The organism is Frigoribacterium sp. PhB24, from assembly GCF_003755185.1.
Lineage (GTDB): Bacteria > Actinomycetota > Actinomycetes > Actinomycetales > Microbacteriaceae > Frigoribacterium.
Window position 1 is genome coordinate 113,295 of the sequence record NZ_RKIC01000010.1, and the last position, 114,997, is coordinate 228,291.

Annotated in this window: 105 protein-coding genes (1 of these 105 running past the window's edge); 67 read left to right on the forward strand and 38 right to left on the reverse strand. The window is 71.6% G+C overall.

Annotation, left to right across the window (positions count from 1 at the left end; genetic code table 11):
• The 3 genes from cysK to EDF50_RS05310 form a co-directional block, all read left to right on the forward strand.
• Positions 1-386: the final stretch of a cysteine synthase A gene (gene cysK, locus EDF50_RS05300; RefSeq protein WP_123518551.1), read on the forward strand. 553 nt of this gene lie to the left of the window's left edge; only the last 386 of its 939 coding nucleotides appear in the window; its start codon lies beyond the left edge, outside the window; it ends in the stop codon at positions 384-386.
• Position 387: 1 nt separating this feature from the next.
• A complete protein-coding gene (gene epsC, locus EDF50_RS05305) occupies positions 388-939 on the forward strand; it encodes a serine O-acetyltransferase EpsC (protein ID WP_123518552.1) in 552 nt (183 codons plus the stop codon).
• A 117-nt stretch (positions 940-1,056) separates the two neighbouring features.
• On the forward strand, positions 1,057-1,659 hold the full coding sequence (locus tag EDF50_RS05310) for a DNA-binding response regulator (RefSeq protein WP_123518553.1): 603 nt from the start codon (positions 1,057-1,059) through the stop codon (positions 1,657-1,659).
• A gap of 49 nt (positions 1,660-1,708) precedes the next feature.
• On the opposite strand, the gene EDF50_RS05315 is transcribed toward EDF50_RS05310, so the two are convergent.
• From EDF50_RS05315 to EDF50_RS05330, 4 genes are all read right to left on the reverse strand, one after another.
• Positions 1,709-2,884 (reverse strand): acyltransferase, encoded by a 1,176-nt coding sequence (locus tag EDF50_RS05315; protein WP_123518554.1) that lies wholly within the window; start codon positions 2,882-2,884, stop codon positions 1,709-1,711.
• A gap of 162 nt (positions 2,885-3,046) precedes the next feature.
• Entirely contained in the window at positions 3,047-4,555 is a 1,509-nt protein-coding gene (locus tag EDF50_RS05320) for an MFS transporter (protein ID WP_123518555.1), read from the reverse strand.
• A gap of 265 nt (positions 4,556-4,820) precedes the next feature.
• On the reverse strand, positions 4,821-5,177 hold the full coding sequence (locus tag EDF50_RS05325) for a PRC-barrel domain-containing protein (protein ID WP_043596802.1): 357 nt from the start codon (positions 5,175-5,177) through the stop codon (positions 4,821-4,823).
• A gap of 142 nt (positions 5,178-5,319) precedes the next feature.
• Complete coding sequence (locus EDF50_RS05330) at positions 5,320-5,901, reverse strand: MOSC domain-containing protein (protein ID WP_123518956.1); 582 nt, start codon at positions 5,899-5,901, stop codon at positions 5,320-5,322.
• A gap of 155 nt (positions 5,902-6,056) precedes the next feature.
• Between EDF50_RS05330 and EDF50_RS05335 the strand changes: the two genes are divergently transcribed.
• A complete protein-coding gene (locus EDF50_RS05335; RefSeq protein ID WP_123518556.1) occupies positions 6,057-7,652 on the forward strand; it encodes a 3'-5' exonuclease in 1,596 nt (531 codons plus the stop codon).
• A 247-nt stretch (positions 7,653-7,899) separates the two neighbouring features.
• Here EDF50_RS05335 and EDF50_RS05340 read toward each other — a convergent pair whose 3' ends face one another.
• Both EDF50_RS05340 and EDF50_RS05345 read right to left on the reverse strand, forming a co-directional pair.
• Positions 7,900-8,613, reverse strand: a complete 714-nt coding sequence (locus tag EDF50_RS05340) for a GAF and ANTAR domain-containing protein (protein WP_233570355.1) — start codon at positions 8,611-8,613, stop codon at positions 7,900-7,902.
• 43 nt (positions 8,614-8,656) lie between these two features.
• The gene (locus tag EDF50_RS05345) at positions 8,657-9,340 is read right to left on the reverse strand and encodes a GAF and ANTAR domain-containing protein (RefSeq protein WP_233570357.1); all 684 of its coding nucleotides are present in this window, start codon (positions 9,338-9,340) and stop codon (positions 8,657-8,659) included.
• 295 nt (positions 9,341-9,635) lie between these two features.
• Here EDF50_RS05345 and EDF50_RS16595 point away from each other — a divergent pair, with 295 nt between their 5' ends.
• A complete protein-coding gene (locus EDF50_RS16595) occupies positions 9,636-9,791 on the forward strand; it encodes a hypothetical protein (RefSeq protein ID WP_157485592.1) in 156 nt (51 codons plus the stop codon).
• A 99-nt stretch (positions 9,792-9,890) separates the two neighbouring features.
• Here EDF50_RS16595 and EDF50_RS05350 read toward each other — a convergent pair whose 3' ends face one another.
• From EDF50_RS05350 to EDF50_RS05360, 3 genes are all read right to left on the reverse strand, one after another.
• Positions 9,891-10,427: a hypothetical protein gene (locus tag EDF50_RS05350; protein ID WP_123518557.1), complete on the reverse strand. Its 537-nt coding sequence runs from the start codon at positions 10,425-10,427 to the stop codon at positions 9,891-9,893.
• Positions 10,428-10,455: 28 nt separating this feature from the next.
• A complete protein-coding gene (locus tag EDF50_RS05355) occupies positions 10,456-10,911 on the reverse strand; it encodes a YsnF/AvaK domain-containing protein (protein ID WP_123518558.1) in 456 nt (151 codons plus the stop codon).
• A gap of 94 nt (positions 10,912-11,005) precedes the next feature.
• Positions 11,006-11,869: a DUF2382 domain-containing protein gene (locus tag EDF50_RS05360; protein ID WP_123518559.1), complete on the reverse strand. Its 864-nt coding sequence runs from the start codon at positions 11,867-11,869 to the stop codon at positions 11,006-11,008.
• 467 nt (positions 11,870-12,336) lie between these two features.
• Here EDF50_RS05360 and EDF50_RS05365 point away from each other — a divergent pair, with 467 nt between their 5' ends.
• Genes EDF50_RS05365 through EDF50_RS05375 form a run of 3 tightly spaced genes read left to right on the forward strand, consistent with a single transcriptional unit; the run spans position 12,337 to position 14,332 of the window.
• Positions 12,337-13,305, forward strand: a complete 969-nt coding sequence (locus EDF50_RS05365) for a hypothetical protein (RefSeq protein WP_123518560.1) — start codon at positions 12,337-12,339, stop codon at positions 13,303-13,305.
• Complete coding sequence (locus EDF50_RS05370) at positions 13,302-13,736, forward strand: phage holin family protein (RefSeq protein WP_233570358.1); 435 nt, start codon at positions 13,302-13,304, stop codon at positions 13,734-13,736. Before EDF50_RS05365 ends, EDF50_RS05370 begins: the two co-directional genes overlap by 4 nt.
• Positions 13,733-14,332 carry a DUF3618 domain-containing protein gene (locus EDF50_RS05375; RefSeq protein ID WP_123518561.1) on the forward strand — a complete coding sequence of 200 codons (600 nt, stop codon included), beginning with the start codon at positions 13,733-13,735 and terminating at the stop codon, positions 14,330-14,332. The genes EDF50_RS05370 and EDF50_RS05375 overlap by 4 nt, the downstream gene beginning before the upstream one ends.
• An 84-nt stretch (positions 14,333-14,416) precedes the next feature.
• On the opposite strand, the gene EDF50_RS05380 is transcribed toward EDF50_RS05375, so the two are convergent.
• On the reverse strand, positions 14,417-15,370 hold the full coding sequence (locus tag EDF50_RS05380; protein WP_123518562.1) for a manganese catalase family protein: 954 nt from the start codon (positions 15,368-15,370) through the stop codon (positions 14,417-14,419).
• A gap of 173 nt (positions 15,371-15,543) precedes the next feature.
• On the opposite strand from EDF50_RS05380, the gene EDF50_RS05385 reads away from it, so the two are divergent.
• The gene (locus tag EDF50_RS05385; RefSeq protein WP_158612639.1) at positions 15,544-16,668 is read left to right on the forward strand and encodes an AI-2E family transporter; all 1,125 of its coding nucleotides are present in this window, start codon (positions 15,544-15,546) and stop codon (positions 16,666-16,668) included.
• A 72-nt stretch (positions 16,669-16,740) separates the two neighbouring features.
• On the opposite strand, the gene EDF50_RS05390 is transcribed toward EDF50_RS05385, so the two are convergent.
• Together EDF50_RS05390 and EDF50_RS05395 are read right to left on the reverse strand one after the other, a co-directional pair.
• Positions 16,741-16,980: a hypothetical protein gene (locus tag EDF50_RS05390; RefSeq protein WP_123518564.1), complete on the reverse strand. Its 240-nt coding sequence runs from the start codon at positions 16,978-16,980 to the stop codon at positions 16,741-16,743.
• A gap of 61 nt (positions 16,981-17,041) precedes the next feature.
• Entirely contained in the window at positions 17,042-17,239 is a 198-nt protein-coding gene (locus tag EDF50_RS05395) for a hypothetical protein (protein ID WP_054146271.1), read from the reverse strand.
• A gap of 206 nt (positions 17,240-17,445) precedes the next feature.
• Here EDF50_RS05395 and EDF50_RS05400 point away from each other — a divergent pair, with 206 nt between their 5' ends.
• On the forward strand, positions 17,446-19,152 hold the full coding sequence (locus EDF50_RS05400; RefSeq protein ID WP_123518565.1) for an ATP-dependent DNA helicase RecQ: 1,707 nt from the start codon (positions 17,446-17,448) through the stop codon (positions 19,150-19,152).
• 21 nt (positions 19,153-19,173) lie between these two features.
• Here the strand turns inward: EDF50_RS05400 and EDF50_RS05405 are convergent, their stop codons facing one another.
• Together EDF50_RS05405 and EDF50_RS05410 are read right to left on the reverse strand one after the other, a co-directional pair.
• The gene (locus EDF50_RS05405) at positions 19,174-19,869 is read right to left on the reverse strand and encodes a triacylglycerol lipase (protein ID WP_123518960.1); all 696 of its coding nucleotides are present in this window, start codon (positions 19,867-19,869) and stop codon (positions 19,174-19,176) included.
• 38 nt (positions 19,870-19,907) lie between these two features.
• Entirely contained in the window at positions 19,908-20,936 is a 1,029-nt protein-coding gene (locus EDF50_RS05410; protein ID WP_233570360.1) for a LysM domain-containing protein, read from the reverse strand.
• 179 nt (positions 20,937-21,115) lie between these two features.
• Between EDF50_RS05410 and EDF50_RS05415 the strand changes: the two genes are divergently transcribed.
• Positions 21,116-21,292 (forward strand): CsbD family protein, encoded by a 177-nt coding sequence (locus EDF50_RS05415; protein ID WP_123518567.1) that lies wholly within the window; start codon positions 21,116-21,118, stop codon positions 21,290-21,292.
• Between the two features lie 94 nt (positions 21,293-21,386).
• On the opposite strand, the gene EDF50_RS05420 is transcribed toward EDF50_RS05415, so the two are convergent.
• Entirely contained in the window at positions 21,387-22,592 is a 1,206-nt protein-coding gene (locus tag EDF50_RS05420) for a GAF domain-containing protein (protein WP_123518568.1), read from the reverse strand.
• Between the two features lie 206 nt (positions 22,593-22,798).
• Here EDF50_RS05420 and EDF50_RS05425 point away from each other — a divergent pair, with 206 nt between their 5' ends.
• A complete protein-coding gene (locus EDF50_RS05425; RefSeq protein WP_123518569.1) occupies positions 22,799-23,461 on the forward strand; it encodes a DUF4232 domain-containing protein in 663 nt (220 codons plus the stop codon).
• A 325-nt stretch (positions 23,462-23,786) separates the two neighbouring features.
• Here the strand turns inward: EDF50_RS05425 and EDF50_RS05430 are convergent, their stop codons facing one another.
• Together EDF50_RS05430 and EDF50_RS05435 are read right to left on the reverse strand one after the other, a co-directional pair.
• On the reverse strand, positions 23,787-24,473 hold the full coding sequence (locus EDF50_RS05430) for a DUF4166 domain-containing protein (RefSeq protein WP_123518570.1): 687 nt from the start codon (positions 24,471-24,473) through the stop codon (positions 23,787-23,789).
• Positions 24,470-25,105 (reverse strand): SRPBCC family protein, encoded by a 636-nt coding sequence (locus EDF50_RS05435; RefSeq protein ID WP_123518571.1) that lies wholly within the window; start codon positions 25,103-25,105, stop codon positions 24,470-24,472. Before EDF50_RS05435 ends, EDF50_RS05430 begins: the two co-directional genes overlap by 4 nt.
• A 77-nt stretch (positions 25,106-25,182) precedes the next feature.
• On the opposite strand from EDF50_RS05435, the gene EDF50_RS05440 reads away from it, so the two are divergent.
• Positions 25,183-25,812, forward strand: a complete 630-nt coding sequence (locus EDF50_RS05440; RefSeq protein ID WP_123518572.1) for a maleylpyruvate isomerase N-terminal domain-containing protein — start codon at positions 25,183-25,185, stop codon at positions 25,810-25,812.
• A 230-nt stretch (positions 25,813-26,042) separates the two neighbouring features.
• A complete protein-coding gene (locus EDF50_RS05445; RefSeq protein ID WP_123518573.1) occupies positions 26,043-26,996 on the forward strand; it encodes an alpha/beta fold hydrolase in 954 nt (317 codons plus the stop codon).
• 47 nt (positions 26,997-27,043) lie between these two features.
• Here EDF50_RS05445 and EDF50_RS05450 read toward each other — a convergent pair whose 3' ends face one another.
• The 7 genes from EDF50_RS05450 to EDF50_RS05490 all read right to left on the reverse strand — a co-directional run bounded on the left by EDF50_RS05450 (position 27,044) and on the right by EDF50_RS05490 (position 37,383).
• Positions 27,044-30,052, reverse strand: a complete 3,009-nt coding sequence (locus EDF50_RS05450; protein WP_123518961.1) for an RNA 2'-phosphotransferase — start codon at positions 30,050-30,052, stop codon at positions 27,044-27,046.
• A 1,027-nt stretch (positions 30,053-31,079) separates the two neighbouring features.
• Positions 31,080-31,607, reverse strand: a complete 528-nt coding sequence (locus EDF50_RS05455) for a GNAT family N-acetyltransferase (RefSeq protein WP_199738647.1) — start codon at positions 31,605-31,607, stop codon at positions 31,080-31,082.
• Positions 31,608-32,007: 400 nt separating this feature from the next.
• Positions 32,008-32,346 carry a hypothetical protein gene (locus tag EDF50_RS05460; RefSeq protein ID WP_123518574.1) on the reverse strand — a complete coding sequence of 113 codons (339 nt, stop codon included), beginning with the start codon at positions 32,344-32,346 and terminating at the stop codon, positions 32,008-32,010.
• Positions 32,347-32,600: 254 nt separating this feature from the next.
• Positions 32,601-33,254 carry a DUF805 domain-containing protein gene (locus tag EDF50_RS05465; protein ID WP_233570362.1) on the reverse strand — a complete coding sequence of 218 codons (654 nt, stop codon included), beginning with the start codon at positions 33,252-33,254 and terminating at the stop codon, positions 32,601-32,603.
• Positions 33,255-33,551: 297 nt separating this feature from the next.
• Positions 33,552-35,216: a glycosyltransferase family 2 protein gene (locus EDF50_RS16395; protein ID WP_148076761.1), complete on the reverse strand. Its 1,665-nt coding sequence runs from the start codon at positions 35,214-35,216 to the stop codon at positions 33,552-33,554.
• Positions 35,213-36,439: a hypothetical protein gene (locus EDF50_RS16400; protein WP_148076762.1), complete on the reverse strand. Its 1,227-nt coding sequence runs from the start codon at positions 36,437-36,439 to the stop codon at positions 35,213-35,215. Before EDF50_RS16400 ends, EDF50_RS16395 begins: the two co-directional genes overlap by 4 nt.
• Positions 36,436-37,383, reverse strand: a complete 948-nt coding sequence (locus tag EDF50_RS05490) for a WcbI family polysaccharide biosynthesis putative acetyltransferase (protein ID WP_123518577.1) — start codon at positions 37,381-37,383, stop codon at positions 36,436-36,438. Before EDF50_RS05490 ends, EDF50_RS16400 begins: the two co-directional genes overlap by 4 nt.
• A gap of 212 nt (positions 37,384-37,595) precedes the next feature.
• Here EDF50_RS05490 and EDF50_RS05495 point away from each other — a divergent pair, with 212 nt between their 5' ends.
• Genes EDF50_RS05495 through EDF50_RS05510 form a run of 4 tightly spaced genes read left to right on the forward strand, consistent with a single transcriptional unit; the run spans position 37,596 to position 42,023 of the window.
• Positions 37,596-38,819, forward strand: coding sequence for a glycosyltransferase family 4 protein (locus EDF50_RS05495; RefSeq protein WP_158612641.1), 1,224 nt, complete (start codon positions 37,596-37,598; stop codon positions 38,817-38,819).
• Positions 38,816-40,063: a glycosyltransferase gene (locus EDF50_RS05500; RefSeq protein ID WP_123518579.1), complete on the forward strand. Its 1,248-nt coding sequence runs from the start codon at positions 38,816-38,818 to the stop codon at positions 40,061-40,063. The genes EDF50_RS05495 and EDF50_RS05500 overlap by 4 nt, the downstream gene beginning before the upstream one ends.
• Positions 40,060-41,190 carry a glycosyltransferase gene (locus tag EDF50_RS05505; protein ID WP_123518580.1) on the forward strand — a complete coding sequence of 377 codons (1,131 nt, stop codon included), beginning with the start codon at positions 40,060-40,062 and terminating at the stop codon, positions 41,188-41,190. Before EDF50_RS05500 ends, EDF50_RS05505 begins: the two co-directional genes overlap by 4 nt.
• Complete coding sequence (locus EDF50_RS05510) at positions 41,187-42,023, forward strand: glycosyltransferase family 2 protein (RefSeq protein ID WP_123518581.1); 837 nt, start codon at positions 41,187-41,189, stop codon at positions 42,021-42,023. The genes EDF50_RS05505 and EDF50_RS05510 overlap by 4 nt, the downstream gene beginning before the upstream one ends.
• Before the next feature lie 28 nt (positions 42,024-42,051).
• Here EDF50_RS05510 and EDF50_RS05515 read toward each other — a convergent pair whose 3' ends face one another.
• Positions 42,052-42,336 carry a hypothetical protein gene (locus tag EDF50_RS05515; protein ID WP_123518582.1) on the reverse strand — a complete coding sequence of 95 codons (285 nt, stop codon included), beginning with the start codon at positions 42,334-42,336 and terminating at the stop codon, positions 42,052-42,054.
• A 155-nt stretch (positions 42,337-42,491) separates the two neighbouring features.
• On the opposite strand from EDF50_RS05515, the gene EDF50_RS05520 reads away from it, so the two are divergent.
• The 6 genes from EDF50_RS05520 to EDF50_RS05545 all read left to right on the forward strand — a co-directional run bounded on the left by EDF50_RS05520 (position 42,492) and on the right by EDF50_RS05545 (position 51,908).
• Positions 42,492-42,821, forward strand: a complete 330-nt coding sequence (locus EDF50_RS05520; protein ID WP_123518583.1) for a hypothetical protein — start codon at positions 42,492-42,494, stop codon at positions 42,819-42,821.
• Positions 42,822-42,933: 112 nt separating this feature from the next.
• On the forward strand, positions 42,934-44,316 hold the full coding sequence (locus EDF50_RS05525) for an LCP family protein (protein ID WP_123518584.1): 1,383 nt from the start codon (positions 42,934-42,936) through the stop codon (positions 44,314-44,316).
• Between the two features lie 133 nt (positions 44,317-44,449).
• Positions 44,450-47,887 carry an SdrD B-like domain-containing protein gene (locus tag EDF50_RS05530; protein ID WP_148076763.1) on the forward strand — a complete coding sequence of 1,146 codons (3,438 nt, stop codon included), beginning with the start codon at positions 44,450-44,452 and terminating at the stop codon, positions 47,885-47,887.
• A gap of 290 nt (positions 47,888-48,177) precedes the next feature.
• Positions 48,178-49,410, forward strand: a complete 1,233-nt coding sequence (locus EDF50_RS05535) for a DUF2254 domain-containing protein (RefSeq protein WP_123518586.1) — start codon at positions 48,178-48,180, stop codon at positions 49,408-49,410.
• Positions 49,411-50,182: 772 nt separating this feature from the next.
• Complete coding sequence (locus EDF50_RS05540; RefSeq protein WP_148076764.1) at positions 50,183-50,614, forward strand: LexA family transcriptional regulator; 432 nt, start codon at positions 50,183-50,185, stop codon at positions 50,612-50,614.
• Between the two features lie 31 nt (positions 50,615-50,645).
• Positions 50,646-51,908, forward strand: coding sequence for a Y-family DNA polymerase (locus EDF50_RS05545; RefSeq protein ID WP_158612642.1), 1,263 nt, complete (start codon positions 50,646-50,648; stop codon positions 51,906-51,908).
• A 34-nt stretch (positions 51,909-51,942) separates the two neighbouring features.
• Here EDF50_RS05545 and EDF50_RS05550 read toward each other — a convergent pair whose 3' ends face one another.
• Positions 51,943-52,287 carry a hypothetical protein gene (locus EDF50_RS05550; RefSeq protein ID WP_148076765.1) on the reverse strand — a complete coding sequence of 115 codons (345 nt, stop codon included), beginning with the start codon at positions 52,285-52,287 and terminating at the stop codon, positions 51,943-51,945.
• Positions 52,288-52,368: 81 nt separating this feature from the next.
• Here EDF50_RS05550 and EDF50_RS05555 point away from each other — a divergent pair, with 81 nt between their 5' ends.
• Positions 52,369-52,995: a hypothetical protein gene (locus tag EDF50_RS05555; RefSeq protein ID WP_123518589.1), complete on the forward strand. Its 627-nt coding sequence runs from the start codon at positions 52,369-52,371 to the stop codon at positions 52,993-52,995.
• Positions 52,996-53,317: 322 nt separating this feature from the next.
• Here the strand turns inward: EDF50_RS05555 and EDF50_RS05560 are convergent, their stop codons facing one another.
• Both EDF50_RS05560 and EDF50_RS05565 read right to left on the reverse strand, forming a co-directional pair.
• The gene (locus EDF50_RS05560; RefSeq protein ID WP_123518590.1) at positions 53,318-54,601 is read right to left on the reverse strand and encodes an MFS transporter; all 1,284 of its coding nucleotides are present in this window, start codon (positions 54,599-54,601) and stop codon (positions 53,318-53,320) included.
• A complete protein-coding gene (locus EDF50_RS05565; RefSeq protein WP_123518591.1) occupies positions 54,598-55,119 on the reverse strand; it encodes a helix-turn-helix domain-containing protein in 522 nt (173 codons plus the stop codon). Before EDF50_RS05565 ends, EDF50_RS05560 begins: the two co-directional genes overlap by 4 nt.
• A 140-nt stretch (positions 55,120-55,259) precedes the next feature.
• Here EDF50_RS05565 and melA point away from each other — a divergent pair, with 140 nt between their 5' ends.
• The 9 genes from melA to EDF50_RS05610 all read left to right on the forward strand — a co-directional run bounded on the left by melA (position 55,260) and on the right by EDF50_RS05610 (position 65,161).
• Positions 55,260-56,576 carry an alpha-galactosidase gene (gene melA, locus EDF50_RS05570; RefSeq protein ID WP_123518592.1) on the forward strand — a complete coding sequence of 439 codons (1,317 nt, stop codon included), beginning with the start codon at positions 55,260-55,262 and terminating at the stop codon, positions 56,574-56,576.
• Positions 56,573-57,451, forward strand: coding sequence for a class II fructose-bisphosphate aldolase (locus EDF50_RS05575; protein WP_123518593.1), 879 nt, complete (start codon positions 56,573-56,575; stop codon positions 57,449-57,451). The genes melA and EDF50_RS05575 overlap by 4 nt, the downstream gene beginning before the upstream one ends.
• 20 nt (positions 57,452-57,471) lie before the next feature.
• Positions 57,472-58,350 carry an SIS domain-containing protein gene (locus EDF50_RS05580; RefSeq protein ID WP_123518594.1) on the forward strand — a complete coding sequence of 293 codons (879 nt, stop codon included), beginning with the start codon at positions 57,472-57,474 and terminating at the stop codon, positions 58,348-58,350.
• A 42-nt stretch (positions 58,351-58,392) separates the two neighbouring features.
• A complete protein-coding gene (locus EDF50_RS05585; RefSeq protein WP_123518595.1) occupies positions 58,393-59,772 on the forward strand; it encodes an ABC transporter substrate-binding protein in 1,380 nt (459 codons plus the stop codon).
• Complete coding sequence (locus tag EDF50_RS05590; RefSeq protein WP_233570364.1) at positions 59,769-60,737, forward strand: carbohydrate ABC transporter permease; 969 nt, start codon at positions 59,769-59,771, stop codon at positions 60,735-60,737. Before EDF50_RS05585 ends, EDF50_RS05590 begins: the two co-directional genes overlap by 4 nt.
• The gene (locus EDF50_RS05595) at positions 60,734-61,639 is read left to right on the forward strand and encodes a carbohydrate ABC transporter permease (protein ID WP_123518596.1); all 906 of its coding nucleotides are present in this window, start codon (positions 60,734-60,736) and stop codon (positions 61,637-61,639) included. The genes EDF50_RS05590 and EDF50_RS05595 overlap by 4 nt, the downstream gene beginning before the upstream one ends.
• Complete coding sequence (locus EDF50_RS05600; protein ID WP_123518597.1) at positions 61,636-62,652, forward strand: carbohydrate kinase family protein; 1,017 nt, start codon at positions 61,636-61,638, stop codon at positions 62,650-62,652. The genes EDF50_RS05595 and EDF50_RS05600 overlap by 4 nt, the downstream gene beginning before the upstream one ends.
• Positions 62,649-63,578, forward strand: a complete 930-nt coding sequence (locus EDF50_RS05605; protein WP_158612643.1) for a 1-phosphofructokinase family hexose kinase — start codon at positions 62,649-62,651, stop codon at positions 63,576-63,578. Before EDF50_RS05600 ends, EDF50_RS05605 begins: the two co-directional genes overlap by 4 nt.
• An 80-nt stretch (positions 63,579-63,658) precedes the next feature.
• Positions 63,659-65,161, forward strand: a complete 1,503-nt coding sequence (locus tag EDF50_RS05610; protein ID WP_123518599.1) for a glycoside hydrolase family 36 protein — start codon at positions 63,659-63,661, stop codon at positions 65,159-65,161.
• 52 nt (positions 65,162-65,213) lie between these two features.
• Here EDF50_RS05610 and nagA read toward each other — a convergent pair whose 3' ends face one another.
• Together nagA and EDF50_RS05620 are read right to left on the reverse strand one after the other, a co-directional pair.
• On the reverse strand, positions 65,214-66,386 hold the full coding sequence (nagA, locus tag EDF50_RS05615; RefSeq protein ID WP_233570366.1) for an N-acetylglucosamine-6-phosphate deacetylase: 1,173 nt from the start codon (positions 66,384-66,386) through the stop codon (positions 65,214-65,216).
• Positions 66,383-67,324, reverse strand: a complete 942-nt coding sequence (locus EDF50_RS05620) for an ROK family protein (protein WP_123518600.1) — start codon at positions 67,322-67,324, stop codon at positions 66,383-66,385. Before EDF50_RS05620 ends, nagA begins: the two co-directional genes overlap by 4 nt.
• A gap of 140 nt (positions 67,325-67,464) precedes the next feature.
• Here EDF50_RS05620 and EDF50_RS05625 point away from each other — a divergent pair, with 140 nt between their 5' ends.
• From EDF50_RS05625 to EDF50_RS05660, 7 genes are all read left to right on the forward strand, one after another.
• Positions 67,465-68,262 (forward strand): DeoR/GlpR family DNA-binding transcription regulator, encoded by a 798-nt coding sequence (locus EDF50_RS05625; RefSeq protein WP_123518601.1) that lies wholly within the window; start codon positions 67,465-67,467, stop codon positions 68,260-68,262.
• A 689-nt stretch (positions 68,263-68,951) separates the two neighbouring features.
• A complete protein-coding gene (locus tag EDF50_RS05635) occupies positions 68,952-70,208 on the forward strand; it encodes a Gfo/Idh/MocA family protein (protein WP_123518602.1) in 1,257 nt (418 codons plus the stop codon).
• Between the two features lie 20 nt (positions 70,209-70,228).
• Positions 70,229-71,545, forward strand: coding sequence for a sugar ABC transporter substrate-binding protein (locus EDF50_RS05640; protein ID WP_123518603.1), 1,317 nt, complete (start codon positions 70,229-70,231; stop codon positions 71,543-71,545).
• Positions 71,546-71,554: 9 nt separating this feature from the next.
• A complete protein-coding gene (locus EDF50_RS05645; protein ID WP_123518604.1) occupies positions 71,555-72,499 on the forward strand; it encodes a carbohydrate ABC transporter permease in 945 nt (314 codons plus the stop codon).
• The gene (locus EDF50_RS05650) at positions 72,496-73,488 is read left to right on the forward strand and encodes a carbohydrate ABC transporter permease (RefSeq protein ID WP_233570368.1); all 993 of its coding nucleotides are present in this window, start codon (positions 72,496-72,498) and stop codon (positions 73,486-73,488) included. Before EDF50_RS05645 ends, EDF50_RS05650 begins: the two co-directional genes overlap by 4 nt.
• Positions 73,489-73,720: 232 nt before the next feature.
• The gene (locus EDF50_RS05655; RefSeq protein ID WP_123518605.1) at positions 73,721-74,650 is read left to right on the forward strand and encodes an acetamidase/formamidase family protein; all 930 of its coding nucleotides are present in this window, start codon (positions 73,721-73,723) and stop codon (positions 74,648-74,650) included.
• Between the two features lie 207 nt (positions 74,651-74,857).
• The gene (locus tag EDF50_RS05660; RefSeq protein ID WP_123518606.1) at positions 74,858-75,427 is read left to right on the forward strand and encodes a manganese efflux pump MntP family protein; all 570 of its coding nucleotides are present in this window, start codon (positions 74,858-74,860) and stop codon (positions 75,425-75,427) included.
• 206 nt (positions 75,428-75,633) lie between these two features.
• Here the strand turns inward: EDF50_RS05660 and EDF50_RS05665 are convergent, their stop codons facing one another.
• From EDF50_RS05665 to EDF50_RS05675, 3 genes are all read right to left on the reverse strand, one after another.
• On the reverse strand, positions 75,634-77,139 hold the full coding sequence (locus EDF50_RS05665) for a serine hydrolase (protein ID WP_123518607.1): 1,506 nt from the start codon (positions 77,137-77,139) through the stop codon (positions 75,634-75,636).
• A gap of 248 nt (positions 77,140-77,387) precedes the next feature.
• Positions 77,388-78,071, reverse strand: a complete 684-nt coding sequence (locus tag EDF50_RS05670) for a hypothetical protein (protein ID WP_123518608.1) — start codon at positions 78,069-78,071, stop codon at positions 77,388-77,390.
• On the reverse strand, positions 78,071-79,117 hold the full coding sequence (locus tag EDF50_RS05675) for a DMT family transporter (protein ID WP_255410046.1): 1,047 nt from the start codon (positions 79,115-79,117) through the stop codon (positions 78,071-78,073). The genes EDF50_RS05670 and EDF50_RS05675 overlap by 1 nt, the downstream gene beginning before the upstream one ends.
• A 92-nt stretch (positions 79,118-79,209) precedes the next feature.
• Between EDF50_RS05675 and EDF50_RS05680 the strand changes: the two genes are divergently transcribed.
• From EDF50_RS05680 to EDF50_RS05710, 8 genes are all read left to right on the forward strand, one after another.
• Entirely contained in the window at positions 79,210-79,764 is a 555-nt protein-coding gene (locus EDF50_RS05680; protein ID WP_123518610.1) for a CGNR zinc finger domain-containing protein, read from the forward strand.
• Between the two features lie 288 nt (positions 79,765-80,052).
• Positions 80,053-80,415 carry a hypothetical protein gene (locus EDF50_RS16405; protein WP_148076766.1) on the forward strand — a complete coding sequence of 121 codons (363 nt, stop codon included), beginning with the start codon at positions 80,053-80,055 and terminating at the stop codon, positions 80,413-80,415.
• Positions 80,412-80,897 (forward strand): hypothetical protein, encoded by a 486-nt coding sequence (locus tag EDF50_RS05685; RefSeq protein ID WP_123518611.1) that lies wholly within the window; start codon positions 80,412-80,414, stop codon positions 80,895-80,897. Before EDF50_RS16405 ends, EDF50_RS05685 begins: the two co-directional genes overlap by 4 nt.
• 22 nt (positions 80,898-80,919) lie before the next feature.
• On the forward strand, positions 80,920-82,050 hold the full coding sequence (locus EDF50_RS05690) for a peptidoglycan-binding protein (RefSeq protein ID WP_233570370.1): 1,131 nt from the start codon (positions 80,920-80,922) through the stop codon (positions 82,048-82,050).
• On the forward strand, positions 82,047-82,661 hold the full coding sequence (locus EDF50_RS05695; RefSeq protein WP_158612644.1) for an ABC transporter ATP-binding protein: 615 nt from the start codon (positions 82,047-82,049) through the stop codon (positions 82,659-82,661). Before EDF50_RS05690 ends, EDF50_RS05695 begins: the two co-directional genes overlap by 4 nt.
• Complete coding sequence (locus EDF50_RS16410; RefSeq protein WP_148076767.1) at positions 82,658-83,695, forward strand: hypothetical protein; 1,038 nt, start codon at positions 82,658-82,660, stop codon at positions 83,693-83,695. Before EDF50_RS05695 ends, EDF50_RS16410 begins: the two co-directional genes overlap by 4 nt.
• A gap of 132 nt (positions 83,696-83,827) precedes the next feature.
• Positions 83,828-84,334: a MarR family winged helix-turn-helix transcriptional regulator gene (locus tag EDF50_RS05705; RefSeq protein WP_123518615.1), complete on the forward strand. Its 507-nt coding sequence runs from the start codon at positions 83,828-83,830 to the stop codon at positions 84,332-84,334.
• Between the two features lie 64 nt (positions 84,335-84,398).
• Positions 84,399-84,839, forward strand: coding sequence for an OsmC family peroxiredoxin (locus tag EDF50_RS05710; RefSeq protein ID WP_123518616.1), 441 nt, complete (start codon positions 84,399-84,401; stop codon positions 84,837-84,839).
• A 111-nt stretch (positions 84,840-84,950) separates the two neighbouring features.
• Here EDF50_RS05710 and EDF50_RS05715 read toward each other — a convergent pair whose 3' ends face one another.
• Entirely contained in the window at positions 84,951-86,009 is a 1,059-nt protein-coding gene (locus EDF50_RS05715; protein ID WP_123518967.1) for a magnesium and cobalt transport protein CorA, read from the reverse strand.
• Positions 86,010-86,581: 572 nt separating this feature from the next.
• On the opposite strand from EDF50_RS05715, the gene EDF50_RS05720 reads away from it, so the two are divergent.
• Positions 86,582-87,556, forward strand: coding sequence for a D-isomer specific 2-hydroxyacid dehydrogenase family protein (locus tag EDF50_RS05720; RefSeq protein WP_123518617.1), 975 nt, complete (start codon positions 86,582-86,584; stop codon positions 87,554-87,556).
• A 103-nt stretch (positions 87,557-87,659) separates the two neighbouring features.
• Entirely contained in the window at positions 87,660-88,607 is a 948-nt protein-coding gene (locus EDF50_RS05725) for an aldo/keto reductase (protein WP_123518618.1), read from the forward strand.
• Positions 88,608-88,722: 115 nt separating this feature from the next.
• Here the strand turns inward: EDF50_RS05725 and EDF50_RS05730 are convergent, their stop codons facing one another.
• On the reverse strand, positions 88,723-88,914 hold the full coding sequence (locus tag EDF50_RS05730; RefSeq protein WP_123518619.1) for a hypothetical protein: 192 nt from the start codon (positions 88,912-88,914) through the stop codon (positions 88,723-88,725).
• 513 nt (positions 88,915-89,427) lie between these two features.
• Here EDF50_RS05730 and EDF50_RS16415 point away from each other — a divergent pair.
• The 3 genes from EDF50_RS16415 to EDF50_RS05740 all read left to right on the forward strand — a co-directional run bounded on the left by EDF50_RS16415 (position 89,428) and on the right by EDF50_RS05740 (position 92,668).
• Positions 89,428-90,027 carry a hypothetical protein gene (locus EDF50_RS16415; RefSeq protein ID WP_148076768.1) on the forward strand — a complete coding sequence of 200 codons (600 nt, stop codon included), beginning with the start codon at positions 89,428-89,430 and terminating at the stop codon, positions 90,025-90,027.
• Between the two features lie 395 nt (positions 90,028-90,422).
• The gene (locus EDF50_RS05735; protein WP_123518620.1) at positions 90,423-91,058 is read left to right on the forward strand and encodes a hypothetical protein; all 636 of its coding nucleotides are present in this window, start codon (positions 90,423-90,425) and stop codon (positions 91,056-91,058) included.
• Between the two features lie 191 nt (positions 91,059-91,249).
• Complete coding sequence (locus EDF50_RS05740; RefSeq protein WP_233570372.1) at positions 91,250-92,668, forward strand: NtaA/DmoA family FMN-dependent monooxygenase; 1,419 nt, start codon at positions 91,250-91,252, stop codon at positions 92,666-92,668.
• Positions 92,669-92,737: 69 nt separating this feature from the next.
• Here the strand turns inward: EDF50_RS05740 and EDF50_RS05745 are convergent, their stop codons facing one another.
• The gene (locus EDF50_RS05745) at positions 92,738-93,217 is read right to left on the reverse strand and encodes a hypothetical protein (RefSeq protein ID WP_123518621.1); all 480 of its coding nucleotides are present in this window, start codon (positions 93,215-93,217) and stop codon (positions 92,738-92,740) included.
• Positions 93,218-93,592: 375 nt separating this feature from the next.
• Here EDF50_RS05745 and EDF50_RS05750 point away from each other — a divergent pair, with 375 nt between their 5' ends.
• Together EDF50_RS05750 and EDF50_RS05755 are read left to right on the forward strand one after the other, a co-directional pair.
• On the forward strand, positions 93,593-94,849 hold the full coding sequence (locus EDF50_RS05750) for an FAD-binding protein (protein ID WP_123518622.1): 1,257 nt from the start codon (positions 93,593-93,595) through the stop codon (positions 94,847-94,849).
• Positions 94,842-95,897, forward strand: coding sequence for an aldose 1-epimerase family protein (locus EDF50_RS05755; RefSeq protein WP_123518623.1), 1,056 nt, complete (start codon positions 94,842-94,844; stop codon positions 95,895-95,897). Before EDF50_RS05750 ends, EDF50_RS05755 begins: the two co-directional genes overlap by 8 nt.
• A gap of 84 nt (positions 95,898-95,981) precedes the next feature.
• On the opposite strand, the gene EDF50_RS05760 is transcribed toward EDF50_RS05755, so the two are convergent.
• The gene (locus EDF50_RS05760; protein WP_123518624.1) at positions 95,982-96,287 is read right to left on the reverse strand and encodes a hypothetical protein; all 306 of its coding nucleotides are present in this window, start codon (positions 96,285-96,287) and stop codon (positions 95,982-95,984) included.
• Positions 96,288-96,758: 471 nt separating this feature from the next.
• Between EDF50_RS05760 and chvE the strand changes: the two genes are divergently transcribed.
• The 8 genes from chvE (at position 96,759) to EDF50_RS05805 (ending at position 107,295) form a co-directional block, all read left to right on the forward strand.
• On the forward strand, positions 96,759-97,913 hold the full coding sequence (gene chvE, locus EDF50_RS05770; protein WP_123518626.1) for a multiple monosaccharide ABC transporter substrate-binding protein: 1,155 nt from the start codon (positions 96,759-96,761) through the stop codon (positions 97,911-97,913).
• A gap of 102 nt (positions 97,914-98,015) precedes the next feature.
• Positions 98,016-99,566, forward strand: coding sequence for a multiple monosaccharide ABC transporter ATP-binding protein (gene mmsA, locus EDF50_RS05775; RefSeq protein ID WP_123518627.1), 1,551 nt, complete (start codon positions 98,016-98,018; stop codon positions 99,564-99,566).
• Positions 99,553-100,821, forward strand: a complete 1,269-nt coding sequence (mmsB, locus tag EDF50_RS05780) for a multiple monosaccharide ABC transporter permease (protein WP_123518628.1) — start codon at positions 99,553-99,555, stop codon at positions 100,819-100,821. Before mmsA ends, mmsB begins: the two co-directional genes overlap by 14 nt.
• A gap of 159 nt (positions 100,822-100,980) precedes the next feature.
• Positions 100,981-101,970 carry a LacI family DNA-binding transcriptional regulator gene (locus EDF50_RS05785; RefSeq protein WP_123518629.1) on the forward strand — a complete coding sequence of 330 codons (990 nt, stop codon included), beginning with the start codon at positions 100,981-100,983 and terminating at the stop codon, positions 101,968-101,970.
• 91 nt (positions 101,971-102,061) lie between these two features.
• Entirely contained in the window at positions 102,062-103,876 is a 1,815-nt protein-coding gene (gene araB / locus EDF50_RS05790) for a ribulokinase (RefSeq protein ID WP_123518630.1), read from the forward strand.
• Positions 103,873-104,586: an L-ribulose-5-phosphate 4-epimerase gene (locus tag EDF50_RS05795; RefSeq protein ID WP_123518631.1), complete on the forward strand. Its 714-nt coding sequence runs from the start codon at positions 103,873-103,875 to the stop codon at positions 104,584-104,586. Before araB ends, EDF50_RS05795 begins: the two co-directional genes overlap by 4 nt.
• A complete protein-coding gene (gene araA / locus EDF50_RS05800; protein WP_123518632.1) occupies positions 104,583-106,112 on the forward strand; it encodes an L-arabinose isomerase in 1,530 nt (509 codons plus the stop codon). Before EDF50_RS05795 ends, araA begins: the two co-directional genes overlap by 4 nt.
• A 169-nt stretch (positions 106,113-106,281) precedes the next feature.
• Positions 106,282-107,295 carry an LLM class flavin-dependent oxidoreductase gene (locus tag EDF50_RS05805; RefSeq protein WP_123518633.1) on the forward strand — a complete coding sequence of 338 codons (1,014 nt, stop codon included), beginning with the start codon at positions 106,282-106,284 and terminating at the stop codon, positions 107,293-107,295.
• A gap of 12 nt (positions 107,296-107,307) precedes the next feature.
• Here EDF50_RS05805 and EDF50_RS05810 read toward each other — a convergent pair whose 3' ends face one another.
• Positions 107,308-108,753 carry a mannosyltransferase family protein gene (locus EDF50_RS05810; protein WP_123518634.1) on the reverse strand — a complete coding sequence of 482 codons (1,446 nt, stop codon included), beginning with the start codon at positions 108,751-108,753 and terminating at the stop codon, positions 107,308-107,310.
• Between the two features lie 70 nt (positions 108,754-108,823).
• On the opposite strand from EDF50_RS05810, the gene EDF50_RS16795 reads away from it, so the two are divergent.
• The 3 genes from EDF50_RS16795 (at position 108,824) to EDF50_RS05830 (ending at position 114,355) form a co-directional block, all read left to right on the forward strand.
• A complete protein-coding gene (locus EDF50_RS16795) occupies positions 108,824-109,933 on the forward strand; it encodes a helix-turn-helix transcriptional regulator (RefSeq protein WP_199738649.1) in 1,110 nt (369 codons plus the stop codon).
• A gap of 503 nt (positions 109,934-110,436) precedes the next feature.
• Positions 110,437-111,021: a hypothetical protein gene (locus EDF50_RS05825; RefSeq protein WP_123518636.1), complete on the forward strand. Its 585-nt coding sequence runs from the start codon at positions 110,437-110,439 to the stop codon at positions 111,019-111,021.
• Between the two features lie 157 nt (positions 111,022-111,178).
• Positions 111,179-114,355, forward strand: coding sequence for a S8 family peptidase (locus EDF50_RS05830; RefSeq protein WP_123518637.1), 3,177 nt, complete (start codon positions 111,179-111,181; stop codon positions 114,353-114,355).
• The last annotated feature ends 642 nt before the right edge of the window (positions 114,356-114,997 follow it).

The following is a 114,997-nucleotide window of genomic DNA, read 5'->3' on the forward strand; positions in this document are numbered from 1 at the left end:
CGGGCGTCGGTCAGGTGCTGCACGAGAAGGTCCCGGGCGTGAAGGTCGTCGCCGTCGAGCCCGCCGACTCGCCGCTGCTGAGCGAGGGCACGGCCGGTCCGCACAAGATCCAGGGCATCGGGGCGAACTTCGTCCCCGAGGTGCTCGACCGCTCGCAGATCGACGAGGTGTTCCCCGTGCAGCTCGACGACGCCCTGCGCGTGGCCCGTGAGCTGGCCACGCGAGAGGGCATCCTCTCGGGCATCTCGTCGGGCGCCATCGTCCACGCCGCGCTCGAGATCGCGAGGCGACCCGAGAACGCCGGCAAGCGCATCGTGGCGATCGTCTGCGACACGGGCGAGCGTTACCTGTCGACGGTGCTCTTCCAGGACCTCGCGGACGCCTGACGTGCACCTGGTCGCCCGCCTGCGGGAGGACCTCGACACCGTCACGGGGCGAGACCCGGCAGCCAGAGGACGCCTCGAGACGGCCCTGGTCTACTCGGGCCTGCACGCCGTCTGGGCGCATCGCGTGACCTCGCGGCTCTGGCGTGCGGGGCCGGCACCGCGCCTCCTCGGCTCCCGGTTCGTCGCCCGGGTGGTCTCGCAGCTCACCCGGACGCTGACCGGCGTCGAGATCCACCCCGGGGCCCGCGTCGGGGCCCGACTGTTCATCGACCACGGCATGGGCGTCGTCATCGGCGAGACCGCCGAGATCGGTGACGACTGCACGATCTTCCACGGCGTGACGCTCGGCGGGAAGGGACGAGGAGGCGCGCTCGGCCGCCGACACCCCACCGTCGGCGACGGCGTGACGATCGGTGCCGGGGCCGCCGTGCTCGGCGGCGTCACCGTGGGCGACGGCAGCGTCGTCGGGGCCAACGCGGTGGTGACGAAGGACGTCCCGCCCGGCTCCGTCGCCGTCGGTGTGCCCGCCGTCGCCCGCCCGCGCCGACCCTGACCACGGGGCCGGGACCGGTCAGCGGCGGGGCTCCCAGCGGAAGAACTTCACGGCCACGAGCCACCACGAGGGCGTCTTCCGCACCGAGGCCCGAGCCCCGCGCTCGAGGGGTGACACGTGATCCGCGTGCTGCTGGCCGGCGACGAGACGTTGCTGCGCCGGTCGATCGCCGCTGTTCTCGACCTGGCCGACGACATCGAGGTCGTCGCGCAGGCCGCGGACGGCCTCGAGGCCGTCCGGCTGGCCGCCGAGCACGAGCCCGACGTGGTGTTGCTCGACCTCGAGATGCCGGGCATGGACGGCATCGAGGCGGCGACCGCCATCCTCGCGCGGCGACCTGGCCAGGCCGTCGTGCTGTTGACGCGGCACGGTCGACCGGGGGTGTCGAAGCGCGCGCTGACCGCGGGCGTCCGCGGGTTCCTGCCGAAGTCGGTCGACCCGGACGAACTGCACCGGGTCATCGTGCAGGTGCACGGCGGCCGCCGGTACATCGACGCCGACATCTCGGCGGCGGCGATGATGGACGACTGCCCGCTGGCCGATCGTGAACTCGACACCCTGCGTCTGACGACCGACGGCTTGCCGGTGCGCGAGATCAGCGCACGGTTGCATCTGGCATCGGGCACGGTGCGCAACTATCTGTCGTCGGCGATGCAGAAGACGGGCAGCTCGTCCCGGCACACCGCCGCCCGGGTCGTGCGCGAGCGCGGCTGGCTCTGATCGGCGGTTCCGCGAGACGCGTCAGGCGTCAGGCGTCAGGCGTCAGGCGTCAGGCGTTGGTCAATTGGCGCTCTCGTGACGCATCGGTGGACGAGGAGGCGCGGCGTGGCTCCCGGGGCTCGAAGCGACCCTTGAGCTTGAGGGCGGGCTTCTCCACGAAGTGATGCGAGAGCACCGACGTGCCGATGGCTGCGGCGAGCACGAGGACGATGCCGAGGGTGCCCTGCACGTACGGCTCGACGAGCGCGATGAAGACGACGTGCCAGAGGTAGAGCGGGTACGAGATGGCACGTCCGAACCAGGCGACCGGCGCCAGGGACAACACCCACGCGACGGGTGAGGACGCCGTGACGAGACCGCCGATCAGGAGCATCGACGCGAGACCCACGGCGGGCAGCATCACCGCGAAGGTCAGGACGCTCTGCTGCCAGCCCGATCCGATGACGAACAACGAGCCCACGACCCCGGCGAGTCCGAGCCAGGTGGCCAGCGCTCCCCAGCGGCCGGCCAGGGCTGACCGCACGCGGTCGGACCGTAGGACGATCGCCAGTACGCAGCCCATCAGCAACGGGGCCACGTTGAGGACAGGGCTGAAATAGATGTCGGGGGTGGCGCTGCCCGACGGACGGTCGTACAAGAACCACGTCGCCACCGCCGAGGCGACGATGACGACCGACAGGCCGGCGAGCAGCGCCCTGCGCCGGACCGCGACGGCGAGCAGCAGTACGAGCACCGGCGGCCAGACGAGGTAGAACTGCTCCTCCATCGACAGGCTCCACATCGGGGCGAAGACGCCCTGGGACGTGTCGAAGAAGGCGCGGGCGAGGTTGCCGGTGTAGGTCAGGGCGATCAGAGCGGCACCGACGGGACCGAGGGTCGACCCCTGGTAGTCGCCGACGAGCCACCACAGCGCCACGCCGACGACGACCACGGCCAGCAACGTCGGGTAGAGCCGCAGCAGACGCCGCACCCAGAAGCGACCGAGGCGGATGCGTCCCGTCGTGGCGTGCTCGCGGAGCAGCAGGGTGGTGATCAGGTAGCCCGACAGCACGAAGAAGACGTTGACACCCACGAATCCGCTGCCGAAGCCCGGCACGTGCAGGTGGTACAGGACGACGAGGGCGATGGCCAGCGTGCGCAGCCCGTCGAGCGGCAGCACGCGGTCCCGACGGGTGGTCGACGCGGGGCGCACGGTCGGCTCTGTGGCGGGCAGGGCTGAGGGCATCGTTGCAGTGTGCCTCACGATCCTTGGTGCCGCCCGAACGAGGTGGCCGGGTTCGCATCCCGGCTGTGCCCGCCGGTGGCCGCCACCCAGGCAGCGCCTCCGGACGGCGCCCTCGGACGGCGCGTCCCGGGCGGCGCGCCTCCGGGCGGTACCCGGGCGGCGCTACCCGCGCTGCTGCGGGACGCGACGCGGCAGGGCGAACACCAGCCCGAACGAGGCCAGGGCGAAGATCGCGCTGACGAGCATCGCGTGGGCCGCGGCGTCGGTGAACCCGGTGGCGACGTCGGCCGGTGTGCGGCCCGAGATGGTGAGCGTGCCGAACAGCACGCTGCCGATGATCGCGATGCCGACGGCCGAGCCGATGCGTTGGATGGCCGAGATGACGGCGCTGGCCGAGCCGGCGTCCTGCCGGTCGACGGTGGCGACGATGAACTGCACGTTCGGTGCGATGAAGAAGCCGTTGCCCAGGCCGGCGAGCAGCAGCGGCACGAGCAGCATCCAGTTGGTGAGGTCGGCGGCGTCGACGGTGACGAGCACGAGCCACATCCAGGTGAGGCCGATCGTGACGAGGGCCGTGCCGAGGATCAACACGCCTCGCCCGAGTCGGGCGGCGATGCGGTTGCTCTGCGACGAGCTGATGATGCTGCCGACCGCGAACGGGATCGCCACGGCGCCCGAGGCCAGCGCGCTGTGGCCGAGACCGGACTGCCAGAGCAGCGAGATCGTGAAGAAGATGCTGGTGAAGGCCGCGAAGTAGACGAGCGCGAGCACGACGCCGCCGGTGAACGACGGGTGGGCGAACAGCTTCGGCGGGACGAGGGGGGTCTTGCCGCGCTTCGTGTAGGCGACCTCCCACAGGCCGAAGAGGGCGAGCAGCACGACACCGGCGGCGATGGTCAGGTAGGTCCAGAGCGGCCAGCCCTCGTCCTGTCCTTGGATCAGCGGGACGAGCAGGGCGACGAACGCGCCCGAGACCAGCACCAAGCCGATCCAGTCGAGCCCGCGGTCGGGGCGGGGCACCGACTCGTCGCGCTTGGGCAGCAGGACGGCGGCGGCGACGAGGGTGATGATGCCGAACGGCAGGTTGACGTAGAAGACGAGACGCCAGCCGTTCTCGTCGCCGAACGCCTGGATGATCAGACCGCCGATGATCGGGCCGAGCGCCGACGAGACGCCGATCACGGCACCCATGATGGCGAAGGCCTTGCCGCGCGAGCGACCGGGGAACAGCAACTGGATGAACGCCGTGACGGCGGGCACGAAGATGCCGCCGGCCAGACCCTGCACCACGCGGAACACGACGAGTTGGGTGTCGTCCTGTGCGAGGCCGCAGGCGAGCGACGCGAGCGTGAAGAGCAGCACGCCCGTGAAGTAGACCCACTTGTGCCCGATGCGGTCGCCGATGCGCCCGGCGGGGATCAGCGCGAGGCCGAAGGCGAGCGCGTACCCCGAGATGATCCACGAGAGCGTCGACTCCGAGGCGTCGAGGGTCGTGCGGATCGTCGGCAGGGCGACGTTGACGATCGTCGTGTCGAGCAGGGCGATGAACATGCCGAGCAGCAACGCGACGAGCGCGTACCAGGCGTGGCGGGGCACACCGGCGGGCTGGCCGGGTCCCGCCCCGGGGGAGGACGGCGACGAGGCACCGGTCGGAGCGGAGGCGTGGGTCATGGGGTGGCCTTTCGGGCGGCGGCACGGGCCGTGAGGCGAGGCGGGGCGTGGGGCGGCACGAGGCCGGAGCGCGTGACGGCGACGTCGGGGCGGGCGCGGGACGCAGGAGGCGCCGGTCACCGACCAGCACCTCCTGATTTTTGCACGTTCTGCACTCGGGCGCGCACCGCCGGGCAGGTGTCGGGTCGGTTCCCGCGGCCCGCCCCGGGACGCCGAAGGGCCCCGCCGGTGTGGCGGGGCCCTTCGGGGTGGGACTGCGACGCGGTCAGCGGCGGCCGAGGCGGCGTTCGCCGGCCGCACCGGTCTGGTACACGAGACCGTAGTGCTCGAACACGGCGGGCTCGCGGGCGGCCTCGAGTTCTCCGTCGGTCTCGATCGACGGAGCGTCCTTGACGAGCTTCTTGGCGAACTGCACCTTGAGGTGCTTGGGAGCGACGACCGCGCCCTGCAACGGCACGAAGACCAGGCGCGAGCGGCCGAGCAGGCCGGCCGTCACCGTGGCGAAGGCGGGCTGGTCGGCGGCGGTGTCGAAGTAGATGCTCTCGAGCGAGCCGACCTTGTCACCGTCGGGGTCGACGACCGGCATGCCGATCCAATCGCGGATGTTCTCGGCTTCGAACATGGATGCCTCCTCTGGCGGGGGCCGCGTCCCGGCCCGTCGCGTCCGACGTTAGCCGTGCCCGACCGCGCACGTCCGATCACGCGCGCCCGACGTGCGCTCCCGAGGGCAGGCCCGAGCGCGCGGTCGGCCGCCGGATGTCCTGTCAGGCGGACGAGCGTCCGGTGAACACCTCGCGGATCGTGGGCCCGTGCTCGGGTCGTGACAGCACGACGACGGCGTCGCCCGACTCCACCGGGCCGGACTTCACGACCTTCAGGTACGCCCCCGGCCTCCCTTCGGCCATGAACCGCTTCACCCACTGCGGCTCGCCGAGTCGTCGGGCGAACGTGGCGCAGGGGACGCGCGGCGCGGTGACCTCGAGCACGAGCGTCTCGCCGACGGCCCACCGCTCGCCGATCACGGCGCCGGTGACGTCGAGGCCCGAGGTGCGGAGGTTCTCACCGAACAGCCCCGGCGTGACCTCACGCCCCAGCAGCTCGGCGAAGTGGGAGGCGTCCTCGTCGGCGAAGGCGTACACCGCCTGGTCGAGGCCGCCGTGGTGCTTGCGATCGGCTTGGACGTCGGCCCGCAGGCCCAGGGGTCGCACGTGCACCGGCCCGTCCACGGGGCGCTTGTCGATGGCGGTCACGCCGATCGTGCCCGAGTCGGGACGCAGGGAGGAGACGCGGCAGACGGCGGTCACCACCGCGGTCGCGGCGATGACGGAGGCGGGGGCGGCGGTCATGCCCTCCATCGTGGCGGACGACGCGATCGACGGGAAGCGCCGATCCGCGCCTCCTGACCCCGGGTCCCCCCACCGCCCCACGACGGGTGTCACCCGATTGCGGGCTGGATGCCCATCGGGCAACCTGCCAGGCTCGGCGCGACGAAAGGGGTGACATGGTGCACGGCGGCTACGCGGTCATCGACGTCGAGACGACCGGGCTCTGGCCCGGGAAGCATCACCGCGTCATCGAGATCGGCATCGTGCACCTCGACGCCCGGGGCGAGGTCGAGGCGTCCTACGAGACCGTCGTCGACCCCTCGAGAGATCTCGGGCCCATCCACGTGCACGGCCTCCGCGGCGCCGACGTGCGTGGGGCGCCCCGGTTCGAGAACATCGTCGACGACCTCTGCGACCGCCTGCGCGGACGCGTCGTCGTCGCGCACAACGCCCGTTTCGAGGCGCAGTTCCTGGCGGCGGAGTTCGCTCGCCTCGGGCTGGTCTCACCGCTCGGGCCCGACGGTGCGGGCGCCCTCTGCACGATGAAGCTCGCGCCCACCTACCTGCCCGGTGCCGGACGGACGCTCGCCGACTGCTGCGCCGCCATCGACGTCGACCTCACCGTGGCGCACGAGTCGTTGGCGGACGCGACCGCGACGGCCCGCCTGCTGTCCGCCTACCTGCGGATGGGCGACGCCCAGTCGGCCTGGTGGCAGGACTGGGGCCGGTATGCCGCCCTGCAGCAGTGGCCGACGGCCGAGACCCCGAGGACGACACCCAACCCCCGGTACGCAGGAGGCGCGGGCGGAGCGGACGACGGAGGTCACGGTCCCGGCGGCGCGGTCTGGCGATCCCGGCGCCGCGTCGTCCGCGTGCCCGAGCTCGCGTCCGCCCCGTCGGCGGGCGCGGTGCTCTCGGCGTCCGGCGCGGTCGCACCGACCGCTCCCGCCGCGGTGCCCCCGGCGAGCCCCACGGGCAGCATGCACCTCACGGGCCCCGTCGACCTCGACCTCGATCGCGACGTCTACGGCCTGCCCGTCGAGCCGGCTCCCGCCGAGCCGCGGTTCCTCGAGCGGGCGACGGAGCTCCTGCCGCAGCTCGACCTCGACCGTCGGCAGAACCAGTACGCCGCGATGCTCGACAAGGCGCTGTCCGACGGCTATCTCTCGCCGGACGAGGCCGGCAACCTCGCGACCCTCGCCGACGAACTCGACCTGGACGGGTCGGCTCGGGCCGTGCTGCACGACCGCTACTTCTCGTCGTTGGTCTCGACCGTCTGGGCGCACGACGTGCTCTCGGACGACGAGCGGCGACAGGTGGACGCGGTGGCCGAGATGCTCGGCATCGCCCCGCACCGGCGCGACGCGGCTCTCGTGCCGTCGGTGCTCGAGCGCGCACCCCGCCCGGTGGACGACGACGAGCTCGACGAGTTCGAGGTCATCGAGGGACTCGACGAGTCCCTCGGGGTCCCGTCCGAACCCCGGACGCCGACCCTGGCCCGGCCCGACGTCGGCCCGTTGGCGCCCGGCGCGCGTGTGGCGCTCACCGGTTCGCTCAGCCAGGGGCGAGACGCCCTCGCCCGATCGCTCGAGCGGGCGGGCCTGGTGGTCTGGCCGGCGGTCACGACCGAGACGTCGCTGGTCGTCGCGGCGGACGTCGCCTGCCCGTCGGGCAAGGTCCGGAAAGCCCTCCGGTACGGCGTGCCGGTGGTCGACGAGACGCAGTTGCCGTTCGTGCTGGCCCGCTCGCGTCGGTCGCGCACCGCGGCCTGACGCGGACGTCTCGACTCAGAGAGCCGGATCGGCCTCGGGGTGGTCCTCGGTGTCGAGTGACGGCCACTCGCGTAGCTGGTCGGCGGCGGTGTCGTCGAAGGGGTTGCGCGGCATCGGTTCCATTGGATCGGGGTGCACGGGGGCTCCAGTCAGTCCGCCTCCGCGACATGCGAGAGGACGGCGACCAGGGTCTGGGGCTGCCGGCTACCACCGTACCCGTCCCGAGGGGCTGCGCCTAGGGGGTCGTCTACACGGTCAGGCGCTGTGCCACGATGTCGGACGCGACCTCGACCAGTGGCCGCCGGTTGGCCCGGGCGTGCTGACGGATGCGTTGGAAGGCCTCGTCCATGTCGACGGACCGCGTGTACGACACGACGCCCTTCGCCTGTTCGATCACGACGCGGCTGTCGAGGGCTCGTTGCAGCTGGTCGCGCGTGGAGTCGATCTCGCGCAGGGCCCGCTCTTGCAGGATGCTGATGGTCGCCACGTCGGCGAGGGCCTGAGCGGCCGTCGCGTCGTCGGGGTTCAGGGTGCCGGTGGTGTCGCGGAAGAGGTTGAGCGAGCCCAGCGTCTGGTGACGGAGCCGCAAGGGGATGGCGTGCACCGAACCGTAGCCCGAGTCGCGGGCGAGGTCGGCGAAGACCGGCCACCGATCGTCGATCTCACCGAGGTCGGGGACCGAGACGACCGAGCCCGTGGTGTACGACTCGACGCAGGGGCCCTCACCGGCACGCAGCTGCAAGAGCCCGACGAGCTTGCTGCGCTCGTTCGTCGAGGCGATCACCTCGAGGTCGCCGGTCGAGCCGGCGAGGATGATGCCGGCGTCCGCGGCGTCGAAGAGGGCCGTGGTGCGCTCGACCAACATCTGCAGGACGTCGATGGTGTCGAAGCCGGTCACGAGCGAGTCGGCGAGCGTGACGAACGTCTGCAGGAGCTGCGTCTCTCTGTCGCGGTCGGTCACGGGCGCCAGCCTAGGCCGTGTCGCCGACGACCGTCGTCCGGCCTCACGAGAAGTCCAGCCTTCGCAGCACGATCTCGCTCGCGATCTCACGCAGGGGCCGCCCGCTCGACCAGGCGTGTCCGCGGATGACCAGCAGGGCCTCGTCGACACCGACTCCGAGTTGCACCATGACGATGCCGGAGGCCTGGTGCACCTCGCGGGAGAAGGTCGTCGGGAAGAGGCTGTCGTCGCCGGCCTCGAGCGCGTCGAGGGCCCGGGTCAGGACGGCCCGACCCGCGATGCAGGCGAGGGTCGAGGCCTGGTCCACCTCGTCGTCCGTGAGCTCGCGGCGCTCGTCGCTGTAGAGGTCGACGGCGCCGAGGTCGAGGCGACCGTACGAGAGGGGGAAGGCCGCGACGCTCGTCACACCGGCCTCGCTCAGGGCGGCCGCCGCGGCGGGCCAGGCCGCCGGTGGGGCCGTGGCGAGGTCGGACTCGACGACGGCACGGTTCGTGCTGTGCGCCTGCCAGCACGGGCCCTCGCCGAGGTCGAACTGGATCTCGTCCCGACGCGCCGAGAGCCGGTCGCTCGCACAGACGGCGCCGGTGCCGAGAGGGCCTCCCAGGGTGGACATCGCGGCGCCCGAGACGCCGAAGGCGTCGAGGAACGGGCGGCAGAGGTCGCCTCCCGGGGCGGTCGCCCGGGCGAGGGCGGCCACTGCAGCCCTCATCGCGACGGGCTCAGCCACGTCGATCACTGGGCGCGTCGTACGCCCACGGGCGCGGTGGAGACGGGTGCACGGGTTCCTCCCCTAGGGCCCGGGGGCCATCGGGTCGACTCTACTGGGTCGGGGCACCTCGGGCAGGGGTTGGCTGGCGCCATGACCGACCCCGTCGTCACACCCCGCGGCTTCTCGCACGTGCGGCTCACCGTGACCGACATCCACCGCAGCAGGGCTGGTGGTCCTGTCGCTGCAGGACCCCGACGACGTCGACCTCGAGCTCGCCGCGCCGCACCCCGACGGCAGGGCGTAGCGTGCGGGCATGACCAACGACAACGGCATCCCCGACGGCTCGACCGACATCACCGAGGACGACAAGAAGTACACCGAGGACCTGGCCGACGGGTCGAAGCAGGGTCTCGTCGACGACTCCGAAGAGAGCGACGACAGCGAGGTCTCGGACGGCAAGGACAGCTAGTCGCCCCGGGCTCCGGCCCTGAGAACGGCACGACATGCCGCTCACGTGCGAACGTGAGCGGCATGTCGTGTGCCTGTGGCCGGGCGGTGCGGGGTCGCCTCAGCGCCGATCGAGCAGGCCGGCGAGGGGGCGCTGTTGCTCGCCCTGCTGGGCGCCGAGCACGATCAGGACGCCCGTCAGCACCGGCGTCGCCCACTGCAAGATCTTCTGCTGACGCTGCGCGCTCGCCAGGGCCTTCGACGAGTCCGAGCCGGGCTCTGTCGTGCCCTCGGCGCCCTCGGAGGCGTGCTTCGCCATGCGGGCACCCGCGAGGGCGGACCACAACGTGGTGCCCGCGGCGGCGACGGTCAGCGCGAGCTTGACGCCCGTGTTGGCCCGCCCCTCCTTCTGAGTCGCGAGACGGCCCTTGTTCGAGACGATGAGGCCGGCGCCGCCGATGCCGTGCACGACGATCGCCGCGACCTGCACGGGGGCCCACTTGGCCCACCCGAGAGACGACAGCGTGAGGCGTTCGACGGGGTCCTTCGCGCCGGCGGCGGCGCCGTTGAGCCCGACGGCGCCCATCAGGCCACCACCGAACCAGGCGGCCATGCCGAGGTCGTGCATGCTACGGATGACGGTGTTGCGTCCTGCCATGGTGTTCTCCTTGTGATGGATCGGTCGGTCAGAGCGGTGGTGCGGCCGGCTCGCGCGTCACGTCGACGCGTTCGTGCCGGAGGGTGGTGGAGACGTCGACGTCCTCGACGACCTCATCGACGGTGACGTGGACGCGTTCGACGGGGACGACGGTGCGGTCGACGACCAGGCGTTCCTCGCACAGGACGATCTCGAACGGTGTCGCGGTCGATCCCGGGTGCACGGCCTCGCCCGGGACCACGTCCTCGCGGACGACCCGGAGCTCTTCGCGGCGCACGGTCACCGTGACGGTCTCCTCGCGCGAGACGACGACCTTCCGGAGGCGCACCCGCTCGACCGGGAGGGTCACCCTGGTCGCGCGGGCGCGTTCTCCGGAGAGGACCACGTCCACCGTCGTCGGGGGTGGCGCCGCCGACCCGCCGTCGCCACCGCCGGGTTCGTCGGCGAGGTGCGGGCCGGGCGGGTCGACGACGCCGGGTGTCACCGCAGGTCTCGATCGACGTCGGCCGGGACCTGAGTCTCGACGTCGGGCGTGCGTCGGTACGGGGCGTCGTCCCCGGTACCACCTGCAGCGGTGCTCACGCGGTGGCGGGGCGGTCGTCGGTGCCGAGGTCGTCGCTGACGGTGTCGTCGCCTTCGAGCTCGATCTCCTCGTGGCGGACCTCCTCGGTGACCCGCTGCTGCTCGGTCACGGTCTCGGTGCCGAGTTGGACGCGCTCGACGGGGACGGTCTCCTTGTCGGTGACGACGTGGTCGGCCGTCAGGGTGACCTCGTGCTCCTCCTCGGTCAGCTCGCCGCCCGAGAGGGCGTCGCCGACGTTCGCGTCGGTGATCGGCTCGCGCGTGATGCGGACCTCGTCGTGGCTGACCGGGACGGTCTTGGTGACCTGCTCGGCCACGATGTACTTCCGCAGGCGTGCGCGACCCGCGTCGGTGGTCTCGGTGCCGACGTGCAGGCGTTCCTCGCTGCGGGTCATGGCGTCGTCGGTGTCGGGGCCCGACGTGTCGTGACCGGCGCCGGTCCCGGTGACGGAGTCCGCCGCGGTGCCGGTCGTCCCGGCGTCCAGGTCGATGGCGTTCGTGTCGGCGTCCTGGTCGAACAGGGGCGTCTCGACCCCGCCCCCGTCGAGGTGGTAGTAGCGGAACAGGTCGGCCTCCTGGTCGGGCGAGAGGTGGCCGTCGGAGTCGTCGCTGTGGGGCGCGTCCTTGACCATGGCCTTCGTGACGGGCACGTGGACGTCGTCGCCCTGGACGGTGGCCTCGGCCAGGGGTGCGAACGACTCGCCCGTACCGAAGAGTCCGGTCGTGACCGTGACCCAGGCGGGCTCGCCGCCCTGGTCGTCGAGGTAGACCTGGCCGATGCCGCCGATCTTCTTGCCGTCCTGGTCGATGACGTCACCGCCGCCGGCGAGCAGGGCGTCGAGCTGGGTGGTGCTGATCATGGTGTTCCTCACGGGTCGAGGACCGGGCGGGGTGCCCGGCCTCAGGGTGTGGCTGACCGGTCGTCGCCGAGGACGACGGGCGCACGCCGGCGGGGTCGTCGTCTTTCGGGGACGGGGTGCCGTGCGTGGGGGAGGAGGTCGGGGAGGACGCTCGCGGGCTCGATGTCGTTCGTTCGGACGGGGATGGCACGAGGGCCACGTCCCGGTCCTCGTGGAACGTACGCCGCGCCTCCCGGTGGTGACCGTCTCGGACGACGTGCTGTCCGATCGTGAAGCTTTCGTGCAGACCGGCCTCCGGGTGCCCTCGCGGAACGGGCGCGCGTGACCCCACGCGGACCCGGATGTCAATCCCCTGAGGCGTTCTCACCATGACCGGCCTCCACCCCTCGTGAGGGGGACAGGGTGACAGGTCCGACCCCGATCACGACCGTCACCCGGACGGTCGCCGACGATCCGAGAGGCACGACATGAGCGACGACAAGCGCTACGACGGAGACCCGTCCACCCCGGTCTACGACAGCACCTCCGAGGGGCAGCCGCTGCGCGGCGTCGCCTCGGGCCACGACCACCTGCGTCGTGACGACGCCGTCACCGACCTGGGCGACCAGGTCGGCGCGTACGCCGACGTCACCGACCCCGATGCCACGGCGAGCGACTTCAGCGCGACCGCGGCCCCTGTCGTCGAGGAACACCCCGCACACGACCACACCGGTTCCGGTTCTGGTTCCGGTTCCGACGGGGGAGCCGCCGACACCGCGAAGGCCAAGGCCGGCGCCGCGAAGGACGAGGCGGCAGGCGTGGCGGACGACGCGAAGTCCGCGGCCTCCGACGTCGCCGGCAGTGCCAAGGAGCAGGCCTCGAAGGTCGCCTCCGAGGCCACCGGCCAGGCCAAGCAGCTCTTCGGGCAGGCCACCGGCGAGCTCAAGGAGCAGGCCGGCGCCCAGCAGGAGAAGGCTGCGGCGGGCCTCCGTCAGGTCGGTGAGCAGCTCGGCTCGATGGCCGACTCGGCCGACAGCGGTGTCGCGGGCGAGCTCGTCCGCACCCTGTCCGGTCGTGCCCACGGCGTCGCCGGCTGGCTCGAAGGCCGCGACCCGGGCAGCCTGCTGGACGACGTGAAGTCGTACGCGGCCCGGAAGCCCGGCACCTTCATCGCCATCGCCGCGATCTCGGGCCTGCTCGCCGGACGCGTCGTGAAGTCGCTGACGGCCGAGGCCAAGGACGAGCACGCCGCCACGGCCGCGAACGCCGGAGGCGCGGCGAACCAGCCCGCGCCTCCTTCGTCTGCGCCCGTGCCGAGCCGTCTCGTCGGTGACGTCGGCCCCGTGGCCGGCGAGTACGACGTCGTCACCGAGGGTGACGTCCCTGGTCTCGACACGACGACGACCGACACCAGCGTGCCCACGACGTGGCCCGGCACCTCGGGGACGCGCGCGTGAGCGACCCGTTCCGCGAACCCGTGTCGACGCCGCCCGCCCCCGAGGAGAAGGCCGCGTCGACGTCGCTCGGCGACCTGCTCACCGGGGTGACCGGCGACATCTCGACCCTGTTCCGCCAGGAGGTCGAGCTGGCGAAGGCCGAGCTGACCGAGTCGGCCAAGAAGGCCGGCAGGGGCGCGGGCATGTTCGGCGGTGCCGGGCTCACGGGCCTGTTCGCCCTCCTGTTCGTCTCGTTGGCCGCCATGTGGGGCCTCGGCGAGCTGATCGGCCTCGGCTGGTCGTCGCTGATCATCGCGGTCGTCTACGCGATCGTCGCCCTCGTGCTGTTCCTCCGGGGACGCAAAGAACTGAAGAGCATCAAGGGGGCACCGAAGACGGTCGACTCCCTCAAGAAGATCCCCGAGACCGTGACGCCTGGAGGCACCGCATGAGCACCACCGACCAGAACGGCAGCAGCCGCACGCCCGAAGAGATCCGCGCCGAGATCGAGCGCACGCGCGCCGGTCTCAGCTACGACGTCGACGCGCTCGCCGACAAGGTGAACCCGTCGAGCATCGCCCACCGCCAGACCGAGAAGGTGAAGAGCCGTTTCTCCGGCGTGAAAGAGTCCGTCATGGGAGCGGCGCACGACGCGGCCTCGAACACCTCGGGCGCCGGCCACGACGCCGCGGGCAGCGTCTCGGACGCCTCGTCGGCGGCCGTGCAGAAGGCGAAGGGCAACCCGCTCGCCGTCGGCCTCATCGCCTTCGGGGCCGGCTGGCTCGTGTCGTCGTTGATCCCTGCGACCGACAAAGAGAAGGAGCTCGTCTCCGACGCGAAGGACAAGGCGGGTCCTGCGCTCGACTCGGTCAAGGGCGCGGCCCAGGACGTGGCGTCGAACCTGAAGGAGCCGGCCCAGGAAGCGTTCGCGTCGGTCAAGGGCACGGCGCAGGATGCCGCCTCGACCGTGAAGGACGACGCGTCGAGCGCCGCGGGCGACGTCAAGGACAGCGCCCAGCAGTCGAAGGACACCGTGCAGGGGGCCTGACCTCACCCCGCACGCGTCGGCCGGACGCACCGAAGGCCCGCCTCGACTCTCGTCGGGACGGGCCTTCGCCTGTGTGGAGCCGGGTCAGCTCGCGGTCGGGCCGTAGTACGACTCGATCTCTTGCAGCTCGAGGTCGGCCGTGGCCTGGATCAACTCGAGCAGGTCGGCGTCGAGGCCGGGGCTGAACTCCTCGAGACGCTCGGGGCTGATCGTCGACGGCACGCCCTGCGGGGCCTGTTCGGTGGCCGTCAGCTCGGTGCCGTCGTTCGACGGCGAGGGGCCGCGGAAGATCTTGCTCGCCTCGCTCTTGCCGTCGAGGTCGAAGCTGTACTGCTTGCTCTGCAGACCGAGGTCGAGCAGCTTCTTCACCTCGGGGAACTTCTCGGCGTTCGTCTTCGGGATCGGCAGCAGCTTGTTCCAGTTCACGCCGAGCGACTCGAGCGCCTTGGCGTAGGCGTTCTCGTGGGCCTGGTCCCGGACGATCAGGTACGCGAGGGTGCTGCGGGCGACCGCGTTGTCGGTCATCTCGTAGATGCGGCACTTCTGCAGGCGCCCGGTCGACTCGAGCATGACGTTGTACAGCAGGTCGAGCGGCAGGTTGCCCGAGTTGTAGACGTAGCTGCCGCTCCACGGGTTGCCGACCGAGTCCACCGGCAGGGCGCCCTGGGCCCCCACGAGGTAGTGGTGGATGTTGCCCGTGTCGAGGGCGATGTTCAGCGGGGTCGCTCCACCGGCACCGGGCGTGTCGAGCGGGTCGGTCAGCGTGCCGGTGTACTCGGGGCTGCCGTCGAGCAGACGCGAGATGGTCGTGCCGATCAGCTCGACGTGGCTGATCTCCTCGGTGCCGACGCCCTGGATGAGGTCGCGGTAGGGCTTGGCCGACGGGCCCCGGAAGTTCATGGCCTGGAAGAGGTACTGCATCATGGTGCGCATCTCGCCGAACTGACCTCCGAGCCCCTCTTGCAGGGCGTTGGCGGCGGCGGGGTCGGGTTCGCCGTCGGCGATCTCGTTGATCCAGGTCTGTGCGTGGAAGTACATGGAGCCTCCTCGTGTGTTCTGGCGACGCGATGCCGTCGACCTCAGGCTGCGCCCTGCTCGGGGGGTGCGGTCGCCGGCGGGCCACCTTGCCAGGTGACCTGTACCCCTCTGTCCGCCCCGCGCCTCCGCGGCGGTGTCGGCCCTCGTGCCGTGCGACACGCCAGGATGGACGGATGCCCTCGTCACCCCGCGCCCGTCTCGTGCGTCGATCGGCCGGTACGGCCACGAAGACCGACACCCCGCCCAGCCCGATGCAGCGCCCCGGGGCGTTCCGGTTCGGCCTGATCGCGACGCTCGGCGGAGGGCTCGGCGTCGGCATCATCGTCGCCCTCATGGCACTGTCGACGATCCTCGTCTACATCGGCCTCGCGTTCTTCCTGGCGCTCGCCTTCGAGCCGGTCGTCCGACGCCTCGCCCGTGCCGGAGCCCCACGGTGGGTCGGGGTGATCGTCGCCGTCGTGCTGGTCGTCGGCATCGTCGTGGGCATCGTGGCCGCCGTGGTGCCGGCCCTGGTCGAGCAGATCGGACACGTGGTGCGGACCGCACCCGCCGCCCTGCAGGACCTCTCGCGTCAGCCGTGGGTGCAGCAGGCGGTCGAGACCGTCGGCTTCGACGTCGACGTCGACGACGCCGTCGGGGCCGTCACCTCGTACCTGCTCGACCCCGACCAGCTGCTCGCCCTCGGCGGGGGACTGCTCGCCGTGGGGCAGGGGATCACCAACGCGATCACCGCCGTCATCGTGGTCGCGATCCTCACCCTCTACTTCGCCATCACCCTGCCGCAGATGCTGCGCTCACTGAGCCGCGCCGTGCCGCGCAGCCACCGCGAGAACGTCATGAGCATCTCGGACGAGATCTTCCTGTCGGTCGGCCGCTACGTCGCCGGGCAGGTCGCGCTCGCCGCGGTCAACGCGGTCTTCGTCTTCATCGTGTTGACGATCGCCGGCGGACCGGTGCCCGTGCTCTTCGCGACACTTGCCTTCTTGGGGGCGCTGATCCCCGTGGTCGGCACCGTCGTGGCCTACGCGATCATCATCGCCGCGACGATCACCGTCTCGCCGGTGACCGCGGTCGTCGTCGGCGTCGTGCTGCTGGTCTACGCGCAGGTCGAGGCCTATGTGCTGACCCCGCGCGTGATGTCCAAGGCCGTGGCGGTGCCGGGGGCCCTCGTCATCGTGGCGGCGTTCGGCGGCGGGGCGCTCGGCGGCGTCCTGGGCGCCCTCGTGGCGATCCCGATCGCGACGGCCGGGGTGGTCGTCTTCGAACGGGTCGTCGTGCCGAGGCAACAGCGCGTGTAGCCGCCGGTTCCACGACGAGGGGGGCCGACGCCTCCGGCAGGGGCCGGGAACCGAGCCCGCGCCTCCTGGTCCTCAGATCGTGGGGCCGTCCGGCGCGCGAGGTGCCGACGGATCGACGGGGTCCGCCGGGCCGTCCTCGGCCAGCAGCAGGTCGATGCGGAGCTCGCGTTCGCGGGTGTAGGCCGTCAGAGCCCGGATCACCCAGAGGAGGGTGCGGACCAGGAGCACGCCCAAGGTGAGGGCGAGGGCGAACACCACGACGAAGAACACCGGGTAGAGGATGCCGACGATCGAATAGCCGTTGGAGAACATCCCTCGACGCTAGGTCACGACCGAGGTCGAGGGGCTCCACCTCGCGGTGGAGCCCCCGGACTCACTCCTCGGCGTCGGCCGGGCTCTCGTCGGCCTGGGCGGTCTCGTCCATGCGGTCGCGCAGGTGGTCGGCCATCGACGCCGCCCCCTCGTCGCCGTGGTCGGCCTCGACCTGCTCGATCAGGCCGCTCAACTTCTCGTGGTCGGTGGCCTCGGTGGCGCCGTCCATGACGGGCTCTGTCTGCTTCTCGTCGCTCATGGGCGGGACGCTACGCCCTGGGGGTCCGCGCCGCCTGGGGCCGCGCCTCCCGTCCCGACCGACGACTCGACACGGACGTCGAGGGGTAGCATGCGCGCCCCGCGACGGGTGGGGTACGCAGGGGCCGGGCATCGGCTGGCAGGCCCGCGCGTGTCGCCCCGCGCGTGCCTGGGATGGACCTCTGCCCCACCGGAACCGAGGACCACATGAGCACCACGACGCGAACCGCACACACCCGCACGAGCGACACCGGCCGCACCGACGACATCACCCGGGCCGCCGCCGACCTGTTCGGCTGGACCGACCTGCACCCCGCCCAGCTCGAGGCCCTGGAGGCGGTGGTCGCCGGTCGGGACACCCTCGCGGTCATGCCGACCGGCTTCGGCAAGTCGGCGATCTACCAGGTGGCCGGAGCCGTGCTCGACGGGCCGACCGTCGTCGTCTCGCCGCTGATCGCGCTGCAGGCGGACCAGGTCGCGGGCCTCGTCGGTCGACCCGACGCCCCGCCCGCCGTCGCCATCAACTCGGGCCACACCGACGCCGAGAACGACGAGGGATGGAGTCGTCTCGCCGCCGGGGAGGTCACCTACGTCTTCCTCGCCCCCGAACAGCTCGCCCGCGACGAGACCGTCGAGCGCCTGCGGGACGCCGGCGTCGCCCTGTTCGTCATCGACGAGGCGCACTGCGTGTCGTCGTGGGGCCACGACTTCCGGCCCGACTACCTGCACCTCGGCGAGGTCGTCGAGCGCCTCGGCGGGCCGACCGTGCTGGCTGTGACGGCGACCGGATCGGGGCCGGTGCGGGACGAGATCGTCGAGCGCCTGCGCCTCGACGACCCGCTCGTGCTGAGCCACGGCTTCGACCGGCCGAACCTCGCGCTCGAGGTCGTGCGGCACGAGGACGACGACGAGAAGGCCCGGGCCGTCGTCGAGCAGGTGGCCGCGTCGACGACGCCGGGCATCGTCTACGTCGCCACCCGCAAGGCCACCGAGCACTACGCCCGGGCGATCGCCGAGCGCTGCCCCGACCGCACCGTCGTCGGCTACCACGGCGGCCAGCGCTCGGCCGAGCGGGGCGAGCTGCACGAACGGTTCCACGCGGGCGAGGTCGACGTGGTCGTGGCGACGAGCGCGTTCGGCATGGGCATCGACAAGCCCGACGTCCGCTTCGTCGTGCACGCCGACGTGCCCGACTCGCTCGACTCGTACTACCAGGAGATCGGTCGGGCCGGGCGCGACGGCGACCCCGCCACCGCGACCCTGCACTACCGGCCCGAGGACCTCTCGCTGCGGTCGTTCTTCGCCTCGGGACTGCCGGGACGCGCCGACCTGCGCGGTGTCTTCACCGCGCTCTCGGCGGCCGGTCGCCCCGTCCGGCGGTCCGAGGTGTCCGACCAGCTGGCGCTGGGGGCCCGGACCGTCTCGCGGCTCATCGACCTGCTGCTCGAGGGCGGCTCCCTGTCCGAGTCGTCGGCCGGGTTCGAGCCGCTCGCCGGGTTCGACGCGAAGGGCGCGGCCGAGGCGGCCCGCGGAGTCGCCGTCACGCGCGAGCGGGTCGAGCATTCGCGCGTCGAGATGATGCGCACCTTCGCCGAGGCGCCCGGCTGCCGACGGCACTTCCTGCTCGGCTACTTCGGCGAGGAGTCGCCCGAGCGGTGCGGCAACTGCGACGGGTGCCGAGCCGCCGCACGGACCGGTGACGCCGAGGAGGCGCGCGACGGCCGGCCGGGCGACGTCACCGACACCGCGCCTCCTGCGTTCGCGAACGACGCCCGCGTCGTGCACGCGACCTGGGGCGAGGGGACCGTGATGAGCACGGACGCGGACCGCATGACGGTGTTCTTCGAGAGCGAGGGGTACAAGGTCCTGGCCGTCGCCGACGTCCTCGAGCACGAGCTGCTCACCCCGGCCTGACCCGTTCGTCGGGAGCGGCCGTCAGGCGGGCTCGGCCGCGGCGGCGAGCACCGTGGCGATCGTGCGGGGGTGGGCCAGCACCCGGAAGTGCCCGCCAGCGTGCAGGCGGACGTTGACCGCGCCGGGCAGTTCGCTGCCCTCGGGGATGTGCGGGTCGAACTCGCCGTAGACCGAGGTGATGCGGCCGTTGGCCGAGTCGTCCCGTGCGAGCAGCCTCGTCGTCGCATCGCGCGGCGAGAAGGCCCTCAGGGCGGGCAGCACCAGCCAGGTGGCGTAACGCGACCCCGAGAACGGCGAGCAGACGGCGACCATCGACCGTACCCGGCGGGTCTCGTCGAGCAGCACCATGACGTACTTGCCGATCAGGCCGCCCTTGCTGTGGGCGACGATCACGACGTCGGTGAGCCCGTGTCCGAGCAGGTACGCGGCGACGTCGCGAGCGGTGGCCTCGACCGGGCGGCTGTTCCAGCGCAGGTCGTCCAGCACGTGGACAGGGTGGCCCTCGGCGTGCAGGCGTTCGATCATCGGGCGCAGGAACGCCCAGGTCTCCCACACGCCGGGGATCACGAGCACGGGCCGACCGGCGCCCCCGAGGTAGCGCTCGGGGTCGCGCGGGCTCGTGACGGCCCGCACCTGCCAGATCGCGGCGTAGGCGTAGTCCTGCACCCACCAGACGGCGTGACGGACGAGCCGGCCGGGGGCGAGGTGGTGGAACACCACTCGACCCTAGGCGTCGACGTGCGGGTCGTCCCGGGTCAGACGCTGTCGGGGTCGAGGACGAGCGTCGTGCCCTCGAACAGCTGCTGGGCGTCGTCGATGACCTGCAGCCCCTGATTCATGTAGAGGAGTGCCGAGACCGAGATGCCGAAGCGTTGCGCGACGACGTCGATCAGGTCGTCGGGTGCGACGGTGTACCGCTTGGGTGCACCGGACGACGTCGTCGCCTCGAGGGCCCCCGTCGCGAAGGCCACCGCACCCGAGTCGGTCGGGACGATGTTCGTCTGCCGCGGTGGCACCGACCAGACGACCGGCGCGACGGCGAGGACCTTGCCGTTCGCGATCTCGACGGGGACGTCCGGGGAGGTGCCCGTCGAGTAGACGACGAGGGTCGAGAGGTACGACGGCTGGCTGATCGAGCCGAAGCTGCCCGAGGCCGCCGTCGGGGTCGTGACGGACGCGCCGAGCTCGACACCCCCGTCGCCGCCGAACGTGACGCCGTCGCCGACCGACGGAGCGACCTGGTAGAACGCGACTCCGACCGGGACGGGCAGGCTCGAGGTGGCGTCCGAGAGCTCGGTCGTGTAGCTGTCGTCGCCCCCGGCCACCACGCGGTAGTGGAGGTGGACGCTGCCCTTGGGCGAGGCGACGTCACCCTCGGCGACGACCGTGCCGGCCGCGACCGGCGTGATGAACGGCGCCGGCACGACGGCGTCCTGCGGTGGAGGGGTCGCCGCCCGGGGGGACGGCGTCGGGGTGGCGGTCGGCGTCGCCGACGGCGTCGCGCTCGGGGTGGGCGTCGAGGTGCGGGCGGGCGTGGTCGGCCGAGGGGACTCGGTGGGGGCGCCGGCCGCGAGCGGGGCCGACCCGCTCGTGAACAGGACCGCGCTCACGACGACCGAGACCAGGGCCGCGACGGCCACGACGCCACCGACGATCGCGAGACGGCGGCGACCGGACCGGGGTGCGGGTTCGTCGTCTCCGCCGTCGGCGCCCGCCCGGGGCGCGAAGAGTTCGTGACCGGGCGTGACGTCGTCGTCGCCCACCCCTGGTGTGTGCCGTGCCATGGTGCCCCCTCGGCGATGATCCTAGGGGACGGGATGGGCCGGGTCGAGACCGATCGGTCCGGTACCGGGTCGGGTACGAACCTGGAACAGCCTGTGAACCCCGGCGGCCAGCGGGCACCCGGCCTACCGTCACGGGTGTACCGGGTCAGTCCGGTCGACCGACAACCAGGAGGTACGTCATGTCCGTTGGCGACAAGGCAAAAGATTTCGTCCAGAAGGCCGCCGGCAAGGCCGAAGAGGCCGTCGGAAAGCGCACGGACGACGAAGAACTCACGAAGCAGGGCCACAAGGACCAGCACATGAGCGAAGAGCGTCTCGAGACCGAGAAGGCCAAGGACGACCTCGGCCAGAGCTGATCGTCCCGCCGACCCGGTCGGCACCACGAAGGGCCCGACATCCGCGGATGTCGGGCCCTTCGTCGTCCGGGTGGGGTCCTCTCCGGACGTGGGCTCAGCCGCCGCCCGGCTCGTGCCGGAACAGGTGTCGCTGCACCGCGAGGGCGAGCGACCTCAGGGCCGTGGCGTCCGCGGTCGAGAAGCGCCGCGCCTCCGTGTCCATGACGCAGAGCGCACCGACGCGGTGGCCGTCCGGCGACTCGAGGGGGTAGCCGGCGTAGAACCGGATGCCGGGGTCACCGGCCACGACCGAGTAGTCGGCGTAGCGCGAGTCCAGGCTGGCGTCCTCGATCACGAGGTGACCGGTGCGTCGGATGGTCGTGTCGCAGAACGACTCCGAGCGGGGTAGGACCACCGGGTCGATCCCCGAGACCGAGCGCATGACCTGCGTCTCGCTGCGGATCAGGGTCACGGCGGCGAGGGTCGTGCCGAAGAGCCGCCGGGCCCGGTCGGTGAGTGCGTCGAGTTCGGGGTCGTCCACGCCGTCGGCACGGTCCTCGAGTCGTTCGAGGGCGAGACGCCGGGCCGACTCGTCGGCGGCGACGGTCTCTCGGGCAGCGGGGCGCGCAGGGTCGAGCCGGTCGCTCACGGTGAGCGCGATCGGCGCTGCCCACCGGGCGTAGACGGGAGCGCTCTCCGCCTCGAAGGCGTGCTCCTCGGCTTCGGGGACGAAGACCATGGAGGTACGTCGGGCGACGGCACGTCGGGTCGCGGCGTTCAGCCTGCCGGCGTTCCGGTCCACGGTGTCGGCGAGTCGGGGTGGGAAATGCGGATTGACCGCGAACGACGGGACGCCGAGCACGAAGGTCGTGGTGGCCGCAGGCGTCCCGGCCGACACGACGTCCAGCAGCGCCTCGAGGTCGTGCTGCCAGGCGGCGACGTCCATCAGGGCGAGGGCCTCGTTCGCCCCGAACGAGAGCAGGACGGCGTCGAACCGGCCGAGATCCAGGTCGGCGATCGCGTCAGGGCCCTGCCTCACGGTCATGCGGCCGTCGACCACGATGTCGACGTCGGTGGCCCGTCCGGTCAGCGCGGTGAGGCTCCGGGCGAGGTGACCGGGCAGTCCGAGCTCGTGCGTCCGCACGCCGCGGCCGGTGGCGACACCGTCACCGACCAGGAGCACCCGGTCGGGGTCGGTGCCCGGCGCGTGCAGGTGGGGCGAGTCGCGCGCGACGACGTGGCGTTCCCACGAGTGCGGGCTCGCGCTCAGCCAGGTGCGGATCAGGGGACGCGCGAACGCGTGGGTGACGGCGGAGAGCATGGCGGCCTCGCATCGGCGGGTGACGTGCCGACACTTGGACGGCCTGGGAGAACCCCCGTCACGCGATCGACGATGCAGGCCTGGTCCGCCCGAGCCTAGGCAGTCGCCGTCGCGACGGCCCTGCCGCGTCGGGGGGCTTGACAAGGTGACCGGTGGGGTTCGATGCAGGATGTGCACGACGAGGCCGTCCGTGCTTCGGTGAAGGCATGAACCGTTCGTTCCGCGCCCTGCTCCCCGCCGTCACCCTCGCGGTCGTCTTGTCGGCCTGCTCGTCGCCGGGCGGCACCGAGACGACGGGGACTCCCACCGTGACCGTCTCGGCGTCTCCGTCGACCGGGACGCCGACGCCGACGGCCGCTGCCACGGCGACGCCCGGCCCCGACGGAGCGTCCGGAGGAGGCGGCGACCTGGGCGACGGTGCCGGCGGTGACGCGTCCTCACGCTGCACGGTGGGCGAGCTCACCGCCGAGATCGCCGACGGAGGCGGGGGTGCGGCCGGCAGCTACGGCGTCGCGATCATCCTGACGAACAGTGGTCAGCGGTCCTGCACCCTGCAGGGCTGGCCGGGCGTCTCGTTCGTCGGAGACGGGAACGGGACCCAGATCGGTGCCTCCGCCGTACTCGACCGGTCGACCGCACACGAGACCCACACGCTCGCCCCCGGCGGCGAAGTGCAGACCATCGTGCGCATCGCCCAGACGGGCAACTACGACACGGACGAGTGCCGGCCTCAGGCCACCGACGGCTTCCGGGTCTACCCGCCCGGCTCGCTCGAGTCGATCTTCGTACCCGCGTCGGGGTCGAGCTACGAGGCGTGCTCGAACGCGCAGGTGCAGCAGATGACGGTCGGCGCCCTCGCGACCTTCTGACGTTCCCCCGGCCCCTCTGCCGGACGGAGTCATCCTCGGCCAGAGACTGGAGGACGTCTGAGGGTGCTGCGGATCGTCCTCGGTGCGACCGTCCTCGCCTGGGGCATCATCCGCACCCGGAGGTCCGCGGCGGTGTGGTTGCCCGTCGTCGCCGACCCCCGGTGTCGGTGCCGCCCCCGGTGTCGGTGCCGGCAATTCCGAGCTGGTGCTGCGGCGGGGTGACGGGATCGGCGTGGGACGGGCGCTCCGGCGTCAGGAGCCAGGATTTGCCGACAGAGGGGGCGGGCGGGGGTGAGCTCGTGACGCGACCCGTGCCTCCTGACGTCTAGAGACGGGCCTCGGTCCGCCTCGGCTTCAGCCGGGAGGGCGCGTCCGATGCCGCGAGCCACTCGCAGGTGAACGTGCCGCGGTAGCCGAAGAGGAAGCCGAAGCGATGGTTGCGCACCTCGAGGTCGACGTGGAACGACCGGTCGTCGTCGGACCACCACTCGTGCAGCTCGGCCCGGCCGCTGAAGAGCATCGGGAAGCGGAACGAGACCGGGCCCTCGTGGAACCGCTGCGCCTCGGACCGCAACACGAGGCCGCCGTGGGCGTCGACCGTCAGGTCGAGGTCGACCGCGAGGTGCTGGTGCGTGCCGAGGTAGTCGAGCACCCGCCCCTCGTCGAGCACCATGGTCGCATCGAAGCGGACCGGGCGCCGGCCCGCGCGGCGACGACGCGGCACCGTGTACGAGCGGACGAAGGTGACGGTCTCACGGCCGAGACCGTCGCGGTACGGGTAGTTCTCGATGACGAAGGGCACGTCACGGCCGACGTCGGGCACCAGGATGTTGCGCAACCGCCCGATCTGCAGGAACGGGACCGTCCACCACGGGCCCCGCCGGATCGACGACATGACGCCCCGGCCCACGCAGGCCTCGCCCGAGTCCAGACCGACTCCGAAGCGGCGCTGCATCATCGGGTGCAGACGGGCGAACTCGTCGCCGAGGGCCTGCTCGAAGATCGAGGTCATCGGGGTGACCGCCTCGCGGGGTCGGGCAGCGCGGCCAGGGTGACCGGCGCCTCCTCCAGGTGGTCGCTCGTGCGCGAGCCGCCCACGGGAGCACGCAGGGTCCGGGAGGCGCGGGGGCGGTCCGGACGCCAGAACGCGAGGGCGCTGGCGAGCGGCCACCGCTCGGGCTCGCGCCCGGTCTCGAGCCAGAGCCGCAGACGGTCGAAGCTGAAGGCGGTGGCCCAGCCGAGCAGCGGGCGGACGACCAGGTCGAGCGGACCCCAACCCGAGTCGTAGTCGTAACCCGTCACGAAGCGTGTGCGCCCGTCGGCCGTCGGCAGGTAGCGCCAGTACCCGCGCCCGGCGCGGATCGGCGAGAGGGCGTCCTCGGTCGCGAAGCGCAGGGCCGACGTGCGCGAGCCGTCGGGGCCGTGGCGCTCGCCGATGCTGACGCCCGTGCCCTCGACGGTGTGGAGGGGCGTCCGGCGGACGTAACGGAACGGGGTCGAGCCGTCGCCGTCCGGCGGCCCGGGGGTGATGCTCGAGAAGCGGACGTCCCAGCGGACGTGCTGCGCGGGGTCCTGCGTGGCGGCCCAGACCCGGTCGAGGTCGGCGTCGATCACGGTCTCGACGTAGATCTGACGTTTCCCCACGATCGTGAGGCTAGGGCATGGTGACGGCCTCGGGAACGCCTCGCGACGCGGTTCGCGGCCGGTTCTAGGCTCACGCCATGGACGAGAGCTTCGAGACGGTCCGCGTCGCGTTCGGGGCCGCGGCGCGGTGGTTCGCCGAGACGGTGCACGAGCTCGATCGGGCACCGGTCCGGTGGGATGACCCGGCCCTCGGCGAGTGGAGCCTCCGCGACCTCGTCGGCCACACGTCGCGGGCCCTGTCGACGGTCGAAGAGTACCTGCGGCCCGGGTCGACGGAGTCCGACCGCCGGACCGTCGACTACTACCGGGCCGTCCGGGGCGGACGCGCCGACCCGGACGAGGTCGCAGAGAGGGGCCGGCGGGCGGGACGGGACCTTGGCGTCGACCTGCCCGAGAGCGTCGACGTCCTCGTGCGACGGGTGACCGGCGTGGTGGCCGGCCGGTCCGCGGACGCGCGGGTGGAGACCCCGGTGGGCGCGTGGCGACTCGAGGCGTACCTGCCCACGCGGGTCGTCGAGCTCGTCGTCCACACGGGCGACCTGCGGACGGCCGGCGGGCTCGACGGGCAGTGTCCCGAGGTCGCGAGCCGTCGGGCGCTGGTCGTGCTCGGCGCGCTCGTGGCCGATGCTCCGTCGGATGACGCGCCGCGCCTCCTGACGGCCCTGACGGGGCGCTCGGCGCTCGCCGCCGGGTTCACGGTGCTGTGACGCGGACGCCACACCTGCCGTCGGACGGCGGCCCCGCCGTCTCGAGCGTCGGCCTCGGGAGCGGGTTCGGCCTCGGGGCCGGCAATTCAGGGCTGGTGCCGCGCCGGGGTCCCGGGATCGGTGCGGGACGGGTGCGGCCGCAGCAGGAACCAGGACTTGCCGACGGGACGACGCCCGCCGCCGCGCGGGGCTCGTCGTGCTCGCGGTGGGCTGGTGACTACCGTGGCCGCATGACCTACCCGCCGCACGACCCGTACCGGACGGGCTCCGTCGAGACGACCGACCGCGCCTCGCTGTACGTCGAGGAGTCCGGGCGCCCGGACGGAGTCCCTGCCCTCTGGTTGCACGGCGGACCCGGCGGCTCGCTCGGTCGGGGAGGCTACCGACGGGCGTTCGACCCGCGGGCGTACCGGTTGGTCGGCATCGACCAGCGCGGTACGGGGCGCAGCACCCCGAGCGTCGCCGGCGACCCGGCCGGCCTCGAGCGGCACACCACGCAGCGGCTCGTCGCCGACCTCGAGGAGGTGCGTGACCGGCTCGGCATCGAGAGCTGGGTTGTCGGCGGGGTGTCGTGGGGCACGACGCTCGCGCTCGCCTACGGCGAGGAGCACCCGGACCGCGTCCGAGCCCTGGCGCTCAAGGCGGTCACGACCACGAGTCGGGACGAGGTCGACTGGATCACCGAGGGGGGGGTCGGACGGCTCTTCCCCGAGGAGTGGGCCGTGTTCGACCGCGAGAGCAGGAGGCGCGACGACGAGAGGCCCGTCGACGCGTACGCGAGACGGCTGGCTTCCGACGACGCGGCCGACCGTGAGGCCGCCGCGGCGAGCTGGGACAGGTGGGAGGGCGTCCACGTGAGCCTCGACGACCCGGACTCCCGAGGGCGGGGACACCTCGGCCCCGGGCGGCGGGAGGCGTTCGCGACGCTCGTCACCCGGTACTGGAGCAACGACGGCTTCCTGTCGGGCGAGCGGTCGGTCATGGCACGGCTGCCCCGCATCGGGCACATCCCCGGCGCGCTCGTCCACGGTCGACGAGACGTGAGCGGGCCGGCGGTCACGCCGTGGCGTCTGCACCGGGCCTGGCCGGCGAGCACCCTCACCGTCGTCGAGGACGAGGGGCACGGCGGCCCGGGTCAGGTCGAGGCGCTCGGCTCGGCACTAGACGTATTCGCGCGGCGGTGATCAAGGTTGCTCTATGCGTTATCGCTGCGCTCACCTAAGGAGGTCGGCTAAACGAACTCAAGCCCCTGCCGAACGAGGTGCGGAATCGTCACAACTTCCAGATCTGCGGCCGGGACAAGCTCAATGAGCCAGGTATCCTCCGCGGCCTTGACGACGTCAGGGATTTTTGCTCCTGCCACCCTGAGAAGAACCACATTGCTCGAATGACGTTTTGCCGAGTGCAACGCTCGATCAGGATCGGTTGTCATGTGAACAAACTGTCGATCCATCGATCTGAGACCGGCACGAGCTTCGAAGATCGATGGCAGATTGCCGATAGCAGTGGCATGAAACAACCACTCTGGGGGAGTTGGGCGTTCGTAGTCGGAACGACGATTAACGGAGTGGCCGTAGGAGGCGCGAATTTCCTGGCCGTCGAGTTCAAACCTCGGCTCCCCTAGAGCGCCCGCTACAACGAGTAGCTGTTCCGGTGTGACACCCCGGTGGCCATGTGCCTTGAGAGCGTCAGCTAAGTCTTCCGCGAACATCCATCCTCCCACTGCTGTTTTGGCACTCGTGTCGTGGCGGAGATGATATGACATCGCCTTGCTTATTCGCACGCGATCATTTGGCTGAATGCTCTTAAGCCGCGTGGGGTCCGAAAGTCCGGTTTTCACCGCCCAGGCAGAGAGTATTTTGTTGGCCCAAGCGCCCAACGGCTTCGAGGTCTCCGACCCAGCGAGACCGGCCAACAGGCGGTACGCGTGATCTCTAGTCGCTGACGTCGATCGTGCATCTGTGAGCAATCCAACAGAACGAGCCGCCGTACTTGCTCGATAAGCCTCGAAGTGCACTTCTTGAGTGTCAAGACCAAGGGAATTTAGGTAAATTCCGAGAATTTGGTCCCGAGTCTCCCAATCCGCCGGGTCGATGACAGGCGCGTCGTCAACGAGTTGAGCGAGTTCGTATGTCAGGGGTCTTAGCCCGATGGATTCAAGGTCAGCGGCCAAGACTCGCTGATCATCATTAACAAGCCAGTTCAATGTGTGGGCATCCCGTCTTGGAAAATCTGGCATCTCCTCGATGATGCCCCACCATTCGTTGAATAGAGAGCCCTTATCGTTACCAGCAAGCTTTCTAAGCCACCTACCTAGCTCTCGGTCCTTTATAACTCTGCGGGCCGTAGGGCCACTTCTAATCTCGGCGTGTTCCCAACCATGTATTAGTCCCAAGAAGCGGGATGTTTGGCGGAGTAGTTCGATTGGTTCGCTACCAGGCTCACCCAGCGCTTGGCGAAGTGTGCGTCCTCGCGCATACCGGCGGACGCTGATTAGGTCGCCCGCTTCGTTCTCGTTCCCGACAACTAGGGAACTAATGTGTTCGATAACGCCGAAATGCGGTGAAACTCCAAGGTCTGCAAGTCGACCGCTGAGATTCTTTGCACGCTTAGAGTCTCGAAGTAGCGCTTCAGGCGAAGTTCTTTTGAAGACGAACGTTTGGCCAGTAATGCCAGAAAAATCATCCACCGTATAGGCCTTGCCGCGACCGCCCAGACCGCTCATTCGTAAAGCTGGGTTGTTTATGGCGTTCTTTGCTGCCTGCGCAAAAACAGCGGTTTCGTCGCCAGATCGTATTGCGGCGACCAGGGCTGGGTTGCCCCGAAGAGTGGCACCGTTATAACGTCCTGAGGTTTCGATGTTATTGGCGAGGAGTACCAGAGGCTCACTGCTCGTTGGATTCAAGTGGTGTTGGCGAAGGAGAATGTCGATGCCAGCTGCCCTGTGACCCGCATGCTGCGTCATTTCGGCCAATAAGAGCAGGTCCTGAGCTTGTGCGAGCTTATCCCGCACCCCACCTAGTGCTCGTTTAGTTCCGATAGGCTCCCGTAGTCGCACGGCATCCTGGAGTAGTTCGATAGCTTTAGTCTTGCTGCTTGACCGTGCGATTCTCGATTCCAGTTCCGCCAGATACTCGCGGTATTGATACTGGCCCCTCTCGGCTGACTTTCGAAGGATCTCCATAAGAGCGTCAGAGGCATATTCGATGGTGGGCGGCAGGGCCCTGGATGTTCTTAGAGTAAACGGCAGGCGGACGTTCCTCAAGGGCAGTTCCTTATGAGGATGCTCCAGAATGAAATCATGAAGAGCTATGAGCATCAGGCATCGAATTTCATGGGCCAGCTCAAGGGACTGGAGTTCAACCGTTCTCAGCGAGTCCCTGGCTCTTGCCAAGAACTGTTTTCTTGCACTGTCGGAAGCATGATCGGCCAGGTTGAGCCATATCTCCGCGGTGTTTAGGTGCCAACTGGGCCATTCATTTGATGGCACAAAACGCGCCTGTGTATATCTTGCCGCCTCGCGCAGCGTCTCAACTTCACCGGTGGCATGGTATATTTCCAACGATGCTTCAATCCTCAGGGCTGCTGACCGGTAGTCCCTATCGTCGTGACTTGCTGAGGCTTCCAGATGTTCAAGGGCCGATCGCAATCGGTCGACATCTGGAGTCGAGAAGCGCGCAGCTGTGACTACCTGTCTACCGATCTCGCGCCCAAGGCGAATTGGCGTTCTCTGGGCGGGTGCAGTCTGGGTGTGTGGCCAGAGTGTCTCGTACGCGGCCAGAGTCAATTCAGCAGCGCGCACCAAAATGACCGGTTCGTGGAATGGAATGGTCCCAGCATGATCTCTCAAGGCTCGTGCGGTTAACCATCTTGCCTCCACAATTTCGGCCCCGTAACTCGATCCGGAGGACCTTAGATACGACCCAATCTCCGCGCCCGCCGTAGAAAGTTTGGCTTCTACGATTAGTGCGGCAAACGCCGGAAGATCAGTCGATCGTAATTGAAACCAACTGTCTGTAATCGCGGCGGGGCTGGCGTCGTCGGATAGCCAAAGCCGAACTACCTCAAGTCCGTGCAGATCGACCCAGTTTTCGAGCTGCTCGTCTATCCGAATCCCAACTACTTTGGCGGTGCGGCAGACGGCCTCAAAGTTGGCCTGAGCCTGTAAAGCGAGATCCGTGAACGCCGTTTCCGGCCGTACTGCATAGAAGGCAGCAACCTGACCAGGATTTGGCTTCATCGACGTGGGCCGCCCTTACTCGAGCGCACACACTGTCGTTCGGGGCCTACAACTCGTTCGCGGACGTGCGTCTTCATTGACTTCTTCCCTGGCGTTTGGACTGAGACAAGTCTGCAACCCTAAGTATTATCTGGGTCCTCGGATTCGGCGGTCCAGCGCAATCTTCTGAGTAGGTGGTGACGCTGATGTGTAGCGCCCATGATGACACGGCTCCGCGCCTAATGACGCGAAAGATGGCACGGGCTCGCGTGTACCCGATACTGAACACGTCACGGGCGAGGTGGACGGGGCGGGGCGGGCTGTTCGACGTCGCCTGCGCGAGAGTACGTGCCCTGCTTGCGGGCACGCGTGGGAGGAACACCCGGGTGGTCGTGACGGAGCCGGCGAGGTCTGCGACGAGTGCGAGTACGAGCGGGACTACGAGGAGGTGCCGGTTTATCGTGCGCCGTGTCGGCTGACGGTCCCCGATGCGTTGCTCGCGCGTCTCACCCCAAGGGAGAGGGATTGGGCGAGGCCCCTGTCACGTGGACTCGGAGACCGCATCGGGAGGGGCCTGGCGCACATGGTGGACGCCGTGATCAACGCGTGGCCCTGAGTGGCATTGTGACTGCTGGGGTCAGCCCTCGCGCACGCAGCCGCCGTCGGCCGCGTCGCGACCGGGGCGCAGGCCGGGGTCCTCGACGACCCGTGCTCGGTGTCAATGTCGGTGTCGGTGTCGGCAATGCCGGGTCGGTGCTGCGGCGGGGTGCCGGGATCGCCGTGGGAGGGGAGCAACCGCGACGAGGGTCAGGATTGGACCACGGGTTGACGCCGCAGCAGCGCGAGGAGAGCCCGGCTCGGGGTGCGGGCGTGGGGTGCGATCACCGCGATGCTGGTCGCGGCTTGAACTGCGTCTGGCCTGTCGCCTGCGTCTGCTCTTCGACCCTGGGGCCTCGCTCGTCGCCTGATCCGGTCCGCAACGGATCAGGCTGGTGAACACATGGCGGGTCGCATCCTCGGCGGGACCGCAGGGCCTGTCCTGCACGCATCAACGGCCCGACGAGTCGTCGATCCGCTGGAACAGCACGTGGTCCTGCCAGCGGCCTGCGATCTCGAGGTAGGACGGGGCGATACCGTACTGCTCGAAACCGGCCTTCCGAAGGACTCGTTGCGAGGCGAGGTTGTGGCGGAGCGTCCCGGCCTGGACGCGGTGCAGACCCGCTTCACCGAACGCCCAGTCGACGGCCTCGTCGACGGCCGACGTCATGATGCCCCGCCCGTTGCGGTCCTCCGACAGCCAGTAGCCCAGGTCGCAGGACCGGAACGGGCCCCGGGCGATCCCGCTGAGGGTCAGCCGGCCCACCACAGCACCCTCGTCGACGATGTCGAACGGCTGCGCCTCGCCCCGTGACCGTTGCGCCAGCAGCGACGAGATCACCGACAGCTGCCCCTCGGGCGTGAAGAAGGCGTCGCCGCGCACGGGGTCCAAGGGGGCCAGGAACTCACGATTGCGCGTCAACGTTCGTGCCAGCTCGGGGGCGTCTCGCGGGTCGATCAGGCGCAGGTGGGAGGACACCGGTGCACGCTACCGCCGGAGGAGCGTCTTGATGCCGCCGGAGTCGACGCGCTACGAGCGCTCGTGAGGCCGCGGGCTCAGCGCGTTCAGCCGCGCGACGAACGTCTCGAACCTAGTCTGGTCCGTTCGCCCGCTCAAGGTCTCGCCGAACCATTCCGTCCAGATGACGTCGACCTGGTCGCCGATTGTTCCCCCGGCCGTGATCAGCTGACGCACGATCGGGACGGCCTCGAGCTCGTACTCGTCCAGGGGGCATCGTCCTCGGCCCCGGGCTCCAGGCCCTAGGGGTCAAGGGCGTTCAGTTCGACGAGGACGCGGTCGACGAGCTCCCGCCAGGCCTGACGTCGGCGCGGCTCGCCGCCGTTCGCGTCTCGGCGACGCCGGAATGCGCCGAGGAGCCTCACCGCGCCTCCGGACGACCGGCCTCGTCGAGCGCGCGGAGCAGCGCCTCGCCGTCGCGCACGTCCACGAAGGTCATCGGCAGCGGGGCCAGGACCCCGTCGAGGCCCGTGTTGGTCAGTCCGCGCTGGCGTGCACCGAACGGGGTGGTTCCGGTGATCGAGTCGGTCCAGTCGACGCTGACGTGGGTGCGGTCGCGCGACCACGAGACCTCGTGGTTCTGCTGCTTCGCCGGTGCCTGGTGGACGGTCGACCCGACGACCAGGAACGACCGCTGGTCGGTGACCGCGTAGCCCGTCCTCGCCTTCCGCGCCCGCTTCAGCAGGAAACGACCGACCACGAAGAAGAGACCGATCGCGACGAAGACACCGCCGAAGGCGACGAAGAACCACGACCCGCCGTCCCGCAGCGCCGAGAGATCACGCTCTCGTCCGGACCACCCGACCAGAGCAGGCGCTCGCCGGGGCGCAGTTCGGGCTGCACGAGGGCACGTCGGTCGTCGGGCATGCGGGCGTCGGGAGCGCTCATGATCGAGAAACTACCGTGACGCGTCCGCCACCGTGACCGTCTCCGCGACGGGTACGAGCGGTGTCGTCAGGCCCTCGGGCGGTCGAACCGGGCGCCCGCGGGCTTGGGTCCGAGCAGAGACAGGATGAAGATGACGAATCCACCGAGGTAGGGGACGAGGTTGATCAGCAGCAACCACCCGCTGACGTTGATGTCGTGCAGGCGGCGGGCGCCGAGCGACAGGAACGGCACGATCGTGCCGAAGAGCAGGATCGCGAAGACGAAGCCGACGGGGATGAAACCCGGTCCGGGCTCCAGGGTGCCGTCGTAGTCCGTCGTGCTTCCCGGGAGACCCGCGAGGAGGCCGACGACGCCGAGCACGATGTAGAGGACGGAGTTCGCCAGGACCACCCACCAGTACTCGCTGCGGCTCGCCCGCCCCGTGAAATCGGCGTACTTCTTGAAGAACCGCGTGGCCGCGACGACCGGACCGGCGCCGTACAGCGGTGCCCAGAGGGGAACGGTCCCGCCCGGGCCGGAGGGCTGGCCCTGCGGCGGCTGGCCGTACGACGGCTGCGCGTACGCGGGCTGTGCGTACCCGGGCTGCTGCTGCGGGTAGCTCATCGGTGGCGGCGCGGGGTGGCCGTACGGCGCCTGCTGCCCGTTCGGGGGCTGCTGCCCGTACGGGGGCTGCTGCGCCTGTCCGCCCTGCTGGTCCGCTCCGTCGTTGCGATCGGCCATGAGATCCCCCTCGTCCGTGCCGCCCACCGCGACCCCGCCACCCTATCGAGACGCGGCCGTGCCCCGTCGTGCCGACGACGGCAAGCCGGCGGACCAGGAGGCGCGGTCCGCCACCGAGGACGACCCACGTCGAACGATCGCTCCGTGCAGACCCCGACTCACCCGCGATCGAGTGGGCAGTTGTCGCTGTTCATCCCCGGGAGAAGAGCAACTACTGCCCACTCGGCAGACAGTGCGTCGCCGTGAGGAGCGCGCGGGGGCAATGGGCCGGCGAGGGGCGGGCTGGGCGACCCCGGTTCAGCCCCAGCCGCCGAGGTAGGCCGCCACGCCGGGCTCGCCCGTGACGGGAGTCAGCCAGTCCACGGAGGCGCGGTGCGAGACGAACGCGACGCCCGCCCCCCAGCGACGGGCGCGCAGGGCGGCGCGACGCGACTCGACCGTCGCGAGCACGCGACCCGACGGGTCGGTCAGCTGGATCGTGCCGAGCGCCCCCACGCCGACCGCGTCCGTCGCCGTCCGGAGGTCACGCGCGACGTCGTCCCCGAGCCCGACCGCCGCGGCCACCGCCTGCGCCCGCGCGTCGTCCCAGCCGCCGGGATCGACCAGGGGCAGCACCCGCACGGGACCGTCGAGGGTCACGACCACCCGGGCACCGCCCAGCGCCGCGGCGGAGGCCTCCGACGACCGGCCCAGCACCCGCTGGTCCGCCTCGAACACCGACGCCACCTCGTCCGGCACCACGACCGTCACGTCCGGCATCGCCGCCAGCACGCTGTCCACCGCCACGAACGCCGCACCGGCCGAGATCGGCACCCCGGCGGCGACGACCAGCTCGACGCACACGTCGACGGTGCGACTGCGCACCCCGAAACCACGGGAGCCGCGCACCGCGATCAGGTCGGCGAGGCGCAGGGTCTCGCCGTTCTTGTCGGCCTGGCGCCGCGCCTCCTCGTCCTCGCGAGCGGCGCGGTCGGCCGCGGAGGCCGCTGAGGCCGCTGAGCCCGCCGAGGCCGCTGAGCCCGCTGAGGCCGCTGAGCCCGCCGAGTCGGTGCCGGCACCCGCCGCGCGCCCCGCCCAGTCCGGCCCGTCGTGCCACGCCACCGCCCCCGGCACGTGCGCGAAGACCCCGCCGGCGAGCCACGCGCGGTGTGCCCACTCCCAGTCCTCGCCGCCGTAGCTCGTGAACGACTCGTCGAAGCCTCCGACCTGGTCGAAGAACCACCGCGAGCAGCAGGTGACCGCTCCGATCACGTGGCGGTACGAGCGGTCGTCGGCGTGCAGCAGGTCGGCGGACCAGCCGTAGGCCTGCTGCAGCCACCGCGGCTGCTCGAGCTCATGGGCCGGCCCGGCCATCTCGACCGGTTCGGACACCGGCACGACGCCGGCACTACCGCCACCGGCACCACCGCCACCGCCGGCACCGCCACCGGCACCACCGCCACCGGCACCACCGCCACCGCCACCGCCGTCGGCGCCCAGCACCCCCGCGAAGTCCGCGTGCTTCCGCTGTCCGACCGTCACCGCCTCGGGCGCGAGCGCCGGCAGGCGGGTCAGCCGCAACACGTAGTCCGGCTCCGGTGAGGTGTCGGCGTCGACGAAGCACAGCACGGACCCCGACGACGCGGCGACCCCGACGTTGCGGGCGGCCGAGAGCCGGAACCCGCGGTCCTCCTGCACGATCAGTCGCACCTCGTCGGGCACCGTGGGGGCGGTCGGCGAGCCGTCGTCGACGACGATCACCTCGAGCCGCTCGGCCGGGTAGCTCTGCCGGGCGAGCGCCGCCAGCGTCCGGTCGAGTTCGGCCTGCTGCCGGTAGTGCACGACGATCACGGACACGAGCGGCGGCAGTTCGGGCCATTGCCCGTCGAGGGCGTCCCACGCGTTGCCCACGACGAACCGCCCGCCCGCTGGAGGCGCGGTGTCGGCCACGACGGAGGCCGGCGACCCGGCGTCGCGGCTCACCAGCGCACCTCGCCGGCCCACCACGTCGTGTAGGCGTCGGCGACCTCGTCGAGACCGGGCAGGGTGCGGGCGTCGTCGTCGAGCCAGGTCGACGCGGGGTCGGCCAGGGCCGTCGCGATGGCCGCCGCCAGCCCGCCCTCGGGGTAGAGCGTGAGCGTGCCGGGTCGCAGCGCCGCCATCTCGCGGGAGTACCTCGTGTCGGGCACGAGCGGGCGTCGTCCGGCGGCGATCCAGGTCGCGATCGACCCGGACGCCGACACGTGTTGGTGGGCTGCCACGGGCACCGACGCGCGTCGGGCCCGGTCGAGCAGCGTCGCGTCGTCGAGGTAGCCCGTCGCGCCGAACGGCACGCCGAGCCCGGCGGCCTCGTCGACGAGCTGCCGCAGTTCGGCTTCGTGACCCGAGGAGGCGCGACCCAGGGCCACGACGCCCGTCGCGTCCGCGCGCGGTCGCGTCGCCCCGCTGCCGTCCCGGGCGTCGTCGGCGTCGGGTCGCGCGGCCGCGAGTCCGGCCACGGCCGCCACGACCTCGGCGTGCCCCTTGCCCGGGTAGAAGAACCCGATGACCGCCACGTCGCCGTCCGGCTCGGGGCGTCCGGTCGGCAGCGGGTGGCGGTCGACGGGCAGGGGGATCACGGCGACCGGGCCGTCGAAGGCGACCCACTCGCGCAGCAGGGCACGCTCGTGCTCGCTGTTGACGACGACACCGCGGGCGGCGGCGACCACGCGACCGTAGGCCTCGCCGCGCCTTCGCAGGTTGCGCTCGCCGTCCGAGGGTTGGGGCAGGTCGTGGAGGGTGACGGTGAGCGCCGTCGTATCGGCCAGGTGCTCGACGACGTCGGCCGCGGCCGACGGTGACGGGCCCCAGAGCCGGTCGGTGAACTGCAGGTGTGCCCGGGGCACGCTGACGTCGTCGGGGTCGGCACCGAGGCTCGGGCCGGGGCCCTGGTCGGGACCCGCCGCGTCGTCCGGAACGTCGAGCAGGTCGGCGACGTCGAGCAGGTCGGCGACGTCGAGCGCGAGGTGCCGCCCGGTGCGGGCCTCGACCGTCGCCGCGATCTGGGCCGCGTAGGTCGCGACGCCGTGCTGCGGGTCGTGGTGCGTGACGACGACCGGCAGCTCGCCGAGGGCGGCCGTCGCGGCCGCTCCGCCCGCCGCGGCCGAGCGGGCCGCGTCGCGTGTCGTCGCCCCGGGGGCCGTGGCGTCGACCGCCGCTCCGCTCACGCCGCACCCCACAGGGCGAACGTGTCGGCGTGCCGGGTCATCGCCGCCTCGACGGCGTCCGGGTGCTCGGCGTACCAGGCGAGGTGCGCACGACGGACCTCGTCGACGTCGACGCGCTCGCCGCCGACGACCCAGTGGTCGGTCGACTGGTCGTCGAGGCCCCACGCGTCGATCACGGCCTGCTCGCGCGGAGCGTGCACGCTCGACAGCACCGGTCGGCCCGGGTCGACGACGTGCTCGGGGAGGCCGGCCCGCTCGCGGACGCGCGACGCGAGGGCCGTCCAGACGGGGTTGCCGGGGTGGTTCAGGGTGCGCATCTGGTCGAAGCGCGGAGTGCCCGACCCGTCCGCGCCCGTCCCGACGTCGAACAGGTCGGAGGCGACGACGGTGTCGTGCGCGACCTCGCGCCTCCGCAACTCGGCCAGAGAGAGCTCGGCGACCGATCGCACGACGGCGGGCGTCAGGGCGTCGGTCGCGAGGGGGCGTCCGGCGGCCTCGGCGATCAGTCGGACGTCGTGGTACTCGACCACGGGCGGCACGAGCGAGGCGTCGCTCGGCGGCCGGACGATGACGTGCGCGGGGTAGAGGCCCGCGAATCGGACGACGGGCACCCGGACGACCCGCGCCTCCCGGGGCAGCATCGCGGCGAGCTGCGACGTGCCGAGCGGCAGGTCGTGGTAGTCGTCGCGCACCGGCTGCGAGACGAGCAGCCCGGCCCGGCCGAGCCACCGTTCGAGCTGCGGCAGGTCGGTGGCCGTGAGTTCGTGCACCGGAGGCATCCGCACGGTCGTGAGACCTGCGCCGTCGAGGAAGATCCGCAGCGACTCGGCCTGGCAGTTGCCCACCACGAGGGCGATCGTCCCGTCGTCCTCCGGCTCGCTCAGGCCGGAGAAGACGCCGTAGTGACGGGTGCGGCCGTCGGGTTCGGTTCGCTGTTCGGACATGGTTCCCTCCGGCCCGGACTCGGAACGGACAAAGGGGGTCGCGCGGGCCTATGTTGAGTCAACAGCGACTTCCCCGGTCGCGTCATCCTTTCCCGCCGCCAGCCCCGGCACATCTCGCCCGCATCGTCGCGGGTGCTCGTCGTCCCACCGGTCCAGGCCTCGCGCGCCCGACCGGCCGCGGCGGGCGACCTGATCACGCCGAGGAGGCTCCGATGACCCACGACGCCCCGACGTCTCCGGCCCTCGCACCCGCCGGGCCGGCCGTCGACGCCCCGCCCCGCGTCGACCCGATCCGCGTCGCGTCCGTCCCGGCCGGCCACCCGTACGTCCGCTCGTTGCTCGACCCCCTCGACCGCACCGGTCGCGTCGTGCACCTCGCCGACCCGCTGCCCGACCCTGCCGAGCCGACGCGCTGGTGGCCCCCGGTCGTGCTCGACGCCGCCTGGCTGCGCGCGCACGTCGACGAGGTCGACCTGCTGCACGTGCACTTCGGCACGGAGTCGTACCCGACCGAGCACCTCGTGGCCGTCGTCGAGGCCCTCCACGACCTGCGCCTCCCGCTCGTCCACACGGTCCACGACCTCACGAACCCCCAGCTCGTCGACCAGGCACCCCACCTCGAGCACCTCGACGTGCTGATCCCGGCCGCCGACGAGCTGATCACCCTGACCGACGCGGCCGCCGACGAGGTCGAGACCCGGTGGGGTCGCCGCCCGACCGTCATCGCGCACCCCGCCATCGCCGACGTCGACGCCGAGCTGCCCGTCGGCACGCCGGGCGACACGGTCGTCGTCGGGGTCCACCTCCGCGACCTGCGACCGAACGTCGCCGGAGTCGAGACCGTGCGCACCCTGCTCGCCGCGGTCGACGCCCTGCGCGCCGCGGGTGCCGCCGTGGAGGCGCGGGTCGACCTGAACGAGCGGGTGCGCGACCCCGAGCAGGCGGCGCGCATCCGCGAACTCGTCCGTGCCGCCGGCCCGTCCGCGACCCTGGCCGAGCACCCCCGACTGAGCGACGCCGACCTCGAGCGCTCGCTCGCCGAGCTGGACGTCTCGGTGTTGCCCTACCGCCACGGCACGCACTCGGGGTGGGTCGAGCTGTGCTGGGACCTCGCCGTGCCGGTCGCCGCGCCGCGCGTCGGCCACGCCGCCGCGCAACACCCCGACGCCGCGTCGACGGCGTCGTTCGACCTCGACGACCCCGCGTCGCTCGCTGCGGCCCTGATCGCCCTCGTCAGCCCGCACGCGGCCGACGAGACCGCCGACGCCCACGACGACCCGGCGCGCGTTCCGGCCTCGCGGCGTGGCAGCCCGCAGCGCACAACGCTGCAGCGTCAGCGTCGGTCCCTGCGCCGACGGCAGCGCCGCGACGTGGCCGCCGCGCACCTCGCCGTGTACGAGCGGGCCCTCGCGACGGTCGCGGCGGTGACGGCGTGACCCGCGCCTCCCGGCCCCTGCGCATCGTCGTGGTGGCGCCTCTGCGGTACCCGATCCGTGAGCCGTTCGCCGGTGGCCTCGAGTCATCCGTGCACCATCAGGTGCGCACGCTGCGCGAACGCGGTCACCGCGTCTCGCTGATCGCGACCGAGGGCTCGGACCACCTCGACCAGAGCCCGCCGCAGTTCGTGCTGCCCGCCGTCGTCTTCGACGACCCGGCCGAGGCGACCGACACCACCTACCCCGCCGGCTATCTCGAGCGCGCGCTGCCGGCCCTCGAACGAGCCCTACGGTTCGTCGCCGACCACGCGGACGACTACGACCTCGTCGACAACCACAGCCTGCACGGCGTCCCGCTCGCGTGGGCCGATCGCATCGGCGTCCCGATGGTCAGCACCCTGCACACGCCGACGCTGCCCGACATGCTCGCCGCGCACCGCTCGTCGAACGGGCCGCGCAGCCGCTTCGTCGCCGTCAGCGGTCACACCGCGGCCGCCTGGGCGGCCGAGGGCGTCGAGGCCACCGTGCTGCCGAACGGCGTCGACACCGAACGTTGGGGCCTCGGCCCGGGGGGCGACGACCTCGTCTGGTCCGGCCGCATCGTCCCCGAGAAGGGATTGCACCTGGCCCTCGAGGTCGCCCGTCGGGCCGGTCGTCGCCTCGTCGTCGCCGGCCGCATCGGTGACGTCGACTACTTCGAGACCGAGGTCGCCCCGCACCTCGGCGTCACCGCCCACTACGTCGGCGAACTGCGCCAGCCCGAGCTCGCCGCGCTCGTCGGCCACAGCGGCTGCGCCCTCGTCACGCCCGTGTGGGAGGAACCCTTCGGCCTCGTGATCGCGGAGGCGCTGGTCACCGGCACGCCGGTCGTCTCGTTCGCCGTCGGGGGAGTCCCCGAGGTCGTGGCGGGTTCGGTCGGGGCGGCCCTGGTCCCCGCCGGCGACCTCGACGGCATGGCCCGCGCGGCGGACGATCTGCTCCGCCGCGTCGGGACGGACGCCGGCGCGCGCCACACGGTGCGGGAGGACGCCGTCGACCGGTTCTCGCTGCGGGCCCGGGCCGCCGTGCTCGAGCGGTCCTACGCCGAGGTCGTTGCCTCCGGCGCCCGCGCGGCGGGCGCCCCCGTGGTCTCCGCGGCCGAGGCGATCGTCGTGGGTGGCCGGCACCGCGCCTCCTCGTCCCTCGCGGGCGGTCTGTCCGCCGTGCGCCCGGCCGGTACCGGACGACGGGTGGTGAGGGCGTGAGCTCGTCGGCCGCACGTCCGCTCGTCGGCTGGTACGTACACCACCACGGTGCCGGGCACCGCACCCGCTTCTCGGCCGTCCGGCCCCACCTCGACGCCGACGTCGTCGTGTTCAGCTCGCTCGCCGCCCCCACCGACCTGCCGCCCGACACGACCTGGGTCGAACTCGAGCGCGACGACGCGCCGACCACGGGCGCCGACGGCGTGGTCCGCCACCCGGCCGACGCGTCGCCGACCGCGGGCGGCCTGTTGCACTGGGCTCCCGTCGGTCACCCCGGCCACACCGCGCGACTCGGACGGATCGCCGCGACGATCGCCGGTGCCGCCGCCGGCGGCCGCCCCGTCGACGCGATGGTCGTCGACGTGTCGGTCGAGGTGACGCTCTTCGTGCGGCTGCTCGGGGTCGAGGTCGTCGTGGTGTCGCAGCCCGGCGACCGCACGGACCAGCCCCACCGGCTCGCGTACGACGCCGCGTCGCGCGTCATCGCGCCCTGGCCCGCAGGGACCCACGACTCGTCGGCCCTCGACCGGGTCGCCGACACCGTGCGCTGGGTCGGCGGCATCTCGCGGCAGGACGGGCGACGGGCGTCGGCACCCGGCCACGTCACCGTGCCCGGCAGTGTGCTCTTCGTCGGTGGCGCGGGCGGCAGCGACCACGACGACCTCTCGGCCTCGGTCGCCCGCGCGGCCCGGGCCACGCCCGGCACCACCTGGTCGGCCCTCGGGCTCGACACGTGGGTCGACGACCCGTGGGGCGCGATGGCCGCGGCCGAGGTGGTCGTGACCTGGGCCGGACAGAACACCGTCGCCGACCTCGCGGCCCTCGGCGCGCGTGCCGTCGTCGTGCCGCAGAGCCGACCCTTCGACGAGCAGCTCACCACCGCCCGCGCCCTCGACCGCGCCGGACTCGCCGTCGTGGCGTCGTCCTGGCCCGCCGACGACGAGTGGCCCGCAGTGATCGAGCGGGCACGAGCCCTCCGACCCGACTGGTCCGCGTGGCAGGTCGAGGGCGCCGCGGCTCGCGCCGCGGCCGTCGTCGCCGAGGTGGCCGGTCGTGGCACGCACGCCGTCGGCCCCGCACGCGCCACCGTCGCCGTCCACGACGACCTGGCCGGAGCGTTCTCGTGACCGTCGTCGTCGTGACCCTCGCGTCCGCCACCCGCATGAAGCACGTCGCGAACCAGTTGCGGTTCGTCCGGCAGGTCGCGCCCGACGCCGGGCACGTGGTCGTCTGGCTCGACGAGACCCCCGCCCCCGACGTGCCCGCCCTGGCGGGCGTGACGACCCTGCACGTGCCGCCCGGGCCCGACGGGTTGCGCCTCGCCGCCGGTCGCAACCGCGGAGCCGACGCCGCCCTCGGCCACGGTGCGACCCTGCTCGTGTTCCTCGACGCGGACTGCGTCCCGGGGCCCGACCTCTTCCGGTTCTACGAGCAGGCGGCCCTCGACCACCCGGGAGCGCTGCTGAGCGGGCCCGTCACCTACCTGCCCGAGGGGTTCGTGCTGGGCGCGGGCGAGGGTCTCGTCGACGCGACCGCTCCGCACGCAGCGCGACCCGCGCCTCCTGCGGGCTCGACGCTCGCCGCCGAGGCCGCGGACTACCCGCTGTTCTGGTCGCTCTCGTTCGCCGTGACGCCCGCGACCTGGGCCCGGCTCGGCGGTTTCGACGAACGCTACGAGGGATACGGCGGCGAGGACACGGACTTCGCCTTCACCGCTCGATCGCTCGACGTGCCGCTCGTCTGGGTCGGCGGTGCCCACGCGTACCACCAGTACCACGCCACCTCGTCGCCGCCGTGGCGTCACCTGGGCGACGTCGTCCGCAACGGCGGGCTGTTCGCCGAGCGGTGGGGCGAGTGGCCGATGGGAGGCTGGCTCGACGCGTTCGAGCGGGCCGGCGCGGTGCGGCGCACGGCCGACGGTGGCTGGACGCTCGTCGAGGGCGCGGCCGTCCCGAGCTGACCTGCCCGGGTCGGTCGGAGCCGCCGGCTCAGTCGAGCGCGCCCTGGTCGGACGACTTCTTGTGGGCGATGGCATCGCGTTCGGCGGCGAGCGACGCGACGGTCGCCGGGTCGAGGGCGTCGTAGTCGACGAACGGATCGGGCTGCCCCGTCTTGTCGGCGACGACCGCCGAGTACGCCGAGACGGCGAGCCGCAGCTTGGCGGTCGCCCGCCCCGCGCGCTTGCTCGACAGCGGTTTCTCTTGCATGACCTTGCGGTGGTGGTCGAGCGCCTCGACGAGGTCGCGGTGGGCCGTCTTGAGCTTTTTCGCCATGTGACGATCATGCCCACCCCGGGCCGATCTGCCAACACGGTCACGGCAGCGGGGGACCACCCGGGGGACAAGCCGCCGCGGGGGAGGAGACGGGGCCCGGGTGCTTTCACAGCGGGTGGCCACACTGCCGTAACCTCCCGGGCGGACGATCAGGCATGATCTCGCTGACCGGTGTCATCCGCCCCACCGACGAGGTGGCCGTGTTGCACGTCGTCGAGCAGAAGCTCCGGCGGCACTTCCCGGCGTTGAGCGCCGCGTCCGAGGTGCTCGTGCTGCAGGCCTGGGGCCTGCCCGTCCGCGTGACCGAGCAGTTGGCACGGCTGAGGCTCGACGTCGTCGTGGGCGACCGGGACGAGGCGGCGACCTTCCGCGACACGGTCGGCGCCGAGCTGCGCGGCTGGTCGGGGTCCGGCTCGCTGCGGGTCGACTGGACCGAGGACGTCCTGCCCGCCGTCGCGCCCGCCACGCTCGGCGAGACCGCCTGAGCCGATCGGCCGGGGTCGCCGACGAGGTGACCGTCGGGCCTCTCCCGGCCCGCGCCTCCTATGCTTCCCCTCGACAGGGGCCGCCCGAGCCCCGCTCGCCGAGGGGGCGCTCATGACCGACGACGGACGCGCGGAGCAGACACTCGACGGCCCTGACGGTCCGGTGGGCCGAGGAGGCGCGGTGCGTGAGGGCGGGATCGCCCGCCACGGTCGCCTCCGCCGTGGGCACCCCGTGGCGTTCGCGGCGAAGGTGACGGCGGCCGCGTTGGCGGTCGTGCTCGTCAGCACGACGTCGGTCGCGGCGATCGCCACCTGGCAGGTGCTGCAGGGCGCCGCGCCCACCGTGGACCTCGCCGGACCCGACGGGTCGACGGCGTCACCTCTGCCACGGCTGACGGCCCAGAGCGGCGAGGTGAACCTGCTGCTGATCGGCACGGACACGCGCGAGGGGCTGGGGACCGGGTTCGACGACGCGGCCAACCAGCAGGCCAGCTCGGGGGCGGGCAAGAACGACTCCACCATTCTCGTGCACATCTCCGAGGACCACACGAACCTGGCGGTCGTCAGCTTCCCGCGCGACCTGATCGTGCCCATGCCCGCCTGCCCGAACGACGACGGGACGACGAGCCCGGCGACGTCGGGCGCGATGCTGAACACCGCGCTGGCTCGTGGCGGACCGCAGAACGGGCTGTCGTGCGTGGCACAGACGATCGGCCGGCTGACCGGGCTGCAGATCGACTACGCCGGGTCGATCACCTTCGAGGGGGTCGTGTCGATGGCCGACGCCATCGGCGGTGTCGAGGTGTGCCTGGCGACGCCGATCCGCGACACCGAGGTGCAGCCCGCACTCGACCTGCCCGCCGGCACGCGGACGTTGTCGGGGGCGGAGGCCGGGGCGTTCCTCCGGTCGCGCTACGGGGTGGGCGACTCGAGCGACCTCGGTCGCATCAGCAACCAGCAGACGTTCCTCTCGGCGCTCGCGCGGCAGACGGTGTCGGCGGGCACGCTGACCGACCCGACCAAGGTGCTGGCGATCGCACGGGTGGCGTTCGCGAACATGACCCTGAGCGAGAGCCTGGCCGACGCGTCGACGCTCGCGAAGCTCGGGCTGGCGGTGAACACGGTCGGACTGTCGAACATGGTGTTCGTGCAGTACCCGGCGGTGGACGACCCCGCGGACCGCAACCGTGTGCTCGTGGACGAGTCGGCCGCGGCCCTGGTGAACGACGCGCTGCAGCGGAACCTGCCGTTGACCCTCTCGGCGGGCAGTCTCGGACGGTCGGCGGTGCTCGACCCGGACGCCCAGGCGGCGGCACCCACCGGGTCGGCCGCTCCGTCGCCCGGCATGGGCGGCGAGCCGACGGGCGGGACGACCGACGCTGCTCCTGGTCAGGGAACCGCTCCCGTGCAGACGCCCGCGCCGACCGCGGCCGCCTTGCCGGACAGCGTCTCGGGCCAGTCCGCCGACCAGGTGACCTGCGCCAAGCGCGACTGACGTCGGGGCACCGGCGCCGTCGTCCCGCGAATTCCGTCCGGGGTCGACCGGGCCATAAGATGGCGGCCGACATGTGAACTCGGACATGTCACCTTCCGGGTGGCCTGCCGACGATTCAGGGAGGCGCCACGCGATGCAGACGACCAGAGGTGCTCGGGGGATCGGCGCGGCGGTGTCCTCGGCGATGATCGCCGTGACCTTCGCGGTGACCCCCGCCTCCGCCACGCCGTCGGTCGAGACACCCGTCGCCCCGGCGGCAGCGGCACCCGCACCCGCACCCGAATCCGTGGCCGCGGCCGCGACCGTCGCCCTCGACATCGAACGTCGTGCCGACGGCAGCGGCCCGTTCACGCCCACCGAGGGGCCCGGTGCCGACACCGGCGCCGCCAACGGCATCGTCCGCACGTTCGACGCCATCACGTACCGGGTCACCGTCAGTGCCAACGGCGGCTCGGTCACGAACGAGCGGTTCACCGTCACCGCGCCCGTCGGCACCACCTGGGCCGGTCTGCCGAACACCTGCGAAGCCGACGGCTCCGCGATCGTCGGCCGTGACCTCACCTGCACCGTGGGAACGGTCGACGAGGGGGAGGTCCTGGCCACCCCGGTCGTCCTGACCATCGGCTCCCTGGCCGGCGGCGACACCGTCGCGATCTCGGGCACCGTGACCGGCGACGAGGTCGCCGGTCCGGTCGGTCCCGTCGTGTCGGTGCCGACGACGGTGTCCGCCTCGCCTCGCTTCGACCTCAGCAAATCCGTCGCGAACTCGCTCGTCCACCCCGATGTCGTCGGCCCCGACGGAACGCGGGGGACGGTCATCCAGTACCCCGTGGCCGTCGCCTGGCAGCCCGTCGTCCCGGGGCAGGGTCTTCTCGGCTACGAGCGTTCGGTGGGCACCTTCACCTTCCGGGACGACGTCTCCCGCATGTTCGGTGATCTCCCGTCCCCCGCGGTCCTCTTCAGCCACGACGGACGAGCGGCCTGCGGGCCGAACGACGGACGCACGTTTCCGGTCCTCCCCGGCGGCAGCGGAGGCAGGTCCACGTCGGTCCTGCACTCCGGCCGATTCGAGTGCACCCAATCCGCCCCGGGGCAGCCCATCGACGTCACCATCACGGGCGCCGACACCGACATCACGCCGTCACATGGCATCCCCTCGCAGAGCGCCGCCGGCCAACCGATCTCCGGTGGCGTCAAGCCCTACGTCATCGCCGGGTACATCAGCGTCTGGGTTCCCGGTCTCGAGGCCGGTCAGTCCCTCATCGCGACGAACACCTACACCCCGCTCCAGACCAGAGGCATCAGCGGCGCACCCAACTTCCAGGGCTCGACCGAGCCGCTGGCCAACAACTCCGTCGACCGCAACCTGTCGTACTTCGTCCCCGGAGGGGGCTTCAAGTACCTCGGCCAGACCCGAGCCGACGGCTCCACCGCTGTCGGTTCCGCCAAATCCGGTGATCCCTACGTCACGCCCGGGACGCGCATCCGCTCGCAGGTGAACCTCGCGAACATGGGCGTCTCGGACTACGCCGGGGCGATCGCCTGCGACGTCTACGACAACCGCTTCCAGAAGCTCACGACCTTGTTCGGTCATCACGCCACGACCAACGGCTGGAACGACGGCGTCCGCATCCAGTACGCGCCGTTCTCCTTCACCGATCCCGCCGTCGGCCGTGACGCCACGTGCGACGACGCCGACGGCCCCTGGTACGACGACCCCGACGACGTCCCCGGCGGTGTCGAGGCGATCGGGAAGATCCGCGCCGTCGGGACCGTGGCCGGTGGGCGGTCCGGCAACCTCTTCAGCTACCTCGAGGTGCTGGCCGCCCCGAACGGCACCCGACTCCACGATTTCGGCACGCTCTTCGACGGAACCAGCGCGTGGATCCACGACACGACGCCTGCGGTCAACGGCGCGGGTCCCCTGGCCGACAGCATGATCGTCACCCAGTTCAAGGCCAGGGTCGAGAAGAAGATCGTCGATCCCGGCACCACCGCAGAGACCACGTCCGACAAGACCTCGTACGTCGTCGCCGGGACGACCATCGACTACGCCCTCTACCCGACCCTCACCAACGCCACGGACGGCGGCCGGCCCCAGCCCCTCACGGTGACCGACGTCCTGCCCCCGAACACCACGTACCAGCGTGGCTCGAGTTCGCTCGACCCGACGAGCGTCGACGTGACGACGGTCGACGGCCAGGTCCGCGAGACGCTCGTCTGGACCCTCGACGACGTCGTCCCCAACCGCCCGATCCCTCCCATCACCTATCGGCTCGAGGTGTCCGGCACCGCTCCGGCTGGATCGGTCGACAACACGGCCCGCGTCTTCTCGGCGGGAGACATGTCGCCCGACGAGCGTCGTACCGCACTCCGGGGTGTCCGGATCGAGTCCTCGAGCGGTGTCGGCGTCCAGAAGACCGCGAAAGAACCCACCGTCGTCATCGGTGACACCCTCGCCTGGGTCCTCGAGTACCGCAACACCGACGCCGCTCCCATCGCGGCCGTCGACCTGATCGACGTCCTCCCCTCCGTCGGGGAGGGCGGTGACCGGGTCGAGCTCGCCGCTCCGGTGGTGGTCGACCCCGCCGCCGGTGAACGCGTCAGCTACACCACCGCCGCCCCGGGCAGCGTCTCCTTGGACGGCGACGACCCGACCAACGCCCCTGGCGGCGACACCGCCTGGTTCGACGGGTCCCGTGTCGGCACGGGCGATGACGAGGTGCCGCTCGAGGACATCACCGCCGTCCGCATCCAGCGGACCACGGCGATCGACGTCGGCCAGGTCGTGACCTACGACCTCACCGCGACGGCGACGGCAGCGCGTGACGGTGACACCATCGCGAACCGCTTCGGCCTGCGCGCGACGAACCTCGCCCTTCCGGCTTTCTCGAACGAGGCCGCCATCACCGTCCGGGCCGGCGGGATCGGCGACTTCGTGTGGGACGACGCGGACGGCGACGGAGTCCAGGGGGCGACCGAGATCGGCATCCCGTCCCTCCCGGTCACCCTCACCGGAACCGATGACCGGGGCCGCCAGGTCGAAGGTCACACCACGACCGACATCGCGGGGGCGTACGCCTTCGACGGTCTTCGACCGGGGGTCTACACCGTCAGCTTCTCCTCTCTACCGGGCCGAGCCTGGACCGCACGTGACCGAGGCGACGACGACACCGTCGACTCCGACGTCGGGCCCGACGGAACCGCGTCGGTGACACTCGCGACCGTCATCGAGGGTGGCGAGCTCGTCGGGGTCGACACGGACGTCACGATCGACGCGGGCCTCGTTCCGGCCGCCGGCCCCGACGGGCGGACCGGCCCCGACGGGCGGACCGGCCCCGACATCCCGGTCGAGCCGGTGGCTCCCGTCGGTCCCGACGCCGCGGGCTCCGCGCCGTCGTCCTCGCCCCGAGGGGTGGGCGGTGTCCGCATGCTCGCGTTCACGGGAGCCGAAACGGCCGCGCTCGGCATCGGGGCGTCGTGCCTGCTCCTCGTCGGAGCACTCGTCGCCCTCGGAGCGCGCCGCCGACGGGACTCCGGCCAGGTCGACACCGAGCAGGACGACTCGTGAGAAACGCGGCGCGCTGCGGGGTGCTCCCCCGGGGGAACGAACCCGGCTGTCGCGGTTCAGACCTCGTGGGCGAAGCAGACCGACTCGGCCGACCCGACGGACGAGCCGAACAGGGGGATGCCCTCGTCGCGGCCGTCGAGGGGGGGCTCGAGCTTATCGGCCGGCGACTCGGACCGGTGGCCCCCGGAGCGTCAGGTGCAGGCGCTCGAGTTCGTGCTCGCCGCCGCGGGTGGTGGTTCTCCACGCTCGCGGTGACCACGTCGTCGCCGTCGGCGTCTACGCTCGGCGGCATGCTGTCGTTGACCCGCGTGCGGGAGTCGTTCTGGTTCCTGCCCGCCGTCTTCGGGCTCGCCGCCATCGTGCTCGCCGAGGTGCTCGTGACGGTCGATCGGGCACTGCCGACGACGGTGACCGAGGGACTGCCGCTGCTGGGAGCCCTCAGCGCCTCCGGGGGGCGGTCGCTGTTGTCGGGCATCGGGACGTCCATGCTGACCGTGGCCGGGACGTCGTTCTCGATCACGATCTCGGTGCTCGCCACGACGTCCTCGACCTACGGTCCGCGGCTGGTGCGCAACTTCATGGCCGACCGTGCCAACCAGTTCGTGCTGGCGACCTTCACCTCGACCTTCTTGTACTGCATCGTCGTGATGCGCACCGTCCACACCGAGGTCGACGACACCAGTGCGTTCGTCCCGGTGATCGCCGTGCACGTGGCGGTCCTGGCGAGCGTGTTCGACGTGGGCGTGCTGGTCTTCTTCATCCACCACATCGCCGGCTCGGTGCAGATCACCTCGTTGCAGGCGAGGGTGCTCGACGACCTGCGGGCCGTGGCCGGCGTCGTCTACCCGACGAGTCCGGCCGACGACGTCAGCCAGGAGGCGCGGGTCCGGTCGTCGGCGGAGGGCCGGCTGCCGGCGGACGCGGCCGTCGTCCGGGCCGACGCCGACGGCTACGTGCAGACCGTCGCCTGGGAGGGGCTGCGTCGCATCGCGGTGCGTGAGGACCTCGTGGTCGAGGTCGTCGCGATGCCGGGCCGGTACGTGATCGTGGGGGACCCGCTCGCCGTGACCAGCGCCTCCTCGGGGTCGGACACGGTCCGTGAGCTGCGACGGGCGGTCACCCTGGGGCCCGCCCGGACCCCTCACCAGGACGTCGAGTTCGCCTTGCAGCAGCTCGTCGAGATCGCCGTGCGCGGCCTGGCCTCGGGAAGCAACGACCCCTACACCGCGGTGAGCGCCCTCGACATGTCGGCGGGGGTGCTCGTCCCGCTCTGGCGTCGGGGCGAGCCCGTCACGGCCCTGCTCGACGACCGGGGAGCACCGGCCGTCCTCGTCTCGTGGCCGGCGGTGGACGAGCTCGTCGACTCGCTCTTCGACACCGTCCGCACCTACGCCCTCGACCAGCCGGCCGTGCTGGCTGCGGCGTTGCGCCTCATCGAGCGGCTCGACGAGGTGGCGTCGTCGGCCCGCGTCGGTCGACTGGCCGACCATGAGACCGCCGTGCGGGGCGCCCTCGCCGGCTGAACCTCCCACTGCCGACCCCGGCCCCGAGCTCGTGGGCGCCGTGCGCTCGTGTCGGCAACTCCGGGCTGGTGTCGCAGCGCCGGAACCCGGGCCCGGAAACCCAGGGCCCACGCCGGTCGGTGGACCAGGAAACAGGAGTTACCCGTGCCGCGACGCGCGGGGCGGGGCGGGGCGGGGCGGGGCAGGGCGGGGCGGCCGAGGGTGCGGATGGGATCGGCTCTGGCCGGGACGCGCTTCGCCGCGGTCCCCGTCGGCAACTCCGGACCGGTGCCGCAGCGCCGATCCACGGGCCCGGGAGCTCAGGGCCGCCGTGGAACGACGCAGCACGGGGCAGGAATTGCCGACCAGGCGTCGGGGTGGGCGGTCAGGCATCGGGGTGGCCCGAGTTGCCGGGGCGGGAGTCGTGCCGGAAGCGCGGGACGCGCGGGGGTGGGGGTTGCGATCGGGCGACCGTCAGGGCATGGGGGCGAGGCGCAACCGGCGCTCGGAGATCTGCACCTGCGAGACGGGCCCGTCGCCGCCGCGACCGGTTCGGGGCGGGCGGGGGTCGACCCGCCAGGCGCGGGTCGATCGACGACACGCCCCGCCAGGTGCTGCCCCGGCTCGGACCACGATGCCCGTCGCGCGGCACGCGAACGGATCGCGGAGCGCGGTGTCGGTGGTGTGACGTAGCGTCCTCGGTGGGAGGCGTGATGAGAGACCACCGGCAGCCGTCCGCGCGAACCGGCGCGCGCCTCCTCGGCGACCCCCGGGCCGGTCGCGAGGCCGCACGGTGACCGCCGTCATCGGTCCCGTCGGTGGCGACGAACGGCCCGACCACCTGCTGCCGCAGCAGGCCGCCGAAGCGGTCCACGCCGGGTTCCCCTCGCCGGCGCAGGGGTACTACAACGGGCCGGTCGACCTCAACCGGCACCTGATGCGTGATCCGACCGCGACGTTCCTGGTCCGGGTCAGCGGCGACAGCATGACCGGCGCCGGCATCTTCGACGGCGACGAGCTCGTGGTCGACCGGGGGCTCGACGCGCACGACGGGCACGTGGTCGTCGCGGTCGTCAACGCCGAACTCACCGTCAAGCGCCTCTCGTACCGTCAGGGCCAGATGGTGCTCAGCCCCGAGAACCCGGCCTACCCCGAGATCGTCCTGTCCGAACTCGACGAGGCGACGATCTGGGGCGTCGTGACCAGGTGCCTGCACCGTGTCTAGGTCCGGGGCGTCAGAGCGCAGCGTCGCCATCGTGGACGCCAACAACTTCTACGTCTCGTGCGAACGGGTGTTCAACCCGGCGCTCGAGGGCCGTCCGGTCGTCGTGCTGTCGAACAACGACGGCTGCGTCATCGCCCGCTCGCAAGAAGCCAAGGCCCTGAACGTCGACATGGCCGCGCCGTGGCACAGCATCGCGCCGATCGCGGCCATGCAGGGCGTGGTCGCCGTGTCCAGCAACTACGAGCTCTACGGCGACATGTCCGCGCGGTCGGCCGAGATCCTCAGCCGCTACACGAGCGACCAAGAGGTGTACTCGATCGACGAGTCGTTCATCGAGCTGACCGGCACGCTCGACGACACCATCGCCCAGGCCCGCGAGATCCGCCGCGCCCTGCGCAAGCTGATCGGGTTGCCCGTCAGCATCGGCATCGCGCCGACCAAGACCCTGGCCAAGCTCGCGAACCGCGGCTCGAAGCAGAACGCCGCGCTGGCCGGCGTCTGTCATCTGGGCAGCTATGCGCCCGAGCGGCAGACCGCCATCCTGGCGAGCGTCGACGTCGGCGACGTCTGGGGCATCGGTCGACGCACGGCGAAGAAGCTCGCGCCGCTCGGCATCCACACGGCGGCCGACCTGCGCGATGCCGATGCCGCCCGCATCCGCACGCGGTTCGGCGTCGTGCAGGCCCGGGTGGTCCACGAGCTGCGGGGGGTCGACTGCCTGCCGATCGAGCAGGTGCAGCCCGACCGTGAGCAGATCTACCACTCGCGGTCGTTCGCGGTGCCCATCACGACCGTCACCGAGCTCGAAGAGGTGCTGTCGGTCTACACGCAGCGGGCAGCGGCCCGGTTGCGGAAGCAGGGTTCGCTGACGCGCATGATGCGGTGCTTCACCGCGACCTCGCCGTTCTCCGACAGCGCCGCCCACACGAACCACTCGGTCTCGGTCGCGTTCCCCGAGCCCACCGACGACGCCGCCCTGCTCTACCGCTCGGCCATCGCCGCCCTCGGCCCCCAGCTCGAGTCCGGCAAGCGCTACGTCCGAGCCGGCGTCACCCTGATGGAGCTCAGCCCGCGCGACGAACACGCGAGCCTCGACGTCTTCGACGAGGCCGACGCGGCACCGCCCGCCTACGGAGCCGTCATCGACCGCATCGCCGGCAAGTTCGGCGACGACACCCTGGGGCTCGGCGTGGCAGGCCTGCGCCACCGCCGCGGCTGGTCGATGAAACGCGACATGGTCTCGCCCCGCGCGACCACCCACTGGGAAGAGCTCGCGACGGTCACGGCCCGGTGACGCAGTCGGGTCGCCGGGTCACGGAGTCACGGAGTCACGGGCCGAAGATCAGGGTGCCGAGCACGAAGTACGCCATGACGCCGATGAAGCCCGCCACCCCCGAACCGACCGCCCACGCAGCTCGGTCCGACCGGTCGAGCCGGCGATCGAGGAGCGCCGCCATCGCGCCGACGAGCCCGAGAAGCGGCGGGACGACCACGAGCACGCCCGCCAACCGGAGGTACCCGGCGACGTACGGGTTGGGGAACGGCACGATGACCAGGCCGAGCACGATCAGCAGGGCCGCAGTCAGGCACACGACGGTCACGACGGGCACGCGGTGGAGGCGCGGCGTGGGCTTCTCGGTGACGGCAGGTGCGTGTGGTGGTCGGGGTCGCATGGCTCGATCTTGTCGTGTCGGTGCGACCGGGCCAAGGGCGAGATGGCCGCCACGTCCGTCCGGACGCACCATGCTGGGCTGGTGACCGCCTCGACCGCCTCGACCGCCACGACCGCCTCGACCGCCACACGTCTCGTGATCTCGACTGCGGCCGTCCTGGTCGTGGTGTCGGCGGGCACGGCCGTCCTGGCCCGGCGCGTCGTCGGTGAGGGCCGCGCGCTCGTCCTGGGAGCCCTGGGGGGTCAGACGCTCGTCGAGGTGGCCGTGCTCGTCGCGGGCGTCGCCTCGGTGGTCCTGGTCGTCGGCGTGGCCTGGCGTCTCACCCGACGATCGGGCTTCTGGCCGCAGATCGTCGTGCGGTCCACCGCGTCGCTTCTCGCGGTGGCGATCGGCCTCGGGCTCTGCGCGTTCGCCTGGCTCGCCGCCCTGGGCTCCGTGCGGTACGTCGACGTGGGGTCCGTGGACGGGCGGACGGTCACGGTGGCCGAGTACCGGTCCTTGGCGGGGTTGGGCGCGACGCTCGGTCACCGCGACGGATGGTTCTACACGCCCGATCCGGCGTCGCCGGGCCCCGCGATCGGCCACGACGACGGCGCCGGCGATCCGCGGGCCGAGTTCGGGCACTACCGGCTCGAGGTCACGTCGGACCTGGTGACGGTCCGGTTCGGTGACGACGGGCAGAACGTCCTGACCGCACCTCGGCCCTGACGGACGTCCTCCAAGATGGCCCCACGACTCAGGCTCGCCCCCGCATCGTCCAACCGACCGTCGTCTCCGTAGGTGGCCCAAAGGTGCACTTCATGGACATGTTCTGGTGGAACGTCGTCGGGATAGAAGCCCCGGTGGTCGTCATCGGTGCCATCACTGCGACCATTCTCGGGCTCCGCTCACGCAACAGGCGACACACGAACGAATACGACGCGTAGCCCGAAGAGCCTCATCGTTCTTCCCCTCGATTGCCGGCGGTTCGGCACTCGAGGGGAAGGCAGGGGGAGGCTCCGACTCCAGGTCCGAGCTCTTCGCGCTGGACCTAGAACGCCCGGCGCGCCTCCTCGGTCGTCAGCCCGCGGACGCCCGGCGTCGACACGGCCGCGAGCGTGGCCACGACGATGATCGCGGCGCAGACGAGCAGCGTGGGCCGCGTCCCGAACTGGTGCGCCGCCGGGCCGGCGAAGATCTCGCCGAGCGGAACGGCGACGAACGAGCCGACCATGTCGTACGAGTAGACGCGAGCCAAGGAGGCGCGGGGCACGGTGCCCTGCAGCGACTGGTCCCACGAGATGGCGAAGATCTCGAGGGCGACTCCGCCCAGCAGGAACGCCACCACCAGGGCGGGCACCACCGGGGCCAGTCCGAGCGTCGCCACCGGCACCGCCGTCACGGCCATCAGCCCCACGCCCACGGCGAGACCGTGCCGGGGTCGCCACCGCATCGCGACGACCGCGCCGATGCCGAGGCCCACGGTCTGGGCCGCGACGATCAGCCCCCAGGCCGCCCGACCGAACGTGCCGTCGGCCACGACGGGGCCCAGCACCGTGGTCGCGCCCACGAACGCGGCGTTCAGCACCGCGAACTGGGCGACGACGATCCACACCCACGAGCGTCGGGTGAACTCGCTCCACCCTTTGCGCAGGTCGGCGATCACAGACGAGCCGGAGTCGGCAGCACCCGACGAGGCAGGATGCGTGCGCGGCGGCAACCGGAGGCGCGAGTACAGGACGCCCGCGAGTGCGAAGCCCGCCGCGTCGACGGCGAGGCCCCATCCCGGCCCGACGACGGCCACGACGCCCGCCCCGGCGGAGGCGCCGACGACGCTGCCGCCGTTCAGGCCCAGGCGCAGCAGGGCGTTGGCGGGCCGCAGCAGGGCCGTGGGCACCGTCTCGGGCACGAGGGCCGCCGCAGCGGGCAGGCTCACCGCGGCCACCGCGCCGTTCAGCACGCTCAGCACGACGAGCAGCGGGATCGTCGCCGACCCCGTGATCACGAGCGCGGCGACGACCGCCTGCGTCCCGGCCGCGGCCCACGAGGTCCCGATGAGCACGACGTCGCGCCGCAGCCGGTCGGCGATCACGCCCCCGACGAGCAGCACCGCGACGTTGGCGATCGACCGGGCCGCGACGACCAGCCCGAGGTCCGCCGCCGACCCGGTCAGGTCGAGCACGGCGAACGCGAGCGCGATCGGGGCAACGGCGTTGCCGAGGACGCCCGTCGTCCGAGCCGCGAGCAGCCAGCGGAACGTGCCGTGCGCGAGGGGGCCGCGGTGGTCGCTCGTGGGCCGGGGGGCCGAGGAGGCGCCTCCTGCGTCCTCGGTCACGGTCGCCTCAGCGGGAACAGCGCCGCCGTCATCGACACGGGGTTCGTGCCCGGCGTCCGCGGGCGCTGGGCGGCGGCGTGCAGGAGGGCGGAGGCGTCCCCCACGTGGCGGACGACGCGCTGCCAGGTCTCGGCGTCGACCCAGAGCTCGGCGTCGGTCGAGACCTGGGGGCCCGCCACCCGCCGGGGGGAGCGCCGGCGCAGTTCGTCAACCAGGGCCTCGACGTACCGGGCGCGCTCCTCGTCGTCGTCGTCGCCGGGCGCGGGCACGACCGGGAACGGCCGGGCCGACGACAGGTGTCGGTAGCGCTTGGCCTCGCCACCCCGGATCGTGACCACCTCGACGACCTCGACGAGTCCCACCCGCTCGAGCACGCGGAGGTGGTAGCTCGCGGTCGCCTGGGACAGTCCGAGCTCGCGACCCGCCTCGGCGGCGCTCATCGCGACGCCGGTCAGGAGCGACAGGAGGCGCAGGCGGATCGGGTGGGCCGTGGCGCGGAGTTCGTCGAGTGCGGGCATGAGGTCATCGTGTGGCCGCTCGACCCTCACCGTCAAACGGCTCTTTGGGGGTCGCGGCCACGCGGGACGTGAATGATCGTATTTTGTCGGTAATGATTGCTTGGTTGCACTTTCGCGCATGTTCAGTCAAGATCGTGCGCATGACACGAATCGCGTTCATGGGTGCCGGCAGCGTCGTCTTCACCCGCCAGCTGATCGCCGACCTGCTCGGCTTCGACGACCTCGGCCCGATCGAGGTGGCCCTGCACGACATCGATCGCCAGCGCCTCGACGTGGCGGAGGGCACGGCCCACCAGCTCGCCGAGCGCTTCGGCCGCCCGGTCACGGTGTCGGCCCACCTCGAACGCCGCGAGGCCCTGGCCGGGGCGGACTTCGTCATCGACATGGTGCAGATCGGTGGGGTCGAGGCGACGCGACGCGACCTCGAGATCCCGGCCCGACACGGCCTGCTGCAGACCATCGGCGACACCACCGGCGTGGGCGGGGTGTTCCGCGCGCTCCGCACGTTCCCGTTCCTCTCGGCCCTCACCGCCGACATGCGCGAGGTCTGCCCCGACGCCGTCCTGCTGAACTACACGAACCCGATGGCCATGAACATCTGGTGGGCCTCCGTCGTCGCTCCGGACATCACGGCCCTCGGCCTGTGCCACAGCGTGTACTGGACGGCTCACGACCTCGCCGAGCTGGTCGGCGTCCCGGTCGAGCAGACGGTCCACCGCGCCGCCGGCGTGAACCACCAGAGCTGGTTGCTCGAGTGGACCCACGACGGGCGCGACCTCTACCCCCTGCTCGAGCAGAAGATCGCCGCCGACCCCGAGCTGCGGCGCCGCGTGCGCGTCGAGATGTTCCGCCGCGTCGGCTTCTACCCGACCGAGACCAGCGAGCACTCGTCCGAGTACCTCTCGTGGTTCCTCCGGTCGCCCGAGCAGGTCGAGCGCTTCCGCCTGCAGCCGCTCGAGTACCTCGGCATCAGCGACGAGAACGTCTCCGAATACCACCGCGCCCAGGAGGCACTGCGCACCGACAGCCCGCTGCCCCTCGAGGAGGGCGCCACCGAGTACGCCCCGCAGGTCATCCACTCGCTCGTCACGGGCACCCCGCGCGAGATCCACGCGAACGTCCCGAACGTCGGCCTGATCGACAACCTGCCGCAGGGCGCCGTCGTCGAGGTGCCGACGCTCGTGGGTGAGGGCGGCATCCGGCCGGTGGCGATGGGCGCCCTGCCGGTCCAGTGCGCCGCGGTGAACCGTCCCTACGTCTCCGTGGCCGAGCTGACCGTCGAGGCGATGCGCACCGGTGACCCGCGCCTCCTGCGCCAGGCGGTGCTGGTCGACCCGAACGCCGGCTCGACCCTGACCCCCGAGCAGATCTGGCGGCTCTGCGACGAGCTCGTCGAGGCGCACGGCGACCTGCTGCCCGAACCCCTGCGCGAACTCCTGCCCGCGAGCGCGCTGTGACGGCCGTCGCCACGGCCGAGCTGATCGCGGCGGCCGTCGACCGTCGGACCGCGGTCCCGAGCTTCAACGTGATCGGGCTCGAGCATGCCGAGGGCATCGTCCTGGGTGCCGAGCGCGCCGGCGTCGACGTACTGCTGCAGCTCAGCGAGAACGCCGTGCGCTATCACGGCGGGCTCCGGCCCCTGGTCGCGGCCTGCCGCGAGCTCGCGGCGGCGGCCGCGGTCGGCGTCTCCATCCACCTCGACCACGTCGAGGACTCCGACCTGATCGACGAGACCATCGCGCTCGGCCCCGGCGCCGGCATCGGCTCGGTCATGGTCGACGCGTCGACCCTGCCCTACGACGAGAACGTCGCCGTGACCGCGGACGCGGCGCGACGGGCCCGGGCGGCAGGGCTCTGGGTCGAGGCCGAACTCGGCGCGATCGGCGGCAAGGACGGCGCACACGCCCCCGGGGTGCGCACCGACCCGGCCGAGGCCGCGTCGTTCGTCGCGGCCACGGGCGTCGACGGCCTGGCGGTCGCGGTCGGATCGTCGCACGCGATGGCCGACCGGTCGGCCTCGATCGACCTCGACCTCGTGCGTCGACTGGCGGCCGCCGTGCCGATGCCGCTCGTCCTGCACGGGTCGTCGGGGGTGCCCGACGACCTGATCCGCGCGGCGGTCGACGCCGGCATCCGCAAGATCAACGTCGGCACCGCCCTGAACATCGCGTGGACGACGGCCGTGCGCACCGCCCTCGCGGGCGACGCCGCCCTCACCGATCCCCGCCGCTACGGCCGGCCCGGGCGCGAGGCGCTGGCCGCCTCCGTCGCCTCCTTCTGCTCCGTCATCTCACCGACCACCGCCTCCGTCACCGCCTCCGTCGGCCGGTAGGACACCTCGAAAGGAACACCATGAGCCTCACCACCACCGAGATCCTGAGCCAGCCCGACACCTGGGCCCGGGCCGTCGCCGAGGCGCCCGCGGCCAGCACCTTCTTCGGGTTGCCCGGCGAGCGCGTGCTCTTCCTCGGCTGCGGCACGTCCGCGTTCGTCGCCGAGTCGTTGGCCCATCTGCGCGAACGCGCGGGCCTCGGCGAGACCGACGCCGCCTACGCCAGCGAATGGCGTCCCGGCCGCCGGTACGACCGCATCGTCGCGATCACCCGGTCGGGAACGACCACCGAGATCCTCGACAGCCTCGCCGCGGCCGACCCCGACACCGTCAAGGTCGCCATCGTGGCGGTCTCCGGAAAGCCCGTCGACGCCCTCGTCTCGGACACCCTCGTGCTCGACTACGCCGACGAACGGAGCGTCGTGCAGACCCGGTTCCCGACGACGGTGCTGGCCGCGGCCCGCTCCGTCTACGGCTACGACGTGAGCGGCCTCGTCGAGCAGGCACGCGCCTCCCTGTCCGTGCCCTTCGCCCTGGACCTGACGCGCTTCGACCACTTCGTCTACCTCGGCAGCGGCTGGACCCACGGCCTCGCGCAGGAGGCGGCCCTCAAGGTGCGGGAGGCCGCCCAGGCCTGGTCGGAGTCGTACCCCCTGCTCGACTACCGTCACGGGCCCATCGCGGTCGCGGGCGAGAGGTCGCTGGTCTGGATCATGGGCCCGGTCGAGCCGCAGCTGGTCGCCGACATCGAGGCCGTCGGCGCGACCGTCGTCGTCGGCGGCGACGACCCCCTCGTCCAGCTCGCCCAGGCCCAGCGGCTCGCCGTCGCACTCGCCGAGGGCCGGGGGCTGAACCCCGACACCCCCCGGCACCTGACCCGCTCGGTCATCCTCGGCTGACGACGCGCCCTCCCTCCACCCCCACCCGAACGGAGCACGACGATGTCCTTCTTCTCGCACACGACGACCGGCCGCAGCACGGCCGAGGGTCGCAGGAACCGACCCCGCGGCGCGACCGCCGGCCGACTCCGACGGGGGCTGGCGCTCGGCGCGGCCGTCGCCACGGCGGCCGGCGTCCTCGCCGGCTGCGCGCCGTCGGGGTCGTCGACCCTCGACGAGTCGGCCGACGTCGAGATCACCATGTGGACGGGACAGGACGACGCGGCCGGCCAACTGCTCGACGACCTGGCGCAGGAGTTCATGGACGAGCACCCGAACGTCACGCTCAAGCTGTCGCCCGGGGCCTCCTCGACCGAGGAGCTGCTGCAGAAGCTGTCGGCCTCGTTCGCCGGGGGCACCTACCCGGACATCTCGTACGCCTTCGGCTCGTGGGCGAGCCAGCTCGAGAAGTCGAAGCGCACCCTCGACATCACCGACCAGGTCGCCGAGCCCGACGTGAAGTGGGATGAGTTCCCCCAGGCCGCCCGCAGCACGGTCCAGCCGACCGGCGACCGCACCATCGGGTTCCCCGCCGTCGTCGACAACATCAGCCTGCTGTTCAACAAGACGGTGTTCGACGAGGCGGGCGTCGCGTACCCGACCGCCGACTGGACCTGGGACGACTTCCGCGCGGCGGCGAAGCAGCTGACCGACCCCGCCTCGAACACCTACGGCTACGGCTACTCGGTGTCGGGCAGCGAGGAGACCACCTGGCAGCTGTGGCCGCACCTCTGGCAGAACGGGGGCGAGATCCTCAGCGAGGACGGCACCGAGGCCGCGTTCGACAGCGACGCCGGGGTCGAGGCGCTGACCCTGCTGCGTGACATGGCCGTCGACGACGAGAGCGTGTACCTCGACCAGACCGACACCAAGTTCGGCCCGTTGTTCGCGAGCGACCGCATCGGCATGATCACGTCGGGCCCCTGGCAGCTGAACGACCTGAAGATCGCCGGCACCGAGTACGGGGTCGTCGAGCTTCCGGGCACCGACGGCGACCACCAGACGGTCTCCGGGCCCGACGTCTGGGCGCTGTTCGACCACCAGGACGCGAACCGTGCGTACTGGTCGTACGAGTTCGCCGAGTGGCTGACCTCGGCCGAGCAGGACCTCCGGTTCAACGTCGAGTACGGCAACCTGCCGCTGCGCTCGAGCGAGTCCGACAGCCCCGAGTTCCGGGCGAAGGCCGCCGACCTGCCCGGGCTCGACGTGATGCAGGCCAACGCCGAGAACGCGAAGCACGCCCGACCCACCGTTCCCGGTTACGTCGACGTGTCGGCCGCCGTCGGCCAGGCGGTGTCGTCGGTGCTGCAGGGCCAGGGCGAGCCGGCCGAGGCGCTCCGCAAGGCCGCGGACGAGGCCGACGAGTCCCTGGGCGACCGGTGACCGCGACGTCGGTGCCGACGCGGCCGTCGGCGGCCGAGCCCCCGGGAGGCGCGGCTCGGCCCCCGGCGCCGGCTCGGCCCCGCCGTCGGCTCGGCTCCCGCCTCGGCGGCTGGGGGTTCGTCGCGCCGGCCCTGGTGATCGTGCTGGGCCTGTCGATCTTCCCCGCGGTCTGGGCACTGCTGCTGTCCCTGCAGGAGTGGGACGGGTTCAGCGCGCCCGAGTTCGTGGGGGGCGACAACTACGCCGAGCTGGTCGGCGACGCCGACCTCGGCGCGGCCGTGCTGCACACGGTGCTCTACACCGCGCTGTTCGTGCCGGCGGTCGTGCTGGTCGGCCTCTTCCTGGCGGTGTCCCTCAATCGGCGCATCCGGTTCGTCGGGCTCTACCGCACGGCGATCTTCGTGCCGTTCGTCGCGTCGGCCGCCGCGACGGGCATCCTCACCACGTACCTCTTCAACCCGCAGTTCGGTCTGATGAACAACGTGCTGCGGGTGCTGCACCTGCCCCAGCAGGGGTGGCTCGAGGACCCGAACCAGTCGATGGTCGTCATCGCGATCATGTCGCTGTGGGGGCAGGCGGCCTTCACGACGGTGATCTACCTCGCGGCCCTGCAGGACGTGCCCGGTGACGTCGTCGAGGCGGCGCGCATCGACGGCGCGGGGCCGACGCAGATCTTCTGGAACGTGGTGTGGCCGCAACTGCGGCCGGTCACGACCTTCGTCGCCATCTACATGACCCTCCAGGCCGTGCAGCTCTTCGACCTCGTCTACACGACGACCCGAGGGGGGCCGCTGAACGCGACCGAGACGATCGTGTACTACCTCTGGCAGACGGCCTTCCGCGAACTCGACTTCGGCTACGGCTCGGCCATCGCCTACGGGCTGTTCTTCGTCACCCTGATCGCCACCGTCATCGTCACCGTGCAGCAGCGCCGCGCTGCCGCGAGAGAAAAGGAGACCCGATGAGCGTCGACTCCCCGGTGCTGCCGCGCCGCCCACTCGACACGGCCGAGACCGTGGTCTCGCCGCCCCGACCCCCGCGCGGCCGGCGACGGCGCCTCCCCTTCAGCGCGTGGCACCTGCTGCTGCTCCCCGTCGCGGTGGTCTTCCTGGTGCCGTTCGTCGAGATGTTCCTCACCTCGTTCACGCCCGCGGGCGAGATCAACAAGTTCCCCCCGGCGTTCTTCCCGTCGTCGTTCACGACGGCCGGCTACGAGAAGCTCTTCGCCGAGTCCGACATCCTGCGGTGGCTCGCGAACACGGTGGTCGTCTCGGTGGTCGCGATCGTGTCCCACCTCGTGCTCTGCTCGTTGGCCGGCTACGGCTTCGCTCGCCTGCGCTTCCCGGGGCGCGACATCGGCTTCCTCGCGGTGCTCGCGACGATCATGATCCCCACCCAGCTGCTGATGATCCCGACCTACGTGCTGTTCGCCCGGGTGGGGCTGATCGACACCCTGGGGGCGGCGATCGTGCCGTGGCTGGCCTCGGCCTTCGGCATCTTCCTGATGAGACAGTTCTTCCTCTCGCTGCCGGTCGAGCTCGAAGAGGCCGGCATGATCGACGGCTGCACGCGGGTGCAGGTCTTCTTCCGCATCGTCCTGCCCCTCGCCCGGCCCGCACTGGCGACCCTGGCGATCTTCACCCTCCTCGGCTCGTGGAACGACCTCGTCTGGCCCCTCATCGCGATCAACGACTCCGAGGCGTTCACCCTGCAACTCGGCCTGACGAACTTCCAGGGCAACCGGCGCACCGACTGGAGCCTGCTGATGGCCGGCAACGTGGTGGCGACCCTGCCGCTGATCGTGTTCTTCCTGGTCGCGCAGAAGCAGTTCGTGGCGACCATGACGTTCTCCGGGTTGAAGGGATGAGCGCCGGGCCCACCCGGGTGCTCGTGGTCGGCGACGCGAACCTCGACCTGGTCCTGACGGGCGACGTCGTCCCGCGGTTCGGACAAGAGGAGCAACTGCTCGAGTCGAGCCGCCTGGTGCTCGGCAGCTCGGCCGGCATCGTGGCCCACGGTCTCGCGCGGCTGGGGGTCGAGACGACCCTGGTCGCCTGCGTCGGCGACGACGACTTCGGCCGGGTCACGACGGAGCGGCTGCGCGAGGGCCACGTCGACACCTCGGGCGTGCGGATCGTCGAGGGCGCGGCGACCGGACTGTCGGTGATCCTCTCCGCGCCGCACGACCGCTCGATCCTCACCGACACCGGGGCCATGACGTCGGTGCGCGGCGCCGACGTCCGAGCGGCCCTGGCGGCCGCCCGGGCCGACGGGCGGCCGTTCGGCCACCTGCACGTCGCGTCGTGGTTCCTGCTGCCCGGCCTCGCGGCCGAGCTGCCCGCCCTGTTCGCCGAGTCGCGAGCCGACGGGCTGACGATCAGCCTCGACACGAACTGGGACCCCGCGGGTCGGTGGCAGGGACTCCGCGAGGCCCTGCCGCACGTCGACCTGTTCCTGCCGAACCGCGAGGAGCTGCGTGCCGTCGGCGCCGTGCTCGGCGCACCCACCGGTGACGGTCACGGCGGCGGCCACGACGCCGGCCACGGCGACGGCCCCGCCGACGCGGACGACGTGGCCGCGGCGGCCACGATCGCCGCCCTCGGCCCCGCCGTCGTCGTCAAGGCGGGCCGGGACGGGGGCTGGTCCCTCCGGCACGGCGGGCGACCCGTCTCGCACCCGGGACTCGTGCTCGACGTGGTCGACACCACGGGTGCCGGCGACAGCTTCGACGCCGGCTACCTCGCGGCCTGGACGGCCGGCGCCGACGACGAGGTCGAACGGCTCCGCTGGGCCACGACGGCGGGTTCGCTCTCGACCCGCGCCGCGGGCGGCACCGGCTCGCAGGCCGCCCCCGACGACCTCGAGCGGGTGCCGGCGTGATCGTCGTCGCCGCCTTCAGTCCCTCGCTCGACACCGCCTACGTCGTCGACGACCTCGTGCTCGGACACCCGCACCGACCGTCACTCGTCCGTCGCGTCGCCGGCGGCAAGGCACTCAACATGGCCCGGGCCGCGTCCTCCCTGGGGGCGGAGGTCACGGCCGTGCCCGTACTCGGCGGCCGCATCGGCGACCTGGTGGCCGAGCTGCTCCGAGCGGACGGCGTCGACGCCGTCCCGGTGCCCGACGACGTCGCGACCCGCGTCTGCGTGTCGATCGGCTCGGACTCCACCGGCGACCTGACCGAGGTCTACGAACACGCCGTGCCGGTGTCCGACGTCGTCGTCGACGCCGTCCTCGACTCCCTGCGGGCCGCCCTCGTGCCCGGCGCGTGGCTCTCCGTGTCGGGCAGCATGCCTCCCGACGCGGGCGACGACCTCGTGACCCGCCTCGCCGACCTGGCCCGCGCCTCCTCGTCCCGGTTCGCGCTCGACACCCACGGCGAACCGCTGAGGCGCCTGCTCGCGGCGGGCACCGCGATCGACCTGCTGAAGATCAACCGCGAGGAGGCGCGGGTCGCCCTCGGCGCACCGGCCGACGCCGCGCTCGGATCGCTGGTCGACGCGCTGAGGGTGCGCACGCGTGGCGCCGTCGTGGTCACCGACGGGGCCGCGGGCTCGCTCGCCGCCGACGACACGGGCCGGTGGAGCGTCGCCCTGCCGACCACCGCGGGCCACCATCCCGTGGGGAGCGGCGACTCGTTCCTCGGCGCGCTCGTCGCGGGGCTCGACGACGGCCGGCCCCTCGAGCAGGCGCTCGCCGCGGCCACGGGCGCGGGGGCCGCGAACGCCGAGGTGCCGGGGGCGGCCGTGTTCGACGCCCACCGGGCTCGGGAGATCGCCGACCTCGTACGGGTCGAAGCCGTCTGACGGTCGCCGGCACCCGTACCCGCTCCACGCCCCTTCCCGCTCGACCTCACACCCCTTCCCCTCGACAGAGAGAGACCCCGATGCAGTTCACCTTCGACTTCGACGACGCGACGTTCGCGGCCAACGTGACCGCGCCTCCCCGTCGCACGGGCACCGGCTTCGTCGTCCCCGCCGGCCCCCTGGCCGTGCTGCACCCGTTCGGCGAGACCGAGTTCTACCGGCACGGCTGGAACTCGTGGAGCCCCAGCGGGTGGGCCCGCACCGACGGCGAGACCATCGGCATCAAGGACAGCCCCGAGCGGCTGCTGACCGCCGACGACGCCGCCGTCGAGACGCCGCACGCGCACTCGGGCAGCGCCGTGGGCGCCGTCGCCGGGCCCGACGGCAACGTGCTGCTGATCGGCGGCCTGGGCCTCGGCACACCCCGCGTCGGCGCCGACCGTGACGTGCTCTGGGCCCGGAACGAGGCGGACCTCGCAGAGTGGTTCGTCGCCTACGGCCCCGAACTCGAGGTGTTCGCCGACTACGCGAGCCTCGTCTCGGAGCGGCTCGGGCACCGCACCCGCGCGGCCGGCACGGTCTGGAGCAGCTGGTACTCGTTCTTCGAGTCGATCGACGAAGGGCTGATCGCCCGCACGGTCGCCGACCTCGAGGGTCAGCCCGTCGACGTGTTCCAGATCGACGACGGCTGGGAGACGATCGTGGGCGACTGGGAGGCCGGCCCCGACTTCCCGTCCGGCATGCAGGCCACCGCCGAGGGCATCGCGGCCCGCGGATTCCGCCCCGGCCTGTGGCTGGCCCCGCTGATCGCGCTGCCCGGCTCGACGATCGCCCGGACCCGACCCGACCTCATGGTCCAGGGCGAGGACGGCCGCCCGCTCGTCGCCGGCCACAACTGGGAGTCGCACTACTACGCCCTCGACACGACGCAGGCCGAGGTGCGCGACCACCTCCGCGAGGTCTTCGAGCGTGTCACGGGCTGGGGGTTCAGCTACCTCAAGCTCGACTTCATGTACGCCGGGGCCGTCACGGGCGTCCGCAGCACCGACGTCCACCGGGAGGTCGCCTACCGCGACGCCCTGCAGCACATCCGCGACGTGGTGGGCGATGACACCTACCTGCTCGGCTGCGGCGTGCCGATGATCCCCTCGGTGGGCATCCTCGACGGCGCCCGGGTGGGGCCCGACACGGCCGCCGTGTGGGACAACGCCGAGCGGCCCCGTGACCCCTCGGGAGCGGGAGCGCTCAACTCGATCGTCTCGTCGGTGAACCGCGCCTGGATGAAGGGCCTCTACGAGGTCGACCCCGACTCGGTGTACTTCCGCAGCACGAGGAGCCTGCTCGGCGAGCCCGAACGGCAGCTGCTGCGCGACACGGCGGCCGTGCTGGAGTTCCGGTCGACCTCCGACCCGATGGCGTGGCTCGACGAGGCCGAACGCGGCCTGCTCGCCGACTGGCTCTCCGAGCGGCCGACGGTCGAGCACGTCGGCCGGCACCGGTTCGTCGTCGACGGGCGCGAGGTCGACCTGTCGGCCGTCGTCACGGGCCGGCACGAGCCCGACCCGACGGCCGTCGCCGGCTGATCGGTCCGGCTGATCGGCCCGGCGGGCCGGTCGGCGGGCCGGTCGGCGGGCCTCAGAGCCAGTGCCCGCCCCGCATGACCCGGCCGACCCGGCCCTGGTCGTCGAGCACGACGAGGTCGGCCCGGTCGCCGCGGCCGAGCCCCGCCCCGGCCAGCCCGAGGGAGGCCGCGGCGGTGGCGGACGACGCCCGCACGGCCTCGGGCAGCGAGACACCGTGCTCGCGCACCAGGCGCGTGACGCCGGCCCCGACGGTACCCGTGCTGCCGGCCAGCGAGGAGCCGTCCGCGAGCATCGCCACGCCGTGTTCGACGACGACCTCGGAGCCCGCGATCGAGTACCGGCCGTCGGACCAGCCCGTGGCGGCCATGGCGTCCGAGACGAGCACGAGACGACCCGAGGAGGCGCGGCGTGCGATCTCGACGGCGTCCCTCGAGACGTGCTGACCGTCGAGGATGAGCTCCACGGCGAGGCGGTCGTCGGTCAGCGCGGCACCGGCCAGGCCCGGTTCGCGGTGGTGCAGCGGTCTCATGCCGTTGTAGACGTGGGTGACCACGGTCGCCCCGGCGTCGGCGGCCGCGTGGGCCTCGGCGGCCGTGCAGTCCGAGTGTCCGAGCGCGACCACCACGCCGCGGTCGACGAGCAGGCGGATCGCGTCGACCGCGCCGGGCAGCTCGGGGGCGATGGTCACCAGACGGACGGTGCCCCGGGCGGCCTCGAGCAGGGCCTCGACCTCGGCGGGCTCCGGCGACCGCAGCAGACCGGGGTCGTGAGCGCCTCGCCGTTCCACCGAGAGCCAGGGCCCTTCGAGGTGGACGCCGTCGAGCACCCCCTCCTCGACGAGCGGGGCGAGGACGCCCAGGGCCCGGACCGTCGCCTCCGACGAGGCCGTGGCGACGGAGGCCACGAGCCGCGTCGAGCCCGCTCGCTGGTGGTGGGCCGCGGCTCGGCGGGCCCCGGCCTCGTCGGCACCGCCGAAGTCGACGCCCAGCGCGCCGTGTACGTGCTGGTCGACGAATCCGGGCACGACGACGCCCTGGAGCCGCTCGAGGGGCAGGCGCACCAGGTCACCGGTCGGGGCCGGTCCGTCGCCCACGTCGACCACGAGGCCGTCACCCAGGGCGAGCCAGCCGGGGCCGTCGGCGCCCGTCGCCGTCACGATCCGGTCGGCGACGACGACCCGGTCGGCCGTGCCCCGCGGCCCGGCCGCGTCGTCCCGGCGGCTCACGCCGCGCCTCCGGCCGGCAGGGTCTCGAGCGCTCCCCGGTCGTGGAGGGCCTGCTCGGCCAGGAGGGCGGCGCCCACCATCGCGGCCCCGTCGCCGTGTGCGGCGGGCACCAGGGCGGGGCGACGCGAGTGCGCGAGGCGCTCGTCGAGTGCCGAGCCGAGGGGGTCGAAGAGCACCGCGCCGGCCCCTGCCAGCCCGCCGCCCACGACGAGTGTGGTGGGGGCCGCGACGGCCGCGATCCACGCGAGGCAGTCGGCGAGCACCTCGACCAGCTCGCGCCAGGCCGCGCTCGCCTCGGGCTCGCCCGCCCGGACGCGCGCCACGACGGCGAGGGCGTTCGCGGCGCCCGTGCGCCGCGCGAGACCGCCGGCCGAGGCCACCTCCTCGACTCGCAAGCCGGCGAGGCGCCCCGAGGTCAGCACGACCTGACCGATCTCGCCGGCCCATCCGCCCGCGACCAGGGCCACGCCCCGGTCGACGACGGCGGCCGCGAGACCGGTGCCGACGGGGACGAACGCGAGGCCGCCCGAGACGCCCGCCCCGGCGCCCGTGGCCGCCTCGGCGAGGGCCCCGGCGCGGACGTCCTGCCCGAAACCCACGGGCAGCGAGGAGGCGCGCTCGACGAGGGCGCGCAGGGGTGCGTCGCGGAAGCCGACGTTGGTCGAGGCGACGGCCGTCCCGGCGTCGTCGTCCACGATCCCCGGCACGACGAGGCCGACGGCGTCGACCCGGCCGACACCGCGAGCGGCATCGACGAGACCGGCGACGGTCGCCGCGGTCCCGAGCCCGTCGTGGTCGTCGCGGGGGGTCGGGACCCGTCGTTCCCAGAGGGGGCGGTCGGACCGGCCGATCTCGACCAGCCGGGCCTTGACGGTCGTGCCACCGACGTCGACGCCGAGCACTCGGGGCCGGGCGTCGCCGGGGGGAGGGGTGGTCATGGAATGTCCTCTCACGGATACTGATCGTCGGAGGAACGACCGCGTGAGCGATGACCTCCGATTCGATCATCTTCGATCATTCTGGCGGACGATCGCTAAGATCGGAGCGACGTCACCCGGCACCGTTCGAGGAGAGCCCCATGACCCAGCAGCAACGCCTGAACGCCCTCCTCGAGCTCATCAGCGAGCGGGGCAACGTCTCGATCGCCGAGATCGGCGACGCCCTCGACATCTCGGCCGCGACGGCCCGCCGCGATCTCTCGACGCTGGCCGGCCAACGACTCGTCACCCGGACACACGGTGGCGCGGCGGCGCTCGGCAGTGGCTACGAGCTGCCGTTGCAGTACAAGATCGCGCGCCAGGCCGAGGCGAAGGTCGCGATCGCGAAGGCGACGGCCGCTCTGATCCAGGTCAGCGACACGGTCGGGGTCAACGGGGGCACGACGACGAGCGAGGTCGCCCGTGAGCTCGGCCGCAGCGAACGGTTCGTCCGCGGCGACGGCGACGACGGCGTCACCATCGTGACGAACGCCCTGAACATCGCCTACGAGCTCTCGGTGCGGCCCCACGTCAAGATCGTCGTCACGGGTGGCGTGTCGCGTCGGCAGTCGTACGAACTCGTGGGGCCGATGGTCACGGCGTCGTTGGCCGAGATGGCCCTCGACGTGGCGGTGCTCGGCGTCGACGGACTCACCGGCCGCTTCGGGGCGACCACGGTCCACGAGGGCGAGGCCGACGTCAGCCGCCAGTTCGCCTCCGTGGCGAAGAAGGTCGTGGTCGTCGCCGACAGCACCAAGCTCGGCCGGTCCACCTTCGCCCGCATCGCGCCCCTGTCGGTGGTCGACGTGCTCGTGACCGACGTCGCCGTCGAGCCCGAACTTCGTCGAGAGCTCGAGGCCGCCGGGGTCGAGGTGGTCGTCGCGTCCGCGACCGCCTGACCGCGAACGACCTGCCCGAGCGATGCCGCCCCGCCCCTGCCTGCCCCCACCCCGCCACCCCGCCATCCCGCCCCCCCCATCCCCCCACCCCGCCACCCCGCCATCCCGCCAGGATGTGGGCACAGCACCATGCTTAAACCTGGCGGTGTGCCCACGTCCTGGCGTTGTGGGGCGGCCTGAGCTGGTTGCCGAGGTCTCGGAGGGTTCCGGCGAGGGGAAGGCGCAGGGCGACGACGAGCACGTCGACCACGAGCGCACCTGCGAGGCCGTGCGGACCGTCCTCATGCGTCTCGCGGCCGAACAGTGCGAGCAGAACGAGCGCATGGCGGCGAGCGTGCGAAGGCCCTCGAGGGGAGCCGAGGAGGCGCGGTGCCGGCCCCGCGAGCCAGAGCCGCGAGGTCACGCGATGCGCCCGGACGGCGTGCAGGCCCGAGCAGACCAGGGCGGTCTCGAGGCGTCCTCTGGCTGCCGGATCTCGCCCCGTGACTTCGTCGCGTCGCTCGCGCCTCCCTCGTCCAGGCTCCCTCGTCCACGCCTCGTCGTGAGGCGTCCGTCGGCCGGGGTGATGTGTTTCGGGGGAGTTAAACCTCTCGCAGCGGTCTTTTACTGAGCGGTCGTGCGCCTTATTGTCGTTTCATGAGCGATTCGGCTACGTTTGAATCATCTTCACGCAAAGGAGCGGTGACACGATGACCAACAACCCCTCGCACCAGTCGACGGGCGCGACTGCCGCGCTGCGCGTCGGCGTGGTCGGAGTCGGGCAGCGCGCCTACATCGCGCACCACGTGGCGACCGCCGGTGACGCCGCCGAACTCGTCGCCGCCGCCGACACGACGCCCGAGGGTCGCGGCCGGGCCGCCGAACAGTTCCCCGGTGCCCGGGTCGTGGCGTCGCACCACGACCTCGTCGGACTCGTCGACGCGGCGATCGTGACGACACCGGACGCCACCCACGCCGCCGTCGCGATCGACCTGCTCCGGGCCGGGATCGCGGTGTACCTCGAGAAACCGCTCGCGACGACCGTCGCCGACGCCGACGCGATCCTCACCGTGGCGGCCGAGACGGGGACGCCGCTCTACGTCGGGCACAACTTCCGGCACGCCGCCGTGGTGCGACTGATGCACGACGTCATCGCGCGCGGTGAGATCGGCGAGGTGAAGTCCGTCTGGGTGCGGCACTTCGTCGGCAACGGCGGTGACTACTACTTCAAGGACTGGCACGCCGACCGCTCGCAGACGGGCACGCTGCTGCTGCAGAAGGCGAGTCACGACATCGACGTCGTGCACCTGCTGGCCGGTGCCTACACACGGCGCGTGGTGGGCATGGGCGACCTCATGGTCTACGGCGAGGTCGAGGACCGACACGAGCGGCCCGGTCAGACCGTGGACGACTGGTTCTCGTTCGAGAACTGGCCGCCGGCGTCGGCGACCGGCCTGAACCCGGTCGTCGACGTCGAGGACGTCTCGATGATGATGATGACGCTCGACAACGGCGTGATGGCGAGCTACCAGCAGTGCCACTTCACACCCGACTACTGGCGCAACTACACCGTCATCGGCACCGAGGGGCGGCTCGAGAACGTCGGCGACACCGGGGGCGGAGTCGTCAAGGTCTGGAACCGCCGGCACGACTGGCAGGTGGCCGGCGACGTCGAGTACCCGATCGACGGCGTCGAGGCCGGGCACGCGGACGCGGACGTCGCCGCCGTGACCGAGTTCCTCGCCTTCGTCGCCCGGGGGGTGCCACCGACGCTCTCGCCTGTCGCCGCCCGCGCCGCCGTCGCGGCCGGCGCCCTCGCCGCCGAGTCGCTGCGCGACGGCTCGACGCCGCGTGACGTGCCCCGCCTTCCCGACGCCGTGCTCGACCACTTCGCCCGGCTCACCGCCGGCGGCTCGGCCCCCACCTCCTCGACCACTCCGTCGTCACACGCCCCCGCGGCCTCCTGACGAACCGAAAGGACAGCACCATGTCTCGTTCCTCCACTCCTCGCCGCGGTGTCCGTCGCCGTCTCTCGATCGCGTCCGCCGCCCTCGGCATCTCCCTCGTCGCCGCCGGGTGCAGTTCGGCCGGTGGCCCGGCGACCGCCGACGACTACGAGGCCGCGCCCGGCGACCTCTCGGCCTCGATCACCTACGGCGTCTGGGACCAGGCGCAGATCGCGGCCATCGACGCGAACCTCGAGGGCTTCAACGAGCTGTACCCGAACATCGACGTCAGCGTGAACGTCACCCCGTACGCCGACTACTTCACGAAGCTGCAGACGCAGGCGTCGAGCAACAGCCTGCCCGACCTCTTCTGGATGAACGGCCCCGACTTCGAGCTCTACGCGAGCAACGGCAAGATCGAGCCCCTCACCGGTGCGATCGATGCCGGTGACATCGACACCACGAACTACCCCGAGGCACTCGTCGACCTGTACGAGCTCGACGGCGTGCAGTACGGCGTGCCCAAGGACGTCGACACGATCGGGATCTGGATCAACAAGGCGCTCTTCGAGCAGGCGGGCGTGCCCCTGCCTGACGGCGACTGGGACTGGGACGAGTTCACCGAGACCGCGGTCGCGATCTCGGACGCGCTCTCCGACCAGGGGATCTACGGCGGGGCCGGTGGCATGGACGGGCAGACGACCTACTACAACACCATCTTCCAGGCCGGCGGCGAGGTCGTCTCGGACGACGGCAGGTCGTCCGGCTACGACACCCCGGAGGCCAAGGCGGGCCTGCAGTTCTGGACCGACCTCATCGCCTCCGGCGGCTCACCGAACATCGAACAGCTGACCGACACCGCCGCCGACCAGTGGTTCACCTCGGGCAAGCTGGCGATGTACTGGGGCGGCAGCTGGCTGAACCCGGCCGTGACCGACTCGCCCGTCTCGGCGACCGCCGACGTGCTGCCCCTGCCGACCGGCGAGGAGCAGGCCACCGTCATCCACGGCATCTCGAACGTCGTGGCCGCCGGCAGCCAGGAGAAGCAGGCCGCCCAGGCCTTGCAGGTCTACCTCGCCGGCCAGGAGGCGCAGCAGCAGCAGGGCGACATGGGCACCGTGATGCCCGCCTTCGCCGGCACCGAGCAGGGCTACCTCGACAGCGCTCCCGAGCGCGACCTGCAGGTGTTCGTCGACGGGATCGACTACGCCAAGTCGGTGCCCGTGTCCAAGAACTCGTCGGCGTGGACGACCCTCGAGACGGCCGAGTTGCCCGGCGCCTTCCGCGGTGACGACCCGGTGTCCGACGTGGCCGCGCGGCTCGGCGAGCAGATGACCCTGCTGCTCGAGAAGGAATAGGGGGACCGCATGAGCGACGACACGATCACGACCCCCCGACCCTCGGAGTCCCGCGTCCCCACCCCCGTGCCGAGGCGGAACACGCTGCACCGTGACGGTGCGTGGCCCTGGCTGTTCGTGTCGCCGCTCGCGGCGGGCATCGCGGTCTTCTTCGTGTGGCCCGTGCTGCAGACCGCCTACTACTCGATGACGACGTGGGGCGTGTTCGGCGGGTCGACCTTCACGGGCCTCGCGAACTACACGCGGCTGGTGGTCGACCCCCAGCTCTGGACGGCTCTCGGCAACACGCTGCTCTACACCGGCATCGTCCTGCTCGGCGTGCCCCTGGCCGTCTGGCTCGCGAGCCTGCTGAACACCCCTGGCCTCCGCTTCGCGTCGTTCTACCGCGTCCTGTTCTTCTTGCCGTACGTGGCCATGCCGACCGCCATCGCGATGGTGTGGCGCATCATCTTCAACGGCGACTTCGGGGTGCTGAACTACCTGCTCTCGCTGGTCGGCATCGAGGGCCCCTACTGGATCTCGACACCCGGCGCCGCGACGGTGGCCGTGGCCATCGTCGGCCTCTGGTCGTCGATCGGGTTCGCGATGATCATCCTGGGTGCCGGTCTCAAGGCGATCCCGCCCGAGCTGTACGAGGCGGCCGAGCTCGACGGGGCGACGCCGTGGCGTCAGTTCCGCTCGGTGACGGTGCCGCTGCTCACCCCGAGCATCTTCTTCGTGCTGATCATCACGATCATCTCGAGCTTCCAACTGTTCGACCTGCAGTTCGCGATCCTGGGCAGCACCAACCCCGTCCTGCCGCGGAGCCTGTCGCTCGTCTACTTCTTCTACCAGCAGGGCTTCATCGCCAACGACAAGGGCTACGCGGCGGCGATCGCGATGTTCATCTTCGTGCTGATCGGCCTCGTCACGCTCGTCCAGTTCCGTCTCCAGAAGAAGTGGGTGCAGTCATGACCGACCGAGCCGCACCGGTCCGCTCGGCGGCCGTGCTCAGTGATCCCCAGACCTTGTCCGCCACGCCGGCGGCCCTCGTCGCAGTCCCGTCCGACCGTGAGGAGGCGCGCGAGGTAGCGCCGACCGGTGGCCGTCCCGACCGCGCCCGTCGCGCCTCCTCGGGTCGACCCGGTCGTCGTGGCCGGTCGCACGCGGGCATCCATGTCGTGCTCGGGTTCGGCGGGTTCCTCATGGCGTTCCCGTTCCTGTGGCAGATCATCATGTCGCTGTCGACCAACGCCGAGGTGCAGAGCGTGACGCCGAACCTCTGGCCGGCCGAGCTGCAGTGGCAGAACTTCGCGATCGTCTTCGAGCGGCTGCCGTTCCTCGACCAGCTGCGGACGAGCGTCATCGTCACGATCGCCCGGACGGTCGCCCAGATCGTGCTCTGCACGATGGCCGGCTACGCGTTCGCCCGGATGCGCTTCCGCGGCAGCGGCGTGATGCTGGCGGTGATCCTGTCGATCCTCATGGTGCCGTCGCAGGTCTACCTGATCTCGCAGTACCAGATCGTCCAGAACCTCGGCTGGCTCGACACCATCGCCGGCATCGTCGCTCCGGGGCTGTTCAGCGCCTTCGGCACGTTCCTGATGCGCACGGCCTTCCTGGCGATGCCCGCCGAACTCGAGGAGGCGGCGCGCCTCGACGGGGCGAACCCGTTCCAGGTCTTCGCCCGGGTCATGTTGCCCCTGGCGGTGCCGTCGATCAGCGTGCTCGCCATCACGACCGTGCTCTGGTCGTGGAACGAGCTGCTCTGGCCCCTCGTCGTCTCGACCTACTCGGACCGCATGCCGCTGTCGGCAGGCCTCGCGACCCTGATCGGCGACAAGACGACCGACTACCCGGTCGTCATGGCGGCGAGCCTGCTGGCCATGGCGCCGGTGCTGATCGCCTTCGTCGTGCTGCAGCGTCGGGTCATCGACGGGCTCGCGCACTCGGGCCTCAAGTAGGCGGCGCGGCCGGCTACTTCGAGGTGGCGAGCCCCACGAAGGCGGCCGTGATCAGGCCGGCGCCGACCACGGTGATGGCGATGATGAGGACGTGGAAGAACAGGACCATGGGGGCGTCGGTCTCTCTGTGAGCAGGTGGGGCGGGGTCGGGGCGGAGCAGGCGTCCATCGTACCGAGCGTCGCTGGACGGGCACGTCCGGCGGCGGCCGCGGCCGCGGCCTACGCTCGGACGATGACGACCCACCGCCTGGATCCCGGCACCGAGACCGCCCACGAGGTCTTCTCGCGCGACCACGTCCCCGTGCTGACCATCGACCCCGGCGACACCGTCGTCGTCCGCTCGCTCGACGCCTCCGGTCACCTCGAGCGGCAGACCGTGCCCGGGGAGGTCACCCCGTACCTGTTCCCGACTCGGCGCGGCCACGCCCTGACCGGGCCGATCGCCGTCCGTGGGGCCCGCCCGGGTGACATGCTGCGGCTCGACCTGGTCTCGCTCACCCCGGACGACTGGGGGTTCACGGTCGCTGCGGCCGCCGACACCCCGATCACCCGCCACCTCGGCCTGGTCGACTCCGAGGCCGCCTGGCTGCTCTGGAGCATCGACCGCGACGCCGGCACGGCCACCGAGAGCCGGGGCCTGCGTCGCCCGATCGCGCCGTTCCTCGGCGTCATGGGACTCGCCCCCGCCGAGGCCGGCGAGCACTCGACCATCCCTCCCCGCGCCTCCGTCGGCGGCAACATCGACTGCCGCGACCTCGTCGCGGGCACGACCCTCTGGCTTCCGGTGGCGGTCGACGACGCCCTGCTCTACCTCGGCGACGGACACGCGGCCCAGGGCGACGGCGAGGTGGGCGGCACCGCGATCGAGACCGGCATGACGACGGAGGCACGGGTCGGCCTCGCGACGGATCGCCCGCTCGCGACGATCCACGCCGAGACGCCCGAGGCCCGCATCACCTTCGGCTTCGACGCCGACCTCAACGTCGCCAGCGCCGACGCGCTCGCCGCGATGGTCGAGTGGATGCGTCAGCTGTACTCGCTCGACGCCGCCACGGCGCTGGCCTTCGCGAGCACGGTCGTCGACCTGCGGGTCACGCAGGTCGCCAACCGCACCTGGGGCGTCCACGCCGTGCTGCCCCGCGACGTGCTCGTCCCCGCCTGAGCCGCGCCGCGCCTCCTGCCCGCCGACCGCGGGTCGGCATTCGGGGCACGGAGCCCGGCGCCACGGCCCGCCGACACCCCGAATTCGGCGTCCCGAATACCTCTGATCAGCACTTTTTCGATCGAGGAGGCGCGTCGGGCATGGCAGGATCGTCAGGTTCCGAGACACCGGCGTCTCCACCCGACCGTCTCGAAAGGCGCTGCCCCCATGTCGTTCTGGGCCCTCTTCCTCATCGCGCTCGGCGTCTCCGCCGACGCCTTCGCCGTCGCCCTCGGCAAGGGCCTGCACATGACGCGCTTCAGCGTGCGGCACGCGCTCGTCATCGCCGTCACGTTCGGTGCGTTCCAGGCGCTGATGCCCTTGCTCGGCTGGCTGCTCGGTTCGACCTTCGCGCAGTACATCGCGCCGTTCGACCACTGGGTGGCCTTCGGCCTGCTCGCCCTGATCGGCGGCAAGATGCTCTACGAGGCGTCCTCCTCGGGTGAGGACGACGAGCAGGACACCGACCGGCTGAACCTCCGCGAGCTCGCCGTGCTCGCGATCGCGACGAGCATCGACGCCCTCGCGGTCGGCGTGACCCTGGCGTTCCTGCCGGTGTCGATCGGCTGGGCGATCCTCGTGATCGGCGTGACCACCGCCGTGCTGACCTTCGTCGGCGTCCTCGTCGGGCGTCGGGTGGGTGCGACGTTCGGCAAGCCGGCCGAGATCGCCGGCGGCGTGATCCTCATCGTGATCGGCGCGAGCATCGTGCTCGAGCACACGGGCGTCCTCGGCTGAGTCCGTGACGGACTTCCGGCCGCTGCGGAGTGCCCGCGGGGTCTCAGGGCATGTCGGCGGGTTGCCGTCCTCGGCGGCGGGTCGGCGCTGACCCGCCGGGGGTGACGGGAACCCGCCGACCCCGTGACGGGAACCCGCCGGGGGTGACGGGAACCCGCCGGGTGCGACGGCGCAGCCTGCTCGGCACCCAGGAGGCGCGGGTCGCGTCAGTCGCGAGGCATGCGCAGCTGCGTCAGCGCGGGCGCGTGCAACGGCTGGGTCTCCCACAGGGCCGTGAAGGTCGCGTCCGCCTCGTCGAGCGTGAGGTGCAGGCGGTGCGGCGTCTCGACGAAGACGAGGTCGACGTGCAGCAGGTCGGCCGACCGGGTGGCGCTCGCGGCGACCGGAGTCCGGGCGGTGCCGTCGTGACCGTCGCCGTCGCCGGAGCCGTCGGTCACGACCCAGTCCTCGGCCTCGACCCGGGCCACGAGGCGGGCGTCGCCCTCGACGAGGGTGAGCGTGGTCGCGGTGTCGGCCGAGGCGCGCAGTTCGACCCCGGTCAGGCCGGGCTGGTCGTTGCCGGCGGCCGCGGTGAACGAGACGAGCCGCTCGGTGCCGGGGGAGTGCCGGTCGCCGACCCGCGCCTCCTCGGCGGCCGGCCGGACGGGTGCGGCGTCGTGCTCGCTCGGACCGGCGACCCCGGGCAGGGCCAGGTCGCCGAGACGGGTCGCCAGCGAGGCGTCGGCCGACGAGTCGCCCACCTGAGCCGCGTCCGTCCCGAAGGCGGGCAGCAGGTGCCCCCACGCCGCGTCGAGCACCGCTTGCATGTCGAGCGACTGGCCGGTCAGCGCGAGGACGACGTCGTGCTCGGGCAGCACGACGGCGAACTGCCCGTAGGCGCCGTCGCCGCGGTAGCCGTGGCGGGCCATCCAGAACTGGAAGCCGTAGCCCTGGCTCCAGTCCGGGTTCGACTCGCCCGCGTTCGACACGTGCGAGCGCGTGGCCTCGGCGACCCACTCACGCGGCAGCAGCTGCCTGCCGTCCCACTCGCCCTGCTGAAGGTACAGCTGCCCGAGGGCCGCGATCGCGTGGGTCGTGGCGTGCAGGCCGCTGAAGCCGAGCTCGCGGCCGGACTCGTCACGCTGCCAGCCGACGTCGCCGATGCCGAGCGGGTCGAGCAGGCGGGGGCGTAGGTACTCGCTGAGCGACTGGCCCGTGACCCGCTGCACGATCGCGCCGGCGGTGAAGGTGCAGGGCTGGTTGTAGGCGAACACGGTGCCCGGCTCGGCGTCGGGCGGGGTGAGCAGGAACCCTCGCACGACGTCGACCGGGTCGATGGCGAGCGCCCGGTCGAGGGTCTCGGCCCGGTGGCCGCTGGCCATCGCGAGCACGTGTCGGACGCGCATCGACCGGCTGCGCGGGTCGGTGACCTCGGCGTCGAGTTCGGGGAAGTGGCCGAGGACGGTGTCGTCGAGCCCCATCAGCCCCTCGGCCACGGCGAACCCGACCGCCGACGAGGTGAAGCTCTTGCTCAGCGAGTAGAGCAGGTGCGCGCGGTCGGCCGAGTACGGAGCCCACCAGCCCTCGGCGACGACCTGCCCGTGGCGCAACAACATGATGCTGTGCGGCTCGACGCCGGCGGTGGTCTCGAGGGCGTCGACGAAGGCGGAGACGCCCGCCGCGTCGACGTTCTGGGCGGAGGGCGTGCTGCGTGGCAGCGTCGACGGAGTCACCCCCCGACCCTATGCCCGTCCCCGCCCCTGCCCCTGCCCCCGTGTGCACATCGCGACACGTGAGCGTGCAGGCCCGCCGATCCGGGCAGACGAGCGGCGTGTCGCGCGCGTTCTGTCGGGTTCGGTACGCCTGCAGGGCTCCGGCAGGTCGGGTTCGGCCCGCCGACCCGCGCTCGGCAGGTCGTGACCGACGCGCGGCCGGGCCGAGGCGTCCCGGCGTGGGGGGAGGTGAGCCGAGGAGGCGCGGGTCAGGTCGCGAGGGACGTCAACCGCCGGTCGACCAACGGCACGAGATCCCGCGCCAGCACCACGAGGACGATCGAGTCGTCGATCTCGGCGCCCCAGCCGACCAGGTCGGGATCGGTGTCGATCAGCACGGCCTCGCGTTCGACCCCGTCGACGACGAGCAGCGCTCCCGACTGCGCATGCCGGTCGGTCACGGGGGCGTCCAGCACGGGCGCGGCGCCGTCGGGCCGGGCGCTCCGCCCCTCGGCGGTGTTGATCAGCACGTGGTTGAGGTGCCGGGCGAGATGCTCGGCCACGGAGACGGGTTCGGCAGGCGGCGCCGGGTCGTCGGGCGCGACCATGGTGACCACCGCCTCCCACAGCATCGGGTACCGGAACGCCCGCAGCCCGGCCACGAACCAGCCGGGCTGCCCCGCAGCGAGGGCGTCGGCCAGGTGGCCGTCGATCTCGGCGACGTTCTCGACCAGGTTCGACGGGGCATCCGGGTCGGACGGGTCGGCGACGAAGACGTAGTTCAGGGCGACCTCGTCCAGCACGTGGTCGTGGCCGACCGTGCTGGGCTGCGTCAGATCGAGTCGGGGCTGGTCGACGAACGTGAAGACGGGGCGCCCGAACGTCGCGGCGACCTCAGAGGCCGTCTCAGGGCGCGGCAGGTCGCGCAGGTCGGCGTTCTCGACGGGGTCCATCACTCCATGGTCGCACCCCGGCCGTGGGCGACCACCGTGTCGGCGACCACCGCATCCTGGGCCACCGCGTCGGCCACGACCTCGGCCTCGCGGGTGCGCTCGGCCCGGACGAGGCCGATGCCGACGACGATGAGCAGCCCGCCGCCGAGCTGCAGCGGGGTGAGGGCCTCGTCGAGCAGCAGCCAGGCGTAGAGCGCGGCGGCCGCGACCTCGAGCAGGCCGACGAAGGACGCGAGGCGCGAACCGAGCATGCTGCTGGCCGTGATGCTCGTGGCGTAGGCGACCGCGGTGGCGACGACGCCGACCACGAGCATGGGCACCCACCACGGCACGATCGCGTCGAACAGGGGCACGTCGGCGGCCGAGGTCGTGAAGGGCACGAGACCGGTCAGCCCCAACGACCCGAGCAGGGCGGAGCCGACGAGCAGGCCCGACGCCGCCAGCGCGACCGGGGGCAGGTCGCCGCTCGGCCTCGCGGCGATCACGAAGTAGGCGGCGCAGCAGACCATGGCCGCACCGGCCAGGGCGAGCCCGACGGGGTCGAGGGCCACGCCGCCGTTCGGGGCGACGATCAGCAGGAGGCCCGCGAAGGCGATCACGGAGCCCACGAGGACGACGGCCTGAGGCACGCGCCGCGTGGTCACCCAGGCCACACCGACGAGCAGCAGCGGGGCGAGGTACTCGACGAGGATCGCCGTGCCGACCGGGATGCGCACGACGGCGGCGAAGTAGAAGACCTGGGTGCCGGCGACGCCGATCACGGCCATGCCGAGCACACGCCACCGGGCGCGCCAGATCGGTCCGAGCCGACCGCGCAGGGCGACGAGGGCGACGGGTGCGAGCACGACCCCGCCGATCAGGGCCCGGACGGTGACGGCGGCCACGGGGCTCCAGCCGGACTCGAGGAGGGGCTTCACGAAGGGACCGGAGAAGCCGAACGACGCGGCGGCGATCACGGCGACGAGAAGCCCGGCGGTGGTCGAGGCGGGTCGCCCTGCGGCGAGGGGTGCCGTCCGGGACGTGGTCGTGGTCGCGCCGGTGCTCACGAGGGCTCCTTCTGTCAGGGCCGTCATGCACAATGGGTGGTGACGCGCCGTCTCTGTCGCGAGCGTACGACCGTCTCTGATAAGGAGTCAACTTGCATTTCGCCCCTGACACAGAAGACGTCCTCGAGTTCAACGTCGCCCTGGTCAACACCGGTGCCGGCGCGAGTCGGTCCGGCGACGACGAGCTCTCGACCCGGGCCGAGCTGAGGGCCCTGCTCGACTCGTTCGCCTTCTCGGGCCGCTTCGACCGCGACGACGCCGAGCTGGCCTCGGTACAGGGGGTCCGGGCCGAGCTGCGGCGCATCTGGACCCTCGAGCGCGACCTGCTGGCCGCCGAGGTGAACCGCATGCTGGCCGACAGTGTCTCGTCGCCCCGGCTCGTGCGACACGACGCCCTCGACTGGCACCTGCACGCCACGAGCGACGACGCGCCCCTCGCCGACCGCATCCGCGTCGAGTCGGCCCTGGCCCTGGTGGACGTGATCCGCACCGACGAGACCGGTCGGCTGCGGGCCTGTGCCGCGGACGACTGCGACGGGGTCTTCGTCGACCTGTCGCGCAACGGGTCCAAGCGGTTCTGCAGCGTCCGCTGCGGCAACCGGGTCAACATGATCGCCTTCCGCGAGCGCCGGGCCGACGCCGACTGACGCCCGATGGCCGGCTGAGGGGCCCCGTCTGGTCATCGGCTTCGTCGGGCCGTCGATGCTCGCCGTGTCCCGCAGGCGATTTCGGGGGCTCCACCGAGAAGGCTCCGACGCGCGCTGCCTCACCCATGGCTTCAGCTGAACGGGCGAGCCGAAACCCGCTATGTCCGATGTGTTGTGAAGAACGTTGGTTCGCTAGTATGTTTAGTACCGGTGGCTCTCGGAAGCCAGCTATCTCGTTCAACGACGAACAACCGGGAGGCATCGTCCTCCCGGTGGAAAAGGAGAGACATGTCCGCGAAAACGAGTTTCGTGACGTTCCTTCTCGCTGTGGGTCTGGTCGCCGGTGGCGCCGTGACGGCGGCTCCGGCGAACGCTGTAGGGACTGTGAACGGCAAGTGCAGCTACTACGACTCTTTCGTCGGCACGAGCTCTCGCAGCGGCAACAGCTCTACCGCCGGGCAGAAGAAACTGTGCGGAAACGTGAAGGTCCGCGTCGGGTACAACGTTTCTGGTGGTACCGCCCTCTACACGTCCTGGAAGTCCGGATACGGGCTCGTCATCCAGGGCCCCGTCGGCTATCAGGTATTCGGTGGCGAACACACGGTGTCCAATCCGACCCTGGGGGCTCACCCCAAGCTCGTCCGGTCATGAGGCAGGGGCTGCTCGCCATCGCGGTGGCGGTTGCGGCGGTGACGCTCAGTGGTTGCAGTGGGGCGGCAGAAACGCCGTCTGACTCGCCCGGCGAGGCTGCTGTCTCTCAACAACAGGTCGACGCTCTCCGGGACGGTGACGTCACCTGGGACGAGTACCAGACCGGCTTCGCGGCTTACCAAGCGTGCCTCAGCAAGGAGGGATACGAACTCGTCGATCCACACATCGCAGATGATCTGATGGACTTCGCCGTTCCCGGTGCGGCCGTGGAATCGGGGGCCGACGACACGTGCTACCAGTACAACTGGTCGAAGATCGATGATGTCTGGCAGGTCGCCCACCAAGACACCTCAGCGTCAGCAAGGCTCGTCGCCGCATGCTTGGAGGCGAATGGGATCACGCCTCGGCAGAAGTACACGGACAACGTCGAACTGCTGAACGAGAACGGCATCGACGTATCTGGTTGTCCCGTCAATGGCTGAGCGAACACGCGACGAGCGACCGGTGCGTTCGGTCGTCGGGCTGTGCGGGGGCCTTGCGCTCGTCGCCCTCTGGGCCGCTCCCGTGGGGCTCCTCGCGGTCTCGGTCCACGGGGCGAAGGCGGAGCAGAACCGATCTGTGACCATCGCGGCTCCCGACATCGTGACCGTCGGGAGCCGAGACGCGACCTCACATCAAGCCGTCACGGTGACGGCACGGTCGGGTCCCGCTCCCGAGGTGACGACGCAGCTCGAAGGCACCATCACGCGTGTCGCCATCGAGCTAGGCAGCGAGCTGTCTTCTCATGAGGAACTGTTCGCTCTGAACGGCCGCCCCGCTTTCGCGTTCATGGAAGAAACACCCCTGTATCGTGACCTCTCGATCGGGGACTCCGGGCCAGACGTCCTGGCTCTGGCCCGCCATCTGGTGAGCGCGGGTGTGCTCAGGGACAACGACGTGGACGGCATTTTCGGGCCGCGGATGCGGGCGGCGGTGGAGAAGTACCAGGTCCAGGCCGGATTCCCTAGGGATGGGACTTTCCTGCGTTCTTACGTGGTCTACGTACCGCCCTCTTTCGGTGCCGTGTCCTCTGTGCTCCTGCGCACGGGGCAAGAGATCTCCGCCGAGACCACTGTGATGACCGGGAGCTCACCCGTCGATGATGTCGAGATTCGGTCCGCCAGCGATGGCTCTCCTGTGCGCGATGCCGATCAGGGGGCTGTCACCGTCGTCATCGGTTCTGAGCAGGTGGATCTCAACTCCATTGCAGTCGAAGAACAGCAGGCCAGCACTCTGATTTCCGTTCTCGAGACGGGGGTCTCCCGTGGTGCCATCACTGTCACGGAATCAGAATCAGACAAGATCGTGACCCGGCAGTACTCCGGCGCGTTCATCGCGACGTCACGAGGGGAGCCCAGGGGGAGCGTCCCGGCGACAGCGGTATACACCACCGCCACCGGCCGTTCGTGTGTCGTCGAGAGTGGATCATCGACCACGTGGCAGGAGCAGGGAATGACGGTCCACCGACTCGATGCCGCGACGGCAGATGTCGGAGAGCTGGGGCAGTCCCTCATCGACGCGACCCTCATCGGCTCGTCGGTTGTCAGAGACCCCTCAGTGCTTCCGCAGAAGGTCCTCCGGCAATGCATGTCGTGATCGAAGACGTCGGTTTCTCATATCGAAACCGGCACGTGTTCTCCGGGCTTCAAGCCATATTCCACGAAAACGAGGTCACCGCTCTCGTCGGACCATCCGGTAGCGGCAAATCGAGCCTCTTGGCGGCCATCGCCGGCTTCACCGAACCAACGCAAGGAGCCATCTGGCTCGTCGCGAACGATGATCGCCTCAGACCCCGACCGGCCGCGGTGTCCTGGATCGCACAAGGCGCCATCGTCCTCAATGCCCGTACATCTCTCGACAACGTTCTCCTCGGTCCCCTCAGCGAAGGAAAGACACACGAGGAAGCCGTGGAGCTCGGCATGCGAGCGCTCGACGACGTCGGGCTCTCGGAACGTGCCGGTTCGCTCTGTAGCACCCTTTCAGGCGGTGAAAGACAACGCGTCGCCGTTGCACGATCGCTGGCCTCCTCTCGGCCCCTGATCCTTGCCGACGAACCCAGTGCCGGACTGGACGAAGCCAATACCCGGGGCCTGTCACACCTGTTCACCACGCTCCGACGAACAGCGACCGTCATCATCGCCACTCACGACCCCGTGATGATCGACGCGGCTGATGACGTCATCAACCTCCGAAGCAGCACCCGGTGAGCAACACCACCTGGCGGCTCTCCTCTCTCGTCCGTGAGGCAGCTCTCAACGTCGCGAACCCCTGGTCGCGAATGTGCACGTTGCTCCTCCTGGCCGCCCTGGCCGGTTCGACCTGCGCGTCTTTCGCCGCATGCGAGTCGGCAGGTTTCACGAACCGACTCGACCACTTAGAAGCACGAGGGTCGAACGTCCTCTCCTTCCAAGCGTCCGCGTCAGACACGAACGTCACGATTTCCCGAGCGTCGTGTGAAGCGCTTGCTGTTCAGGGAGGAGTCTCGAGGGCCGGCCTCCTGATCTCCGAGGGCACCCGAGACGTTCCAGAGATCGGCGGACGAACACCTGTCCTCACGGGAAGCGTCACGTTGTTCCCCCCGCTCGCCTCACGCGACGGGCTGCTGGGTCCCAACCTCGTCACGTCTTCCGAAGAACGCTACGTCTCGCTCGCGCCCGCAGAAGTCAGGCATGTCAGCGTGAACGACCGTCAACCAGAGGGGATCCCCACGAACAACGCCCTCGTCCTGCCGCTGTCCATCGAGCGCACATCAGCACCGAACTGCCTCGTGGTCCTGGACAGATACCAAGACATCCGAACTGCGGTGGCAACACTCGAACCCCAGCTCGAGGTGTCCGGAGGTCCATTGATCGCTCGCACGCAGTTGAGTCAGACCTCCGACCCTGTCGCGGATTGGCGACACCGGCCAGGGCAGTACCTGCCGCTGGCCATCGGTCTGATCGGTGGATTCTGTTCCAGCCTCCTCCTCTGGACTCGCGCGAACGACATAGCTGCCTATCGGCTTTCGGGAACATCGAAGCGATCGCTCGCACAGCTGCTCAGCGTCGAGATGCTTCTCGTCGTAGGTCTCTTCGCCACCAGTGGCACCGTCGCCGCTCAGGTGCTTCGGTGCGACCTCGTCAGCCTCTCCGAGGTGTTCTTCTGGATGCTCGGAGGGGCCGCCACGTGGTTGCTGGCGGCATCGGTCGGCATCGGTCGATCCGTTGTCGCACGAGCCTCGACACTGGCAAGGGAGCGCTGAGACAGCCCCGGTCACGTCGACCCGGTCGGGCGCGGATGCCTGATCGGGGCTCGGTGATCGGGCGGCGTCGACCGCGCGCACCAATTGCATTGTGCACAATTGAATCGCCCGCAACGTGCTACAGTCGCCCACATGACCGCAGCAGCCGCCCCGACGACCCCGGGCCCGACGCCCGTGCTCGACGAGCAGATCTGCTTCGCGCTCTACAACGCCTCGCGTGCCGTCACGGCCCGCTACCGTGACCTGCTCGCCCCACTCGGCCTCACCTACCCGCAGTACCTCGTGCTGCTGGTCCTCTGGCAGGGCGGCCCGACGACGGTCTCCGAACTCGGCCACCAGCTGCAGCTCGAGTCGGGCACGCTGTCGCCCCTGCTCAAGCGGCTCGAGACCCACGGGCTGCTCACCCGCACCCGTTCGGTCGTCGACGAGCGCACGGTCGACGTCGCCCTGACCGGCGCGGGGGTCGCCCTCCGCGAGCAGGCCGCCGGCTTCGCCGACCAGATCTGCGGCGCCACCGGCCTCGAGCTGACCGACCTCCAGACGCTGCGAGCCGACATCGCCGCCCTCGCGGCCGCCGTCCGGGCGAACACCGCCGCGGTCGCCGCCGCCACCCCGCCCCGTGCAGACCAGCCACACTGACCCACCCGAACCCCACATCCCGTCCGGCGTCATCGTGACGCCGCCCCACGAAAGAGAGCACCTCATGCCCACTCGCACCTCACGCACCGCCTGGAACGGCAGCCTCGAGACCGGCGAAGGCCAGGTCGAGCTGTCGAGCTCGAAGCTCGGCACCTACGACGTGTCGTTCCCCAAGCGTGCCGCCGACGACGCCAACGGCGCCACCAGCCCCGAAGAGCTGCTCGCCGCGGCCCACTCGGCCTGCTACGCCATGCAGTTCTCGGCCGTCCTCGGCCAGGCCGGCGGCACCGTCGAGGCCCTCGACGTCAAGGCCGACGTCTCGCTCGGCCCGGACTCGGCCGGCGGCTTCAAGCTCACCGGCATCGTCCTCACCGTCCGCGGCGAGGTCTCCGGCATCGACGAGGCCGCCTTCCTCGAGGCCGCCCAGAACGCCGAAGAGACCTGCCCGGTCTCGAAGGCCCTGACCGGCGTCGAGATCACCCTCGACGCCGCGCTCGAGGCGTAGGCCCGAGCCGCAGCACCGCACCGCCTCGAGAACGCAGGAGGCGCGGGTCACCCGACCCGCGCCTCCTGCGTTCTCCGCGTCCCGGCCCGGCCGGGCCGGCCCGACTCGACGTCAGAGCCACTTCTTCCACTTGAAGACGCCCCAGATGCTGGCGCCCACGGCGACCATCGCGGCGACCGCCATCGGGTAGCCGAACTGCCAGTGCAGCTCGGGCATGTTGTCGAAGTTCATGCCGTAGACGCCGCCGACCAGGGTCGGGGCGAAGAGGATGGCCGCCCAGCCCGAGATCTTCTTGACCTCGTCGTTCTGCTGCAGGCCGACCTCCGACAGGCGCCGGGTCTCCTCGTTCTGGGCGAGCCCGGCCTCGGACAACCGACGCATCTCGTCGTTCTGCGCCTGGGTGACGAGCGTCGAGTGCACCGTCAGGGCGTTCTCGAGCAGGGCACGGAACGTGTCGGCGCGCTCGCCGATGCGCAGGACGTGGTCGAGCACGTCGCGCAGCGAGCGCTGCAGCTCGACGTCGACGCCGTACTTGTCCGACCCGCGCAGCAGGTTCTCGAGCATGCCGCGCAGCGGGCTCGTCGCGCGCTGGAAGCTGATCACCTCGCGCAGCAGCTCGTAGATGCGTCGTGACACCTCGGGGTCGCCGCCGAAGAGCTCGTCCTCGATCTCGTCGATGTCCTTCTCGATGCCGGCGACCACCGGGCCGTAGCCGTCCACCACCTGGTCGAGCACGGCGTAGAGCACCGCCTCGGGGCCGAGCGCGAGCAGCTCGGGGCTCGACTCGAGGCGACGGCGCACCCGACCGAGGTCGGGGTTCTCGGCGTGCCTGATGGTGATGACGAAGCCCGGACCGACGAACACGTGCACCTCGCCGAACTCGACCGTCTCCTCGGCGTCGAGGTAACGGGCCGAACGCAGCACGACGAAGAGGGTCTCGCCGAAGCGCTCGAGCTTGGCGCGCTGGTGGCCCTTGAGCGCGTCCTCGACGGCGAGCGGGTGCAGGTCGAACTCCTGCGCGATCGAGCGCACCTCGTCGGGGTCGGCTCGGTACAGGCCGATCCAGGCCATGCCCTGGTGTTCGTGCAGCAGCTCGAACGTCTCGTCGAGGTTCGCCGGGCTGTCGGTGCGGTGCCCCGCGACGTAGATGCCGTTGTCGATGAGTGCCATGGTCTGCGATCCTGCCGTTCGTGGTGCGACGACCGTTCGTCGAAGAACGGAGTCGTGCCGGGAGGTGGTCACGACAGCCGTGCGGACGACGGGTGCGCGGTGGGGGCCGGGGCCGACGCACACGGGCGACGACACGGCACCCGGGTGCTGAGTCGTCGACGACGTGCGTCGACGGGAGACGTCGGTGCCCGTGGGCATCGCTCGTGGTCGGTCGAGGACGCCGCTCAGACGAGCGACGTGGACGGCGCGACCACGGAGGGATGCCGCGGGGCGCCAGTACTGTCACCAGCCATCGCCGCTCACCTGCCTTCCGTCGTGCTGCCGCCGGGCCCGGTGGGGCCGTGGGCCCGGTCGGGCCGTGGGACAGCGTACCCCTGCGGGCACGCGGGGTCGACCGGTGGCCGCCCGGCGGCCGGGGGAGCCGAGGGAGAAGGAGGCGCGTGTCGCCGTTGACCCGTGCCTCCCGCGTCCACGATCGGGTTTCGCGACCTGCAGACGGCGTCACTCTGCCACCGGTGCGACGAGGACACGAGCCTGAGTCGCTTTCGTGACCTGATCGATACGGTGGATCGATGAGCACCGTCGCCGTCACCATCCTTCCCGCCGCCTCCGCCACCGCCGACTCCGAAGGGTCGTCGGGCGACACCTGGGGCGTGGCCCCCGCCCGCCGGGCCATCGACGCGACCGACGCCCGCCTTATCGAGCTCGGCGACGAGACCGAGATGATCGTCGTCGGTGGTCGCGTCGACCAGGACGAGCTGCGCACGGCGATCGAGCGGAACCCGGGCGTCCGCGTCGTCCAGCTGCCGAGCGCCGGCGTCGACGCGTACGTCGAGACCATGCAGGCCACCGCCCGCGAGGGACTCGTCTTCACCAGTGCGAAGGGCGCCTACAGCGCACCCGTGGCCGAGCACGCCCTGGCCCTGACGCTGGCGACGCTGCGCTCTCTGCAGATCAGGGCCCGCGCCTCCTCGTGGGAACGCGAGCAGCGCGGCATCACGTTGAACGGGGCGACCGTCACCATCGTCGGGGCCGGTGGCATCGGCACCGAGCTGATGCGCTTGCTGCGGCCGTTCGACGTCGAGGTCACCATGGTGCGCCGGACCGACGAGGCCGTGCCCGGCGCCCACCGCACCGTCACCGTCGACCGCCTGGCCGAGGTGCTGCCGACGAGCGACGTGGTCGTCGTCGCCGCCGCCCTGACCGGCGGCACCCGCAGCCTGCTGGGCGCCGACGAGTTCGTCGCCATGAAGGACACCGCCGTGCTGGTCAACATCGCCCGGGGCCCGCTCGTCGACACCGACGCGCTCGTCACGGCGCTCGCCGAGGGGCGGATCGGTGCCGCCGGCCTCGACGTGGTCGACCCCGAGCCGTTGCCCGACGGCCACCCGCTCTGGGCCGAGCCGCGCGCCCTGATCACACCGCACCAGGCCAACACCAACGACATGACCGAGCCGCTGTTCCAGGCCCGGGTCGAAGCGAACATCCGCGCGCTCGCCGAGGGCGGGGACCCCGAGGGCGTCGTCGACGTCGAGCAGGGCTACTGACCCACCTCGGGGTGCCCACCTGGGAACGAACCAGCACCCGACGCGTTAGACCTGGGTAGTCGCCGCGCCGACCCGACGCGACGTTCGCGAAAGGAACCCCCGCATGCCCCTCATCGGAACATCCGACCTCGACGTCTTCCCCCTCGCCCTCGGCGGCAACACCTTCGGCTGGACCAGCGACGAGGCCGAGTCGCACTCGGTGCTCGACGCCTTCGTCGCCGGCGGAGGCAACTTCGTCGACACGGCCGACGTGTACTCGGCCTGGGCCGACGGCAACTCGGGCGGCGAGTCCGAGACCGTGATCGGTACCTGGCTCGCCCGGGGAGGCGCGTCCCGGCGTGACGAGGTCGTCATCGGCACCAAGGTCAGCCAGCACCCCGAGTTCCCCGGGCTCGGCGCCGCCAACGTCGCGGCCGCGGCCGACGCCTCGCTGACCCGCCTGCAGACCGACCACATCGACCTCTACTGGGCGCACTTCGACACCGGGGACGACCTCGCCGAGACCCTCGGCGCCTTCGACGCCCTGCAGGAGGCCGGCAAGGTGCGACACGTCGGCATCTCGAACTTCTCGCCCGACCGCATCACCGAATGGATCGAGATCGCCCGCCGCGAGGGCTTCGCGGCCCCGGTCGCGCTGCAGCCCCACTACAACCTCGTGACCCGCGAGGCCTACGAGCGCGACCTGGCACCGCTCGCCGCCCTGAACCAGCTCGGCGTCACCCCGTACTTCTCGCTCGCCGCGGGCTTCTTGACGGGCAAGTACCAGACGCGTGACGACATCTCGGGTGCCCGCAGCGGCAACGTCGAGGGCTACTTCAGCGACGAGGGACTCGAGGTCGTGGCCGCCCTGCGCGACATCGCCGGCGCCCACCAGGTCGAGATCGCCACGATCGCCCTCGCCTGGCTGCAGGCGCAGCCGCGTGTCGTCGCCCCGATCGCGAGCGCCCGCACCCTCGAGCAGCTGCCCGCCTTGCTGGCCAGCGCGAGCGTGGCGCTCAGCGCCGACGAGCTCGCCGCCCTCGAGGCCGTCTCGGCCCGCGTTCCGGCCTAGGGCCTTCCGAATCGACGACCCGCGCCTCCCGGGCCGCCTCGCCCCGCGCCTCCCGGGCCGCCTCGCCCCGCGACGAGCGGGGCGGGGCCGACCCCGGAGGCGCGGGTGCACCACATCAGCGCATGATCGGCGGCGTGGTCGTGTGATAGCCGAGGTCGTGGCAGCCGCGTTGCCTGGGCTGGGCATGAGTCTCGTCGTCCGGCAGCTGAGTCAGCTCGTCCGTCGTGACGCGGGCCAAGGCCCTCTGGCCACTCGCGGTATCGATGGCGACCGTCGCCGGCAGTCCGATGGGCAGCTGCCGCTCCATGAACTCAGCGGGCTCCCGCGGGCGCGGCCCTTGGCCCCGGGTGGTTCGCCGTTCTCACCGACGACACACGGGAACCCGCAGCAACGATCGGGGGTGGCCGTCGCGCTGCCCCCGCCGTCGTGCAGTCCCGCACGTGGCCATATCCAGAGGTGTGTGGGTGTCGCTGCATTCGACGTCCTGGGAGCGGGGGCTCGGGACGGCCTGCAATGAGCCGGGCGGACCCGTCGAGAGGGCAGCGGGCGGACGCTCGGCACAGACGAAACGAGGGTGCACGCGGCGGACGTGAGGGTGGGCCGGAGCCTCCTGTGGCCAACCCTATGAGGAGTGTGATATTAATACTTAGGCGGGCCATGGAGCCGTCGGCCGCCCCCACTTCCTGGTGAGGCGGGTTTGTCACCGTTCGCTCGAGCGTTCGCTTTCGCGTCGGTACTCCCCAGGCTCTGGCTTGCACACACGAGCTAGAAGCCACCAATCCCAGCGGCGTACACGCTCTGGGTAGACCTTGGGGAGATCATGAGAAAACTGGTCACATCCCGCTTTCTTAGCATCGCGGGCGCGACCGCAGCACTAGCTCTGATGCTCGGGGGCGCGGCTCCTGCGAACGCGGCAACGCCGCCTCACGAGGGGCAGATCCCGGTGTCCGCGACCGATGGTGAAGAAGGCGCCGACTTCACCGACTTCGGCGTTGTAGTAGAGGGCACATTTCCGGCGTCAGGCCCCGCAGGCTTCGCAGCGCCAAGCACAACCAACCTCCGACGCGTCAGTTTCGGGCCTTGCACGCTGTACCCATCTTATGCTCACGCACGGAAGTCTGGTAACTGGCTCGTCGTAGGAAGCAAGCCCTACACGAATTGTTCAAAACGGGTGACATCGATCCATCAAAAAACTACCGTCTATAAAGTTCTTGTGCCAGGAGTCAATATGACCTACGCCTCGTATTCAGGAGGCAACCGTGGAGAAAGTCGCTACGAGCAAAGAAACATTGATCCGCATTGCAAGAACACGAAACGCACGACATGGTTCACCGTCACAAACGGGACGGTTGTCTCCGGCGGTAAGTCCTATTACGCGCAAACCGTCGGCCCCAAAAGAACCTTGGCCTGCGGCACCTAGTATGAGAAAAGAATCAGAGAATGGAGCCGACGTGACTACACCAGCAGCGGTGTGGATTGTTCTCCAGGACGCGTATGACAGCGAAACGGTCCTGGGAGTATTTGGGGACATGGATGCGGCCGATGCGTACGCCGACTCTGTCCGGCCCCGATTTCCTGACGGGGCCATTTTCTACACCTGCTACCCCGTCGGGTGGACTCATGATGAAAATGCTACGAGGTACAAGTCTCGCTGACGCATGGAGCGCTCCGGCCACGACGTTGGCGACACGTTAATTTGACAAGCCGAACGCATCGACGACCCGCGCCTCCCGGGCCGCCTCGCCCCGCGACGAGCGGGGCGGGGCCGACCCCGGAGGCGCGGTGCGCGCAGCACTCTCGGCGTACGGTCGAGCGATGAGCAGCGCGACCCCCGACCAGCGGTTCCACGGACGCATCGCCGGCTTCGGCACGACCTCCGGGACGCGTGTCGTCGTCGGTCTGTGGAACCGTTCGCCGTTGGGCCGTTTCGTCGACGTGATGGTCGAGACCGCCGACGGTCATCGAGTGCTCCTGGCTCCGTCACAGGCCGTCGCCGACTACGTGTCCTCGACATACACGTTCGACGAGGTGCGGGTGCAGCCCGTCTCGTGGCGCGGCGTCGACCGGACGCTGCGGGTCTCGGCCGGCCCCGACGATGCGGGCGGCGACGTGCTCGACCTGTCGCTCGAGATCGGGCCCGTGTCGCCGCTCGGCCGGCTGCTGCGGCTCGTGCCCCGGGCGTTCGCGACCCGGCCCGGCTGGCTGACGCTGATCGACCCGGTCGCCCGCCTGCTCGTTCCCGGGGCGCGCACCGCGGGCACGGCGGGCGGCGGCCGACGCGAGTACTACGGCGTGACGCTGGCCCGCCGCGTCGTCGCGGTCGACGCGCGTCTCGACGGTCGCGCGCTTGGGGCCCTGGCCCCGCTCGACCCGCCCGTCCGCTTCGGCTTCGGTTCGGCGCCCGCCGACCCGAGCCTCGTCGACGTCACCACGACCATCCGCGAGCGCTGACCGCGCCCGACCGCCACCCGTCCGCCGGCCTGCCCCGACCCGTTGCGCATTGCGCTTCGTGCACCGCACCCTGGCTAGAGGCGGTGCGGTGCACGAAACGCGGTGCCCGAGGCACTGCCGCCCGCGCGCCGTGGCGCAACGCGGGGTCACGAACCGGGGGACGAGGAGGCGCGGTGCGGCACAGTAGGACGGTGAGCACCGCAGACACCCCCGCGTCCGATCCGACCACCGCCGTCCCCGCCGCGAAGAAGAAGTTGATCCTCAACCTCTTCGAGATGAACTGCGTCGGGCACATCACGCACGGACTCTGGCGGTTGCCGCACAACCACCGCAGCGAGTACAAAGACCTGGCGTACTGGCTCGAGCTGGCCCGCCTGGCCGAACGCGGCGGTTTCGACGCGATCTTCATCGCCGACGTGCTGGGTGCCTACGACGTCTTCGGCGACAGCGCGGCGCCGGCCCTGCTCGAGGGGATTCAGGCGCCGAACAACGACCCGATGATGGTCGTCCCGGCGATGGCCGCGGTGACCGAGCACCTCGGCTTCGGCATCACCTTCTCGACGAGCTACGAGCCGCCGTTCGCCTTCGCGCGGCGCATGTCGACGCTCGACCACCTCACGAAGGGGCGCGTCGGCTGGAACGTCGTCACGTCGTACCTGCCGAACGCCGCGCGCAACTTCGGCCTCGACGCCGAGATCCCCAAGGCCGAGCGCTACGCCCGTGCCGCCGAGTACCTCGACGTGCTCTACAAGCTGTGGGAGGGCTCGTGGGAGGACGACGCCGTCGTCGCCGACCCCACCGCGGACGGCCTCCGGCCCGGTTCGGGCGTCTACACCGACCCGGCCAAGGTCCACGCGATCGACCACGTCGGCGAGCACTTCCGGGTCGCCGGCCCGCATCTCAGCGAGCCGTCGCCGCAGCGCACGCCCGTGCTCTTCCTGGCCACCGCGTCGCCGAAGGGCGTGGAGCAGGCGGCCCGCAACGCCGAGGTCGTCTTCACCGGCGGGCCCGCCGTGAGGGCGGTCGGTGCCGCCACGCGCGAGGCGGCCGTCGCGGCCGGGCGCTCCGCGGACGACGTGTCGTTCATCGTCCAGGCCGGCGTCATCACGGGCGAGACCGACGAGGTCGTCGCCGAGAAGCTCGCGCTCTACCGCTCGTTCGCCAGCGAGCAGGGCAAGCTGGTCCACCGCAGCATCCCGTTCGACGCCCCGTCGCACCCCCGCGACCGCACGGTGCGCGAGGCGCTCGAGGCCGAGGGGCGGCTCGACCACCCGGGGGCCGCGGCGCTCCCGCTCGACATCACGGTGGGTCAGCTGATCGACTCGGTCGACGAGGCCTGGGGCGGCACGTTCTTCGTCGCGGGCACCCCCACGGTCGTGGCCGACGCCATCGAGCGCTGGCTCGACGACGAAGGCATCGACGGCATCAACCTGCGTCAGTACCACTCGTTCGACACGCTGAAGGACTTCGTCGACCTGGTCGTGCCCGAGCTGCGTCGTCGGGGTCGGCTGCGCGAGTCGTACGTGCCCGGCGAGACGCTGCGCGAGCGGTTGACCGGCGGTGGGCCCCGGCTGCCCGGGACGCATCCTGCGGCTGCCTACCGACGCTGAGCCCAGGAGGCGCGGCGCGGGTGGGCGCACCGCTCCCGTCGGGGCGCGGTGCGCGGTGCGCGGGGCGCCTCAGCGCGCGGCGGGGCTGCGGTACCGCGCGGGGACCGGCGGGACCCGCAGCCACGTGGTCCGGCTACCGCCGCGGGCGTCCGACCACTCCACGAAGACGGTGCCGAGGGCGACCAGCGCGTCCAGCTCGACCGGGGTGGCGATGCCGAGCAGGGCCCCGGGGCGCAGTTTGTCGCGACCACGGACGGGCCCGCCGGGCAGGTCGACGAGCACGTCGCGAACCGGTCGTCCCACCGTGCGGAGCACCAGGCAGGTGCCGAGGGGCAGGCTCGGGTCGCTGCCGTCGTTCGGCAGGTCGAGCCAGGACAGCACGAAGGCGGCGGGCCGACGCAGCCGGGTGGCACGCTCGCGCCGAGGGCGCGTCGGGCGGGTCGCCGTCGCCGGGGCGGCCACGACGGTCGCGGCGGGGTCGAGCGTGGTCGCGGCGTCCGAGGGATCGGTGGTGCCCGGGCGTCCGGTGTCGGGCTCTGCGGTGTCCATCGTGTTCTGTTCCCCCGAAGTCGTGGTGTCGTCCGTGGCCGTGTCGTCGTCGACGTGGCTCTCGAACGGCTCCGTCCAGCGAACCGCACCCGGGCGTGGGGGACAACGGGGCACGGCCACCCAGTACGGGGGTGGGGCGGTCCCCAATCCGGGGGACGCGGATCGGGGGACGTCGTGTCGTCTGGCTAGGCTCGACGGGTGCACCACCGTCGCGCACGAGAACGCCGAGATGTCACGACCTGCCGCTCACCTTCTTTCTCGAGCGGCATGTCGTGACATCTCGCCCAGGGCGCCGCAGCGAGGCGAGTGAGCGCTCACTCCGCGCCTCGAGGCTCGCCTAGACTCGACGGAGCACCCCGAGCCGAAGGAGTCTCCATGCAGAACTGGGCCGCCAACGTCGAGTACTCGACCACCGACCTGCGTCGCCCCACGAGCCTCGACGAGCTGCGTGACGTCGTCACCGGCAGCCGTCGCGTCAAGGCCCTGGGCTCGCGTCACTCGTTCAACCGGGTCGCCGACACCGACGGCACCCTCGTCTCGCTCGAGGCGCTCGGCACCCCCGTCGAGATCGACTCGGCCGCGGGTACCGTCCGCGTCGGCGCCGGCACGACGCACGCCGCGCTCGCCGGCGAGCTGCAGCGTCGCGGCCTGGCCCTCCACAACCTCGCCTCGCTGCCGCACATCTCGGTTGCCGGTGCGGTCCAGACCGGCACACACGGCTCCGGTGTCGGCAACCCCGCCCTCTCGGCCGGCGTCCGCGCCGTCGAGCTGGTCCGGGCCGACGGCAGCCTCGAGACCGTCCGCCGCGGTGACGACGCGTTCGGCGCCTCCGTCGTCTCGCTCGGTGCCGTGGGTGTCGTCACGGCCCTCGAACTCGACACCGTGCCCACCTTCGACGTCGAGCAGACCATCCACGAGCACCTGCCCTGGGCGGCCGCCCTCGAGCACCTCGACGCCGTGCTGGCCAGCGCCTACAGCCTGAGCTTCTTCACGCGCTACGACGGGGACGGGGTCGACCAGGTCTGGTCGAAGCACCGGGTCGGTGACGAGGTGGGCCTCGACCTGCGCGAGCTCGGCGCGGTGCGGGCCGACGCGACCACGCACATGATCCCCGGGGCCGAGACGGCGGCCGTGACGCAGCAGGGCGGCGTGGCCGGCCCGTGGCTCGAGCGCCTGCCGCACTTCCGTTTCGACTTCACGCCGAGCGCCGGCGAAGAGATCCAGAGCGAGTTCTTGATCCCCGCCGAGCACGCCGCCGCCGCCATCGAGGGGCTGCGGGGCATCGCGCACACCTTCGCCGACGTGCTGATGGTCAGCGAGATCCGCACGATCGCCCCCGACGACGCCTGGATCAGCCCGAGCAGCGGCCGCCAGAGCGTGGCCTTCCACTTCACCTGGCACCGCCGCCCCGACGAGGTGCTGGCCGCCCTGCCCGAGATCGAGCGGGTGCTCGGAGCGTTCGACGCGCGCGCGCACTGGGGCAAGGTCTCGACCGCCACGCACGCCGAGCTGCGCCGCGTGTATCCGCGTCTCGGCGACTTCGCCGCCCACGTCGAGTCGGTCGACCCCGAGGGCCGCTTCCGCAACCCGTTCCTGTCCGCGTCCGTCCTCGGAGAGCCCGCCCATGTCTGAGCCCACCCCTGTCGCGTCGGTGCCGCCGCCCGGCAGCACGCCTCCCGCCGTCGCCCCCGCGCCGGGCGCGCCGCCGACCGCGAGGCTCGTCACGTCGGCGCTGCCCGTGTCGGGCGCGCAGGTCGTGCTCGAGCGTGGCGGCTACCGTGCCGAGGTGGCCGGGGTGGGTGCCACGCTGCGCACGCTCACGTTCGAGGGTCGCGACCTGGTCGTGCCGTTCGACGCCGACGAGGTGCGGCCCGGCTTCCGCGGTGCCCTGCTCGCCCCGTGGCCCAACCGCGTCACCGACGGGCGCTACGAGCGCGACGGCGTCGAGCACCAGTTGCCGCTCAACGAGGTCGAACGCGGCCACGCCCTGCACGGTCTGGCGCACTGGGCCGACTGGACGATCGACCAGGCCCAGGCCGCGCGGGCCTCGGCCTCGTTCGTGCTCGCGCCGAGCGACGGTTACCCGTGGCGGCTGGCGCTGTCGGTCGTCTACGAGCTGACCGACGACGGGCTCACGACGACCGTCACGGCCCGCAACGCAGGGACGGGCGTCGCCCCCTACGGCACCGCCCCGCACCCGTACCTGGTCGCCGGCGAAGGCCGCGTCGACGACTGGACGTTCACGCTGCCCGCCGCGAGCTACCTCGAGGTGACCGACGACCGACTCGTGCCCGTCGGTACCCGCCCGGTCGGCGACCGCGAGGGCTTCGACTTCCGTGAGGGTCATGCGATCGGCGACCTCTTCGTCGACCACGCCTTCACCGACCTCGCGTCCGCCGCGGTCGACGCCGTCGACGGCCCGGCCGGCCCCGGTCAGGAGGCGCGGGTCACCGCCACGGTCACCGCGCGCGACGGACACGGGGTCACGATGTCGTGGGGCGCCGAGCTGCCCTGGGTGCAGGTGCACACCGCCGACCGCCCGGAGCCCGAGAACGACCGCATCGGCCTGGCCGTCGAGCCGATGACGTGCCCGCCCGACGCCTTCAACTCGGGCGACGACCTCGTGCTGCTCGCGCCCGGCGAAGCCCACACGGCCAGCTGGACCATCACGGCGTTCTAGCGTGGCCTGACACCCCCGAACCGGCACGACACCCCACGAGCCCGGGGTGTCGTGCTGGTTCGGGGGCGCCGCGCCGCGCCGCCCTCACACGGCGACGAGCGGCTCGGTCTGCCAGGTCATCGCCGAGACCGTGCCGGGCAGGCAGCGCTCGAGTGCTGCCTCGAGCGCTCGGCGCGTGCGGCGTGCGGTCAGCTCGTCCCGCACGACGACGTCGAACCGCAGGGCCTCGGGCAGCTCGGTCAGCAGCACGGTCCCGGCATCGGCGAGCTGCACGAGGTACTGGCCGACCTCGACCCGTGCCGCCCGGTGCTCGGCCAGCAGGCGACGCGACAACCAGAACAGGCCGGCGGCGTCGTGGGCCGTGTGGACGGTCGCGGTCACGGTCATCATGCCCACACTGTGCCGTGACGACCGCTCACGCGCGTGAACGGCGTGTGGCGAACGTGTAAAACCTGTCGCGACACGCCGGGCGCGACCCGACTTGACAAGCACCTGCACCTCGTTCATTATTGCCCAGCACCACTCGATGTGAGCGCTCACATTTTCAGGTCAGCGCTCGACCGTCCTCGCGACGGGCCATCATGCTCCACGCCGCGACACCCCCAGCCACACGTTTCCTGACGAAGAGGTCAACCGTGAACAGCTCCTCCCTCCGCCGCCCGGTCGCTCGACCGGTCGTCCGCACGTCGCCCGCCTCGCGCCTCCTCGCGGCCGCTCCGGCCTGACGTCCCCTCAGCCCCGACGGGCGGCCCTCGAGCACCCGTCGGCCCGGCGCGTCCCCGGCCACCCGAGCCGTCGAGCGCCAGCACCACAGAGATCCCTCTCACAGCACCATCACCCGTCATCGACGACGCCGTCGAGATGACACCTGACACGAATGGAACAACCGTGAAGAAAAAGCTCCTCGTCGGCATCGTCGCCGTCGGCATGGCATTCTCCCTGGCCGCCTGCTCCGGCGGTGGCGGCGGACGCGGCGGTGACGCCGGCGGCAGCAGCAGCGGCGACAACGCCGGTGCGCTGATCGGCGTCGCGATGCCCACCAAGGTGTCCGAGCGCTGGATCAAGGACGGCGACGCCGTCAAGAGCGCCCTGGAAGACAAGGGCTACAAGGTCGACCTCGAGTACGCCGACAACAAGATCCCCCAGCAGGTCCAGCAGATCAGCAACATGATCACCAAGGGCGCCAAGGTGCTCATCGTCGCCTCGATCGACGGCGGATCGCTCAGCGACCAGCTCGACTCGGCCGCCAAGGCCGGCATCAAGGTCATCTCGTACGACCGTCTGCTGACCGGCAACGAGAACGTCGACTACTACGTCTCGTTCGACAACTACAAGGTGGGCGTCGACCAGGGCACCAGCCTGCTCACGGGTCTCGGCCTCGCCGACGCCGACGGCAAGAAGGTCGACGGCGCCTCGCCCAAGACCATCGAGGTCTTCGCCGGCAGCTCCGACGACAACAACGCGACCTTCTTCTTCAACGGCGCGATGGACACCCTCAAGCCCTACATCGAGGACGGTTCGCTGACGATCGGCTCCGGCCAGGACCAGTTCACGCAGGCCGCGACGCAGCAGTGGGACCCCGCCACGGCCAAGGCCCGCATGCAGAACCTGATCGCCTCGACCTACTCGGGCGGCACCAAGCTCGACGGCGTGCTCTCGCCCTACGACGGCATCTCGATCGGCATCATCTCGGCGCTCGAGGGTGCCGGCTACTCCAGCGACGCCCTGCCGGTCATCACCGGCCAGGACGCCGAGGCCGCCTCGGTCAAGTCGATCATCGAGGGTCAGCAGTACTCGACCATCTACAAGGACACCCGTCAGCTCGCCGACCAGTCCGTCGTGATGGCCGATGACATCCTCAACGGCAAGACCCCCGAGACGAACGACGACAAGACGTACGACAACGGCGTGAAGGTCGTCCCGACCTACCTCTTCCAGCCCACCATCGTCACCAAGGACAACTACAAAGAGGTCCTGATCGACAGCGGCTACTACACCGAGGCCGACCTCAAGTAGGTCCCTCCCCTGCGAGAGACGAGGAGGCGCCGGTCGCCGACCAGCGCCTCCTCGTTCCTCTGCTCCCAGCGGCACCCACCCGACACACGGAAGAAGGAACACGTGGCGAACACGATCCTCGAGATGCGGGAGATCACCAAGACGTTCCCCGGCGTCAAGGCCCTGCAGGACGTCACGCTCGAGGTCGAGCGCGGCCAGGTCCACGCGATCTGCGGCGAGAACGGCGCCGGCAAGTCGACGCTGATGAAGGTGCTCTCGGGCGTCTACCCGAGCGGCTCGTTCGACGGCCAGATCCTGCTCGACGGCCAGCCCGTCGACTTCAAGAACATCAACGACTCCGAGGCCGCGGGCGTGGTCATCATCCACCAAGAGCTCGCGCTCAGCCCGTTCCTCTCGATCGCCGAGAACATCTTCCTCGGCAACGAGCAGTCCAAGAACGGCTTCATCGACTGGAACAAGACCAACCTCGACGCCGCCGGCCTGCTGGCCCGCGTCGGCCTGCGCGACAACCCGGTCACCAAGGTGGTCGACATCGGCGTCGGCAAGCAGCAGCTGGTCGAGATCGCCAAGGCACTCTCGAAGCGCGTGAAGATCCTGATCCTCGACGAGCCGACGGCCGCCCTGAACGACGACGACTCGGCCCACCTGCTCGACCTGATCAAGAGCCTGCAGGGGCAGGGCATCACGTCGATCATCATCAGCCACAAGCTCAACGAGATCAAGGCGATCGCCGACAAGGTGACGATCATCCGCGACGGCAAGACCATCGAGACCCTCGACATGCACGCCGACGAGGTGTCCGAGGACCGCATCATCAAGGGCATGGTCGGCCGTGACCTCGAGAGCCGCTACCCGGCCCACGAGTCGACGGTCGGCGAAGAGCTGCTCCGCATCGAGGACTGGACCGTCCACCACCCCCTCGACTCGACGCGCGAGATCATCCACCAGGCCAACCTCACCGTGAAGGCCGGCGAGATCGTCGGCATCGCCGGGCTGATGGGTGCCGGACGCACCGAGCTCGCGATGAGCGTCTTCGGCAAGAGCTACGGCACCGGCATCTCGGGCACCGTCTACAAGCGCGGGCAGAAGATCGACACGTCGACGGTCAGCAAGGCCATCGCCGCGGGCCTGGCCTACGCCACCGAGGACCGCAAGAAGTACGGTCTGAACCTGATCGACGACATCACGCGCAACGTGTCGGGTTCGGCCCTGGGCAAGCTCGCGAACTGGGGCTTCGTCAACCGGTCCGAAGAGAGCACCGTCGCCGAGCGCTTCCGCAAGAGCATGAACATCAAGGCGCCCACCGTGGCGTCGGTGACGGGCAAGCTCTCGGGCGGCAACCAGCAGAAGGTCGTGCTGTCGAAGTGGATGTACGCCGACCCCGACGTGCTGATCCTCGACGAGCCCACCCGCGGCATCGACGTCGGCGCCAAGTACGAGATCTACACGATCATCAACCAGCTCGCCGACGCGGGCAAGGGCGTCATCGTCATCTCGTCCGAGCTGCCCGAACTGCTCGGCATCTGCGACCGCATCTACACCCTCTCGGAGGGACGCATCACGGCCGACGTGCCGATCGCCGAGGCGACCCCCGAATTCCTCCTGAAGTACATGACCCTCGAACGAGAGAGCCCCGTCAATGAGCGCGCCTAGCCCCACCCAGGCCACCGACCCGAAGCCCACGGGCGGGTCGCCCACCTCCCGTCAGCCGCAGTCCGGTTCGGGTGGCAACCCGATCACGGGTGCGGTCTCGTACCTCGGCGGCCAGCTGCGTCAGATCGGCCTGTTCATCGCGCTGATCGTCATCGTGCTGTTCTTCCAGATCACCACGAACGGCATCACCCTGGCGCCGATCAACGTGTCGAACCTGGTGGTGCAGAACAGCTACATCCTGATCCTCGCCATCGGCATGGTGATGGTCATCATCGCCGGACACATCGATCTCTCGGTCGGGTCCATCGTCGCCTTCACCGGCGCCATGGCCGGCGTCATGATCACGCAGTGGGGCCTGCCCTGGCCGCTCGCCGTGGTGCTCTGCCTCGTGCTCGGCGCCCTGGTCGGGGCCTGGCAGGGATTCTGGATCGCCTACTTCGGCATCCCGGCGTTCATCGTGACCCTGGCCGGCATGCTCGCGTTCCGCGGGGCCGCCCAGATCGCCCTCCAGAGCCAGCAGATCTCGCCCTTCCCCCAGGGGTTCCGTGACATCGGCTCGGGCTTCCTGCCCGCCTTCGGCACGACCGGCTACGAGCCGCTGACGCTCGTCCTGGGCGCCGTCGCCTCGCTGGCCCTCATCGGCACCGGCCTGCGCGGACGCGCGACGCGTCGCAAGTACCAGCTCGAGGACGAGCCCTTCCTGTGGTTCATCACGAAGATGGTCTTCACGGTCGCCCTGGTCATGTACATCGGGTTCCTGCTCGCCAGCTACTCGGGCACCCCGATCGTGCTGGTCGTGCTCGCCGTGCTCGTCGTCGCGTACTCGATGGTCATGAAGAACTCGGTGTTCGGTCGTCACGTCTACGCCATCGGTGGCAACCTGCACGCCGCCGAGCTGTCCGGTGTCAAGACCAAGCGCGTCACGTTCCTGCTGTTCGTCAACATGGGTGTCATCGCGGCCCTGGCCGGTGTCGTCTTCACCGGTCAGCTCAACCTCGCCAGCCCCAGCGCCGGCAACGGGTTCGAGCTCGACGCCATCGCGGCCGTGTTCATCGGTGGCGCCGCCGTCACCGGTGGCATCGGAACGGTCACCGGCGCCATCGTCGGTGGTCTGATCATCGGCATCCTGAACAACGGCATGTCGATCCTCGGTGTCGGCACCGAGTACCAGTCCCTGATCAAGGGCCTCGTGCTGCTCGCCGCGGTCGCGTTCGACGTCTTCAACAAGCGTCGCGCCGCCTCGTCCGGCAAGTAACGAGCCGCACCATCCGGCGACGAGGCGCGGTTCCCGGTCACGGGGGCCGCGCCTCCTCGTCTCCCCGCCCCGGGCGGGAACCGACCAGACCGCAGGAGGCGCGGGCCGGCCGCGCAGGACACCGTCGTCCCGAAAACCGAACCGAACTAGGATCTCCTCGTGGCAACCCTCTTCGACGTCGCGGCCGCGGCCGGCGTCTCGCACCAGACCGTGTCACGAGTCGTCAACGGCGACCCCACCGTCCGTCCCGCCACCAAGGCCAAGGTCGACCTCGCAATCGACGAGCTCCACTACCGGCCGAGCCTCACCGCCCGGGCGCTGGCCAGTCGCAAGACGAAGTCGCTGGGCGTGATCAGCACGGGCTTCCCGTTCTACGGGCCGTCGAGCACCATGCACGGGTTCAACGGGGCCGCCCGACGCGCCGGCTACCAGGTGTCGATGGCCACGCTCGACGTGGACGACCGGCAGGGCATGCGGCAGGCGCTCGACTCCCTGGTCGGCCAGAACGTGGCGGCCATCGTGCTCATCGCGCCCGACGCCGAGGCTCTCGAGGTGCTGCGGCGCTCCGGGGTGTCGGTGCCGCTCGTCACAGCCGACAGCGAGGCCGAGGACGGGCACCACACCGTGTCGTTCGACCAGGCCGCCGGGGCCGAGGCCGCCGTCGAGCATCTGGTGTCCCTCGGCCACCACCGCATCGCGCACGTCGCCGGGCCCGACGGGTGGATGGACGGTCGCGAACGCGAACGGGGCTGGCGCGAGGCCTGCGGACGGCTCGGTGTCGACTCGACGGTGTTGCTGCGGGGTGACTGGACGCCGGGCTCCGGCCATCGCATCGGACGTGAGCTCGCGGCCCGCGACGACGTGACGGCCGTGTTCTGCGGCAACGACCAGATGGCGCTCGGTGTCGTGCACGCCTACGTCGACGCGGGGTGCGTCGTGCCGCGCGACGTCAGCATCGTCGGCTTCGACGACATCCCCGAGGCCGAGCACTTCGTGCCGCCGTTGACGACCGTGCGACAGGACTTCGAAGCCCTGGGGCGCCGTCTCATGACGACGGTCGAGGCCGTGCTCGCGGGCGACGACGCGCCGGTCGCGGCGCTCGACCCCGAGCTCGTCGTCCGACGTTCGACGGCGCGGCCCCTGCACTGACCGGCCTGCACCCCCCGTGCGAGATTGCACGGTCCCACTCGCTCATGTGAGAATGTGAGCGCTCACTTTCGCATCAGGACAAGGACGTTCCATGGCTGAGACCGCCATCCCCTCCGACCCGTCGCCCGCGGCCCCCGACCCCGCCGGCACCTCGGCCGACGCGTACGTCGTCGGCGTCGACTACGGCACGCTCAGCGGCCGGGCCGTCGTCGTCCGCGTGCGCGACGGTGCCGAACTGGCCAGCGCGACGTTCGAGTACCCGCACGCCGTCGTCGACCGCACGCTGCCCGGCACGGGCGAGCGACTGCCCGCCGACTGGGCCCTGCAGGTGCCGGCCGACTACGTCGACGTGCTGAAGAACGCCGTTCCCGAGGCGCTCCGTGCGTCGGGCGTCGACCCTTCCGCGGTCGTCGGCATCGGCACCGACTTCACCGCCTGCACCATGGTGCCGACCACCGCCGACGGCACCCCGCTGAACGAGCTCGACCGCTTCGCCGACCGCCCGCACGCGTTCGTCAAGCTCTGGCGCCACCACGCCGCCCAGGGCCAGGCCGACCGCATCAACGAGCTGGCCGCCGAACGCGGCGAGAGCTGGTTGCCGCGCTACGGCGGACTCATCTCGAGCGAGTGGGAGTTCGCCAAGGGCCTCCAGCTGCTCGAGGAGGACCCCGAGGTCTACGCCGCCACCGAGCACTGGGTCGAGGCCGCCGACTGGATCGTCTGGCAGCTCAGCGGTCGCTACGTGCGCAACGCCTGCACCGCCGGGTACAAGGGCATCTACCAGGACGGTGAGTACCCCAGCCGTGAGTTCCTCTCCGCGCTGAACCCCGACTTCGCCGACTTCGCCGAGACCAAGGTCGTCCACGAGATCGGCGCCCTGGGTGACGCCGCGGGCACGTTGACCGCCGAGGCCGCCGCGTGGACGGGCCTGCCCGAGGGCATCGCCGTGGCCGTCGGCAACGTCGACGCGCACGTGACGGCGCCGGCCGCCAAGGCCACGCAGCCCGGCCAGATGGTCGCGATCATGGGCACGAGCACCTGCCACGTCATGAACGGCTCCACGCTCGCCGAGGTGCCCGGCATGTGCGGCGTCGTCGACGGCGGCATCGTCGACGGGCTCTACGGCTACGAGGCCGGCCAGTCCGGCGTCGGCGACATCTTCGCCTGGTACGTGAAGAACCAGGTGCCGCAGTCGTCGGTCGACGACGCCGCGGCGGCCGGCAAGAGCGTGCACCAACACCTCACCGACCTCGCCTACGAGCAGCCCGTCGGGGCCCACGGCCTCGTGGCCCTCGACTGGCACAGCGGCAACCGCTCGGTGCTCGTCGACCACGAGCTGAGCGGCGTCATCGTCGGCCAGACGCTCAGCACCACGCCCGAAGAGGGTTATCGTGCCCTGCTCGAGGCCACGGCCTTCGGCACGCGCCGCATCGTCCAGGCCTTCGAGGAGTCGGGCGTGCCGGTCACCGAGTTCATCGCCGCCGGTGGCCTGCTGAAGAACCCGCACCTGATGCAGACCTACAGCGACGTGCTGCGCCTGCCGATCTCGACGATCACGAGCGAGCAGGGCCCGGCCCTCGGCTCGGCCATCCACGCCGCCGTCGCGGCGGGCGCCCACCCCGACATCCGGTCGGCGGCCGAGGCCATGGGCAGCGTCGACCGGGCGACCTACGTGCCCGACGAGGCGAATGCCGACGCCTACGACGCGCTCTACGCCGAGTACCTCGTGTTGCACGACTGGTTCGGCCGCGGCGGCAACGACGTGATGCACCGCCTTCGCGCGATGCGTCGCGACGCGACCCGCGCCTCCTCGGGTTCTTCGGCGACCGCCGAGAGCGACCGCGGCACGGACGCCGTCGAGCAGGACGCCACCGCGTCCACGAGCGACGCGCAGGTGACCGCATGACCGGCTGGATCGACCGCTCGACGCAGGCGGCCATCGACGCGACCCGAGAGGACGTCGCGACCCTGCACGCCGAGCTCGTGCGCTACGGGCTGGTCGTCTGGACGGGCGGCAACGTCTCGGGTCGCGTGCCCGGCACCGACCTGTTCGTGATCAAGCCGAGCGGGGTGCTCTACGACGACCTGACGGCCGAGAACCAGATCCTCTGCCGCCTCGACGGCACCGTGGTCGAGGGGACGCCGGGCAGCGACCGCAGCCCCTCGAGCGACACCGCGGCGCACGCCTACGTGTACCGGACCATGCCGCACGTCGGGGGAGTGGTGCACACCCACTCGACCTACGCCACGGCGTGGGCCGCCCGCGGCGAAGCGATCCCGTGCGTGATCACGGCGATGGCCGACGAGTTCGGCGGCGAGATCCCCGTCGGGCCGTTCGCGATCATCGGCGACGACTCGATCGGACGCGGCATCGTCGCGACGCTCACGGGTCACCGCAGCCGGGCCGTGCTGATGCAGAACCACGGCGTCTTCACGATCGGCAAGGACGCCCGGGACGCGGTCAAGGCCGCCGTCATGACCGAGGACGTGGCACGGACCGTCCACGTCACGCGCCAGCTCGGCGAACCCATCCCCATCCCGGCAGAGAGCATCGACGCCCTCTTCGACCGGTACCAGAACGTGTACGGCCAAGCCCCCGCAGGAGAACTCAAGTGACGAACGACACCCTCGACCCGACCGCCTTCCTCGCCTCGAGAGAGGTGTGGTTCCTCACCGGCAGCCAGGGCCTCTACGGCGAAGAGACGCTGAAGCAGGTCGCCGACCAGTCTCGTGCCATCGCCGACGAGCTCGCCGCCGCCTCCGACGTGCCCGTGCGTCTCGTCTGGAAGCCCGTGTTGACCGACGCCGACGCGATCCGCCGCACCATGCTCGAGGCCAACCTCGACGACTCCGTCATCGGCGTGACGGCCTGGATGCACACCTTCAGCCCGGCCAAGATGTGGATCGGCGGCCTCGACGCCCTGCGCAAGCCGCTGCTGCACCTGCACACGCAGGCGAACGTCGCCCTGCCCTGGGCCGACATCGACTTCGACTTCATGAACCTCAACCAGGCGGCGCACGGCGACCGCGAGTTCGGCTACATGCAGACCCGTCTCGGCGTGCCGCGCAAGACGGTCGTCGGGCACGTCAGCGACCCGCGCGTCCAGCAGCAGGTGGGCACCTGGATGCGTGCCGCTGCGGGGGCCTCGGCCATGCGCTCGCTCAAGCTCGCGCGCTTCGGCGACAACATGCGCTTCGTCGGCGTGACCGAGGGCGACAAGACCGAGGCCGAGCTGGCCTTCGGCGTGCAGGTCAACACCTGGGGCGTCAACGAGCTGGCCGAGGCGGTCGCGGCGGCGTCCGAGACGGCGATCGACGAGCTCGTCGCGGTGTACGAGGCCGAGTACGACGTCGTCCCCGAGCTGCGGGCGGGTGGCGAGCGTCACCAGTCGCTGCGCGACGGCGCCGCCATCGAGATCGGCCTGCGGTCGTTCCTCGAAGAGGGCGGCTTCAGCGCGTTCACGACGAACTTCGAGGACCTGGGCGCGCTGAAGCAATTGCCGGGCCTCGCGGTGCAGCGCCTGATGGCCGAAGGCTACGGCTTCGGTGCCGAGGGCGACTGGAAGACCTCGGTGCTGGTGCGCGCGGCCAACGTGATGGGCGCCGGGTTGCCGGGTGGCGCCTCCTTGATGGAGGACTACACGTACCACCTCGTGCCCGGCGAGGAGAAGATCCTCGGTGCGCACATGCTCGAGGTCAGCCCGGCGCTCACGTCGGGACGTGCCTCGCTCGAGGTGCACGCCCTCGGCATCGGCGGCAAGGACGACCCGGTGCGCCTGGTCTTCTCGGCCGACCCCGGCCCGGCCGTCGTCGTCGCCATGAGCGACGTGCGCGACCGGTTCCGCCTCACGGTCAACGTGGTCGACGTCGTCGACCCCGATGAAGACCTTCCGAATCTGCCCGTGGGGCGCGCGGTGTGGAAGCCCCGTCCGTCGTTCGCCGTGTCGGCCGAGGCCTGGCTGACCGCCGGCGCCGCGCACCACACCGTGATGTCGACCGCGGTCGGACTCGAGGCCTTCGAGGACCTCGCGCGCATCGTCGAGACCGAGCTGCTCGTCATCGACGAGGAGACCCGCATCCGCGACTTCCGCCACGAGGTCGCCTGGAACGCCGCGTACCACCGTCTCGCCCGCGGCCTGTAGGCGCTGCGCGAGGCGCTGCGCGAGGCGCTGCGCGAGGCGCTGCGCGAGGCGCGAGGCTCGTGCATCGAGTGGTCCCGGATCGTCCTCCGCCCCCCCGGCGGACGACGATCCGGGACCACTCGTTTCCGTGCCGGGGGCATACGGCGACGCCGGTCGTTGTTACCCCCGCATGAGCATTCCCCTCTCGATCCTCGACCTCGCCCCCGTCGCACCCGGTCAGACCGTGCGCGAGAGCTTCGCGGCCTCCGTGGCCCTGGCGCAGCAGGCCGAGGCGAGCGGGTACCGGCGGGTCTGGTACGCCGAGCACCACAACATGGCCTCCATCGCGTCGAGCGCGACGTCGGTGCTGATCGCCCACATCGCGAGCCAGACGTCGACCATCCGCCTCGGCTCGGGCGGTGTCATGCTGCCCAACCACTCGCCGCTCGCCATCGCCGAGCAGTTCGGCACCCTCGAGACCCTCCACCCGGGCCGCATCGACCTCGGTCTCGGCCGCGCCCCCGGCAGCGACCAGGCCACGTTCCGCGCCATGCGCCGCGACCCGGCGTCGTCCGAGCGCTTCCCGCAGGACGTCGTCGAACTGCAGGCCTTCCTCGCGGGGGAGTCCCGCGTCGCCGGCGTCCAGGCCGTCCCCGGTGCCGGCACGAACGTGCCGTTGTACATCCTCGGCTCGTCGCTGTTCGGCGCGAAGCTCGCCGCCGCCCTCGGCCTGCCCTACGCCTTCGCCTCGCACTTCGCTCCCGGCGACCTGGTCGACGCCGTCTCGGCCTACCGTCGCGAGTTCCAGCCGTCGGCCCAGCTGAGCGAGCCGTACGTGCTCGCCGCCGTCAACGCGGTCGTCGCGGACGACGCGGACGACGCCGACACCCAGTTCGCCGCCGTCAAGCGTCAGCGCCTGATGATGCTGCTCCGCCAGAGCGGGCAGATCGACCCCACGCGCGAGTTCGGCGACGACGAGCTCGACCACCTGCTGCGCACCCCCGTGGGTCAGCACGTCCAGACCATGACGACCTACACCGCCGTCGGCACGCCCGGCGACGCACGCGAGTACATGGAGCAGTTCGCGCGCACGGCCCAGGCCGACGAGCTGATCGTCGCGCACTCGGCCTCGTCGACGGAGGCGCGCCTCCGCTCGGTCGCGCTGCTCGCGGACGCGATGCGGCCGGCCCCCGCCGCCGTGTAGCCCGCGTCGGGGTTACGGCGCGGTGAAGAGGAAGACGAAGACGACGGCGACCGGCTGAAGCGCCGCACCGCCGAGCAGCATCGTCCGACGCAGCCACGGCCGCGACGAGATCGCCGGCGTCCCGAGCACGGGGCTGAGCGGCATGAGCAGGCGGAACAGGCTCTGCTGCGGCAGGAACACCGCGACGAGGTAGGCGAAGAACCCCGCGACGAAGGCGACGACCTCGTGGCCGAGTCGCAGGGTCGAGCGGCGGGTCATCCAGAACGTGAACGACGCGACGATGGCCAGGACGAGCACGATCCCGCCGATGCCGAGCCAGCGTCCGGCCAGCAGGAACCACGGTGTCAGCGGCACGAACGCGGGGCGTCCGACGTAGTCGACCCACCAGGCCATCTCGGTCTCGAGGTAGGCGTCCGACTGTCCTGTCACCACGTGGGCGACGACCGGCCACGCGAGCCCGGCCGCGGCCATCGCGAGCCCCGCCACGACGATCGTCGTCACCTCGCGCGTCGGCATCCGACCGCCGACGACGAACTCGCGCAGCCCGGCCCAGGCTCGTCGGGCCGACGTTCGGGCGGCGAGGGCGAGCGCAGGAGGCGCGGTGCCGATCCCGGCGATGCGTCGCGTCCCGGCGTCCCCGGTCGACGGCGACCCCGCGACGGTCGGCGCCGCGACGGTCGGCGCCGCGGCGGTCGGCGCCGCGGCCGCGGCCGCGACCGTCGACCGCCCCGCCGGCCGCTCGCGCTCGGTGTGCCAGCGCACGATCAGGTGGATGCCGAGCGCCAACGCCAGGGCGAGCGCACCGGGCCGGACGAACGAGGCGACGATGCCCGCTGCCGCCACGAGCGGGTACTGCCGCCGCTGCATGGCGAGCAGGCCGCCGAACATCAGCAGCAGGAAGAGGCTCTCGGCGTAGCCGACCGACATGACGAAGGCCATCGGTCCGAAGCAGAACAGCAGCACGGCCCAGAGGGCCCCCGTGTGTCCGACCTTCGTCACGAGCAGGCGGTGGAGCACGATCGCGGCGCCCGCACCGAACACGGTGGCGAGCAAGGGCGCGGCGACGATGAAGTCCATGCCCGTGGCCACCATCAGCAGGTGGCAGAGGTACGGGAAGACCGGCAGGAACGCCCACTCGTTCGGCAGCACCTCGCCGGTCGCGCCGGTCGGCAGGGTCGACGGATAGCCGTGCAGCGCGATCGTGCGGTACCGGTCGGCGTCCCACGACGAGGTGAAGTCGAGGAAGCTGCGGTCGCTGCCGGGCGTGATGAAGGTCGCCCCGGCCAGCTTGGCGATCTCGTAGACGGCGAACAGCACACTCGTCGAGAACAGCCGGGACGCCAGGTAGACGACCACCACGCTGCGCCAGCTGCCCGAGAAGCGACCGGCCAGGTCGACGGAGAACGCGGGTCGACGCTGCCTCGTCGCCGTCGGCGACGCGATCGTCTCGCGGCTCACCGCCCCGCCCCCTGTCCGGTCATCTGGTCGACGCTACCAAGACTCGGCCGGGACGGGGCAAGATCGACCCGTGCCCCTTCCGTCCTTCGCCGCCCTCGGGATCGACGACGTGGCGGTCACGGTCTACCGTCACGTCGTCGCCGGGGGCGGCCCGGCGGACGAGGACAGTGCGGCGGCCGGGCCGACCGCGGCGGCCGTGGCACGAGCCGTGCGCCTCGACGAGGCGACGGCCCTGGCCGCCCTGGAGCGCCTCCGTTCGCTCGGGCTCGTCCAACGGACGGCGGGCGGCGAGGGCTACGGTGCCGTCGATCCTCGCGTGGCCGTGCCGGCGGTGGTCGCCGCGCGCGCCGACGAGCTCGTCGAGGTGCGGGCGGCCGTGCCCGAGCTCGGCGAGCTGTTCGACGAAGGGCGGCGTCCGCACGACGCCGACCAGCTGACCAGGGTCGTCGTCGGTCACGCGGCCGTGGGCGACTGGTACTCCCGGCTCGAGCACCGCGCCACCACCGACTTCGTCGCCTTCGACCGTCCGCCCTACGTGGTCGCGTCCAACGAGTCCACCCAGCGGGTCGCCCTCGGGCGCGGGGTGCGCTGGCGGGCCGTCTACACGGTCGCGAGCATCTCGGTCGACGGCAGCTGGCAGGGCGTGCACCGCCTCGGAGCCGACGGGGAGGAGGCCCGCATCACGCACGACCTGCCGGTCAAGCTGGCCATCGCCGACCGTCGTGTCGCCCTCGTCTCGATCGGCCACGACCCCGAGAGGCCCGAGGCCCTGGTGACCGAGTCCGAGCCACTCGTCGCCGCGCTCTACGACCTGTTCGAGGCCCGCTGGCGTGGCGCGTCGCCCGTGCCCGGGACGCCCGGTGTGGGTCGCGCCGCGGTCGACTGGGCCTCGGTGGCCGCCCGGCTGGCGGCCGCGTCGGCGTCCGGAGCGACACGGACGCGCGGTGGCGCCGTTCCGTCCCGAGACGAGGAGGCGCGACCGGCGACGCGCCCTCCCACCCCCGCCGAACGCGACCTGCTGGCCCTCGTGGCCGCCGGGGCCACCGACGACGTGATCGCGGGTCAGTTGGGCATCTCGTCCCGCACCCTGCGGCGGCGCCTGCACGCGCTGTTCGACGAGCTCGGCGCGAGCAACCGCTTCCACGCCGGCGTCGAGGCCGCCCGCCGCGGCTGGGTCTGAGTCAGCCGACGCCCAGGCGGTTCACGGCTCGCCCATCGAGTCACCTCGATAGCGTCCCGGACGGTACCCCTCCGCCCCGTCCCGAGTCGCCGTGTCGAGGCTCTCCCTCGTCTCCGTGGGCACCCTCGCCGCCGTCTACGCGATGGCCGGGGCCCTCGTGGTCCTCACGCTGCGTCGACCGCGTCGGGCCGTCACCTGGTGGCGCTGGATCGCCGGAGCCGCCGCCCCGGGGGCCGGGCTCGGCGCGGTCGTCACCTGGTGGCTCGGAGACGTCGAGGACGTCCTCGACGTCTCGCCCACCTGGGTCGACCGGCTCTGGGTCGGTGCCCTGCTGGTGGTCGTCGGCACGGCCGTGGTCGCCCTGGTCCGCGGGGGCACCCGGCGACGCGTCCTGGCCGTGTCGACGGCCGTCGTGATGGTCCTCGCCACGGGGCTCGCGATCAACCGCGACGGCGGGCTCTTCCCGACCGTGGGCTCGCTGCTCGCTGCTCGGCATCTCGGACGTGCCGGCACTCGTCGTGTCGGCCGCGCAGACGGCCGCCGTGCGGGCCGGACGGACGGCGACCCCGGACACGCCCGACCTGGGGCGCACCTGGCGGGCACCGGCCGACCTGCCGTCGAAGGGGCGGCTCGGCAGCGTCAGCATCCCGGGCACGGCGTCCCGATTCGACGCGCGGGACGCGCTCGTCTACCTGCCGCCCGCCGCGCTCGCGGCCGACCCCCCACCCCTCCCCCTCGACGTCGTCCTGTCGGGACAGGGCCCCGGCGCAGCACCCGAGAACCTGGTCGACGCCGGGCGGATGGTCGAGACGCTCGCCGCCGTCGCCCGGGCGCACCACGGCTTCGGCGGCGACCGCGCCGCGTACGACGCCGCCCAGCCGCTCGCCGTGCTGGCCGCCCGCGCGCCCTACGTCGGCAGCGCGGGGTCCAGCGGTCACGACTGGTCGACGGCGTCCCGGGGGCTCGCCACGGGGACGGACTGGCTGACGGCTCGGCTCGGGCTCACGGGAACGTGGGGAGGCGCGGCGAGGCGACCGTCCGCCGAAGGGGGGACGTCCTCGGTGCCCCACCCGCGCCTCCTCGTGTGAACTCTCTGGCCGGAGCCGGTCAGTGGCCGCTTTCGGCCATGACCCCCACTAGAGGGTCAGGCGCATTCACAGGTAGTTCTTATGGATCGACCGCGGCCGGGGGCTGCGGCGCACCCCCGACAGCACGCTCCGCACGGCGTGCATCGAAAGGCGATCCGTGATCACACCAACCGGCCGACGCAGGCCGACCGCTCCGCCCCGCACCCGCCTCCGTGGAGGCCTCGCCACCCTGCTGGCCACCGGCGTCGTCGCCGCGGGCCTCGTCGCGGTGCCGGCCACCGTCTCCTTCGCCGCGGATGGTCCGGCCGTCGTGGGCGACAGCCAGTTCGCCGACGGCAAGTACATCGTCACGCTCCGCGAGCCCGCGGCCGCGACCTACGACGGCGGCACGCCGGGCCTCGCCCGCACCGCCGTGCCCGAGGGCAGCGACCTCGACGCGCAGAGCGCTCCCGTCCAGGACTACGCCGAGCACCTGCGGGGCGTCCAGCAGGACGTCGCCGCGGCGGCCGGCGCGACCGTCGAAGCGAGCTACGCCGTCACGACCAACGCCTTCGCCGCCGACCTCACCGCGGACCAGGCCGCGAAGCTCGCGAGCGACCCGGCGGTCGCCGCCGTCTCGAAGAACGAGCTCCTCAAGCTGCAGGCGACGCCCTCGACCGAGTTCCTCGGCCTCGGCGACGCCGACGGGAACGGTGGCGTCTGGGACGCCGTCGGCGGGCGTGAGAAAGCCGGCGACGGAGTCGTCGTCGGCATCATCGACTCGGGCATCGCCGCCGGCAACGCCTCGTTCGCCGGCGACCCGCTGGGGTCGGCGAGCGACACCGAGCCCCATCTCGACGGCGACCGGACCGTCTTCGCCAAGGGCGACGGCGGCACCTTCACCGGCGTGTGCCAGACCGGGGTGCAGTTCGACGCGGACGACTGCAACACGAAGCTGATCGGTGCCCGCTACTTCGTCGACGGCTTCGGCGTCGGCAACATCGGCACCGAGGACCAGGGCGAGTACCTCTCGCCCCGTGACGGCAACGGCCACGGTTCGCACACGGCGTCGACCGCAGCGGGCAACGCCGACGTCGAGGCCACCATCGGCGACCGCTCGTTCGGCACCGTCTCGGGCGTCGCGCCCGCCGCGAAGATCGCGGCCTACAAGGTCTGCTGGGACGGCCCCGACCGCGTCGCCACCGACGACGACGGCTGTGCCACGCTCGACTTGATCGCCGCCATCGAGGCCGCGGTCACCGACGGCGTCGACGTCATCAACTACTCCATCGGCGGGGGCGGCGCGACGAGCACCTTCTCGGCCACCGACCAGGCGTTCCTCGGCGCGGCCTCGGCCGGCGTCTTCGTGGCGGCCTCGGCCGGCAACGACGGCCCGACCCCGACGACCGCCGACAACGCCGCGCCCTGGGTCACCACGGTCGCCGCGTCGACGATCCCCAGCTACGGTGCGACCGTGCGGACCGCCGACGGCACCGACTACCTGGGTGGTTCGATCACCGTGCCGACCGGCACCGACGGCCTGACGGGCGACCTCGTCTCGTCGACCGCCGTCGCGGCCACCGGCGCGGACCCCACCGCCGTCGCCCTCTGCGCGCCGGACACGCTCGATCCCACGAAGGCCGCCGGCACGATCGTGCTGTGCGACCGCGGCGTCTACGACCGCACGGCCAAGTCGGCCGAGGTCGGGCGTGCCGGCGGCATCGGCATGGTGCTCGTCAACCCGACGAGCAGCTCGGTCGATCTCGACGAGCACGCCGTCCCCACCGTGCACCTCGACGCCGACGCCTACGACGCGATCCACGCGTACGCCGACACCGAGGGCGCTGCCGTGACCCTGCTCGACGGCAACCCGGGCACGCTGCCCGAGCCCGCCACCCCGCAGATCGCGGGCTTCTCGTCGCGTGGTCCGGTGACGGCCGACGGCGGCAACCTGCTCAAGCCCGACATCTCGGCCCCCGGCGTGGCGATCCTCGCCGACGGAGCCAACGCGCAGGGCGAGCCCGGCACGTACGAGTTCCTGTCGGGCACGTCGATGTCGTCGCCGCACATCGCCGGCCTTGCCGCGCTGTACCTCTCGACGAGCGTGCACCCCGACTGGACACCCGACGAGGTCAAGTCGGCCATGATGACGACCGCCTACGACCTCGTCGGAGAGGACGGAGCCCCGAGCCGGGACGTCTTCGCCCAGGGCGCCGGCCACGTCGACCCGACCGCGTTCCTCGAACCCGGACTGCTCTACGAGAACGGCCCGGCCGACTGGCAGGCCTACGTCGACTCGATCGACACGGTCGACGGCACCGACTCGTCGCTCAACCTGCCGTCGATCAGCGTCGGCTCACTCGCCGGCACCGCACAGGTCACGCGGACCGTCACCTCGACCGGCGCGGGCACCTACACGGTCGCCCCGATCGAGATGGACGGCGTCACGGCGTCGGTCGAACCCTCGACGCTGACCTTCGGCGCCGCGGGTGAGAAGCAGGACTACACGGTCACCTTCACCCGGACGACGGCCGCGCTGGACCAGTTCGCCACCGGCTACCTCACCTGGACCGACGGGACCCACGACGTGCGCAGCCCGCTCGCCGTGCGGCCCGTCCAGCTGCAGGCACCGGCCGAGGTGGCCGGCGAGGGCGCCACGGGCGAGGCGGCCTTCGACGTCACGGCCGGCGACGCCCTCGAGCTGCCGCTCGCCACCGAGGGGCTCGCCGCCGGACAGGTCACGACCGGTTCGGGCACGGCGGGCGCCGACGCGGCCGAGACGCCGGTCACGATCGCCGAGGGCACCACCCACGCCCGCTTCGCGCTCGACAGCGCCGACGACACGGCCGACCTCGACCTGCTGCTCTACACGGCCGGTGCCGACGGCGCGCCCGACCAGCTCGCCGCCTCCTCGGCGACGGGTTCGGCGGACGAGCAGATCGACCTCGACGCCCCGGCTGCAGGCGAGTACGTGCTGCTGGTCGACTTCTACAGCGGGGCCGGGCAGCTCGACTACACGCTGACCTCGTACCTGCTCGACCCGGCGGCGGCCGTCGGCGGCCTCACGGTCGATCCGGCCACCCTCACGGCCGGACTGGGCGAGACCACGACCTTGACGGCGTCCTGGAGCGGCCTGCCCTACGAAGGGACCTTCCTCGGTCGCGTCGTGTACGGCGACACCGGGCAGGTCACCTACCTGACGGTCGCCTCGGGTGCGGAGCCTGAGACGCCGACCGACCCGGGCCCGGGCCCCGGCCCCGGCCACCCCGGCGGATGGAACCTCGGCGACATCCTGCAGTGGATCTGGAACGCCTTGGGCGACCTCTTCCACAGCTGGTTCCCGTGGCGCGGGTAGTGGGCACGGCCTGAGGGCCTGAGCCACCCGGCGGCGGCCACCTTCTCCCGAAGGCGGCCGCCGCCTCCCCGTGTGCCCTGCCCCCTGCCCCTGCCCTGCCCCTGCCCTGCCCCGCCCTGCCCTGCCTGCCTGCCCCACCCTGCCCTGCCTGCCCCACCCTGCCCTGCCTGCCCCGCCCTGCCCTGCCTGCCCCACCCTGCCTGCCCCACCCGTGGGCAACTCCGGGTTGCTGCCGCGGGTCCGGCGTGCTCGTGCGGGGTGCCGCTCGCGGTGTGGCAGGGGTCAGGAGTTGCCGTGGCGGGCGTTCGTCGCGTGGGAAACTCCGGGTTGCTGCCGCGGGTTCGGCGTGCTCGTGCGGGGTGCCGCTCGCGGCGTGGCAGGGGTCAGGAGTTGCCGTGGCGGGCGTTCGTCGCGTGGGAAACTCCGGGTTGCTGCCGCGGGTCCGGCGTGCTCGTGCGGGGTGCCGCTCACGGTGTGGCAGGGGTCAGGAGTTGCCGTCGCGGGACGGGCGCCGCGCCGGGTCCGATGCCCCGGAGCAGGTGGCTCTGGGGGCCACCGACGCCGCCCGTTCCTCGTCCGGGTGATCTGTCCCCCGAACGGTGGACACTGTCAGGGTCCCGGTCCTACCTTGAGTGTCACCCG

Coding starts and splice junctions, on each gene's coding strand:
- EDF50_RS05315 (WP_123518554.1), bottom strand. CDS start 2,884: ATGCCCTCAGCCCTGCCCGCCACAGAGCCGACCGTGCGCCCCGCGTCG.
- EDF50_RS05320 (WP_123518555.1), bottom strand. CDS start 4,555: ATGACCCACGCCTCCGCTCCGACCGGTGCCTCGTCGCCGTCCTCCCCC.
- EDF50_RS05325 (WP_043596802.1), bottom strand. CDS start 5,177: ATGTTCGAAGCCGAGAACATCCGCGATTGGATCGGCATGCCGGTCGTC.
- EDF50_RS05330 (WP_123518956.1), bottom strand. CDS start 5,901: ATGACCGCCGCCCCCGCCTCCGTCATCGCCGCGACCGCGGTGGTGACC.
- EDF50_RS05335 (WP_123518556.1), top strand. CDS start 6,057: ATGGTGCACGGCGGCTACGCGGTCATCGACGTCGAGACGACCGGGCTC.
- EDF50_RS16595 (WP_157485592.1), top strand. CDS start 9,636: ATGACCAACGACAACGGCATCCCCGACGGCTCGACCGACATCACCGAG.
- EDF50_RS05350 (WP_123518557.1), bottom strand. CDS start 10,427: ATGGCAGGACGCAACACCGTCATCCGTAGCATGCACGACCTCGGCATG.
- EDF50_RS05360 (WP_123518559.1), bottom strand. CDS start 11,869: ATGATCAGCACCACCCAGCTCGACGCCCTGCTCGCCGGCGGCGGTGAC.
- EDF50_RS05365 (WP_123518560.1), top strand. CDS start 12,337: ATGAGCGACGACAAGCGCTACGACGGAGACCCGTCCACCCCGGTCTAC.
- EDF50_RS05375 (WP_123518561.1), top strand. CDS start 13,733: ATGAGCACCACCGACCAGAACGGCAGCAGCCGCACGCCCGAAGAGATC.
- EDF50_RS05380 (WP_123518562.1), bottom strand. CDS start 15,370: ATGTACTTCCACGCACAGACCTGGATCAACGAGATCGCCGACGGCGAA.
- EDF50_RS05385 (WP_158612639.1), top strand. CDS start 15,544: ATGCCCTCGTCACCCCGCGCCCGTCTCGTGCGTCGATCGGCCGGTACG.
- EDF50_RS05390 (WP_123518564.1), bottom strand. CDS start 16,980: ATGTTCTCCAACGGCTATTCGATCGTCGGCATCCTCTACCCGGTGTTC.
- EDF50_RS05395 (WP_054146271.1), bottom strand. CDS start 17,239: ATGAGCGACGAGAAGCAGACAGAGCCCGTCATGGACGGCGCCACCGAG.
- EDF50_RS05400 (WP_123518565.1), top strand. CDS start 17,446: ATGAGCACCACGACGCGAACCGCACACACCCGCACGAGCGACACCGGC.
- EDF50_RS05410 (WP_233570360.1), bottom strand. CDS start 20,936: ATGGCACGGCACACACCAGGGGTGGGCGACGACGACGTCACGCCCGGT.
- EDF50_RS05415 (WP_123518567.1), top strand. CDS start 21,116: ATGTCCGTTGGCGACAAGGCAAAAGATTTCGTCCAGAAGGCCGCCGGC.
- EDF50_RS05420 (WP_123518568.1), bottom strand. CDS start 22,592: ATGCTCTCCGCCGTCACCCACGCGTTCGCGCGTCCCCTGATCCGCACC.
- EDF50_RS05425 (WP_123518569.1), top strand. CDS start 22,799: ATGAACCGTTCGTTCCGCGCCCTGCTCCCCGCCGTCACCCTCGCGGTC.
- EDF50_RS05430 (WP_123518570.1), bottom strand. CDS start 24,473: ATGACCTCGATCTTCGAGCAGGCCCTCGGCGACGAGTTCGCCCGTCTG.
- EDF50_RS05440 (WP_123518572.1), top strand. CDS start 25,183: ATGGACGAGAGCTTCGAGACGGTCCGCGTCGCGTTCGGGGCCGCGGCG.
- EDF50_RS05445 (WP_123518573.1), top strand. CDS start 26,043: ATGACCTACCCGCCGCACGACCCGTACCGGACGGGCTCCGTCGAGACG.
- EDF50_RS05450 (WP_123518961.1), bottom strand. CDS start 30,052: ATGAAGCCAAATCCTGGTCAGGTTGCTGCCTTCTATGCAGTACGGCCG.
- EDF50_RS05465 (WP_233570362.1), bottom strand. CDS start 33,254: ATGGCCGATCGCAACGACGGAGCGGACCAGCAGGGCGGACAGGCGCAG.
- EDF50_RS05490 (WP_123518577.1), bottom strand. CDS start 37,383: ATGTCCGAACAGCGAACCGAACCCGACGGCCGCACCCGTCACTACGGC.
- EDF50_RS05495 (WP_158612641.1), top strand. CDS start 37,596: ATGACCCACGACGCCCCGACGTCTCCGGCCCTCGCACCCGCCGGGCCG.
- EDF50_RS05515 (WP_123518582.1), bottom strand. CDS start 42,336: ATGGCGAAAAAGCTCAAGACGGCCCACCGCGACCTCGTCGAGGCGCTC.
- EDF50_RS05520 (WP_123518583.1), top strand. CDS start 42,492: ATGATCTCGCTGACCGGTGTCATCCGCCCCACCGACGAGGTGGCCGTG.
- EDF50_RS05525 (WP_123518584.1), top strand. CDS start 42,934: ATGACCGACGACGGACGCGCGGAGCAGACACTCGACGGCCCTGACGGT.
- EDF50_RS05530 (WP_148076763.1), top strand. CDS start 44,450: ATGCAGACGACCAGAGGTGCTCGGGGGATCGGCGCGGCGGTGTCCTCG.
- EDF50_RS05535 (WP_123518586.1), top strand. CDS start 48,178: ATGCTGTCGTTGACCCGCGTGCGGGAGTCGTTCTGGTTCCTGCCCGCC.
- EDF50_RS05550 (WP_148076765.1), bottom strand. CDS start 52,287: ATGCGACCCCGACCACCACACGCACCTGCCGTCACCGAGAAGCCCACG.
- EDF50_RS05565 (WP_123518591.1), bottom strand. CDS start 55,119: ATGCCCGCACTCGACGAACTCCGCGCCACGGCCCACCCGATCCGCCTG.
- melA (WP_123518592.1), top strand. CDS start 55,260: ATGACACGAATCGCGTTCATGGGTGCCGGCAGCGTCGTCTTCACCCGC.
- EDF50_RS05580 (WP_123518594.1), top strand. CDS start 57,472: ATGAGCCTCACCACCACCGAGATCCTGAGCCAGCCCGACACCTGGGCC.
- EDF50_RS05585 (WP_123518595.1), top strand. CDS start 58,393: ATGTCCTTCTTCTCGCACACGACGACCGGCCGCAGCACGGCCGAGGGT.
- EDF50_RS05595 (WP_123518596.1), top strand. CDS start 60,734: ATGAGCGTCGACTCCCCGGTGCTGCCGCGCCGCCCACTCGACACGGCC.
- EDF50_RS05600 (WP_123518597.1), top strand. CDS start 61,636: ATGAGCGCCGGGCCCACCCGGGTGCTCGTGGTCGGCGACGCGAACCTC.
- EDF50_RS05610 (WP_123518599.1), top strand. CDS start 63,659: ATGCAGTTCACCTTCGACTTCGACGACGCGACGTTCGCGGCCAACGTG.
- EDF50_RS05620 (WP_123518600.1), bottom strand. CDS start 67,324: ATGACCACCCCTCCCCCCGGCGACGCCCGGCCCCGAGTGCTCGGCGTC.
- EDF50_RS05625 (WP_123518601.1), top strand. CDS start 67,465: ATGACCCAGCAGCAACGCCTGAACGCCCTCCTCGAGCTCATCAGCGAG.
- EDF50_RS05635 (WP_123518602.1), top strand. CDS start 68,952: ATGACCAACAACCCCTCGCACCAGTCGACGGGCGCGACTGCCGCGCTG.
- EDF50_RS05640 (WP_123518603.1), top strand. CDS start 70,229: ATGTCTCGTTCCTCCACTCCTCGCCGCGGTGTCCGTCGCCGTCTCTCG.
- EDF50_RS05645 (WP_123518604.1), top strand. CDS start 71,555: ATGAGCGACGACACGATCACGACCCCCCGACCCTCGGAGTCCCGCGTC.
- EDF50_RS05650 (WP_233570368.1), top strand. CDS start 72,496: ATGACCGACCGAGCCGCACCGGTCCGCTCGGCGGCCGTGCTCAGTGAT.
- EDF50_RS05655 (WP_123518605.1), top strand. CDS start 73,721: ATGACGACCCACCGCCTGGATCCCGGCACCGAGACCGCCCACGAGGTC.
- EDF50_RS05660 (WP_123518606.1), top strand. CDS start 74,858: ATGTCGTTCTGGGCCCTCTTCCTCATCGCGCTCGGCGTCTCCGCCGAC.
- EDF50_RS05670 (WP_123518608.1), bottom strand. CDS start 78,071: ATGGACCCCGTCGAGAACGCCGACCTGCGCGACCTGCCGCGCCCTGAG.
- EDF50_RS16405 (WP_148076766.1), top strand. CDS start 80,053: ATGTCCGCGAAAACGAGTTTCGTGACGTTCCTTCTCGCTGTGGGTCTG.
- EDF50_RS05685 (WP_123518611.1), top strand. CDS start 80,412: ATGAGGCAGGGGCTGCTCGCCATCGCGGTGGCGGTTGCGGCGGTGACG.
- EDF50_RS05705 (WP_123518615.1), top strand. CDS start 83,828: ATGACCGCAGCAGCCGCCCCGACGACCCCGGGCCCGACGCCCGTGCTC.
- EDF50_RS05710 (WP_123518616.1), top strand. CDS start 84,399: ATGCCCACTCGCACCTCACGCACCGCCTGGAACGGCAGCCTCGAGACC.
- EDF50_RS05715 (WP_123518967.1), bottom strand. CDS start 86,009: ATGGCACTCATCGACAACGGCATCTACGTCGCGGGGCACCGCACCGAC.
- EDF50_RS05720 (WP_123518617.1), top strand. CDS start 86,582: ATGAGCACCGTCGCCGTCACCATCCTTCCCGCCGCCTCCGCCACCGCC.
- EDF50_RS05725 (WP_123518618.1), top strand. CDS start 87,660: ATGCCCCTCATCGGAACATCCGACCTCGACGTCTTCCCCCTCGCCCTC.
- EDF50_RS05730 (WP_123518619.1), bottom strand. CDS start 88,914: ATGGAGCGGCAGCTGCCCATCGGACTGCCGGCGACGGTCGCCATCGAT.
- EDF50_RS16415 (WP_148076768.1), top strand. CDS start 89,428: ATGAGAAAACTGGTCACATCCCGCTTTCTTAGCATCGCGGGCGCGACC.
- EDF50_RS05735 (WP_123518620.1), top strand. CDS start 90,423: ATGAGCAGCGCGACCCCCGACCAGCGGTTCCACGGACGCATCGCCGGC.
- EDF50_RS05745 (WP_123518621.1), bottom strand. CDS start 93,217: ATGGACACCGCAGAGCCCGACACCGGACGCCCGGGCACCACCGATCCC.
- EDF50_RS05750 (WP_123518622.1), top strand. CDS start 93,593: ATGCAGAACTGGGCCGCCAACGTCGAGTACTCGACCACCGACCTGCGT.
- EDF50_RS05755 (WP_123518623.1), top strand. CDS start 94,842: ATGTCTGAGCCCACCCCTGTCGCGTCGGTGCCGCCGCCCGGCAGCACG.
- EDF50_RS05760 (WP_123518624.1), bottom strand. CDS start 96,287: ATGATGACCGTGACCGCGACCGTCCACACGGCCCACGACGCCGCCGGC.
- chvE (WP_123518626.1), top strand. CDS start 96,759: ATGACACCTGACACGAATGGAACAACCGTGAAGAAAAAGCTCCTCGTC.
- mmsB (WP_123518628.1), top strand. CDS start 99,553: ATGAGCGCGCCTAGCCCCACCCAGGCCACCGACCCGAAGCCCACGGGC.
- araB (WP_123518630.1), top strand. CDS start 102,062: ATGGCTGAGACCGCCATCCCCTCCGACCCGTCGCCCGCGGCCCCCGAC.
- EDF50_RS05795 (WP_123518631.1), top strand. CDS start 103,873: ATGACCGGCTGGATCGACCGCTCGACGCAGGCGGCCATCGACGCGACC.
- EDF50_RS05805 (WP_123518633.1), top strand. CDS start 106,282: ATGAGCATTCCCCTCTCGATCCTCGACCTCGCCCCCGTCGCACCCGGT.